At 49.4% G+C, this 115,343-nt stretch carries 105 protein-coding genes, 15 tRNA genes and 1 rRNA gene (2 of these 121 only partly in view); 56 read left to right on the top strand and 65 right to left on the bottom strand.

From position 1 onward, the window contains the following. Positions 1–975 carry the 5' portion of a DUF2029 domain-containing protein gene (locus tag HZC01_02005; GenBank protein MBI5037456.1) on the bottom strand. It extends 348 nt beyond the left edge of the window, so 975 of the gene's 1,323 nt are visible here — the first part of the coding sequence; its start codon is at positions 973–975; its stop codon lies beyond the left edge, outside the window. 134 nt (positions 976–1,109) lie between these two features. Here HZC01_02005 and HZC01_02000 point away from each other — a divergent pair, with 134 nt between their 5' ends. Both HZC01_02000 and HZC01_01995 read left to right on the top strand, forming a co-directional pair. Then, a complete protein-coding gene (locus tag HZC01_02000; GenBank protein MBI5037455.1) occupies positions 1,110–2,579 on the top strand; it encodes a glycosyltransferase family 39 protein in 1,470 nt (489 codons plus the stop codon). Position 2,580: 1 nt separating this feature from the next. Next, entirely contained in the window at positions 2,581–3,273 is a 693-nt protein-coding gene (locus HZC01_01995) for a hypothetical protein (protein ID MBI5037454.1), read from the top strand. Between the two features lie 49 nt (positions 3,274–3,322). Here the strand turns inward: HZC01_01995 and HZC01_01990 are convergent. From HZC01_01990 to HZC01_01970, 5 genes are all read right to left on the bottom strand, one after another. Then, a tRNA-His gene (locus HZC01_01990) sits at positions 3,323–3,397 on the bottom strand. Between the two features lie 163 nt (positions 3,398–3,560). Then, positions 3,561–3,648, bottom strand: a tRNA-Leu gene (locus HZC01_01985). 30 nt (positions 3,649–3,678) lie between these two features. Next, the gene (rplS, locus tag HZC01_01980; protein MBI5037453.1) at positions 3,679–4,026 is read right to left on the bottom strand and encodes a 50S ribosomal protein L19; all 348 of its coding nucleotides are present in this window, start codon (positions 4,024–4,026) and stop codon (positions 3,679–3,681) included. 63 nt (positions 4,027–4,089) lie between these two features. Then, positions 4,090–5,031 carry an RluA family pseudouridine synthase gene (locus tag HZC01_01975; GenBank protein MBI5037452.1) on the bottom strand — a complete coding sequence of 314 codons (942 nt, stop codon included), beginning with the start codon at positions 5,029–5,031 and terminating at the stop codon, positions 4,090–4,092. Next, positions 5,028–6,479, bottom strand: a complete 1,452-nt coding sequence (locus HZC01_01970; GenBank protein MBI5037451.1) for a CCA tRNA nucleotidyltransferase — start codon at positions 6,477–6,479, stop codon at positions 5,028–5,030. Before HZC01_01970 ends, HZC01_01975 begins: the two co-directional genes overlap by 4 nt. Positions 6,480–6,598: 119 nt before the next feature. Here HZC01_01970 and HZC01_01965 point away from each other — a divergent pair, with 119 nt between their 5' ends. After that, positions 6,599–8,083 carry a hypothetical protein gene (locus tag HZC01_01965; GenBank protein ID MBI5037450.1) on the top strand — a complete coding sequence of 495 codons (1,485 nt, stop codon included), beginning with the start codon at positions 6,599–6,601 and terminating at the stop codon, positions 8,081–8,083. Positions 8,084–8,232: 149 nt separating this feature from the next. Here the strand turns inward: HZC01_01965 and HZC01_01960 are convergent. Further along, positions 8,233–8,305 (bottom strand) — tRNA-Lys (locus tag HZC01_01960). Further along, positions 8,296–8,562 carry a GIY-YIG nuclease family protein gene (locus HZC01_01955; GenBank protein ID MBI5037449.1) on the bottom strand — a complete coding sequence of 89 codons (267 nt, stop codon included), beginning with the start codon at positions 8,560–8,562 and terminating at the stop codon, positions 8,296–8,298. The genes HZC01_01960 and HZC01_01955 overlap by 10 nt, the downstream gene beginning before the upstream one ends. Before the next feature lie 188 nt (positions 8,563–8,750). On the opposite strand from HZC01_01955, the gene HZC01_01950 reads away from it, so the two are divergent. Next, the gene (locus HZC01_01950; GenBank protein ID MBI5037448.1) at positions 8,751–9,392 is read left to right on the top strand and encodes a CPBP family intramembrane metalloprotease; all 642 of its coding nucleotides are present in this window, start codon (positions 8,751–8,753) and stop codon (positions 9,390–9,392) included. A 60-nt stretch (positions 9,393–9,452) separates the two neighbouring features. Here the strand turns inward: HZC01_01950 and HZC01_01945 are convergent, their stop codons facing one another. The 5 genes from HZC01_01945 to HZC01_01925 form a co-directional block, all read right to left on the bottom strand. After that, positions 9,453–10,163 (bottom strand): energy-coupling factor ABC transporter permease, encoded by a 711-nt coding sequence (locus tag HZC01_01945; GenBank protein ID MBI5037447.1) that lies wholly within the window; start codon positions 10,161–10,163, stop codon positions 9,453–9,455. Positions 10,164–10,166: 3 nt separating this feature from the next. Further along, a complete protein-coding gene (locus HZC01_01940) occupies positions 10,167–10,847 on the bottom strand; it encodes an SDR family oxidoreductase (GenBank protein MBI5037446.1) in 681 nt (226 codons plus the stop codon). Then, the gene (locus HZC01_01935; protein ID MBI5037445.1) at positions 10,834–13,374 is read right to left on the bottom strand and encodes an HAD-IC family P-type ATPase; all 2,541 of its coding nucleotides are present in this window, start codon (positions 13,372–13,374) and stop codon (positions 10,834–10,836) included. The genes HZC01_01940 and HZC01_01935 overlap by 14 nt, the downstream gene beginning before the upstream one ends. 16 nt (positions 13,375–13,390) lie before the next feature. Then, positions 13,391–13,465, bottom strand: a tRNA-Arg gene (locus tag HZC01_01930). 11 nt (positions 13,466–13,476) lie between these two features. Next, positions 13,477–14,334, bottom strand: coding sequence for a tyrosine-type recombinase/integrase (locus HZC01_01925; GenBank protein ID MBI5037444.1), 858 nt, complete (start codon positions 14,332–14,334; stop codon positions 13,477–13,479). Between the two features lie 245 nt (positions 14,335–14,579). Here HZC01_01925 and rpsO point away from each other — a divergent pair, with 245 nt between their 5' ends. From rpsO to HZC01_01830, 19 genes are all read left to right on the top strand, one after another. Continuing rightward, positions 14,580–14,852 carry a 30S ribosomal protein S15 gene (rpsO, locus tag HZC01_01920; GenBank protein ID MBI5037443.1) on the top strand — a complete coding sequence of 91 codons (273 nt, stop codon included), beginning with the start codon at positions 14,580–14,582 and terminating at the stop codon, positions 14,850–14,852. Further along, positions 14,852–15,370 carry an NYN domain-containing protein gene (locus HZC01_01915; protein ID MBI5037442.1) on the top strand — a complete coding sequence of 173 codons (519 nt, stop codon included), beginning with the start codon at positions 14,852–14,854 and terminating at the stop codon, positions 15,368–15,370. The genes rpsO and HZC01_01915 overlap by 1 nt, the downstream gene beginning before the upstream one ends. A gap of 174 nt (positions 15,371–15,544) precedes the next feature. After that, complete coding sequence (locus HZC01_01910; protein MBI5037441.1) at positions 15,545–17,830, top strand: polyribonucleotide nucleotidyltransferase; 2,286 nt, start codon at positions 15,545–15,547, stop codon at positions 17,828–17,830. Then, on the top strand, positions 17,781–18,380 hold the full coding sequence (locus tag HZC01_01905) for a cytidylate kinase family protein (protein MBI5037440.1): 600 nt from the start codon (positions 17,781–17,783) through the stop codon (positions 18,378–18,380). The genes HZC01_01910 and HZC01_01905 overlap by 50 nt, the downstream gene beginning before the upstream one ends. A 605-nt stretch (positions 18,381–18,985) precedes the next feature. After that, positions 18,986–19,603, top strand: coding sequence for a ribonuclease HII (locus tag HZC01_01900; protein MBI5037439.1), 618 nt, complete (start codon positions 18,986–18,988; stop codon positions 19,601–19,603). 31 nt (positions 19,604–19,634) lie between these two features. Next, on the top strand, positions 19,635–20,195 hold the full coding sequence (locus HZC01_01895) for a class I SAM-dependent methyltransferase (protein ID MBI5037438.1): 561 nt from the start codon (positions 19,635–19,637) through the stop codon (positions 20,193–20,195). Between the two features lie 55 nt (positions 20,196–20,250). Beyond that, complete coding sequence (locus HZC01_01890; GenBank protein MBI5037437.1) at positions 20,251–20,601, top strand: YraN family protein; 351 nt, start codon at positions 20,251–20,253, stop codon at positions 20,599–20,601. A gap of 95 nt (positions 20,602–20,696) precedes the next feature. Beyond that, positions 20,697–22,043, top strand: coding sequence for a transcription termination/antitermination protein NusA (gene nusA / locus HZC01_01885; GenBank protein ID MBI5037436.1), 1,347 nt, complete (start codon positions 20,697–20,699; stop codon positions 22,041–22,043). A 25-nt stretch (positions 22,044–22,068) separates the two neighbouring features. Then, positions 22,069–24,063 carry a sodium-translocating pyrophosphatase gene (locus HZC01_01880; GenBank protein MBI5037435.1) on the top strand — a complete coding sequence of 665 codons (1,995 nt, stop codon included), beginning with the start codon at positions 22,069–22,071 and terminating at the stop codon, positions 24,061–24,063. 24 nt (positions 24,064–24,087) lie between these two features. Beyond that, the gene (locus tag HZC01_01875; GenBank protein MBI5037434.1) at positions 24,088–24,729 is read left to right on the top strand and encodes a 1-acyl-sn-glycerol-3-phosphate acyltransferase; all 642 of its coding nucleotides are present in this window, start codon (positions 24,088–24,090) and stop codon (positions 24,727–24,729) included. A gap of 1 nt (position 24,730) precedes the next feature. Beyond that, positions 24,731–25,396, top strand: a complete 666-nt coding sequence (locus tag HZC01_01870; GenBank protein MBI5037433.1) for a 1-acyl-sn-glycerol-3-phosphate acyltransferase — start codon at positions 24,731–24,733, stop codon at positions 25,394–25,396. A gap of 10 nt (positions 25,397–25,406) precedes the next feature. Further along, complete coding sequence (locus HZC01_01865) at positions 25,407–26,864, top strand: hypothetical protein (GenBank protein MBI5037432.1); 1,458 nt, start codon at positions 25,407–25,409, stop codon at positions 26,862–26,864. A gap of 113 nt (positions 26,865–26,977) precedes the next feature. Further along, positions 26,978–27,520, top strand: a complete 543-nt coding sequence (locus HZC01_01860) for a CDP-archaeol synthase (GenBank protein MBI5037431.1) — start codon at positions 26,978–26,980, stop codon at positions 27,518–27,520. Then, entirely contained in the window at positions 27,517–28,800 is a 1,284-nt protein-coding gene (tig, locus tag HZC01_01855; protein ID MBI5037430.1) for a trigger factor, read from the top strand. Before HZC01_01860 ends, tig begins: the two co-directional genes overlap by 4 nt. Before the next feature lie 3 nt (positions 28,801–28,803). Then, positions 28,804–29,637 carry a deoxyribonuclease IV gene (locus HZC01_01850; GenBank protein ID MBI5037429.1) on the top strand — a complete coding sequence of 278 codons (834 nt, stop codon included), beginning with the start codon at positions 28,804–28,806 and terminating at the stop codon, positions 29,635–29,637. Continuing rightward, positions 29,634–30,272 carry a YdcF family protein gene (locus HZC01_01845; protein MBI5037428.1) on the top strand — a complete coding sequence of 213 codons (639 nt, stop codon included), beginning with the start codon at positions 29,634–29,636 and terminating at the stop codon, positions 30,270–30,272. The genes HZC01_01850 and HZC01_01845 overlap by 4 nt, the downstream gene beginning before the upstream one ends. 12 nt (positions 30,273–30,284) lie before the next feature. Then, positions 30,285–30,791, top strand: coding sequence for a YfcE family phosphodiesterase (locus tag HZC01_01840; protein MBI5037427.1), 507 nt, complete (start codon positions 30,285–30,287; stop codon positions 30,789–30,791). Next, positions 30,788–31,564, top strand: coding sequence for an inositol monophosphatase (locus HZC01_01835; protein MBI5037426.1), 777 nt, complete (start codon positions 30,788–30,790; stop codon positions 31,562–31,564). The genes HZC01_01840 and HZC01_01835 overlap by 4 nt, the downstream gene beginning before the upstream one ends. Then, on the top strand, positions 31,561–31,956 hold the full coding sequence (locus HZC01_01830) for a riboflavin kinase (protein MBI5037425.1): 396 nt from the start codon (positions 31,561–31,563) through the stop codon (positions 31,954–31,956). Before HZC01_01835 ends, HZC01_01830 begins: the two co-directional genes overlap by 4 nt. Here the strand turns inward: HZC01_01830 and HZC01_01825 are convergent. The 10 genes from HZC01_01825 to HZC01_01780 all read right to left on the bottom strand — a co-directional run bounded on the left by HZC01_01825 (position 31,937) and on the right by HZC01_01780 (position 41,458). After that, positions 31,937–34,273 carry a DUF1704 domain-containing protein gene (locus HZC01_01825; GenBank protein MBI5037424.1) on the bottom strand — a complete coding sequence of 779 codons (2,337 nt, stop codon included), beginning with the start codon at positions 34,271–34,273 and terminating at the stop codon, positions 31,937–31,939. The genes HZC01_01830 and HZC01_01825 overlap by 20 nt on opposite strands. 9 nt (positions 34,274–34,282) lie before the next feature. Then, positions 34,283–35,836, bottom strand: a complete 1,554-nt coding sequence (locus HZC01_01820) for a hypothetical protein (GenBank protein MBI5037423.1) — start codon at positions 35,834–35,836, stop codon at positions 34,283–34,285. Positions 35,837–35,840: 4 nt separating this feature from the next. Beyond that, on the bottom strand, positions 35,841–36,797 hold the full coding sequence (locus HZC01_01815; protein ID MBI5037422.1) for an ATP-grasp domain-containing protein: 957 nt from the start codon (positions 36,795–36,797) through the stop codon (positions 35,841–35,843). Between the two features lie 13 nt (positions 36,798–36,810). Continuing rightward, a tRNA-Leu gene (locus HZC01_01810) sits at positions 36,811–36,897 on the bottom strand. 6 nt (positions 36,898–36,903) lie between these two features. Next, positions 36,904–37,362 (bottom strand): RNA methyltransferase, encoded by a 459-nt coding sequence (locus HZC01_01805; protein ID MBI5037421.1) that lies wholly within the window; start codon positions 37,360–37,362, stop codon positions 36,904–36,906. 10 nt (positions 37,363–37,372) lie between these two features. Further along, positions 37,373–37,449 (bottom strand) — tRNA-Gly (locus HZC01_01800). A 137-nt stretch (positions 37,450–37,586) separates the two neighbouring features. After that, positions 37,587–37,661, bottom strand: a tRNA-Cys gene (locus HZC01_01795). A gap of 238 nt (positions 37,662–37,899) precedes the next feature. Continuing rightward, positions 37,900–38,406 carry a 3D domain-containing protein gene (locus HZC01_01790; GenBank protein ID MBI5037420.1) on the bottom strand — a complete coding sequence of 169 codons (507 nt, stop codon included), beginning with the start codon at positions 38,404–38,406 and terminating at the stop codon, positions 37,900–37,902. Positions 38,407–38,607: 201 nt separating this feature from the next. Beyond that, positions 38,608–39,297, bottom strand: a complete 690-nt coding sequence (locus tag HZC01_01785) for an anaerobic ribonucleoside-triphosphate reductase activating protein (protein MBI5037419.1) — start codon at positions 39,295–39,297, stop codon at positions 38,608–38,610. Between the two features lie 13 nt (positions 39,298–39,310). After that, complete coding sequence (locus tag HZC01_01780) at positions 39,311–41,458, bottom strand: ribonucleoside triphosphate reductase (protein MBI5037418.1); 2,148 nt, start codon at positions 41,456–41,458, stop codon at positions 39,311–39,313. A gap of 284 nt (positions 41,459–41,742) precedes the next feature. Between HZC01_01780 and HZC01_01775 the strand changes: the two genes are divergently transcribed. Then, positions 41,743–42,837, top strand: a complete 1,095-nt coding sequence (locus HZC01_01775; GenBank protein MBI5037417.1) for a glycosyltransferase — start codon at positions 41,743–41,745, stop codon at positions 42,835–42,837. A 16-nt stretch (positions 42,838–42,853) separates the two neighbouring features. Here the strand turns inward: HZC01_01775 and HZC01_01770 are convergent. The 24 genes from HZC01_01770 to rpmF all read right to left on the bottom strand — a co-directional run bounded on the left by HZC01_01770 (position 42,854) and on the right by rpmF (position 63,039). After that, positions 42,854–42,927, bottom strand: a tRNA-Gly gene (locus HZC01_01770). A gap of 104 nt (positions 42,928–43,031) precedes the next feature. Continuing rightward, a complete protein-coding gene (locus tag HZC01_01765; protein ID MBI5037416.1) occupies positions 43,032–43,358 on the bottom strand; it encodes an MGMT family protein in 327 nt (108 codons plus the stop codon). Positions 43,359–43,401: 43 nt separating this feature from the next. Further along, on the bottom strand, positions 43,402–45,075 hold the full coding sequence (locus tag HZC01_01760; protein ID MBI5037415.1) for a hypothetical protein: 1,674 nt from the start codon (positions 45,073–45,075) through the stop codon (positions 43,402–43,404). A 111-nt stretch (positions 45,076–45,186) separates the two neighbouring features. After that, a complete protein-coding gene (locus HZC01_01755; GenBank protein MBI5037414.1) occupies positions 45,187–45,543 on the bottom strand; it encodes a 4a-hydroxytetrahydrobiopterin dehydratase in 357 nt (118 codons plus the stop codon). Between the two features lie 13 nt (positions 45,544–45,556). Next, positions 45,557–46,354, bottom strand: a complete 798-nt coding sequence (locus tag HZC01_01750; GenBank protein MBI5037413.1) for an NAD(P)-binding domain-containing protein — start codon at positions 46,352–46,354, stop codon at positions 45,557–45,559. A gap of 95 nt (positions 46,355–46,449) precedes the next feature. Continuing rightward, positions 46,450–46,526 (bottom strand) — tRNA-Pro (locus HZC01_01745). Then, on the bottom strand, positions 46,527–46,895 hold the full coding sequence (locus HZC01_01740; GenBank protein ID MBI5037412.1) for a nucleoside triphosphate pyrophosphohydrolase: 369 nt from the start codon (positions 46,893–46,895) through the stop codon (positions 46,527–46,529). It abuts the tRNA gene before it with no gap. Between the two features lie 87 nt (positions 46,896–46,982). Further along, a tRNA-Phe gene (locus HZC01_01735) sits at positions 46,983–47,054 on the bottom strand. A 209-nt stretch (positions 47,055–47,263) separates the two neighbouring features. After that, a tRNA-Ile gene (locus tag HZC01_01730) sits at positions 47,264–47,340 on the bottom strand. A gap of 385 nt (positions 47,341–47,725) precedes the next feature. Continuing rightward, positions 47,726–49,213 (bottom strand): 16S ribosomal RNA (locus tag HZC01_01725). 473 nt (positions 49,214–49,686) lie between these two features. Then, positions 49,687–50,343: a tRNA (guanosine(37)-N1)-methyltransferase TrmD gene (gene trmD, locus HZC01_01720; GenBank protein ID MBI5037411.1), complete on the bottom strand. Its 657-nt coding sequence runs from the start codon at positions 50,341–50,343 to the stop codon at positions 49,687–49,689. A gap of 73 nt (positions 50,344–50,416) precedes the next feature. Further along, on the bottom strand, positions 50,417–50,770 hold the full coding sequence (locus tag HZC01_01715) for a KH domain-containing protein (GenBank protein ID MBI5037410.1): 354 nt from the start codon (positions 50,768–50,770) through the stop codon (positions 50,417–50,419). Positions 50,771–50,890: 120 nt separating this feature from the next. Next, positions 50,891–53,056 carry a hypothetical protein gene (locus HZC01_01710; protein MBI5037409.1) on the bottom strand — a complete coding sequence of 722 codons (2,166 nt, stop codon included), beginning with the start codon at positions 53,054–53,056 and terminating at the stop codon, positions 50,891–50,893. Positions 53,057–53,171: 115 nt separating this feature from the next. Then, the gene (rpsP, locus tag HZC01_01705; GenBank protein MBI5037408.1) at positions 53,172–53,513 is read right to left on the bottom strand and encodes a 30S ribosomal protein S16; all 342 of its coding nucleotides are present in this window, start codon (positions 53,511–53,513) and stop codon (positions 53,172–53,174) included. Positions 53,514–53,556: 43 nt separating this feature from the next. Next, positions 53,557–56,217, bottom strand: a complete 2,661-nt coding sequence (locus HZC01_01700) for a chromosome segregation protein SMC (protein ID MBI5037407.1) — start codon at positions 56,215–56,217, stop codon at positions 53,557–53,559. A 154-nt stretch (positions 56,218–56,371) separates the two neighbouring features. Continuing rightward, positions 56,372–56,701 carry a hypothetical protein gene (locus tag HZC01_01695; GenBank protein MBI5037406.1) on the bottom strand — a complete coding sequence of 110 codons (330 nt, stop codon included), beginning with the start codon at positions 56,699–56,701 and terminating at the stop codon, positions 56,372–56,374. Between the two features lie 158 nt (positions 56,702–56,859). After that, positions 56,860–58,341, bottom strand: a complete 1,482-nt coding sequence (pyrB, locus tag HZC01_01690) for an aspartate carbamoyltransferase (GenBank protein ID MBI5037405.1) — start codon at positions 58,339–58,341, stop codon at positions 56,860–56,862. A 190-nt stretch (positions 58,342–58,531) separates the two neighbouring features. Continuing rightward, entirely contained in the window at positions 58,532–59,365 is an 834-nt protein-coding gene (locus HZC01_01685; GenBank protein ID MBI5037404.1) for a hypothetical protein, read from the bottom strand. 13 nt (positions 59,366–59,378) lie between these two features. Continuing rightward, positions 59,379–60,212: an orotidine-5'-phosphate decarboxylase gene (gene pyrF, locus HZC01_01680; GenBank protein ID MBI5037403.1), complete on the bottom strand. Its 834-nt coding sequence runs from the start codon at positions 60,210–60,212 to the stop codon at positions 59,379–59,381. Positions 60,213–60,372: 160 nt separating this feature from the next. Continuing rightward, positions 60,373–60,768, bottom strand: a complete 396-nt coding sequence (locus HZC01_01675) for a hypothetical protein (protein MBI5037402.1) — start codon at positions 60,766–60,768, stop codon at positions 60,373–60,375. Between the two features lie 261 nt (positions 60,769–61,029). Further along, positions 61,030–61,428 (bottom strand): hypothetical protein, encoded by a 399-nt coding sequence (locus tag HZC01_01670; protein MBI5037401.1) that lies wholly within the window; start codon positions 61,426–61,428, stop codon positions 61,030–61,032. Between the two features lie 95 nt (positions 61,429–61,523). Further along, positions 61,524–62,213: a ribonuclease III gene (gene rnc, locus HZC01_01665; protein MBI5037400.1), complete on the bottom strand. Its 690-nt coding sequence runs from the start codon at positions 62,211–62,213 to the stop codon at positions 61,524–61,526. A 61-nt stretch (positions 62,214–62,274) separates the two neighbouring features. Next, on the bottom strand, positions 62,275–62,772 hold the full coding sequence (gene nusB, locus HZC01_01660) for a transcription antitermination factor NusB (GenBank protein ID MBI5037399.1): 498 nt from the start codon (positions 62,770–62,772) through the stop codon (positions 62,275–62,277). Positions 62,773–62,805: 33 nt separating this feature from the next. Then, positions 62,806–63,039: a 50S ribosomal protein L32 gene (gene rpmF / locus HZC01_01655; protein ID MBI5037398.1), complete on the bottom strand. Its 234-nt coding sequence runs from the start codon at positions 63,037–63,039 to the stop codon at positions 62,806–62,808. A 149-nt stretch (positions 63,040–63,188) separates the two neighbouring features. Between rpmF and HZC01_01650 the strand changes: the two genes are divergently transcribed. Next, positions 63,189–63,563 (top strand): response regulator, encoded by a 375-nt coding sequence (locus HZC01_01650; GenBank protein ID MBI5037397.1) that lies wholly within the window; start codon positions 63,189–63,191, stop codon positions 63,561–63,563. Between the two features lie 134 nt (positions 63,564–63,697). Here the strand turns inward: HZC01_01650 and HZC01_01645 are convergent, their stop codons facing one another. The 5 genes from HZC01_01645 to HZC01_01625 form a co-directional block, all read right to left on the bottom strand. Beyond that, entirely contained in the window at positions 63,698–64,012 is a 315-nt protein-coding gene (locus HZC01_01645) for a GIY-YIG nuclease family protein (protein ID MBI5037396.1), read from the bottom strand. Positions 64,013–64,065: 53 nt separating this feature from the next. Continuing rightward, a complete protein-coding gene (gyrA, locus tag HZC01_01640; GenBank protein ID MBI5037395.1) occupies positions 64,066–66,561 on the bottom strand; it encodes a DNA gyrase subunit A in 2,496 nt (831 codons plus the stop codon). 6 nt (positions 66,562–66,567) lie between these two features. After that, complete coding sequence (locus tag HZC01_01635; GenBank protein MBI5037394.1) at positions 66,568–67,023, bottom strand: hypothetical protein; 456 nt, start codon at positions 67,021–67,023, stop codon at positions 66,568–66,570. Positions 67,024–67,034: 11 nt separating this feature from the next. After that, entirely contained in the window at positions 67,035–67,670 is a 636-nt protein-coding gene (locus tag HZC01_01630; GenBank protein MBI5037393.1) for an MBL fold metallo-hydrolase, read from the bottom strand. A gap of 70 nt (positions 67,671–67,740) precedes the next feature. After that, positions 67,741–68,841, bottom strand: coding sequence for a hypothetical protein (locus tag HZC01_01625; GenBank protein ID MBI5037392.1), 1,101 nt, complete (start codon positions 68,839–68,841; stop codon positions 67,741–67,743). A gap of 171 nt (positions 68,842–69,012) precedes the next feature. Here HZC01_01625 and HZC01_01620 point away from each other — a divergent pair, with 171 nt between their 5' ends. The 5 genes from HZC01_01620 to HZC01_01600 all read left to right on the top strand — a co-directional run bounded on the left by HZC01_01620 (position 69,013) and on the right by HZC01_01600 (position 74,773). Then, a complete protein-coding gene (locus tag HZC01_01620; protein MBI5037391.1) occupies positions 69,013–70,254 on the top strand; it encodes a S1 RNA-binding domain-containing protein in 1,242 nt (413 codons plus the stop codon). Positions 70,255–70,412: 158 nt separating this feature from the next. After that, entirely contained in the window at positions 70,413–72,239 is a 1,827-nt protein-coding gene (locus HZC01_01615; protein MBI5037390.1) for an ATP-dependent zinc metalloprotease FtsH, read from the top strand. Positions 72,240–72,276: 37 nt separating this feature from the next. Next, positions 72,277–73,287 carry a hypothetical protein gene (locus HZC01_01610; protein MBI5037389.1) on the top strand — a complete coding sequence of 337 codons (1,011 nt, stop codon included), beginning with the start codon at positions 72,277–72,279 and terminating at the stop codon, positions 73,285–73,287. Positions 73,288–73,717: 430 nt separating this feature from the next. Further along, positions 73,718–73,793, top strand: a tRNA-Ile gene (locus HZC01_01605). A gap of 233 nt (positions 73,794–74,026) precedes the next feature. After that, the gene (locus HZC01_01600) at positions 74,027–74,773 is read left to right on the top strand and encodes a protein serine/threonine phosphatase 2C family protein (GenBank protein MBI5037388.1); all 747 of its coding nucleotides are present in this window, start codon (positions 74,027–74,029) and stop codon (positions 74,771–74,773) included. 169 nt (positions 74,774–74,942) lie between these two features. On the opposite strand, the gene HZC01_01595 is transcribed toward HZC01_01600, so the two are convergent. From HZC01_01595 to HZC01_01545, 11 genes are all read right to left on the bottom strand, one after another. After that, on the bottom strand, positions 74,943–75,269 hold the full coding sequence (locus tag HZC01_01595; protein ID MBI5037387.1) for a hypothetical protein: 327 nt from the start codon (positions 75,267–75,269) through the stop codon (positions 74,943–74,945). Between the two features lie 154 nt (positions 75,270–75,423). Next, positions 75,424–75,723, bottom strand: coding sequence for an HU family DNA-binding protein (locus HZC01_01590; protein ID MBI5037386.1), 300 nt, complete (start codon positions 75,721–75,723; stop codon positions 75,424–75,426). Positions 75,724–75,730: 7 nt separating this feature from the next. After that, positions 75,731–76,537 (bottom strand): TIGR00282 family metallophosphoesterase, encoded by an 807-nt coding sequence (locus tag HZC01_01585; protein ID MBI5037385.1) that lies wholly within the window; start codon positions 76,535–76,537, stop codon positions 75,731–75,733. Positions 76,538–76,739: 202 nt separating this feature from the next. After that, a complete protein-coding gene (gene rny, locus HZC01_01580; protein MBI5037384.1) occupies positions 76,740–78,272 on the bottom strand; it encodes a ribonuclease Y in 1,533 nt (510 codons plus the stop codon). A 110-nt stretch (positions 78,273–78,382) separates the two neighbouring features. Continuing rightward, the gene (gene clpP, locus HZC01_01575; GenBank protein ID MBI5037383.1) at positions 78,383–78,964 is read right to left on the bottom strand and encodes an ATP-dependent Clp endopeptidase proteolytic subunit ClpP; all 582 of its coding nucleotides are present in this window, start codon (positions 78,962–78,964) and stop codon (positions 78,383–78,385) included. Positions 78,965–79,114: 150 nt separating this feature from the next. Next, positions 79,115–79,654: a hypothetical protein gene (locus HZC01_01570; GenBank protein MBI5037382.1), complete on the bottom strand. Its 540-nt coding sequence runs from the start codon at positions 79,652–79,654 to the stop codon at positions 79,115–79,117. 228 nt (positions 79,655–79,882) lie between these two features. Continuing rightward, positions 79,883–80,872 (bottom strand): bifunctional oligoribonuclease/PAP phosphatase NrnA, encoded by a 990-nt coding sequence (locus tag HZC01_01565; protein ID MBI5037381.1) that lies wholly within the window; start codon positions 80,870–80,872, stop codon positions 79,883–79,885. A gap of 17 nt (positions 80,873–80,889) precedes the next feature. Next, positions 80,890–81,234, bottom strand: a complete 345-nt coding sequence (rbfA, locus tag HZC01_01560; protein ID MBI5037380.1) for a 30S ribosome-binding factor RbfA — start codon at positions 81,232–81,234, stop codon at positions 80,890–80,892. A 6-nt stretch (positions 81,235–81,240) separates the two neighbouring features. After that, positions 81,241–83,223, bottom strand: coding sequence for a translation initiation factor IF-2 (locus HZC01_01555; protein ID MBI5037379.1), 1,983 nt, complete (start codon positions 83,221–83,223; stop codon positions 81,241–81,243). 127 nt (positions 83,224–83,350) lie between these two features. Beyond that, positions 83,351–84,100, bottom strand: a complete 750-nt coding sequence (locus HZC01_01550; GenBank protein ID MBI5037378.1) for a hypothetical protein — start codon at positions 84,098–84,100, stop codon at positions 83,351–83,353. An 11-nt stretch (positions 84,101–84,111) separates the two neighbouring features. Next, on the bottom strand, positions 84,112–84,537 hold the full coding sequence (locus HZC01_01545) for a polymer-forming cytoskeletal protein (protein MBI5037377.1): 426 nt from the start codon (positions 84,535–84,537) through the stop codon (positions 84,112–84,114). A 134-nt stretch (positions 84,538–84,671) separates the two neighbouring features. Here HZC01_01545 and HZC01_01540 point away from each other — a divergent pair, with 134 nt between their 5' ends. The 3 genes from HZC01_01540 to HZC01_01530 all read left to right on the top strand — a co-directional run bounded on the left by HZC01_01540 (position 84,672) and on the right by HZC01_01530 (position 85,252). Beyond that, positions 84,672–84,935 carry a hypothetical protein gene (locus HZC01_01540; GenBank protein MBI5037376.1) on the top strand — a complete coding sequence of 88 codons (264 nt, stop codon included), beginning with the start codon at positions 84,672–84,674 and terminating at the stop codon, positions 84,933–84,935. A 149-nt stretch (positions 84,936–85,084) separates the two neighbouring features. Next, positions 85,085–85,159, top strand: a tRNA-Arg gene (locus HZC01_01535). 20 nt (positions 85,160–85,179) lie between these two features. Then, positions 85,180–85,252, top strand: a tRNA-Ala gene (locus tag HZC01_01530). A gap of 209 nt (positions 85,253–85,461) precedes the next feature. Here HZC01_01530 and HZC01_01525 read toward each other — a convergent pair. After that, positions 85,462–85,965: a hypothetical protein gene (locus tag HZC01_01525; protein ID MBI5037375.1), complete on the bottom strand. Its 504-nt coding sequence runs from the start codon at positions 85,963–85,965 to the stop codon at positions 85,462–85,464. A 182-nt stretch (positions 85,966–86,147) separates the two neighbouring features. Between HZC01_01525 and HZC01_01520 the strand changes: the two genes are divergently transcribed. From HZC01_01520 to HZC01_01445, 16 genes are all read left to right on the top strand, one after another. Further along, positions 86,148–86,223 (top strand) — tRNA-Ala (locus HZC01_01520). A gap of 231 nt (positions 86,224–86,454) precedes the next feature. Beyond that, positions 86,455–86,709 (top strand): metal-sensitive transcriptional regulator, encoded by a 255-nt coding sequence (locus HZC01_01515; GenBank protein ID MBI5037374.1) that lies wholly within the window; start codon positions 86,455–86,457, stop codon positions 86,707–86,709. Between the two features lie 22 nt (positions 86,710–86,731). Beyond that, positions 86,732–87,055, top strand: coding sequence for a thioredoxin (trxA, locus tag HZC01_01510; protein ID MBI5037373.1), 324 nt, complete (start codon positions 86,732–86,734; stop codon positions 87,053–87,055). Between the two features lie 12 nt (positions 87,056–87,067). Beyond that, a complete protein-coding gene (gene trxB, locus HZC01_01505; protein MBI5037372.1) occupies positions 87,068–87,994 on the top strand; it encodes a thioredoxin-disulfide reductase in 927 nt (308 codons plus the stop codon). Between the two features lie 70 nt (positions 87,995–88,064). Beyond that, positions 88,065–89,282 (top strand): pyridoxal phosphate-dependent aminotransferase, encoded by a 1,218-nt coding sequence (locus tag HZC01_01500; GenBank protein ID MBI5037371.1) that lies wholly within the window; start codon positions 88,065–88,067, stop codon positions 89,280–89,282. 16 nt (positions 89,283–89,298) lie between these two features. Then, positions 89,299–90,543, top strand: a complete 1,245-nt coding sequence (locus HZC01_01495; protein ID MBI5037370.1) for a Glu/Leu/Phe/Val dehydrogenase — start codon at positions 89,299–89,301, stop codon at positions 90,541–90,543. Positions 90,544–90,599: 56 nt separating this feature from the next. Beyond that, a complete protein-coding gene (locus tag HZC01_01490; GenBank protein MBI5037369.1) occupies positions 90,600–91,031 on the top strand; it encodes a TraR/DksA C4-type zinc finger protein in 432 nt (143 codons plus the stop codon). Between the two features lie 9 nt (positions 91,032–91,040). Further along, complete coding sequence (locus HZC01_01485) at positions 91,041–91,514, top strand: signal peptidase II (GenBank protein MBI5037368.1); 474 nt, start codon at positions 91,041–91,043, stop codon at positions 91,512–91,514. 45 nt (positions 91,515–91,559) lie between these two features. After that, positions 91,560–92,249: a CDP-alcohol phosphatidyltransferase family protein gene (locus HZC01_01480; GenBank protein MBI5037367.1), complete on the top strand. Its 690-nt coding sequence runs from the start codon at positions 91,560–91,562 to the stop codon at positions 92,247–92,249. Positions 92,250–92,404: 155 nt separating this feature from the next. Next, entirely contained in the window at positions 92,405–93,139 is a 735-nt protein-coding gene (locus HZC01_01475; GenBank protein MBI5037366.1) for a hypothetical protein, read from the top strand. A gap of 93 nt (positions 93,140–93,232) precedes the next feature. After that, complete coding sequence (locus HZC01_01470; protein MBI5037365.1) at positions 93,233–93,901, top strand: rRNA pseudouridine synthase; 669 nt, start codon at positions 93,233–93,235, stop codon at positions 93,899–93,901. A 91-nt stretch (positions 93,902–93,992) separates the two neighbouring features. After that, entirely contained in the window at positions 93,993–95,513 is a 1,521-nt protein-coding gene (locus tag HZC01_01465) for a YifB family Mg chelatase-like AAA ATPase (protein ID MBI5037364.1), read from the top strand. A gap of 84 nt (positions 95,514–95,597) precedes the next feature. Beyond that, positions 95,598–96,101: a hypothetical protein gene (locus HZC01_01460; GenBank protein MBI5037363.1), complete on the top strand. Its 504-nt coding sequence runs from the start codon at positions 95,598–95,600 to the stop codon at positions 96,099–96,101. A 259-nt stretch (positions 96,102–96,360) separates the two neighbouring features. Then, positions 96,361–97,845 carry a HAMP domain-containing histidine kinase gene (locus HZC01_01455; GenBank protein MBI5037362.1) on the top strand — a complete coding sequence of 495 codons (1,485 nt, stop codon included), beginning with the start codon at positions 96,361–96,363 and terminating at the stop codon, positions 97,843–97,845. A gap of 2 nt (positions 97,846–97,847) precedes the next feature. Further along, complete coding sequence (locus HZC01_01450) at positions 97,848–98,579, top strand: hypothetical protein (GenBank protein ID MBI5037361.1); 732 nt, start codon at positions 97,848–97,850, stop codon at positions 98,577–98,579. A 232-nt stretch (positions 98,580–98,811) separates the two neighbouring features. Then, positions 98,812–99,369: a response regulator gene (locus HZC01_01445; protein MBI5037360.1), complete on the top strand. Its 558-nt coding sequence runs from the start codon at positions 98,812–98,814 to the stop codon at positions 99,367–99,369. Between the two features lie 73 nt (positions 99,370–99,442). Here the strand turns inward: HZC01_01445 and HZC01_01440 are convergent, their stop codons facing one another. Beyond that, positions 99,443–100,771, bottom strand: coding sequence for a peptidoglycan DD-metalloendopeptidase family protein (locus HZC01_01440; protein ID MBI5037359.1), 1,329 nt, complete (start codon positions 100,769–100,771; stop codon positions 99,443–99,445). A gap of 165 nt (positions 100,772–100,936) precedes the next feature. Between HZC01_01440 and HZC01_01435 the strand changes: the two genes are divergently transcribed. The 7 genes in view from HZC01_01435 to HZC01_01405 are tightly spaced (at most 57 nt apart) and all read left to right on the top strand, a layout consistent with a single transcriptional unit that may run on beyond the window. Further along, the gene (locus tag HZC01_01435; protein MBI5037358.1) at positions 100,937–103,963 is read left to right on the top strand and encodes a leucine--tRNA ligase; all 3,027 of its coding nucleotides are present in this window, start codon (positions 100,937–100,939) and stop codon (positions 103,961–103,963) included. A 37-nt stretch (positions 103,964–104,000) separates the two neighbouring features. Next, positions 104,001–104,477, top strand: a complete 477-nt coding sequence (locus HZC01_01430; GenBank protein ID MBI5037357.1) for a hypothetical protein — start codon at positions 104,001–104,003, stop codon at positions 104,475–104,477. Then, complete coding sequence (locus HZC01_01425) at positions 104,477–105,112, top strand: threonylcarbamoyl-AMP synthase (protein MBI5037356.1); 636 nt, start codon at positions 104,477–104,479, stop codon at positions 105,110–105,112. Before HZC01_01430 ends, HZC01_01425 begins: the two co-directional genes overlap by 1 nt. A 3-nt stretch (positions 105,113–105,115) precedes the next feature. Continuing rightward, the gene (locus tag HZC01_01420; GenBank protein ID MBI5037355.1) at positions 105,116–106,318 is read left to right on the top strand and encodes a hypothetical protein; all 1,203 of its coding nucleotides are present in this window, start codon (positions 105,116–105,118) and stop codon (positions 106,316–106,318) included. Between the two features lie 57 nt (positions 106,319–106,375). Then, entirely contained in the window at positions 106,376–107,188 is an 813-nt protein-coding gene (rsmA, locus tag HZC01_01415) for a ribosomal RNA small subunit methyltransferase A (GenBank protein ID MBI5037354.1), read from the top strand. A 56-nt stretch (positions 107,189–107,244) separates the two neighbouring features. Beyond that, on the top strand, positions 107,245–108,114 hold the full coding sequence (locus HZC01_01410; protein MBI5037353.1) for a hypothetical protein: 870 nt from the start codon (positions 107,245–107,247) through the stop codon (positions 108,112–108,114). Positions 108,115–108,143: 29 nt separating this feature from the next. Next, a protein-coding gene (locus HZC01_01405) for a hypothetical protein (GenBank protein ID MBI5037352.1) crosses the window boundary here: on the top strand, positions 108,144–115,343 show its 5' portion. 2,064 nt of this gene lie beyond the right edge of the window; the window shows 7,200 of its 9,264 coding nt (coding positions 1–7,200); it begins with the start codon at positions 108,144–108,146; its stop codon lies beyond the right edge, outside the window.

Here is a 115,343-nt window from a genome sequence, read left to right as displayed (position 1 = left end):
GGCTCGCCGAACAAAGAGCAGATAGAGCGTGGTCAGCAGCACGGCGATGGCTGAGCCATAGTAGAGCGCCGTGGCAGCTTTTGGCGCATCGATCAATCCCTGACTTACATCCTGCTTGGTCATGGTATGGGCGAATAATCCAGAGAGTGAGTAGTTATTTGGCCAATATTTTGTTCCGGCATATGAGATTTTACCCCCCACTGTTTGCTGGCTGGCTTCTCCGCGGAGCAGTTTTGGCATGACCGAAGTAGTAAAAGTATTTAGCCGTTCCCCGGGCAGCATGGCAAATGAAATGCCTATCAGCACAAGTATGGTGGCGATTCCATAGCAGAGCGATCCCCATTGCTTTTTGTATATGAAGTAAAGGAAGAAAAAAGCGGGATATAGTTTCAAAGTAGTGGCGATGCCGAGCGCGATCCCCGCTCGGGCGGCATGGTTATGCTGTGACCAACGAAAAGCCACCAAAATCAGAAAAAGGATGATAAGTTCCAATTGTCCATGTACTAGCACTTGTTTCATCGGCCACGACATGAGCAGAAATCCGGAAAGTCCCCAAAATAGATCTCGCTGCTCAGGGCGTATCCGGCGCCACAGCTCTTTCCCAATGAAAAAGAGCGCGACGAGGGAAATCAATGCCCAAATAATTTTTGCCGGCTGATAGCCCAGCGTGGTTAACGGGGTGAGTAATTCCAGCAGAACCGGAGGATACAGGTAGGCGCCCATATCTTTCGCGTATGGAATTTCCCGCCCTAATTGGGCAATGGTTGATTGATCATAAAAATCAACTCCTTGGCTTAGCGCGGTTGCGGAAAAGTAATAGGTGGGGAAATCAGAAAAGACGTCCCGGTCAACAAAGGTAGTGTAGAGCGTGTGGTAGCCAAACCACGCCAGCCCGCAGATGAAGATGATCATCCCAATGCCACGCCAGGCATCTGCCGGTGACCCCTCAGAACTAATGGTTTTCTGCACATCCATAGTATATCCATTATACCTCATTATTGAACTGGCGCTACCACTTTTCGTGTTGTTCGGTAAATATTGTCGGGTGTTGATCCCGTGGTAGCCAGTGGATTATTTGGGGTAAAGCTCCTATAATGAGGGCACAACCTATGCCATTCGGGATAAAAAATTTTTTTATTCGCCACAAACTGATTTTGTTGCTCTTACTCGCCGTTATGGTGAACGAGCTTGTTTTCGTTATGGTCGTGCCGCTGTGGCAAAATTATGACGAGATAGAACATTATGCGTACACTGCTTTTCTCGTCGAGGAGCGGCGGCTCCCGATTGCAGTCGGGGTTCATCCGCAGACCGATGCAACGCTCACCCAATCGGATGAAATGCGGGCCGCTGATGCGCTTTTAGAAAATAGCGAAATCATAGAGGCCGCTTCGATGCGGGGGTTGGTGCAGCATCAAGATTTTGATGCCGGGGAGCGATCTGGTCAAGCTCTGGCGGCGCTGGCTGGCCTGGATCGGCGCACCTCCCTGGATAACTATCAGAATCCCACATATCGATATCCCCCATTGTATTATGCATTGGAGGCAATCCCTTATTTACTTTTTTATCATGCCGACATTATAACTCGGTCGTACGCGATGCGAGCGTTTAATATTATTTTTTTATTGCTGACCGTATTTTTTGCTTATCAACTGGCGCGACGTGTGTTGACTAGTCATCTGGGTGCGCTGACCGTTGCGGCATTGATCGGCTTCATGCCCCGACTGGCGTATACGGCCTCAGGATTGAACAATGATCATTTATTAATTACCTTTGGCACGCTATTGGTGTATCTCCTGGTTAAATATCTCTCGGAAAAGATGCAGTGGCAGCAGGCGTTATGGTTGGGGTTAATTTTTGCAGGAGGCGTATTGACCAAGCCTCAATTCATCGTATTTGCCGTGCCATTGGGGATTTTTTATCTTATTCAGTGCATGAGAGAGCGAAATTTTCGGCGCTGTGCGGCATATGCTTTAATTATTGTTGGGGTTACGCTGGCAATTGCGGGGTGGTGGTTTTTTTCCGATTCAGTGGGGCAGATCGGATCAAGTCAGATTACGGGGCTGAGCAATTTTGATTCGGCTACGGTCAGTGGTGCAGGAGCGGGACTTATGATTACCGCCATTGTACTGAGATATTTTTATATGTTTCTTACTTATTTTTCCGCCTTTGGTTGTTGTCATGAATTTGCTTTGGGCTCGCTGTACCAGGTACTTTTTGCCATCAGTGCTGGACTTGGGTTTTTTGGGTTAGTACATCTTGTGGTTACTAGGCGTCAGCAACCTCAATCATACATGATGCAAATGCTACTATTATGCATTTTCATCGTGGCTCTGGAGGGATTATTATTGTTGATTTTTCTCAAATCACTTTTGACTACCGGCATAATGCCTGGTTTCCCGATTGATGGGCGCTACCTCTTCCCGGTTATCGCCCCATTAACTATTCTATTGGTGGTTGGATTGCAGAAATTGCTGCCGCAAAAGTTTCATCGAGCACTGTACTTATCTCTCACGAATGGGATTATTCTCATTAATGTGTGCGCGCTTTTCTTTTATATCCTTCCTCGATATTACTTATAATATGTTTGCCGTATTACCTAAACAACATCGGTTACCAATCTTACTCACCGTCGTGTTGGCGAGCGCTGTGGGAGCGGTTGTGTTAATTTTTGTTATTTCGACACGATATTATGATACAGAAGGCAATCCAGTTTTTACCTATGCCCACGCCCAGTCTATTACATTTGATCCCGGCGTTCCGGCTGTTCTTGAACAGGCTTTTATTGCGTCTCAACCAGATTTAGCCAGAATTCAATTTACCGTCATTAATGAGCGCCTTAGTCATGATATCCGCGCCTCTGTTCGTTCCTATGGTGAGCGTGAGCGTTTGCTCGAGCAGGTCGTCACCATCAGTCCTGAGCCAGGACCTCAAACTATTACCCTGACTCTACCGCCGGTGGCTCATTCAAAAGATGCACAGTTTATTTTGTCTATCGATCAAGCGAATGCCGATGGTTTGACGTGGCTTGCGTTGCCGCACGACTGGTATCCCGACGGCCGATTATTGATCAATGGGGAGGCCTATGCGAGTAATTTAGTTTTTTCGTTTGATTATTATGAGCCAAATCCTTTGGTGCTGCTCATGAAACGATTGCCAATCTATAAGCCTGGCATATGGCACCATACAGCGTCGTTTGTGCTCGCGTATGGAGTATTTATTAGTATTGTACTCTGGTTTTCTTTTCAGTTCGCCCGAAAATCATCAGATCGATAGCGTGTCATACAAAAAAAGTTCCACCATATTGCTATGATGAAACCTTTTTTGGGGTGGCTAGAGGGATTCGAACCCTCGTGTCTGGTGCCACAGACCAGCGCACTAACCACTGTGCTATAGCCACCACGTCGACTGTGCGGCGCGGGTTACGTTTCTTTGCTTCCGCAAAGCAACTCCACCCTTGGCGCACACTCTCCTTTTCCTCGCCTGCCAATGGGCAGGCTCGGGATATTCTGATTGAAAAAGGATATGGCCGAGCATGACTTGAGGATCATTCGGCAATGGATTGGTGCGGACGAGAGGACTTGAACCTCCAACCCCTCACGGGGACTAGCACCTCAAGCTAGCGCGTCTACCAAATTGCGCCACGTCCGCTCGTAAATTTAGGAAGGGACAGCCTGAGTCCTATTTTTTGCCCTTAATTTCCTTCAATTTCTTTTTGTAGGAGCGGAGGTAGTAGAGTTTGGCTCGTCGGACACGGGCAGTCTTCAGCACTTCAATTTTGGTGATGGTGGGGAGATTGATAGGGAATATTTTCTCTACGCCCACACCTTCGGCAATCTTACGCACGGTGATTGTGCCATTGATACCATTGCCACCACTACGGCCTAAGATGGTACCTTCAAATTTTTGGATACGCTCTTTCTCTCCTTCAATAATCTTTTGGTATACGGCCACGGTTTGCCCGGGCTTGAGGTCCGGCAGGTCTGTTTTGAGATGCTGCTTGTTCAATTCTGCGATAGTTTTTTTCATACAAAAAAACGGCGATTAGTTCTTTTTAAGTAATCACCAGCATACCGATATTGCTCTGACCTGTCAACCCCGGCGCAGTTTGTCACACAGGGCCTTAATGGTGGGGTCTAAAGGGAGGTCAAACGTCAGTCGATGGCCCGCTTGGTCAGTAAATACTAGGTGGTACGCCTGCAAGCAGATACGATTCGTCGTGATAGTCGTTTTGGCCTTTGGATGCCGGTATAGCTGATCGCCGACGATCGGCAGATTGAAGGCATTGAGATGCACGCGGATTTGATGAGTGCGTCCGGTGAGGATGTCTAATTTGAGTAAGCTGTGCCCGGGCAATCGTTCGACTACTTCAAATCGGGTGATTGCCCGACGTCCCCGCGCTTCATGCTCCGGGACAGCCGCCATTTTATGCCCTGCCCGCGTGCTGCGATCAATATTAAATCGAATTTCTCCCTCGTCCTTCTGCGGTTGGCCGATACACAGTGCGTAGTACCATTTTTCAATGCTGTGGGATTTGAATTGTTCTTTGAGGTCATCGAATACGTCTTGGGTCTTGGCGATCACCATCAGCCCAGACACGTCACGATCCAGGCGATGGACAATCCCCGGCCGCATCGGATCTTCGCCCACCTTAGCACTCTGAGGATTGTGCTGCACAAACCAATCCACCAGCGTGGGTTCGTCAGTGACGGCGGCTGGGTGCACCAGGACACCGGCGGGTTTATTGATGACGACATACTTATGCGTATCTGCCAGTATGGGAATTGCGGGCAGGGTTTTTGCCCGTGCCGTATTTGGCAATACCATTGGAGCCTCGGGCATGGTGTCAATCATTGCAATAACATCACCTGCCTTAAGGAATTGGTGGACCGCGGGTGATTTACCATTGATTGAAACTAAGCCGACCTTTATCCGCTTCTGGATTTGCGATCGCGTCAAATCAGGCAGCTGCTCGTGAAGGAACACGTCCAGTCGTTTTGCTGCATCCGAGGTCGTTGCGGTATAGGTGGTCATGAGAGTTTGGTGAGATATGCCCGTGCTTGGGATTTAGTTTTGATCGTGCCGCGCAATTGCGCTTCGCGGAGCTTTGATTTGATTTTTCCAATGCGCGGGCCCGGCCGAAGATGCAGAGCGCGCATGATGTCATTGCCGGAGAGCAAGTCTGGCGCCAGTCGATTACCGCGGCGGGGTTTGATGCTCATGATTTGACGCTCCAGTGCACGGTAGTCAGTCAGATTCGGCTTGCCGGTGCGGGCGGCGAGGGTGGAGAGGATGTCCACATAGCTCAACTTACGCAATTGTTCTCCCGGATTTTGCTCGTGGTAGAAATATTTTTCAATCGTTGTCTTTTTCATGGGTGAATATTTGGTGCTGGCCACGATCATATGCCGGCTGATCAGCCATTCGATATGAGCGGTGTTAACTCCGGCGCTTGAAAGCCGTAAGCGATCCATGATGGCGCGTGCCATGCGAGCTCCCACGATATCATGGTTATTGAACCGCAACCGATCACTGCGTTTCAGAGTGGCTGGCTTGCCGATGTCATGCCAAAGTACGGCGAAGACAAGCTCGGCCGTCAGTGGTGTTCCGGGAAATTTTTTGGAAAAAGCAGGCGCCATCAGATTAGATAAACACAGTCGCGTGTGTTTCCAGACATCGCCTTCAGAGTGGAATTGTTTTGGTTGGGGGCAGCGCTTCATCGGGAGCAATTCGGGCATCAGTTCTTTAATGGCACCCGATTGGTCATACAGGTCAAACGCTATCGCCGGAATACTCACGAACGTTTTTTTCATTTCGCTGGCAATGGTTTCCCGGGGCACCACATATTCGCCGTTAAGCTTTTTATTGATATGCCGCATTGATGTTTTTAGTGCGCGCCAGGTTTTCGGTTCAATGGTGAATCCTAATTGGGCGCTGAAGCGCAACCCTCGCAACAGCCGAGAATAATCTTCGCCAAAACGTTTCGACGGGGCGCCAACGGTTCGGATAATTTTTTTCTGAATATCCGGTTGACCGTTGTAGGGGTCAATCAATGTTTTGGTGATCACATCATAGGCAAGCGCGTTGATGGTGAAGTCGCGTCGCGCCAAGTCATCTTCAATCGGTAGGATTGGGTTGGACTGGATTTCAACGTCGCGATAGCCGCCAGTCCCCCAGGCATGTTCAGTGCGTGGTAAGGCGATATCAATCGGTTCCGTCAGTGTGTTACCTTTGGGTAAAAATTTAAATACGCCAAATGATCGTCCTACCAGATCGACATGGCCATGGCGCTGGAGCCAGGCGTGTAGTTTTTTGGCAGGCACATTGCGGATCACGAGATCGTAGTCTTTTGACGACCGACCGATGAGGGCATCCCGGACAATGCCGCCCACTACAAAGATTTCCGCATGGGGGAAATCACGCCGAAAAGCAGCGAGAAAGGTCAATTGAGTATTGCGCGTCAGCGCGGCGAGTGAATGCATAGCTACTTAGTACCCTACTCTATCCCTGCAGCCTTGACAATATGAAAAAAAGATTGCTAAGGTGGGATATCGTTCATTGAGAATAAACGTTAACAATAGAAAACAGGAAGGAGTTTCGTGTGGGAACAGCAGCTGGTGTCCAAATTCCTAATCTGGATGGGTGGCTTACTCAGATTTTTCGTGATCAGTCTGATCGGCGAATCAACAAAGTGGTGAATTTCCTTTTTCGACCGGAGCATGATGCTGCGGGCCGGCGGCAGGCACTTCGTGTCGTAATCGAGGCAGTCGCTTCGGGGCATATATATTCGGTGAGTACCGATTCGCCTCGGTTTAAAGCATTGGCTGACGCTATTATCATCTCGTGCATTGAGCGGGGTGAAATGATGATCGTCGATGAATTGGTCACGCGGGAGATTGATATCATGCCAGCCCCGTTTGAGCTGGTTCGTGTCCATTTACTGATTCGATTGTTACTCCATATCAGCTCTAGTCCAGCTAATACGCAGATGTTTTGTCGCATGGCGTTTCCCGCCTGCAATGAACAGTTGCGGAAGACATTGCGGTGCGGATTACGCGGTTTCAAAAGCATCCCTGAGTCGGCCCAACCAAGATTGTTATGGCTGATTCAGGATTCCTGTCACTGCGTGGAGCACCTCTATAAAGCTTGGATCACCAATCTTATCCAATTGGCGGCTGATGGGGACGTCGCAGCAGTCGAGTGGCTTTGGTTTGTCTTCCAGGTCGTTGGTGTGGGCAGCCCACAGTTCAACATGATGTCGGTGAGCAACATCAAGCAATTGCTCAAGGCAGAAGGAAAAACCGTGGCTGATCATGAGCGGACGCCATTCAATTCGGCGCACCCCATCTGGGTAGTAGAGGATCGCCAATTGACGGCCATGACCGCATATATGGCATCCTACAATCAGCGATGGCAGATCGCTCGTGAGAAAGCGGGTGAATGGTGCCGTTGGTTTCAGCATGGATTACCGGAGATTGCGCCGGTCATGCGTCGCCACCGCGAGCAGATCCGCACTGAACCGGCTCGGCTGATTCGGAAAAACGGACGCGATCGCGTTGATGTGCATCAGCTATCACTGGTGCAGGATCTGGGGATTCAGTCTATCACCTTTTTGCCCAATGGCAGTCCCTGGCCTGACATGGATATCGTGTTTCATGTGAGGCGCCTTGGCTGTATGGAGTATGAATTGAGGGGGTCACTATTGGATCTGAACATTCACCTCCCCGCGTCGATTCTGGAGTCCATTCCAGAAGACACGCATGAACTTCGCCGATTAGCGCTGGAGTTCGTCATTATCGAATGTTTGCATCGGATCGTGGTGCGCCAGCAATTTGATCATACTGCTAACGGTAATGGTCACAATGGCAATGGTACACGGCGGGTTACCGGCGCGTGCGCGCATTTTCCACGTCTTCCTGATGGGAAGAGCGCTCGTCCTGAGACGATTGACCGGTGTCTCAAAGATACTGGTTTTGTTCCACCAGCTGGCCGTACCTACAATGAAGGCTGGGAGCCGGAGGGGGGCGAACTTATCGTCGAAACACGACCGCGTCTGGTCTTGCATGACGAACAGTTACAACATTGATCTTTATAGGAGAATACATTTGAATCTAACCGCTGGTGGCTTTCTACCGGCGGTTTTCTTTTTGGGTAGCAAAAACCCCCGCGGAGTCGGCCGAAGTTTTGCGGCGGACATTTTGAGCAGGGGTTTTTGATATGGCCTGATTCAGGCTTTGCGCCGTGAGGGATTCGAACCCCCGACCGTATCCTTAAGAGGGATCTGCTCTACCAACTGAGCTAACGGCGCATAGATTGTCGATAATTTTCAACGAGTCGTTGTTTTTGCTTACCGGCACCGGGCGTATGTTTGAGTAACCATTCCTGTTTAGCAGCCTCTTGGCGAGTTGGAAATGATTGTTGGTACACGAGCTGTAATGGTCTTCTACTTTTTGTAGATCGTACTCGACCGGCATTGTGCTGTGCAATTCTTTTTTCAACATCTTCAGCAATGCCGATGTACAGGTTGTGGTCAACTTTGCTGCGTAATATGTAGAGAAAGTGCATATGAAATATGATCTGCTCCCCCTGGCCCTTACGGGCCGGGGCCCCGGTCCGGCTCTGCCGGACAAGGGGTACCAACTGAGCTAACGGCGCGCGTCAACATGAGTGAGATTGAATTAGTATAGTGTAGTGTATCGGTAAAATCAAGAATGCCTCTAGAAGACTAGGCAATTTTGGGGTATGATAGAGATATGCATATCCGTGCCATACGATTTTTATTACTGATTATTGGTGCTGCCGTACTCTTTTTTGTATTTTATCCGCTCTATCACGATTCTCGATTTGGGGTTAGCATGATTAGCAATTTATTAATTGCCTACGGCAGCTTGTGGTGTTTTTATTCGCTGCAAGACGATCGTTCGATTCGCCAGCTACTCGGCATTCGTACTCTCGACCTTACCATACTTGGGATTATTACCATGTTGACCACTGCGGGCGTCCTCGGTGTTTTATTTGGTTTGGCCGGTACCGTCAGTCGATATTTTGACATTTCACCTTGGACCGGTGCCGCACATCAACCGTTGTTCCTATTTACCATGCTCTTCTATGTGCTTCTCAGCATTCCGCTTCAGGAATATATTTTTCGAGGGTATGTTTGGGCGCAGATTCGACATTGGATACCGCGGCCGTGGGTGGCGGTTGTTATTTCGTCATTTCTATATTCGATTTCACATTTACAATACGGCTGGATGATGATGCTCGTCACCTTCAGCTTTGGTTTATTTCTTGGATACATAATGGAGCGTTACCGGCGAATTGCCTTGCCGATTATCGTGCACTTATTGGGTGGAGTCGCTTTCTTCGCTACCAACTTGATTATTCAATTTCTGTAATGTAATCAATCAGACCTGGCGACACGCCAAGCCCTCGTATCAAACCGGTCAGCTGGCCGCCTATTTTTTTATATCAGCGATCGCGATTGATTGTTTTTGAGATTGCCACCAGCGGATGAGTACTATCGTGACGCCCGCCTCCGCGATACCGATAACGCAGTGTGTGAGTATAAATGACTGAACGTTTCCGCCAAACCGGGAAGTGTCAAATTGCATAATGGTAGCCGTCACCAGCGCAGTGATTATGACCGATAGCGCCGTGCTTAGGCCGAGTATGGCATGAGTTTTTTTCTTTATCATAGAGCTCATTCCCCAGGCAGTCCAAATAGCTATGACGCCCATAGTGAGAAAATTAATACCAAGCGCAATCGTGCCGCCATCGCCGAGTATGATCGCCTGAATCGATAATACGATTGCCATGGTAACCATCGCTGCCCAGGGACCGAGTATGAAAGCGGCAAGCGCTCCGCCGAGGAGGTGACCCGGCGTCCCATTGATGAGCGGTACGTCAATAAGCTGTATCAAAAAAATAAAACTGCCGACAGTCGCCATCTGCCACAGCTGTCGCTTTCCCGATTTCGAGACCGCAGTTTGGCGTGTCGTTATTTCAGCTGAGGTCGCCGGTATTGTGGCCAGCTGCTTATGCGCCACCGCAACTCGTTGCATTACTTCTCGATATATTTTGTGAAATGCTACGGCGGCAAATGCACCCGCTGATCCTAGTGCCGGACCGGTGATGTTATTATTAATGAATCCATCAGGAATATGCATGCGTTATGTTCGTTTGATAATAAGCTCTTCTCGCGGGGAGGATCGTTTGAGGTTGGCGATGATGCGTTCGGCTACATACGCCGGATTCATGTATTTGTCGTAGTCAGCCGGCCGTTGTTCATCGAAGAAATTCGTGCGCATGCCACCCGGGTAGACGCCGATCACCGAAATTTTTTTTGGCGCTGCTTCGAGCCGGAGTGATTTGGTAAATCCGGTTGCCGCGTATTTACTTGCACAATAAGCAGCAGAATTGGCTCTGCCGGTCAGTGCACTCGTGGAAAGTATATTAATAATAGTTCCCTGTCGGCGGCGTTTCATATGGTTGAGCGCTGTGCGAGAGCCATAGAGCATGCCAAAGAGATTAACCTCCATCATGCGATGCATGCGGGGGATGTTGATTTTTTCGATCGGTCCATGCGGGATACGAACGCCAGCGTTATTAATCCAAATATCAATAGTGCCAAAATGTTTAATTGCTGATTTCGCCAGTCGGTCCATGTCAGCCGGTTTGGTGACATCAGCGCGGATCCATATTTCGTTTGGGGTATATCGTGAACTGCCACGGGGAAGCACGCGTGCAGAGCGAACGACACGGGCGCCTTCACGGAGCGCGGCTTCCGCTAATGCACTTCCCAGACCTTTGCTGGCTCCGGTAATAACGATAATTTTTTTATTGAGTTGCATGGGAGTGTGAGGACGTTGTGTGAGGGGTTGCCAATTTGTAGAACATATTTTTTACTATTTCACTGCAGGCGAAATATGCAATAACCAGGCCAAAAATAATCGCTAGATGACCGATGCTCGGAGGAGCAAATTTAAATACTGATTGACCAAACGGTAAGTAGGGAATCAAAACTGTCAGTACAACTGCCGCGCCGGTTAAGAATAGTATATACCGTGATGGTTTGGCAGCTTTGTAGAATGGCAGACTGGTGCGGATCGAAAAGAGAAAAACGAGTTCAGTCAAAATGCTCCCCATAAACCAATTGGTTTGGAGTACAGCCGGAGCTTCGCGAAAAAAGAACCCAAAGAACATGAAGTCAAAGACGGTGCTAACCACGCCAAGGACCGTGGCAATATAAACGATTTCGCGAACATTGTAGCGCTGAGGCCGCGTCACTTCAGATTTTTTTACGTTATCAGTGGCAATGGAAATCATGGGAAAGTCTGACAGAAGATTTACTAATAATATTTGCAGAGGAAGCATTGGCAAGTAGCTGATAAATAGCGATCCCAAGGCAATGGCGTAGAAGTTCCCAAAGTTTGACGCCAGGGTGGCTTTGAGATATTTGATGGTATTCGCAAAAACCGTGCGCCCGTATTCGATCCCATCGATGATGACTTCAAGGTTTTTTTGGAGGAGAATAATGTCGGCCGCTTCTCGGGCAATGCTGGCCGCGCTCTGGACCACCAACGAAACACCAGCACGTTTAAGGGCCGGTGCGTCATTAATCCCCTCGCCCAAGAAACCAACATTATGATGCGATTGGAGTGTATCGATAATGGCAAATTTTTGTTCAGGGTTGACGCGGGCAAACACCGAAAAATTTTCTACAGCTTGTCGTCGCTCCATTAGTGATAGTTTTTCAAAATCGGAACCGCTCATGACATGATCGGGGTGTGCGGTGAGTTTAATTTGCTGAGCAACGGCCCCGGCTACTTCTGCCGCATCGCCGGTAATGATTTTCATAGACACGCCGAGTGCGCGCGCTTTGGTCACAGCACGAAAGGTTGATTCTTTGATGGGGTCGACGAATGACATAATGCCAATCAGCTCATAGGGGGTATCGGGCAATATTTCCTGCGCAGCAGGGCCTGTGGCGATTGCTAATACTCGTTCACCGGCGTGGCCGCGTTCGCGGAGCCACTTGGCAGCTGCTGCTTGTGTGCCGGCATCAAGCGTGGTGCAGCGTTTGAGGATTTCGTCTGGTGCGCCGCGAATGATACTGAATGTCTTCACTCCGTTTTGTACCACGACCCCATTGAGTCGTCGTACCGGGTCAAAAGGAAATTCAGTGATACGAGTGTAGCGGTCAATCTGCCGGCGAACGTCGTCGGGCGCAGCTTCCCATAGTGCCGCGTCAAAGGGTTCGTGCTTTTCTTCATCCTGCTGCGCCGCTAGGTTGCCAAAGAGGAGCGTTTGTTCACTCTCCTGCGGCCAGTAGTGGGTGAGAGATAATTTATTTTCTGTGAGCGTTCCTGTTTTATCGGAGCACAATACATCGATACCACCGATATCTTCGATTGAGGTTAATCGTTTTACCACCACTTTGCGCTTGGCTAATTCTACGGCGCCACGACTTAATGAAACGGTCGAAACAACCGGCAGTGCTTCGGGAATCACGCTGACTGCGAGAGCCAGCGAGAATACCAGTTGCTCGATGAGGCTTACTTCAGACCCTTTGATTAAACGATTTGCCACAAAGACAAAAACCAGTGTAATCAGGATCATTTGCAAAATGAATTTGCTAAAACGGCCAATGCCTTTGGCGAAGTTACTTTCTTTGACGGCCTCGGTGGTGAGCTGGGTAATATTTCCGATGGCGGTTTGGAGACCGGTTGCGATGACGATTCCTTCGGCTTCTCCTTGAACAACGGACGTACCAGAGAAGCAGAGATTACGTGCGGCATAGAGATCAGCTGGCTGCGCTTCAAGAGCATCGGCATCTTTATCCACGGCCACTGATTCACCAGTCAGCGCGGTTTCATTAACCAGTAACCCCGATACCTTGAGTAAACGTACGTCGGCCGGGACTGAATCGCCAGTTTGGATTATAACAATATCTCCGGGGACTAATTCGCGTGCGTCAATCCGATGCAGTTCACCATGTCGCCTGACCGACGTTTCTGTTTTAACATATTGTTGTAATAATTTGAGCGCCCGTTCAGAGCGGTATTCCTGAACAAATCCGAGCGTAGCATTAATTAGCACAAAAATTATTATAATAATACCATCGAGCGTTTCTCCGGCCACAATAACAATCGCCGCCGCGATTAAAAGCAGATAAATAAAGGCTGATTTGAATTGGCGAGCAAACACACTCCCGATGCCTATTTGATGAGGGTGCATTTCATTGGCGCCAAATTTTTTTTGGCGTTCGGCAACTTCAGTATCGTTCAAACCCTGGTCAGATTTGACGCCAAGCTCTTGATTGAGTGCTTCGACGGTTTTCGTGCAAAAGGTGAGGAGTAACTCGCGCTGGGTATTCATAGCTGTGTCGTGTGAGTGGTACCCCCGGCAGGAGTCGAACCTGCATCCAGAGCTTAGAAGGCTCTTGTTCTGTCCGTTGAACTACAGGGGCATGCGTATTAATTATTTTGTATATCGCTTAGTGGTAGTACTTGACGCGTGGCCCAAACGTTTTTTGATCTCTTGAATAGTTTCACCATTGGCCGCCAAGATTTTAGCGTATTGCTGACGTAGTGATTCTGGCGTGACGTCCCTGCCTAAACCTGAGGAGAGCGCATAGCGCTTGATAATACGTTGGATACTCCGTGCCGTCAGCGCGTTTGGGGTAGTTTTTTGCGCTTTGTCATGACGAACAAAGAGTGCGGTTGCGTCGTCGCGCCGCATCTGAAGATATTGGCGCAACCAATGGTGAGTTTGTTTCGTAAGGTTGAGGGTACGGACAGTGTCGCGGAGACCGCGGATCGCAAGAATATTTTTTCCTGATTGCACATCGGTGCGTTTGAGTGAAGCAATTTCGGAAACCTTTAACCCCGTGGTGAGTAATAATTCAATCAAGGCTTTATCTCGACGCTGGATGATTTCTGCATTTGTGGCGGTGAGTGGCGCTTCGCGAAACTGACTTAGGTCATAGTGGGTAATAGAGGGGCGGGCATGCCGAGCCGCGGGCAGCAGAGGAATAGCCGTTTCAGTGAGTTGGGTCATCCCCTGCTCGTGACAGTACCGGATAAATGAACGCAGTGCAATGAGGTGATAGTTGATTGTCGATGTACGCATTAATTCGGCTCGGCTGGTTCTCGTTTGTTGGAGCTGGTTGCGAAATGTTTGTACATGTTCGGCCGTGATGCCATTAATCGTTTGACACTGGGTCATGGTAAAAAATTTACGGAGGTAGGCTTGGTAATTTTTTGCAGCCTGGATTGAGCCGTCTTGCCGAACAACGTCTAGATATTGATTCATCATGGTGAAGCACTCGTTGGTCATAGTGTGGCGTCATTTTACGACACATTAGGCATGGAGTCAAAATTCGCAATCATCCCCTGCGTTTTGGTGGCTTAAGCTTTGACTGACTCCATCAGAAACGGAAGGACTCATTTTCAATGTCGTTTCTAGCGGGGTTGACAGGGTGGGTCTATTTCGTATACTATGGGTACTTAATTTATGAAGACGAATACTGGGTTTTGGGTCGATGGTTAGCCCCTTTTACTCGGATTCGCCTGAAAGGAACAATTATGCTAACCAAAAAGGAAAAGGATAAGATAATCGAGAAGTATAAAGTGCATGAGAAGGACACTGGCTCCGCCGAGGTCCAAATTGCAATACTCTCGGAAGAGATTAAGCGCTTGACTGGCCACCTTAAGGATCACAAGAAAGACTTCTCTTCACGTCGTGGTCTCCTGCGCAAAGTAGGACAGCGTCGTCGTCTCCTGCGATATCTCGAGAAGGAGAATGCGAAAAGTTTCGAAGACTTGTCAGTTAAGCTGAAACTTAAGAAGAAGTAATGAAACTTAAAGCTCAACGCGTCGGTGTTTTCGTCGACGTTCAAAACCTCTATTACTCCGCAAAGAATTTGTACGGGGCAAAGGTTAATTTTGGCGCCGTGCTTGATACGGCGGTGGCTGACCGAGAGCTGATCCGGGCGATTGCCTACGTCATCAAGGCGGACAACGTTGATGAACAGAAATTTTTTGAAGCGCTGGACAACCAAGGCTTTGAAGTAAAAATGAAAGAGCTGCAGATATTCCACGGTGGCAACAAAAAAGGCGATTGGGATATTGGTGTGGCTATCGACGCGGTTCGATTGGCGCCGAAACTGGACGTTGTGGTGCTGGTAACCGGTGATGGCGACTTCGTACCGTTGATAAATTATCTGAAAAACCTTGGCGTCTTTGTCGAGGTGATCGCATTTGGCGAATCCGCCTCATCAAATCTTCGCGCCGTCACTGACGAATTTCATGATTTAAGTGAAGACAAAAAGAAATATTTAATTGCACCTCGTCGCCGATTTATCGGTCGATAAAATTTATTTGATAATTAATATATCTACTACATTGAGATGGAGCACATGCAGGTGCGACGTTTCGTAGGCTTATTCACCGCAGTACATCAGGATTCGATGTACTCCGGAGCACAAGTTTATGAGCTCGTATCCATAGTGCAGACTCTGATGCGGTAGTTACGAAAGGAAAGAACTATGGTTCCTACTCCCCAACGGTTTACCACGACGGTAGCCGGTAAAGAAATGACATTTGAGTTCGGCAAACTTGCCGGACAGACCAATGGCTCCTGTACCGTTCAATATGGCGGTACGGTTGTCCTCGCTACGGCAGTATTAAGTGATACCATCCGCGATGGCATCGATTATTTTCCGCTGATGGTGGATTATGAAGAGCGCCTGTATGCGGCCGGGAAAATTAAAGGCTCCCGCTTCATCAAGCGCGAAGGCCGTCCGACTGATGAAGCAGTGCTCACCGCGCGTATGGTGGATCGTTCGATTCGCCCACTCTTCGACGAATCAATTCGGAATGATATTCAGGTCGTGGTGACCGTACTATCAGTTGACCAAGAGAATGACGCGGATGTTGTTTCGCTCATTGCCGCGTCAGCTGCTTTGTCCGTTTCTGATATCCCCTGGCATGGTCCGGTGGCTGGCTCACGGGTTGGCCGGGTGAATGGTGAATGGATTTTGAATCCATCATATGAACAACGCGAGAAAAGCGATTTGGATTTAGTGGTCGTTGGCACTGACAAAAAAGTAGTGATGATCGAAGCGGGTGGCGCACAGATTCCGGAAGATGTCATGTTGCAGGCCATGGAATTTGGTTTTAAACAAAGCAGTGGCATCGTGACATTTATCCGGGAAATCCAAGCAAAAGTTGGTCGGACTAAAATGTCAGTGATTGGCACTCCCGCTGCGCCTGAAGAACAGCAGACCTGGCAGGCCGTGGAAACAAAAGTAAACGCGTTCCTCCAGGAAAAATTACCAGCCGTATTCCAGATACGTGGCAAACAAGAACACGCCGCTGCATTGGAAGCGGTCAAAACCGAGCTCGATGCCATGCTCAAGGCCGATAATGCAGTGTCGAAAGAACACCGTGCCAAGGGCATTGGGCTTATTGATGAAGCGTATTATCGGGAAGTGCGGCGTTTGGTGCTTGAGACAGGCAAGCGCGTTGATGGCCGGTCAATCGATGAACTTCGTGAAGTGTGGTGTGAAGTGGGCCTACTGCCTCGCACCCATGGCTCCGGACTATTTAATCGTGGTGAAACGCAGGTACTCTCCATTGTCACCCTGGGTTCTCCCGGAGATGAGCAAGTGCTCGACACCATGGAAGAGAGCGGCAAGAAGCGCTATATGCATCATTATAATTTCCCTGGCTTTTCGGTGGGCGAAGCAAAACCAGTTCGCTCCCCTGGCCGCCGAGAGATCGGTCATGGGGCTCTCGCTGAGAAGGCGCTTGAGCCTGTGCTCCCGTCAAAAGAATCATTCCCCTACACCATTCGTGTTGTATCTGAGGTGCTCTCGTCAAATGGTTCTTCATCCCAGGCGTCCGCTTGTGGATCATCGCTTGCTTTGATGGATGCAGGCGTGCCGATTCTCGCGCCGGTTGCAGGCGTTGCTATTGGCTTAATTACTGATCCGGATAATTCATCCAATTACCGGTTGCTGACTGATATTCAAGGCGTGGAGGATCATGATGGTGATATGGATTTCAAAGTTGCGGGTACCAGCACGGGTATTACCGCTATTCAGCTTGATGTGAAATTGCACGGCATTGATTTCGCGGTGATCGGTGATACGCTCGCCGCCGCCTTAAAAGCTCGCTTGGCAATTTTGGAACGAATGACGCAAATTATACCCGCGCCTCGTACCGAAATGTCTCAATACGCACCGCGCATTACCGCAGTGCAGATTGATCCTGAAAAAATCCGTGAAGTCATCGGTAAAGGCGGTGAAACAATCAATAAGATTATTGAGGAATGCGGTGGTGAGGATGTATTGCAGATTGATATTGAGGACACCGGTTTGATCATGGTGACCTCGACAAATGCCGATATGTCTAAAAAGGCAATTGATTGGATCAAGAATCTTACCCACGACTTAACTGTCGGCGAGGTATACGATGGCGTCGTCACCCGCATCGTTACGGATCGTAATACCGGAAGTGAGATCGGCGCTATCGTCGAAGTGCTTCCTGGCAAAGACGGCATGGTTCACATTTCACAATTTAGAAATCAGCGAATCAATCGCGTCTCCGATGTCGTAAAAGTTGGCGACCCACTCAAGGTGAAGGTGATGGGGGTAGACAAAGAAAAAGGTCGCGTGGAATTGTCTCATAAAGTTTTTGATCAATCCGCTCCATCGACTGACCCCGAGGGCGTGCAGGATCGTCCACGACGTCCCTTTAATCGTCCGTCTCATGGTTCCCATGGCGGTAATCATCGCTTCAATCGTCAACGCCCGATCAATGATTATTAGTTTGAACGGCAAACCAGGCTCAGGCAAAAGCACCGTCGCGACCAGGCTCGCGGCGGCGCTTGGCTATGAGCGCATCTACATCGGCGGCATGCGGCGCGAGATGGCGCGACGGAAAGGGATGACCCTTCAGGAATTTAACGCTTGGAGCGAGTCCCATCCTGAGGGCGACACGGAGTTTGATGAGTATCTGACGGAATTAGGTAAAACGAAGGATGACTTTATTATTGAAAGTCGCACCGCATTCCATTTTATTCCCCACGCGATTAAGATATTCCTTGACGTATCAGTGGAGGTCGGCAGCCAGCGCATCTGGGACGCAATACGGCAGGGAGCGCAGGATCGGAATGAGGGTGTAAATCTCACGGATTACGTTGCGGTAGAGAATGCGGTTCGCGCACGGCTTGCCAGCGATCAATTGCGCTACCAAAAGTATTATCATTTGGATATTTTTTCTCCCGCGCATTACGATTTGTTTTTAGACACGACTGATCTGACGCCTGAAGCCGAATATCGGCAAGTCTGGGAGTTTGTCCAAAGCCGCTTGAAGTAAACGAAAAAATATTAGTAGTAATGGTTTAATTTAAACCATTTTTTATTTTTATTTAATATTAGCCAAAAGAAACTATTGACATTGGTCTTTTATTATGATATACTGGTCGCATACGAAATTTGAAAACTTATCCACAGTAAGGTAGCGGAAGCGATATGCCCGAATGAGTTCGGTTGTATGCTTTCTCTACTTTTGGAGCGATGCAGTTGGACATCGCGAACAAAAAACGAAACAAAACAAAAAGGTAACTCTTTGCGCAAAACAAAAAAATAGCAGAGAGAACACCACAAGAAGGTAGAGAAATTCGCTTTTTGAAAAATCCAACGCAAAAGGCAACATAATGGGAGTTTCATATGTGGCATTAACTGCTCATATGTGCGTCGGTGCATCCGACCTACATACGAGCGGTTAACGCTCACGACACTCCCATCAGGGAGGTGTCGCATATAAAACAATATATTATTGGTGCGCTACACCTCCTTTTCAATTCCATAAGAACACACCTTCGGGTTTTTTTCTTATCACTCTTTCCCCTTATCGGCGCGCCTCACCCGGCGCACTTTTTTGTTATTAGGAAATTGTTGATTAAGGTATATACTGTGGTTATGCAATATCCAAATCAAAAGATTGAAAATGAATATCGTCGGAAGGGGTACCGGTTGATTGCCGGCGCGGATGAAGCGGGGCGCGGCGCCTGGGCTGGACCGATTGTGGCTGCGGCGGTTATTCTGCCGGCAAACAATTCGTTACCCGGATTGCGTGATTCAAAACTATTGTCTCCTCGACATCGAGAACAATTATGTGATGAGATTTGTGGGCAGGCGCTCGCCTATCAAATTTGCTCAATCAGTTCGGCAGAGATAGATCGAGTCGGCGTGGGCGAAGCGAATATACGCGTCATCGCCCATGCCCTGGAGTTGTTGCCGAAATTACCGCATGTTGCTTTAGTTGATGGCACGCTCAAGATCGCGCTGAACATTCCCGTCCATTCCATTATAGATGGTGATGCTCAGATTATGTCCATTGCCGCTGCATCAATTCTGGCAAAAGTTTTTCGCGATCGAATGATGGTGCACTATGATCGGCGTTATCCACTCTACCGTTTTGCTCAGCACAAAGGGTATGGCACGGCATGGCACCAGCGAGCACTCCGTCAGCATGGCGCGTCTCCGATTCATCGGCGATCGTACGCGCCGATCCGGGCAATAGTACAGCGGGGATAAAGCACTTGTGCTATACTATGAGTACACTCTTATGACTGGCTTTACACATTCAAGCTCTACCTTTCTCCATCCGGAAAATATTTTAGCCAAGGCAGGATTAGTTGCCGGGAAGCACGTGGCCGATATTGGGTGCGGCGGCGGATATTTTTCCATTGCGGCGGCGCGCATCGTTGGCGATGCGGGACATGTGTATTCTGTCGACATATTGAAGGACGCCCTCTCCGCGCTGAGAAGCAAAGCAAAAATGTTTGGTTTGGCGAATCTCACCACCGTTTGGTCAGATGCCGAGCGCGTGGGTGGAGCACAAAAAATTCATGATCATTCGATAGACATGACGCTCCTCGTGCAGCTGCTGTCACAATCAAAAGCTCAAGACAATATCATTAATGAAATTGAACGTATCGGCAAGCCGGGAAGTACCGTAGTTGTCGTTGATTGGCGAAAGAGCAATATGCAGTTTGGCCCGCCCGCTACTCATCGAATCGAGCCGGAGGCGGTTATGACATTATTGGAGAAGCATCATTTTCAATTTCGCCGTGAAATCGAGGCGGGGCCGTATCATTTTGGCTTAGTTTTCGAGCGGCACGCCTAGTCTCAGATCTATACGTCAGTAAACCTTCCCCACGCTAATTGAGTGTGTGGAAGATATGTCGTATCAGAAAAAAATTGGCAATCAAGGAGAGGCGCGTGTGGCGCAGTATCTCGCCAGGAATCAACATGTGATATTGGCGCGGCAATGGCATTGCCGTTATGGTGAGATTGATATCATAAGTTATGATTGCCGCGCTCACGAATTGGTATTTATTGAAGTAAAAACTCGATCGGTAGATTGGTTGGGGCGATTCCCAGTCCTCCATCCGTTACAACAGGAGCGGTTAGCTGCGAGCATCAGCCTATACGTCTCCAATGTACAGTGGACGAATCGATATCGCTTTGATCTGGCGATCGTGCGTCCCGATGGCCCCCTGACCTATTATCGACATATGCCGCTCGAGTGAGGCTTGACGGCTGGTTCTCGCTGGTCTATACTCATGGCATAACTAGTTATCATGATGATAACTGGTTTTTTTAGTACTAAATTATCGTGGCGCGTATGAAATCACAAGCACAAGAGATATTAGAAGCAGCAAAAATTATTTGCGAAGAGAAGCATATTTCGCTTGATTCGGTTATCGAAACGATTGAGGCGGCTTTAGCCGTGGCCTATCGAAAAGATTTTGGTGAAAAGAACCAGAATATCAAAGTTACATTCAATATGGAAGACGGCTCAGCGCGCGTCTTTGATGTGAAGACTGTCGTGACGGACGAGAAAAAGGAGCTTACAGAAAAATTATTAGCGGAACGCCAAGCGGCCGCCGAGGCAGCCGCAGCGGAATCGTCCGATGCGGTGACGCCCGTCGCTCCCGTTACCCCGGTAACAGAGGAGGCTACCGAAGAATTTGAGCGGTTTAATCCAAAAACCGAGATTACCTTGACTGAGGCACAGGCGATCACATCAGGTGCAGCACTCGGTGACGAGATTAAAACTGAACTATTCCCCCCGGCTGCCTATGGCCGTATGGCTGCACAAACAGCTAAACAAGTTATTATTCAGCGCCTGCGTGAAGCTGAGCGAGATATGATTTTCCGTGAGTACAAAGATAAGGAAGGGGAAGTGATTAATGGCACCGTGCAGCGCGTCGAGGGTCGGGTCGTTTTAATTGACCTGGGTCAGGCTACTGCTATCGTGCCTCCGGCGGAGCAGGTGCCCCACGAGCGTTATACGCCGGGGCAGCGTCTAAAATTCTACGTTGTTTCCGTGAGTACTACACCGAAAGGACCGGAAATTCTGTTGTCCCGCGCTCATCCCGAATTGGTGCGCAAACTGTTCAGTTTGGAAGTCCCTGAGATTGGCAATGGTTCAGTGGAGATAAAATCAATTGCCCGTGAAGCGGGATCCCGGACTAAGATTGCCGTTTGGACCGATCAGAAAAATATTGATCCGGTCGGCTCCTGCGTTGGCCAGCGCGGTTCCCGCGTGCAGACTATTATTTCCGAAATTGGTGGTGAAAAAATTGATATTATTGAATGGGATGATGACGCGGTGAAATTTATTTCGAATGCCCTTTCCCCCGCTAAGGTATTAAGTGTTCAAACGAATCTCGAGGAAAAAACCGCTAAAGCGGAAGTAAAAGAAGATCAGTTATCTTTAGCCATCGGTAAATCTGGCCAGAATGTCCGATTGTCAGCGAAGCTGACTGGCTGGAAGATTGATATTGTTTCTGAGTCAGGTGAGCGTCCCAAGAGACCAGAAGCAGCCGAGGGAACAGCTGACGCGAGCGCAGAATCGGTCGCTGATGCCCCCGCCGCGGCTCCAGAGGCAGTGACGGAGGCTGAAGCCGCCGCATCGGAAGCAGTCCCCGCGGAACCCGAAACCCCGGCTGATGAACCAAAAGAATAATAATTAATCATACTTACTATTTAGTATGTCAAACGCACTCTATATCTCTCTGGCCGCCGCTATTGCCGCTATTCTTTATGGCCTCTGGTTAGTTCGTTGGATCTTACGCAAGCCCGCAGGTAATGAAACCATGCAAGAAATTGCGCTGGCTATTCAGCAGGGCGCACGTGCGTATCTCAACCGTCAATATCGCACGGTTGCTGTTATTGCGGTGTTTATTTTTGGTTTACTCTGGTGGCTCCTGGACATCCAAACTGGTATTGGTTTCGTAATTGGTGCAATTCTTTCGGCTGTTGCTGGCTATATTGGCATGAATATTTCTGTCCGCGCCAATGTGCGCACTGCTGAAGCAGCTCGATCGGGGCTTGGCGCGGCATTAGCCATCGCCGCACGCGGTGGTGCCGTCACTGGTTTACTCGTGGTTGGTTTAGGGTTATTGGGTGTCGCTGGTTATTATGCCATTACCAAAGACGTGTCTGCTTTAGTTGGTCTTGGTTTTGGTGGTAGTTTAATCTCAATTTTTGCCCGGCTCGGCGGCGGTATCTATACCAAAGCAGCAGATGTGGGCGCGGATTTAGTGGGTAAAGTAGAGGCGGGTATTCCCGAGGATGATCCACGCAATCCAGCTGTGATTGCTGATAACGTGGGAGATAACGTTGGCGATTGTGCGGGTATGGCAGCTGATTTATTTGAAACTTATGCGGTCACGGCCGTAGCCGCAATGTTACTCGGTTCATTGACGTTTGATAATTTCGAAAATGCGCTACTCTTCCCACTGGTGATTGGTGCGCTGGCAATTATCTGTTCTATCCTTGGTGTCATATTTATCCGATTGGGCAAAGGGAAAAGCATTATGGGGGCTCTGTATAAGGGGTTGATCGTATCTGGCGTCTTAGCCGCGATTGGTTTCTTCCCTATTACTAATTGGTTGATGGCTGATAATGGACAGTACACTACGCTCAGCATTTATTTTGCCGCATTGATTGGTTTGGTCGTAACTGCACTGATCGTTCTATTGACTGAATATTATACCTCGACCAAATACGGCCCGGTGAAATCAGTGGCGGAGAGCTCTGAGACAGGTCACGGCACCAATATTATTACCGGACTCGCGGTCAGCATGAAATCAACCGCATTGCCGGTGGTGGTGATTGCCGCGGGTATTCTCGGTGCGTATGCCTTAGCTGATGTATATGGTATTGCTATCGCGGTGATGAGCATGTTGTCACTCGCCGGCATCATCGTCACGATTGACTCATTTGGTCCGATTACAGACAACGCTGGCGGCATTGCTGAAATGTCAAAATTGCCCGAGGACGTTCGAGAAGTCACTGATGCATTGGATGCGGTCGGCAATACGACGAAGGCAATCACGAAAGGCTACGCCATCGGTTCGGCCGGTCTCGCGGCGATTGTCCTCTTTGCTTCATATATTGAGGAACTGGCGGCTCAAGGAAAATTTTTTGATTTTTCTCTGGATGATCCGTATGTGATTGTGGGATTATTTATTGGCGGCTTACTGCCTTATTTCTTCGGCGCCCAAGCCATGCAAGCAGTGGGTACTGTGGCGGGGTATGTCGTGAATGAAGTGCGACGGCAGTTTAAAGAGAAACCCGGCATTATGCAGGGAACCGAGAAACCAGATTATGCCCGCACGGTTGATATTGTGACTAAAGGAGCGATTAAACAAATGATTATCCCGGCGCTGACGCCCGTACTCGCTCCCATCCTCGTGGGCTGGATCCTTGGCCCCGTTGCTCTGGGTGGATTATTAGTCGGGAGTATCGTGACTGGCATCTTTGTGGCCATTTCCATGACCACCGGCGGTGCGGCTTGGGACAATGCCAAGAAATACATCGAGCAAGGTAATCATGGTGGCAAAGGATCTTCGGCTCATGCAGCGGCAGTAACTGGCGACACGGTTGGCGATCCATACAAGGACACGGCCGGCCCAGCCATTAATCCCATGATTAAGATTCTCAATATCGTTGCTATTTTGATTATTGGGATCATTATTTAATTATTTCTCCTCGAAGACCAGCCTATGTATCGGCTTTTCTTTCGACTGTTGCGCCCGCTTGGCCGCCGCGTGATCACGCCGGTGACCGGCACGGAGAATATTCCTCAAAAACCCCCGTATATTTTGGCTTTGAATCACGTGGGGTTTTTTGATGGGCCCGCCATTGCCATGACCATGTTGCCGTACTTAGCCGAACCAATCCAATTTTTAACGCTCGATATTATGTGGCGTCTCTGGGGTGGGCCGCTGGCTACCCGGTATTGGGGGATGGTACGGCTGCAACCGGGCAATGTTCGCGGATCATTAGAACGTATGATTGAGCTGGCGCGCGCCGGAAAGACCGTGGGTATTTTTCCGGAAGGTGGCCGAAATACCCATCCACCGCAGTTAATGTTGGGCAAGACTGGGGCAATCCGCATGGCGCTGGCAACCGGAGTGCCGCTTATTCCAGTTGGCATTCAAAACACGATGGGCTTTTCTATGCTCAGCTCATTTGCTAGCTTCTTGAGACCCGATCGTCACATTGCTATTCATTTTGGTAAGCCATTGGATTTGAGTGCGTATCGTCATCAACCAATCACTCGTGAATTATTGCATCGCGCCACTGATGACTTAATGCGCACCATTGGCGCATTAATTGGCGCCCCTATTACCCCACACCAATAGTATGTTTTATCCAATTTCTCGTCGAACTCTTTTTCCCTTCGTTCGGTTTTTTATCAAGAAGACGGTTGGTTTGGAAAACGTACCTTTGCAGGGGCCCTATCTTATCGCCTGTAAACATCTTGGGCCATTGGACGGCGTGTTTATTGGCGCAGTGCTGTTACCCTATCTCAAACAGAAGATCGCATTTATTTCAAATACGGCCCCCTGGGGCTGGTATTGGGAAAAAATTGTAGCAGAAAAATGGGCGAATTGTATTCCATTTGAACGAGACAACCCGCACCGTTCGCTTGAGATTGCGGACACGTATTTAAAAAAGGGAAACATTGTTGGTATTTTTCCGGAGGGGATCATTCAGGAGTATAATGAAGAAAAGATGCGGGCAAAGACTGGTACGGCTCGCTTGGCCATCTGGAATCGGGTGCCGATTGTGCCTATAGGCATGGTGCACGACGTGACGGTGCGTCCTGATCTTCCGAAATTGTATCGCCGGCGCCAGGTTATAAAAAATATACTCTTAAACCCACACGCGTTAGAAATCCACATCGGCAAGCCATTTGAACTGACGCAGTACTACGGGCGGGACTTGAGTAAGGATGTGTTGGTTGAAGCTACACATTTTATTATGGATCGTATTGATGGGTTAACACATATTAATAGGAAAAATTAACGAACACACTATGTCATATCTTTGGAACCGCATCACCCAGATGTCACTTGAGGAACAACGCTTATTACAAAATAAACGAGTCGCCTATTTCTTTCAGCATGAATTACCCTACTCGCCGTTTTATCGAGAATTATTCAAAAAGAATAATATTGATTTCAAATCAATTCGTACCGTCGATGATTTACAGCGCGTCCCATTTACCACGAAGGCAGATATCGCTCCAACCGCTGATGATAAGGGCAAGCCGCGTACCTTCATGCTGCAGCCTGATGAGCATTTGATTAAGAAATACGCCCCAATATCGCTCTTGGCTAAAGTCATCTGGGGGAAACTCACCGGTCAGGACGTAAAGCGGAAATTAGAAAAATTATACAAACCCATTCATCTTCATTTTACGACCGGTCGCAGTGCCCTGCCCACGGCATTCGGTTACACTGAATCAGACATTGAGATTCTGAAGGAGGCGGGTGAGCGCATGTTTGGCGTTGCACATGTGTCACGCGATAAGGTGGCAATCAATGCGTTTCCCTATGCGCCTCACCTTGCTTTCTGGCAAGCGTATAACGCGCTGGTGCAATTGGGGATTACTTCACTGCAAACAGGCGGTGGCAAGGTCATGGGCACACAGAAAATTATGGATGCGCTCGAAGGCATGAAAGCGGGGTTATTCGTTTGCATCCCTGGGTATGGCTATCACCTGTTACGCGAAGCGGTGAAACAGAAGCGTGACTTCTCAGGCCTGGAAACATTTATTACCGGTGGTGAACGCGCTAGCGAAGGTATGCGCGCGAAAGTAAAAGCATTATTGGCTCAGCTCGGCGCTCCGAATGTTCGATTCTTGAGTACATACGCTTTTACTGAAGCCAAGACTGCCTGGATTCAGTGTCATGAAAAGTCAGGGTATCACCTGTATCCTGATTTAGGTTATTTTGAAGTAATTGATACGGACGGAAAACGAGTTCCTGAGGGACAGCCGGGTGAGCTCGTTTACACCAGTTTTGGTTGGCGCGGATCAGTCGTTGTTCGCTATCGCACTGGTGACATGACCACCGGGATTGACTACAGTCCGTGCCAGTATTGTGGCCGAACTGTGCCACGCATTGGCATTGATTTGCAGCGGACAACCGAGATCAAAGAATTTCACCTCACGAAAGTAAAAGGTGAATTAGTAAATTTGAATGATTTTTATCCTCTCTTGTCAGGTTTGCCGGAAATTGAGGAGTGGCAAGTTGAAATTTCTAAAAAAGATAATGACCCGCACGGACTGGATGAGATTACCATATATCTCGCGCCAAAAGCCGGAGCTGATTTTACCCAATTGGAGCATACGGTGAACAAGTTGGTACATAATCAAATCTTTGTCTCGGCGGTTATCCGTCAGAAGCCCTTAGATGAGCTGCTCCGCATGCTGGGCATGGAGACAGAATTGAAGGAGAAGCGCATTGTCGATGTCCGACCAAAAGATTGATTCGGGAATGTTGGGAATATGCACGGTGGCATCGTAGTATTCTATCCCAACTTTAATTATTAGGTTGAACCTGATACAATGGCAGTACTTAATGTACTGTTTTTTGTAATGGCATGTGGTTCTTTATTGGGCAGGTAATCTGGTTTTTCCTTCCGGCGGGGATAGCAAATATGGGCGCGTCCATGTCCCGGTTTTTACCCGTACCTGCGCTGCCTATTGATGCTGGCCATACGTGGCGGGGAAAGCGTATCCTGGGTGATCACAAAACGTGGCGGGGGGTTATCACGGGAATGATTGCGGGCACGGCGTTTTTTTATCTCCAGCAGTGGTTGTACCAGTCGTATGATTGGGCGCACGACATCAGCTTATTGGATTATTCATCGGCCAGCATCGTGTTCCCACTCCTGCTGGGCGCTGGCGCACTGATTGGAGATATGGTAAAAAGTATTGCCAAGCGTCAATTTGGCATCGCGCCAGGCGTTTCCTGGATGCCGTTTGATCAGATTGACTATGTATTGGGGGCCGCTGGATTCGTCAGCCTTTCGGTTGTTCCGACGTGGCAGATGATTGGTACAGCTTTGGTGGTCGGGTTTAGCCTCCATATTCTCGTAAATTTAATAGCTTATTCGCTTCGCATTCAAAAGAATAAATTATGACAAGTACTCTTCAGAAACAATCGAACAGCACTGCGGTCTTGACCATCAGTATTCCTCATGATGATCTGGCGCCCTATCTCGAGCAGGCCACTCAGGAGATTAATCGGGAAGTGCGGATTGCCGGTTTCCGACCGGGCAAAGCCCCACGTGATATCCTGGAACGCGAGGTGGGCGCGATGCGCATCTACCAGCATGCCGCAGAAAAAGTTGTTGCTGCCACGTATCCGCAGGCCGTCGTAGAACATAATCTCCAGACCATTGGCACGCCTGAAGTGAGCGTGGAGAAGCTCGCCCCGGGAAATGAATTGGTGTATACCGCCACGGTGGCCTTGGTGCCGCAGATTAAGCTTGGTTCCTACCACAAAGTCCGTGAGGCACACAAAGAAGTGACGGTGACTGATGAAGAAATCGACACAACCATAACGCGGTTGCGGCGGATGTTTGGCGCTGAGCAACCGGTTGACCGGCCTCTGCAGTCGGGCGACGTGGCCGAGATTGACCTCGAAGTATTTCGTGATAATGTGCCGATTGAGGGTGGCAGTGGAAAAAAGCAGCGCGTGGTGATTGGCGAGGGGAATTTTATTCCTGGGTTTGAAGACGAGCTGGTTGGTGCGAAAAAGGGTGAGACAAAAGAATTTACCTTAACGTTTCCCAAGCAGTACCACGCCAAACACTTAGCGGGGCAACCGGCCACCTTCCGGGTGACGGTGCAGAGTGTCGCGGAAGTCACCTTGCCGCCACTCGATGATGCTTGGGCCAAAACCGTTGGTCGATTTGAAACTTTGGCAGCACTGCGGGAACAAATTAAAAAAAATATTACTGAGGAGAAAACGGAGAAAGAGCAGCAGCGCTGGGAATTAGCCATTATTGATCAATTGATTAATCAGACGACGTTTGATCCGATTCCCGAGATTCTTATTTCAAATGAATTAGACCGCATGCTGCATGAATTGGAGCACGATGTATCGCATCAGGGCATGAAGTTTGATGATTATCTGCAAAGTATCAAAAAAGATCGGGCGGGATTGCGCACTGAATTAACTCCGCGCGCTGAGCGGCGCGTCAAAACAGCTCTCATCCTACGCGCCTTAGCGGTGGCTGAGAAAATTACGGTTGAGGAATCCGAACTCACTGCTGCGGTGGAAAAGGAACAACAGGGCGTGGCCGATCAGCCAGACACCCTCAAGCAATTACAGTCGCCGGAATATCGCGATTATCTGAGGACTATTTTACGCAATCGAAAAGTTTTTGATTATTTCCGCGAGCGCAATCGCGCCTAGCCTATGTATATTGGCATTCATGTATCGATTGCCGGAGGTATCTTCAATGCTCCCGCAAACGCCCATGCCGAGGGCGCTGAGTGTTTCCAAATGTTTACTCGCTCGCCGCGCGGTGGAGCGGCCGGGAAGATTACCCCTGACGTGATTGCCAGTTATAAGACAGCCATGGCGGAACATGGCTTGTCGCATGCTTATGTTCACGCGCCTTACTACATCAATTTCGCCTCGGGTAAAGCCGCGATTCGACAGGCGTCCGCGCGTATTATTCGGGAAGAATTGGAACGGTCATCGGCTTTGGGCGTCCGCGCCCTGATGACGCATTTGGGGTCAGCCCGCGACGTTGGAGCCATTGAGGCGGTTAAATTGACGATTGCGGGTTTGCGCCAGGCGCTTGATGGGTACCGTGGAAGCTGCCAATTTTTAATCGAAAATGCCGCCGGGGCGGGCCATGTGATTGGCGGATCATTTGAAGAGATCGCCACGATACTCAAAGGTGTGACGCATCCATCAGTTGGCGTTTGTCTCGACACCTGTCACCTATTTGCTTCTGGATATGATTTGCGTACCCTGGCAACGGTGCATAAAACATTTGCTGATTTTGATCGTCTGGTGGGCTTGCGCCGTTTGACGGTATTGCATGCCAATGATAGCAAGGGCGGTTTTGGTTCACGCCTTGATCGTCACGAACATATTGGTAAGGGCGCCATTGGCATGGCGGGCTGGCGGGCGATTATTGGCCATCCCCGATTGCGGGACGTTGATTGCATCATTGAGACGCCGGATGGCGCGGCACGGATTGTCGATGTAAACACATTAATTAAATTACGAGACGTATGAGATCACCGTGGCAAGTTATGCGACTATTCCTCATGTGGGTGACGCTGGCCGGGTTGCTGGTGGTGCTCTGTGCGATGTATACCCCGCTTAATCAGTGGTTAGCGCAGCCGCTCGTCCGTGACGAGGTGCCGCGAAAGTCGGATGTTATCATTGTTTTGGGTGGCGGAGTGATCGTGGAAACAGAATCATTGCCGTATGGGCCTCAGGAGCGCGTGTATCGAGGCATGGAGTTGTGGCGCGAGCGATTTGGATCGGTACTTATTTTGACCGGAGGATTGGTTGATACAACTGATTTGAGAGAAAGTAGAATTATGCGCGCTTTTGCAGAACAGCATGGTCAGCCTCACGATACGATCGTAGAGGAAATCGACGCGCGGGACACTCACGAGAATGCGGTTAATTCAAAGCGCATTATGGAAAAGCGGGGCTGGAACACCGCCCTGGTAGTTACCTCCTACTTCCATACACGACGAGCGTGCGCGGTATTTGAGAAAGAAGGGGTGACGATTACCTGTATAGCTGCCTATCCCAGTGCTGACTTTCAGAGCAATCCGTATCGCAACTTGATTGAATTCCGCTCCATCCTTCGCGATTACCTGGCGACGGTGTATTATGCATTACAGGATTATATATAATAGTGAGTATCTATGAAATTAGCCATTATTTCCGATACCCATGACAATTGGGCCAACATAGACAAAGTTTTAGCTTATCTCAAAAATGAAAAAGCCGAGGCTATGATTCATTGTGGTGACGTGTGCGCCCCGATCACGATGGTACGCATCGCCGAAGCTTTCCCAGGACCAATTTATCTCAGCTTAGGCAATGTCGACGGTGACCCATTTCGCATGCTGACGAAAATCCAGGATGGCAGTGCCAAGAATGTGACTATCTATCAGGAGATTGGCGAATTTACCTTGGATAATAAAAAGATCGCTATTAATCACTATCCGGACATTGCCAAGAAGCTGGCGCAGTCGGGAGAATATGATCTGGTATTCTACGGGCATAATCATAAGCCGTGGGAGGAAACCATTGGTTCGACGCGTATGATTAATCCTGGCAATGTAGCTAACATGGTGTATCCGCCCACTTTTGCCTTGTATGACACGGCTACCAACGAACTTACCTTAATCCGAGTGAATGATTTATGAAGCAATACACAAACGTAGCTATCCAGGCAGCTCGGTTAGCCGGTCATCAATTGATGAAACGATTTCGTCATGTCACCACTCAGGGTGCTCAGCGTAAAGGACGACATGATATTGTTACCCATGCGGACATGGAGGCGAATGACATCATTCTTCACACCATTCGTCGACATTTCCCGCAGCATGATTTTTTAAGTGAAGAAACGGGGTTAGAGGATAATACCGATACATACCGCTGGACTATTGATCCCTTGGATGGCACGGTCAATTTTGCTCTGCAATCCCCACTTTTTTGTACGACTCTAGCGCTCCTCCATCAAGGGGAAGTTTTATGCGGGGTGATTTATGCACCCTTCGTTAAAGAATTGTATGTTGCCGAAGCCGGCGCAGGCGCTTGGTTGAATGGGAAGCGATTGCGCGTTTCTACTACCCATCGACTCAGTGACGCTTTGGTGCTGATTGGTCGGACGCATCATCCTATATCACATCGTAACTATATTATGCTGCAACGCCGGCTCGATCAGTGCGTGTTTAATTCTCGGTATTTAGGGAGTGGTTCTCTTAATTTAGCGTATACCGCCGTGGGTCGAAGTGATGCGACCGTCATGACTCCCCCGGGGGTCAGTGCTTGGGACGCTCCCGCGGGCGTACTCATGGTGCGCGAGGCAGGTGGTCGGGTGACCAATATGGACGGAAAGCCATGGCATCTGCAGAGCACGGGGGTCGTTGCTTCCAATGGCAAAATCCATAACGCACTAATAAGGGCGATTTCATGAAGCCGGTTGTAGTTCAGGGCATGGTCATTCGCGGTGAACAAATTGGAGAGCGCCAAGGCTACCCCACGGCAAATTTTTCTGGTTCCGTCTTACGGGGAACCGGGTTAACTGCGGGGGTGTATGTTGCCCGCACGGTCTTACGCGGACGCTCGTATCGGGCGCTGGCTGTTTTTGGCGTGCCCGGCAAGCGTATTCAAAAACGAGGTAAAACAGAATTGTATATTCTCAATCATCCGAATCGAGTGCTCTATGGCCAGCGAATTTCCTTCATCGTGTATAAAAAAATTCGTCCGCTGTACTGGTATCAACGGGAGGCGGCATTGCTAGCGCGTATTCGACGAGATATCCGGATCGCTCGAGCCTATCGCTACCCTACTCAGGGAAATATTTGATTGGCCAACTGCGGAAGTCAGTGATATATTCCGTGTCGCTGATTTTTATTTTCCCGACGTATAATTTTTTGAGCGCTTCGGCGCCGTGCGTAGCGACATATGATTCAATCTGCTGATTCCCGACAAAATACATACTATCTTTGGTGAAGGCGCCTGGTTGGCTCGTGTCCGTCATGCCACGTTTGACCCGGACACAGGTACGCCAGGCACGATCAGCATCGAGACCGTAGATGTCGGTGAGTTGGTGGTAGAGGTCAGCGAATGATAATTGCATGCCGAGGTAAATGGCGATCACGTTGAGCGCTGGGGAGAAAAATTTATCGCCCAGGTTAAGGTGCAGCCTATTTTGATTGTAAATAGCTAAACCTTCTTCAATGCTCAAATATCCTGCGGTACCGTGCTCAAACAGGCGGAATTTTTGCAGGCGGCCGTTTTCCATCCTAAAAATATGCGTTTCGATTTCATGGGCCACCAACGCCCGATAACGATTTTCTGAGATGCGGGCTTTTTTGTCCACTAAAATTGTATTCTGTCTGGTCACTTGCATGCCGGCAGTGGCCTGCTCAATCACTTTAATTTTCCAACGAGACAGCTTCTTTTCTTCCATATAGCGTTCCATACGGCGGATCACCTCTTCGATTCGTAATATTTTGCTGGTGTCGTCTACGTGTGGCGTCTGTTTGATGAGTCGCAGCGCATCGCGGTAGTGCCGTTCAGTTACCGCACCGTAGACCGACTGTGAACGTTCGGTGAGGTTGGCTTGGCCCACTCCTTCGATTAATTTTAATTTACGTTCAATTTCTTCAATTTTTTCTAGAAAGAGCGGCATCAGTGGATGGTCGACGCGGCGTGGAAGTTTACGTAGTTCAACCCGCGTGCTCTGGATGAGAGCGGTAGGCGTGGAATAGATAAATTGGGGAGAAGTATGCGGCGATACTTGAAATGCTTCACGCGCTTCAGAAAGATTCTGCGGTTTGAGGCGAGCTAAAACATGTAGAGATTCGCTTAAGCTGGCTAAACGTTGATCAATATTTTTAATAATTTTTTCGGCTGTTGGTGCGGTGCTGGTAGGAGTTGTTTTGTCCGTCCGTTTGGCACTTGAGTCAATTAAAAAGTCAGATAAGTATTTTCCGGCAATAATAATCTGGTAATCTCCTGGGGGAAGCGTGCCGCGCTCGACCGGCAGCCGCAGCTTTTTATCCCGTATGGTTATGCCGAGCAGCTTGGTTGATTCAGGAAGGGGCAGCGAGTCAGAAATGATGGTATGTTCGCTATGGGGGTCGATTTTTGCTTTGAGCTGCGTCACGCCAGGAACGTTTAATATATTGACGGCTTCAAATAAACCGATGATTGGCTTTGGGGTTGTTTTTGGTGCGCTGGTTTGTTTTTTGTCAGCCAGAATTTTGGTAAATAATGTTTGCCCCAATCTCACACCCTCGCTGGGCGATGTTACTTTCAGGTCGCTGACTTTCTCCAGACGTTTCCGTAGTAATGCTTGATTCGAGATTTGAATAGCCAGTCCCGCCCGGGCATTGAGTTCCAAAATTTTTACCCCATGGGTGGTCAGGGCGACATCAGCAGCTAAATAGCCGATTTGGGTATGGTATTGGGTTTGGGAGGCGGTGAGCAAAATGTCGTGCCACTGTGGCACGAGAATAGATCGAATCGGTTCGCCATTGGGCAGTTTTCGCACGAGGTTACGTCCACGGACGCCAAACGTGCCTCGGCCGGTACCGAGGTCGATGCCGACACCGATAGCTCCTAAATGCAGATTTGCTTTGCCATTTGAAGCGGCTGTAGGAAGTCGGAGCATAGCGATGACGGGTACATATTTGAAAACAATAATACGGATGTCTGGTAAGCCCGTCGCAGCAATACCCCGGAAGTATTCATGCGGTTCCAGTAGTTCTTCAAATAGAACCGTGTCCCCCAGTCCAGAAATTGCATAGCGGCCATCGAGGATGGACAAGCAGTGCTCGGTTAATTCCGCCCAGCTGTAGCCGGTGCCGCTGGCATCGATATATTTTCCGGATTTGGTATCCTGGATCGCGATAATTCCCTCGCCGCCGTACCCTTTGTTTGGCTTTATTACAAATCGTTTTGGCAGTACTGCAGGATTGAAGGCGCGCAAGCCGGCAGTATTAGTTATCTGTGCATATAATTTTGCCACGCCAATTCCCCGCGCTTGCAAGAAGCGCTTGGTAAACAGTTTGTCATCCGCTAAGCGCCGGTTCTTTTTTGAATTAAACCGAGAGACGTAGAGCAGATTGCGAGCATTGATGCCGAGGATACCTCCGGCAGTGGACATGAATGACATAGGCGCCGGTTATTCTTCTTCGATTGTTTTTTCTTTGAGGAGAGAACGGAATCGAACATACTCAGTCCATCGAAGGCCCGTGAATTTTCCTAGGATAATGGTGCCCAGGAGCGGTACCAAAATTAATTCAGGCCAGGACATGATGAGATTGGTGAAGGTGTCCCAGACGACGACGTAGTAGGCGACGGTAGACACGACAATCGTTGTAACCACGCCTGAAAGAGCGCTCCCGAGACCTTCTTCTGATTGAGCTGACAAAAATTTTTCTGAAATGGTAGACATGACGAGCATGGGGAAAATGGCGAGGGTAGCTGCCAGTGATAATTCATACAATGATACGATCCAGATGACGGCGAGGAAGGATAGGCCAATGGCTGATAGGATTAGACTTGTTTTGGGTATGTACAGAAGCCGAAATCGGCTGAGCGCGAGTCGGAGCAGATAGCTGATCGCCACGACCACCAACACTGTGCCTAAACCGACCCAGAGTCCGAGAATCAGTAGTGCCAGGGCGATGACCAGTGGCGTATACAGGCCGAAGGCAGTTATGCCTATCACTTGTCGAGCAAAAGTGATGATGAACGCAATAAATGGTACGGCTAAAATCAAATAGATGGTATTCGTCGGAATACCCTTGGCAATAAATGTCGAAATTGCGTGCGACAGGAAAAAGAAATTTGATTTTTCGCTGCGTGAATCGACGATACGGTATTCAATCGCTCGACTCTCGAGATTGGGGACGAGTTCGGCGTCCTCATCAGTCTCAAAAATTGGATTGAGAGATTCTTTACGGGTGAGCAAGATGAAGCGAGGGGCGATAACGCGGAATGATTGCTGGGTTAATTCTGCCGCAATCGCCATATTTTGGTCGGTGATTGAAACGACCAACTTTGATTCGAGGTTGATTTTTTTCTCCGGAACCAAATTTTGCCAATAGCGGGTAAATGATTGCAGGCCGACACTGCCATTCGTATAAAAAATGAGTACGTCCGCGGTAGTGATAAAATCAGCCTCTTGGGCAATCAAGGGGATAAGCTTTTCTTCAGTTAAAAAACCAGTTTCTGCTTCAGTGGATGATAACACCTTGAGCAGCACGCCATTATTAGCCGCTTGTTTAACGATCGCATCGAGGTTCTGCACGATTTCCCGGTCGGCAATCATGAGCATGCGAGTGTCGTATACGAAGACTTCTTTTTCTATGGTAACTGATTGGTCTGCCTGGGTGATGGTGAGTGCAACGCGGTGGATGCCCGTGCCGGAAAATTGATATAAAATTTCTGGACCGAACTGAGCAATGGTGCTGTCAGAAAAATCCCAGCGATAGGTGGCCACTCCCGCATCCGGATTGAGTATCGAATCAGTGGCGTCAAATAGTGTTTTTTTCCCAAATTCAATAAAATCTTCAGTGATTATGCGCGGCGTCAGGGTGCCAGCGATGACTGATTCAGCGGTGAGCGGCGTTTGTTCTATCGGGGTGATCTCCTCGCTTTGAGCGAAAACCGGATTGCATAAACTCATGAGGAGGATAGACAGACCGAGATAGGCTCCTATTTTAGATTGCATACGGCTAGTGCGTTAGGGCGCTCCAGAGAGTTTTCAGTAAACTCTGGTGCCAGTGGTGATAATATCGCTTCCAGGCTTTGTAGGGGAAGCCGGCGCGAGGGTTGAGTTCAAAAATATAAGGTCTTCCTTGTTCAAATCCGAAGTCAACAGCGTACATGCGTGGAGAAATATGGCGAAATAATCGATCAATCTGCTTCACTATTTTTTTTGCAGCCGGCGGGATGGCTGAGTATGGAATCTCGAGCATGCGGCCACCCTGAGCAATATTTGCCAGGTGCGAGTCAGGACGCGGGATGCGCACGTATGACTGCACTATTGTACCATTCATCAGCAGGACCCGCATATCATGTCGTTCGCGGCAGACTCCGGGGACGCCACTGCTCGTATCTATGTATTCCTGTATTAGGCCGTCGTAGCGGCGCAGTTTTTTAGCAACGACAGTTTTTGATCCGATTACAATTCCCTTTCCTTCACTGCCATGGATTGGTTTATACACGACGCGCTCCCCTTTTATTTTTTTGAGCGCAGCAGCGAATGATTTCTTATCAGTCGTACGGAAGGTGGGCTTCATGAATTTTTTGAGCAGTTGGTAGGTGCGCCATTTATTATCTGTAATCTGTATAAGCTGCCATTGATTAAGAATTGACCAATCTCGCCCACCATTACTTTTGAGTGGTGCTTTATTAAATACCACCCGAGCGTAAATTTTTTTATTGAATCGTTTGAACGTTCCTCTGGTGACGCGATAACCGTCGGTAAAGACGCCATTGCCTATATGTTTGTCAGCACCGCGGACAAGGAAGACGGCAAATTTTTTTTCCGCCAAACGCATAAAGTCCGTGATTGATTCACGGTATTGGGGATGATTGAAAGGATATGACCCGAGCGTTCCTTTGCCGGAACAATAGACAAGGTTTGGTTTTCCGTTCGTCGAACGGAGTTCACGAGATACGGTGGACATAGGTCTGAGATAATGGTGCCGCCGGTCGGACTTGAACCGACACGGGGTTGCCCCCAAGGGATTTTAAGTCCCTCGTGTATACCAATTTCACCACGGCGGCATGTTGTTATTTACGAATACTGTCAAAGAGGATAATACCCGTGGCTATGCCAACATTCAGGGATTCTTTCCGGCCATGCATGGGTATTTCGATGATGTGATCGCACTGTTTGAGCAATCGGTAGGGTAATCCTGATACCTCATTACCAATCAGGAGCGCGCAGCGTTTTGGGTATTTCAGTTTCGTGTAGTGGATACTCTCGGCTGACTGTTCGAGAGCAATGAGTTGGTACCCTTGTTTGTGGAGATCATCAAGCGCTCGTTTCGTTTGTCGATAGTAGGTAAAAGGCACCGTTTTTTCCGCGCCCAGCGCTACCTTATCAATCTTCGGGTGCGGTGGTTGTGGCGTGATGCCGCACAGGATCATGCGCTTCACGCCAGCGGCGTCAGCAGTGCGAAAAAGCGCGCCTACATTGAACCGGCTGCGGATATTATAGAGAACCACGACGATATCACGATGATGCATGATGATGGGATGGAGCGGCAGACCGGATTCGAACCGGCGACCTTCTCCTTGGCAAGGAGACGTTCTAGCCAACTGAACTACTGCCGCACGTCGAAATGGTAACTTCGGTTACGTGCCCGATTTCACATCGGTCACTCCACCTTCGTTTCATTTCTCCTTATCCTCACAAATGCTTCGCATTTGTTCGGAGTAGTTATGAGAGGAATAGCACTGACGTATCGAAGTGGAGGCCACGAGGGGAATCGAACCCCTGAATAACGGTTTTGCAGACCGTCGCCTTACCACTTGGCTACGTGGCCATGGATGAGTGCCTCATTTTTGGTTGTAAAGGTTTTTTCTGCATGACTTGGTCCCGATTCGCTTGAGCGAATCGAGGATCCTCGGTCCGGTGACGGACCGGGACTACGTGGCCTCGTGAGAATCATCTAAAAAGTGCATCAAAAACTGATGAATGTATGGTGAATAGTATCAAAAAGCCTTTGAAAAATCAAGGAATCTAGCCATTACAAAACCCCAGTTGGACTGGGGTTTTGTTCATTATAGGATTTCAACCGTGATGTACCGGACGCCCCATTGGATAGCGGCTTCGCGGGTTGGCATCCAGATATCTGCAGTATGCCAATACCGGGCAGACATGCGATCCTCGACTACAAATATTTTATCTCCAAAATATTCAGGAAATCGGACTTTTGAGCCAATTGGCAGGAAGTTAGCGGCAATAATACCGTCTCGAACCTGGGTACCTGAGGCAGTGGTAAATGGATCACCGTCAGTTTGGTCAACCGTTGAAGAATAAGCCGTCACCGTGATTTGCATGGTTCGTTTAGCTTCTGGGCGGGGTATGTCAGGGTTTTCCGGGAGCCGATGCAGATTTGGAGATTGCACCTCGATCGCGGCAGGCACTGGGGCAAAAGTAATCTGTTCGACGAGGGCACTTTCAGCAATGACTGACTGGGGAAATGAGAATTGCCAAAGGACGACGAATGAAACGGCAGAGATTATGAGTTTTGTTTTTCTGTGACTCACGAATTGTCTAGAAAACATAGAAAAACATTAATTTATAAATTCGCTAAAATTAGCCATTAATTGATTATATTACTATGGTTTTTGGCTAATTTTAGTTATTTTTTTTACCAAAAAACACCCTATCATGTAGGGTGCAGATTTTGGAGTCAATCAGATTAGCACGGACTATTAATTTGGTCAAGCCCCTCGAGGGGTCCGCGCATTGATCCAGGGGGTGCCCTACCGGATACCCACGGTCTCGACGGTCTGAGAGAATATTTTCATAATTTCCCGTAATTCATCGTCGGTATACGGGTGCTTGTTTAAAAATGAGCTGTCGTTAGCCTTAGTTGGGATAAATTTTTGTAAGTAATATTTTTCTGCTCCGCGGATAAGCTGAGCCATTGATCGAAAGTCTGCGGTACCAAGCTGTTCGCGGACAATGGTGGTGCGGAATTCATAGGGCAACCCTGACGCCATAATCAAGCGGATACTTTCTTGGATATCAGCCGGATTAACCGGCATATTGGTAATTTCTGCATATCGATTAAGGGGACCCTTAATATCCATGGCTATATAGTCAATCAATCGATCCTGAATGAGTGAGTCGAGCATGGCGGGGTTGGTGCCCTGGGAGTCCAGCTTGATTTTGTATCCCAGCGCTTTGATGGCGCCAATGAATTGCGGTAAGTCGGGATGAACAGTTGGCTCGCCACCGGTTATAACCACGGCCTCCAGTTTGCCCTGACGTGCCCGAAGAAATTCTAAAATATCTTCCACGGGGATGGGCGGGAGAAAATACTCTGGTTTTACTAGTTCAGGATTGTGACAATATCCGCAACGAAAATTACACCCGGTGGTGAACACAATCGCGCTCACCAAACCGGGGTAATCAATCATCGAAAATTTTTGGAGTCCGCCGATGCGCATGGCAGTCGGACGATTAACTGTTGGCCGTCACCGGTACTTTAGCCGTTGGGGTTTTTACTTGCGGCGCTACCGCTGGCTGGATCATAGTTCGGTTCTTAAACTCCTCTTTCTTGCCTTTGTTCCACTGTTGAACTGGTCGGAGATAGCCAACCACACGGGAGTACACTTCACATTGAGCGGTGCAGGAAGGGCAGGTAGGATGTTCACCACTTAAGTATCCATGGGTGGGACAGACGCTGAAGGTAGGGGTAAAGGTAAAATAGGGTAGTCGATAGGTTTCGCAGATTTTCTTCACCATTGATTTCACGGCATTTCCATCAGTGATTTGTTCGCCCAGGAAGAGGTGGATGACGGTACCGCCGGTGTATTTGGTTTGCAGTGAGTCCTGCAGGTCGAGCACCTCAAACATGTCGTGTGTGTAATTGACTGGTAAATGAGTCGAATTGGTATAGAATGGTTCGGCGTTATTCTGATAGTCTGCCTCATTCGCCGCGATGATGGTTGGATATTTTTCTTTATCCTTTTTCGCCAATCGGTAGGAGGTGCCTTCGGCTGGGGTAGCCTCAAGGTTGTAGTTGTTTCCCGTTTCTTTCTGGTAGGAAACCAATCGGTCGCGCATGAAGGAGAGAATTCGTTCGGCAAAAGCGTGCCCTTCTTCGGTGCCGATATCTTTGCCCAACAGATTGACCGCCGCTTCGTTCATGCCGACGAGGCCGATGGTAGAGAAGTGGTTTTTCCAGTATTCATTAAATCGTTCACGCATGTGGCGCAGGTAGTATTTGGTATACGGGTAGAGGCCTTTTTCCGTGAAGCGTTCGAGGATTTTTCGCTTGATTTCTAGGCTGTTCTTGGCAATATCCATCAACCGCTCAAGGTTGGTGATGAATTCTTCTTCATTCCGCGAGGTGAAGCCCAGGCGCGGCAGATTTATCGTGACGACACCAATTGAACCGGTGAGGGGGTGCGCACCAAAGAGTCCGCCGCCGCGTTTTTCCAGTTGGCGATTATCGAGGCGCAAGCGGCAGCACATGGAGCGAGCGTCCTCTGGGCTCATGTCTGAATTGATGAAGTTGGAGAAATAGGGAATGCCGTACTTGCCGGAAATTTTCCAGAGCAGATCGGCAATCGGGCTCTCCCAGTCAAAGTCTTTAGTGATATTGTAGGTCGGGATGGGGAAGGTGAAGACGCGGCCTTTGGCGTCACCCTCGAGCATAACTTCGAGCAGCGCTTTATTGAAGATGTCCATTTCTTTTTGGAAATCTTTGTATTGCTCTTTCTGCGGTACCCCGCCAATGATCACTGGTTGCTCCGCAAAGGTCGAGGGTACGGTGAAGTCCAGAGTGATATTGGTGAAAGGTGTTTGGAAGCCGACGCGGGTTGGGACATTGATATTGAAAAGGAATTCCTGAATGACTTGCTTTACTTCCTTATAGGTCAGCTTGTCATAGCGGATGAACGGGGCGAGTAAGGTATCGAAATTTGAAAACGCTTGAGCGCCAGCTGCTTCACCCTGCAGGGTGTAGAAGAAATTTACGACTTGCCCCATGGCAGAACGAAGATGCTTTGGTGCTTTGCTTTCAATTTTTCCGGCGACACCACGGAAACCCTGGCTCATCAGGTCGTAGAGATCCCAGCCGACACAATAAACCGATAAAATATTCAAATCATGCATGTGAAAATCGCCACTGGTATGCGCATCACGCACTTCTTTGGGGTAAATTTTGTTCAGCCAATAAATTTTGCTAATTTCCGACGAGATGTAATTATTGAGTCCCTGTAAGGAGAAGGACATGTTACTATTCTCATTCACCTGCCAGTCGAGTTCATCTAGGTATTGGTCAACCAGATTGACGTGGGCGGTGTCGGCAATTTCGCGCATTTTAGAATGTTGCTCTCGGTAGATGATATAGGCTTTGGCTGTTTTTTTGTACATTGAGGAGAGTAGTGTTTCTTCAACAATGTCCTGAATCTGTTCAACCGATGGGATGCCATCACCGTTGATGACTTGATCAGCCACGCTTAAGACGCGTAAGGTGAGATGTTTCGCTACCTCGCGGTCGAATTCGCCAGTTACTTGGCCTGCTTTGGTTATGGCGTTCACAATTCGCTCGGGATCAAAGGCGACGACGCGTCCATCCCGCTTACGTATCTTGGTAAACATAGTGATGATTTTTGTTAGTATTTATTGATGTAAAATTTGCAGCGGCACGAATCAAGCCTATGCACACAAGATGTAGTGTCGCTAGAGGTAATGATACCACTATATGTAGTTTTGATCAAGTCTTGACCTTTTCCGGTGCTAAGGTAAGAGCAAATCGTTTTCCGTACTACCCATTGTAGCACATAGCTCTGTTCCTGGATCGCCGATAATGATTTGCATTATGTGGACAGGTTCGTCAAAATGCATGATTGTACGATTTTACGACGCTGGAGTAGGATGAGGGTATGACTTCACTTCAGAAAAAACGCATTTTGTTGATTGCGCCAGCGCTTGGTCCAATTGGATCTGGTGAAAATGGAGGTGTGGAGCGCCGGATTCGAGACATGATACGTGCATTAGGCAAGCGAAGGTATCACATTACGGTTATGGCACTCCCGGGGAGTACTGGAATTGACGCCACGATTATAACCGTGGCCGGAACGCCACCATTTGACGCCACCAAGATATCGCGTCAGACAGAGCCGATGTATCCATCGGGAAATGCCGTGGTGGCAATGTGGGAAGCCGCGCGCTTGGTCCAGAATCGGTTTGATTGCATCATTGGCCTACAATATGACATCCCCGCATATCAAGCCTCGGTTCATTTTACCACTCCCGTCGGCCATATTGTTACGGTGGGGTCGCAAAACCACAGTATTGATCGGGCATTGCGAGCTGCTTATCGGCGCTCCCCTGATCAGATTGCGTTTTTAAGTAAGTCACAGGCGGCCAGCTATCCCCAAGTTACCCATCCGACTATTTTTCCTATTGGTACTACCGTGGATACTGCAATATTTCGGCCTTCACTGAATCCTCAGCGACGGCTGATATGGGCAGCTCGGATTTATAGAGAAAAGGGGCTTCATATAGCAACGGCGGTCGCCCATCGTCTTGCCCTGCCATTGGATATTTGTGGCAGGAAACAAGATCCTGAATACTTTATGCAGTGTGTTGAGCCGTATCCTCAATTACAGTGGTCTTATCACGGATTTTTACCTGATCGGGCATTTGCTCAGGTGATCGGCAGTGCTAGCGTTATGCTCGCACCTTATCTATCCCCGGAAGGTATTCCCGGTACGGTCATGGCGTCTCTGGCATGCGGTACGCCCGTGGTGGGAACTCCGGCGGGTGGAATATCTGATGTAATTACCCCCTCAGTCGGTCGTTTAGTAAGTATGGATGCCGAGGTGCCAACTTTTGTCCGAGCAGTCAGAGAAGCCATGCAACTAGATCGACAACATATCCCCGCCGCGATAAAACGGTACTCACTGGAAGCATTCGCCGATTCACTGGAACATTGGATAGAAATATTAATTGGGGAATCAAAAAACAAGGCTTGATTGCCTTGTTTTTTGTTGGAGCGGGTAAGGGGAGTCGAACCCCTCTCATCAGCTTGGAAAGCTGAGGTAATACCGCTATACCATACCCGCACGTGTTATGAGGAAACACCTACGGTTATTCCTCATTACTCTTTTTCCCTTTAGTTGTATGCCTCGCTCGGAATAAATCCGAAGCTCGGCATGCAGGGATGTTGTTAAGGATCCCAGAGATATTGGTTCAGGTCAATGTAATAGTTGCCTTGGCGCTTGGTTACCGCGACACCATCTTTTTTCAGTAGCGCTGCTTGCTCGTGGCAGTCGTGCGTCTCACAGGTGGTACTGATCCGGCCTTCGCGATTGATCACTCGTTGCCAGGGTAGTGCATCCAATCCTGTCGTATCGATCGCATGCAGTGCCCAACCAACCATACGGGCGGCGCGGGGCGAGCCGATCAGGCCCGCGATCTGGCCGTAGGTGGCCACCTTCCCTTTCGGAATTTGTGGAACGATCTGATAGACGCGTTGGTAAAAATTGCCAGTCATACGTTTTCCGTATGCTGTACTGTACGGCGAAAAACCACTGGCGTCAAGACGTGGTTTCTACTTGTGGCAAAGGAGATGTTTTTGCTGGCACTGCATTGCGTATTGGCACTTCAATCGTTGCGGTAGCTGGTGCCGTTCGCATCGTCTGAGCGCCCAGAGTTAATTTGGCACGGAGGCCGGTCTGCTCCAGGATTTGCTCAGGCGTAATCGCCTGGAGTGCGGCATCACGCTGCTCGGCAGTGTAGAAGACGGAATAGATTTCGGGAAGCATAGCATACAGCATTTCATTGAGTGTCACCTTTTCCGCCAGTGCTCGGAAATGTTCTAAGCTGGCGGTGCCTTCACCAAGCAGCATGTCGATACCTGTGGCCGGAACCAGCGAGCCGCTGATGGTTTGGAGATAGGCGAGCACTAATCCGTCGCCGCCATAGGTGGCGGTGGGGATAGTGGCAGCCTGAGCCGCCTCATTTGCCAATCCGGCATTCTCAAGTACTTTGATCCAGGCGGCTTTGGTGCGGGTGAGGTCAGAGACCTGGGAGAATCCACCGAGACATTTCATGCCATAGTACAATGCAACTACTTGGTAACACAGTAACATGCTGGGCATCAGTTGTTTGGTGCGCAATCCTTCAGTAATTGCTTCTGGGGTGAGCGGTACATGCAGATCCATGTCCGCGGCGTGTAAGGTATCACCTTCCAGTGCCATACGTTTTCGATGAGCGCGGTCATTCAAGGCCCAGAAGAAATGCGTACCCGTCGCTTGGGCATTATTAAATCCACCCGGGATACCGTCACAGTGTTCGAGAGCGGCATCACGATCAGATTTTTCAAATAAGAGTCGGTAGAGTGGGGATTCGGGATTATTGAAATGGAAGCGGGTGAGTAATTCCGTCACGAGCGTTTCGATTTCTAAATAGACAAGATCAGGTGTGGCTGAGGTTGATTGATGTTCATTGCGGAACAATTGTGGCCAGAGTTTATAATTGAGTTGGGTAATCTGCGCATTGAGATCCGGTTCTGACAATACTTCGGAGTCGGCAAAGAAATCATCAACAACTTTTTTTACAGCTGTATGCCGTTCGGGCATGATATCGTTTGATTGGAGTTTTTTATCCAATAGCTGATGCGCTCGAGCAATATCAGCGGCAGTATAGGCGCGTGTTTTCCAGACCACGCCCATCTTTTCTTTATCAGGTAAAATTGGAATACGTAAGAGGTTGCCTGAGCCATTCATGCCACCATGGACCAACAGTCCACGGGGATAGGCTGAGGCGTTATTGACTGATACCGAGGCAAATGAAAAGACTACCAGATGATTTAATGTAGCGTCTCGCTCGCGGTCATAGGAAAGCGCACCAATCAGATTTGCATTCACGAAAAAAGGATGGTCAATCGGACCATGATGGTCAGTGGTTGATACCAGTGGGTAGTCACGTAATTGTTGTGCCACTGCTTCGCCGACTGAGTCACCGAGGCGTTGTCCAACCAACTCACGGGTAACTGAAATCAGCTCGGAGCGACGTGCGTCCAGCTGGGGCATCCCCGAAAACTCCAAGAAATTACGCGTGTAGGATCGTAAGTTTTTATTGCCGTGCTCCTGGACTATTTCAGCCAAGATCGGGCTTTTCTGCATGACTGCTGCTTTCAGCGAGTCGAGCGTTTCTGACTGGCTACTATGCGAAGGGTCTCCTTCAGCAGGTTCGCTTGTTACTTTCATAAAAGTATTTGAAAAACCAGTATACCGGAAGACCCCCTATTAGTCAAGGGGGGCCTTTTTTGGGGCTTTGGATGAATTGTGGATAGCCGAATTTGGGCTATTTGGGTGGTTTTACCCAGTAATAAGCTGATCAATCTTGGCGGCCAGGATGAAGTCATTCTCATGCAGCCCACGAATAGCATGAGTCCAGATGATAAAAACGACGCGATTGTAATGCACTGAGAAATCAGGATGATGGCCTTCGGATTCAGCAAGTTCCTCCACCTGGCGCAGGAAAGCCATGGCTGCCCGGAAATTGTTGAAGGTGAATTCTTTGGTCAGCGCCTGGACGTCCCGCGATTTCTGTTTGGTCATGGTGACAGACCAGCCAGGCACCTGTGGCATGAGTTTCTTTATTTCTGCGTCGTTGAGGGGCGGGATACCGCCTTCACACGGGATGCACCGTTTCGTGGTGAGTTGGTCGGTCATATGAGTTTGTTAATTATTGTTCGGATTTTTTTTGAATTCGTTGGGATTGCCGCACTGCATTTCGGATAACCTTTTTGATGAGGAACGTCGTCGCTTTGCTATTAATTACTTGAATCCCTTTAGCAGTGACCCCTCCGGGGGTAGAAGCGTGTGCGACCATTTTTCTCCATTGAACGGTCGGCTTCTTTACCAGAGATATAATCGTGTCATTAATTACTTTTGTCAGGATTTTTTTATGTGTGGGGGAATCTCCAATGACGGCAAAAATTTTAAGTAGTAACGCTGCCACGAAGGCGCTGCCGCATGACGCAAGCACGGTGTAGATATGCATATCTTTATCAGGAATGGTTTGAAGCATTGATGACCAAGCGTTGAGTTGTGAGATGATTTGTTTTGTTCTTTGTCCATTCTGTTTATCGCGCACCAGTAACGCCACCCCTTTTCGCTCAGCAATCAATGGAGACGGCATATATCGGAGTACCACCGCCCTTGGTATTTGACTCATGATGTATGATTGAGAGATGGCTGCGGCAATGCTAATAATTATGGGTGCAGCAACATGGGGGGCAATTTCTAGGAGGACACCCTTGAAATCCTGAGGCTTAATACATAAAAAAATAATCTGGGCATTAGTTACCGCCGTGCTGTTTGAACTCGAGTATGTGACGCCATACTTTTGAGCAATTGCTTCACCCCGTATTTTATTTTTTCGGGTAATCACAATAGCATCCGGAGTATAGCTCTGGATAAGACGAGCAAGAATTTGCTCACCCATTTCTCCGCATCCAATGATGGCTATTGTATGTTTCATGATGGCGGATTTATTTTGGACGACGAGATCTCGGCTTTGCCGGAAACCAGCGGCCTCCTCCGACGGTACCGTCGGAGGCGCTTACTATTATGTTATGGTCGGGGTGACTGGACTTGAACCAGCGGCCTCTTGCTCCCAAAGCAAGCGCTCTAGCCAACTGAGCTACACCCCGTTATTTTTTAACATTTCGTTTTTCGTTGGTGCGGTACCCATTATCTTCTGCCCAGGATAAGTATAATCGTTTGCGGAAGCCGCCTTTCTTTTTCATATTTACCTTGCGCGCCCGTGTAATATCGGTTGAACGGATTTTTTTAAGTTTCTGGATTTCGGCAATGACTTCCATTACGTCAGCGAGTTCGCTGACCAACTCCGCGGTATCCTTAGCTTTTGGTAATGCACTCGCCTCTTCTTCAACTTTTTTAATCAGTTCACGTTCAAATATTTTCTTCGGCAACGTACGCACATGGTAATCCGCTCCCGCGGCAGCGATCCGCTGTGGGATGTTATCGCGAATGACTTTGTTGTAATATATTTTCTTCATTCGCCGGGTGATGAAACTGATGAAGGCGTGGTGCCTGGAGAGCTTTTGTTGTCCGTGGATAGCAGAAGGCGCTCTTTCTCCTCTCAGTGCCGCGGGTCAGAATCGAACTGACGACGCCAGCCTCTTCAGGGCTGCGCTCTACCACTGAGCTACCGCGGCGCTGAGAGGAGAAGGCTATTTTACAGGTGACGCTCCGCCTGAGGCGGACGCTCTACCACTGAGCTATCCAGGCACGTCGAAATGGTAACTCCGGTTCCGTTTCCCGCTTTCAGCAGGCAACTCCACCTTCGTACACATTTCTCCTTTTCCTCGCCTGCCCATGGGCAGGCTCGGTATTTTTTAATGAGGACACGTGTGATTGGAAATGATGGTGGGCGACTCAGGAATCGAACCTGAGACCTCGTCATTATCAGTGACGCGCTCTAACCATCTGAGCTAGTCGCCCGCGATCAGCAGAAAGTATGTAAATGGCCACTTGGTTTTTTTATTTATCCTAGCGCGACGCGCTCCCCGCCCGACTGGACGACGCCAGTCGTTCGAGCGGGTAACCATCCCCGACGTTCCCGAATTTCGGGAAGTCGGGGCTCCGACCTTGCGTCGGAGCTGAGCTAGTCGCCCCTGTAAATAAAAAAACACAGCTATTGATTGCTTCACATTCTAGCAGGTTTCCTGAGAAAAGCACAATACGAGCTGTGTCTTCATTTGCATCCATGTGACAGCTGAAAAGCGATAAGAATTGGCCAGAGTTCCGACTGTGTATCTCGCCCTTGCGGGCGGATAGACGACCAGTGTGCCCATCAGAACCGTGAAGTTCTGTGAGCAGTTACTCCTTAGAAAGGAGGTGATCCATCGACAGCTTCCGCTACCGATGCCTTGTTACGACTTCGCCCCTATCATCAGCCCTACCTTAGGTCCCCTTGCGGGGAATTTCGGGTATTGCCGACTCTCTTGGCGTGACGGGCGGTGTGTACAAAACCCGAGAACGTATTCACCGCAGCGTAGCTGATCTGCGATTACTAGCGATTCCGGCTTCATGAGGGCGAGTTGCAGCCCTCAATCCGAACTGGGGATAGTTTTGATGGGATTAGCTCCACCTTACGGTTTGGCGGCCCATTGTTCTATCCATTGTAGCACGTGTGTAGCCCAGGGCGTCAGAGGACCATGCTGATTTGACGTCATCCCTTCCTTCCTCCTCGTTATCCGAGGCAGTCTGATATGAACAATGTAACATATCATAGGGGTTGCGCTCGTTAAAGGACTTAACCCGATATCTCACGACACGAGCTGACGACAACCATGCAGCACCTGTCCAAGCACCCTCGAAGGAGGCCACGTTTCTGCGGCCGTGCAGCTTGGATTTCAAGCCCTGGTGAGGTTCCTCGGTTATCGTCGAATTAAACCACATGCTCCACCGCTTGTGCGGGTTCCCGTCAATTCCTTTGAGTTTTAGCCTTGCGGCCGTACTCCCCAGGCGGGATACTTAAAGCGTTAGCTTATTAACCGACACTGAGAGGGTCGACACTCCCAATGCCTAGTATCCATCGTTTACAGCGTGGACTACTGGGGTATCTAATCCCATTCGCTCCCCACGCTCTCGCTCTTGTAGTGTCAGGGTCATCCCAGTAGACTGCCTTCGCATTTGGTGTTCTTGCCGATATTAACGCATTTTACTACTACACCGGCAATTCCGTCTACCTCTTCTGCCCTCAAGTATGCCAGTTTTCCCTGCTGCATCCAGGTTGAGCCTGCATATTTAACAGAAAACTTAACATACCACCTTTGAGCTCTTTACGCCCAGTAAATCCGGATAACGCTTGGGGCCTTCGTATTACCGCTGCTGCTGGCACGAAGTTAGCAGCCCCTTATTCCTCAGGTACCATCATTAGTTTTTCCCTGAGAAAAGTAGTTTACACTCCGAAAAGCTTCATCCTACACGCGGCGTCGCTCCCTCAGCCTTGCGGCCATTGGGGAAGATTCTTGACTGCAGCCTCCCGTAGGAGTCTGGGCAGTGTCTCAGTCCCAGTGAGCCGGGTCATGCTCTCACACCCGGTATCCGTCGTCGCCTTGGTAGGCCATTACCCTACCAACTAGCTGATAGACCATAAGCCCCTCCCGAAGTGATAAATCTTTACTTAATCGAAAGTATCGACTAAGCACATCCGGTATTAGCTCGCCTTTCGGCGAGTTATCCCGAGCTTCGGGGTAGGTTACTAATGTGTTACGCTCCCGTCTGCCACTCGTGTATTGCTACACGCGTTCGACTTGCATGCCTTAGACACGCCGCCAGCGTTCATCCTGAGCCAGGATCAAACTCTCATAAAAAAGAGAATTCGTTTCATCCGGCCTTGCCGGATGAAATAGCTCTATATTACTTATGTCACTTTTTCTTAACCTGAAGTGATCAAAACAGGTTGTGATTCCTTACCAGCGCTCTTCGCGCGTGATAATAACCGTGGAATCTGGTAATATTCTTACCACTTTTCAGTTGTCAACGGACTCCAAATCGATGGTGATGGCGCGCCGTGCTTTGTTGAGGACATCCTGGCTTGAACGCAGGTGCACTCCACGGCATAGTTCGCATCAGAGTTTAAATAAAAAATCCCGAGTAGCTCAGGATGCACAATATCACGAAGAAATCTTGAAGTTTTCGTAATGATTATGCTCGCTAGGCCATTTCCTTTCGTTTTTTATGTCAACTTAGCGAAATATTTGCCACCCAATCGTGGTGTGGATTATTGTAGAGGATTTGTAGCGGAGTGTCAACCCCGTTAGAAATCAGATTCTAACTAGGTCAAGACGAACGTTTTGACGTTTGATGGCGTTTTCGCCACTCCTCGATGACTCGGTGGTTACCCGAGCGGAGCTCTCGCGGGACGCGTGCACCACGGAAGACTTCGGGGCGTGTGTAGTGGGGGTATTCTCGGTAGTTGGGTGAGCTAAATGATTCGTCGTGCGATGAGGTGTCATCCCCCAGGACGCCGGGCAATAGCCGTGATACAGCGTCGACAATATTCAAGCTCGGCAGCTCCCCACCGGTGAGTATATAATTACCAATGGACACTTCTTCGTCCACGTATTTCATGATTCGTTCATCGACGCCTTCATAATGCCCCGCGATGAGAATGAGCTGGTCGTATTTTTTTGCATAGTTCTTCGCCGCGGCTTGATCAAACGTCTTTCCTTTTGCCGACAGCAGAATAATGCGTGACTTTCTTTTGCGTCTGATAGATTTTAGACAGCGGAAGATCGGCTCCACCTTCATCACCATGCCCGGGCCGCCACCGTAGGGGCGATCGTCGGTCGTGTGGTGCTTGTCAGTGGCGAATTTCCGAATATCATGGACGTGCACCTCGATCAGTTTTTTTGATTGGGCGCGTTTGAGGATGCTTGCCCCGAGATACGAGTCAAAAATGTCAGGGAAGATGGTGAGTAAGTCGAATCGGTACATATGAAGGTAGTATAAACCAAAAACCGTCACGGGTATACCGGAACGGTTTGTTGGTGACTTGATAAGTCAAATCTTATATTTTGAGGTCATCGACAGCTGAAGTATCAGCTTCTTCTTGTGGACCCGATGTTCGCGATCCTTCGTCTCGTGAACCGCCCCGGTTGCCTTTGCGGTAACCTTCGGGTTCATGAATCTTTAAGTTGACGCGTGCGTGGTTCTTGGCGCCGACAACGCGGAGCAAGGTGCGTACCGCTTTTGCCGTTTGGCCCTGGCGACCAATTACTTGGCCGAGGTCCTGGGGGTTCACTTTGAGAGTGATTAACACGCCCATCTCGTCGACGGTTCGGTCAGATGAAACATCTTCCGGACGGTCAACGAGGGCTTTGACCACGTACTCGACAAACTCTTGGTCTTTTTCTGCAGCCATGTTCGTCGATTCGTTAGTTACTGATTAATCGTGTAAAGTGCATGACCAGGTGCGTCGACCAACACAGCGCTGGCGTACCAGTAGGATATCAATGCCGCCGGGAGGGTGTCAAGCAATGAGTTAATAACAGGAAACTCGTTGCGCATAATTTAAGCAACGCATCCTCCCCCATTTATCTTTGAAACAGGTATCGCGAACGGTGACGACCGTTGATTGCTGTACTTGATTGACGCCATCGCTGACGGTCACGGTGACGGGGTACGTTCCGCTGCTATCAATATTAGTCCACCAGACCCAGGCATTGCGTCCTGGCCAACATCCATCATACGATTGGAATCGTTTATCGCTTACGGTGATGGTGAGCGGATCATGTTCGTAATCGTACGCATTCACCCAGATGATCGCCATGTCTTGCTCATTGACGGTGAGTGGCGCGATCGGTCTAAACACGGGTGGGCAATTGTTATTGGCGCAGAAGGTGGGATTGACCAGCGGGTTGGCATCAACTGCCCCGGTGGAAAAATTTCGCGGGAGATCACAGATGCCATTGAGATCAGTATCGTTGCATCCTTCACCGGGCTCGTCATAGTCACTATAGTAATTGCCACGCCCTTCGCGTTGGAGTTGGGTTTGAGGCGAGCTCCATAATTGATCGTAATTTCCTTCCCCATTGAGTCCATTATCTATAAATGTGTTCTCGTAGGCAAATATTTCTGAAGATGAACTCTGGAGCTCGAGGGCACCATCAATCAGATTCGGATCAGAGCCATTGTGTGAAAAGTAATTATGATAAATATTCCACCGTTCAATCACATCTTCATTAGGGTTGAATAGTCCGAAGGAAACCATATTTAACATACGATTATCTTGGATAACCATATCAGTGATAGGCACCTGTGGCGCTTCCGTACTACCCACCAAGTACATGGCTCGTACACCATGGTAGCCACCGGTGTATGTGTTGTTGGTGATCGTGAAGTGATGTGTTCCGTTTCCGAGCCAGACTCCCTCGGTATTGGTATTGGGGTCGTATTGGACAGTGGAATTACCGTCGATCGTGTTGTGGTGCGGGAAATAATAAGTGGGTGATCCACCAGCATCAGTTTGGCCAAAATAGGCCTCGATACCAACATAGGCACCATTCACGGTATTGCGAGTGATTAGATTATCATGCGCGTCGTGCACCAGAGAAATAGCTGAGATCATTTTATAGTTACTGACGGTGGTGTTGTCGGTGATAATGTTATGATGGGCTGCCTCCTGGTACCGTGGAGCGTCCGATGCGGTGAATCCATGTAGCATGATGCCACTTCCCGCAAGGGTTGGCGACGTTGGCTCATAATTGTAGTAACTAGCTTGATTATGGTGGATGTTATTCGAATCACTGGCACGGTCAATCTCTATGCCACCATTCTGCCAGTAGCTGAAGCCAAATTCATTGTCATGGATATTATTACTGTCAGAATTCAGCGTCACATGAATGCCGGTCATACTTACGCTGGTGTTATGGTGCACATCATTGTGGTCGGATTCCCAGAGGCTCATGAAAATGCCGTTGGCCCAGTGCCGTTTAACATCAAACGGTTCTGACCTGTTGTAGGAGATTTCTGAATTATTGGTATTTCTAATCATGAGGTGGCTCCAGTAGTTGAGATAGTAGAGCTCAACATCGGTGGCGTATTGTAAAAATGTATTTTGGGTGATCGTCAGACCAGTGCTGATCGGGCCATCGGGATCGCTACTGCCCGAGATAATGCCCAAAAACATATTTTTTAGCGTGCAATTGGTCACGGTGACATTATTGAGGCCTGATGCGATTTTAATACCGTCAGTCAGATGATTAGGTGTAACGTCCTCGAGGATGGCACCATTACAATCGAGCGTCACATTATCCGCAGCAATGGTAATAAAGGTGCTACCGGGCACATTATTACTATAGGTGCCTGGTTCGAGGGTGGTATTGTCGGTAATAACCATGCCGACCGTGGGGATGACATTGGTGGTGCTCACCTTTGTTGCGACAAAACTATCCTCAATCAGACGGAGGGTTGGCCAGCGCAGTGTTCGCTCTTGAAGGTAGCGTGCCGGAGTAGCGGTGGAGGTGGGTTCATGTCGCTGATGCGCGTATGCTGATGTCGCTACAATCCCCGGGTCTTGAACCGGTTCTTGAATTTGGATTGACGTATCAATTTCCTCTGCGATCAGTTCAGGCGCGATGAGGCCGCTGCTTTGGAGCGGCGCTATCAAGAGGGCAAACAGGGCAATGCTGAAATTAATTTTTTTCATATATAATCTTAAAATAAAATATACCCGCATGAGTAACATGCGTATTAGTGAACTCCCTCCATGCGTGTAAACAACTCTATTTGAGCAAGGGGAAGGATATGCAGTGGCCTAGCTTTTAGGCAGCTGCAGGCGGAGTCGCTGGTGCGGCTGGCGCTGCGGCAGGTTTCGACTCCCCTTCAGGAGCGGCCTTCTTTTTGATGTTTGCCACTTTGACTTTTGCCGTGGTTACCAATTTTTGATCAACCAGTAAGTTATGAACAGTCCCTGAGGCTTGGGCGCCATGGGAGAGCCAGTGTTTTACCCGATCAACCTTCAGATTGGTTTCACGCGTGTGTGGATTATAGGTTCCGAGCAGTTCAAGATAGTCGCCCGTGGTATCCTTGGTTTTCTCTGAAACGATAACCCGATACAGGGGGTGCTTCTTTTTTCCGACTCGAGATAAGCGAATCATTAACATAGTAGGTGTATGGTAGTGAAAAGGGGGTATCCTGTCAAGACTCTTAGCGATTAACGATTTTCTCAGCTTGCTCCATGTTCATGGAGAGGAGCTTCGAGACCCCGTCATCGCCCATGGTGACGCCATAGAGGATACGCGCTTTATTCATGGTTGCTCGATTATGGGTGATGATAATGAACTGAGTTTTTGAGGATAATCGTTCAACGATGGAGGCAAAACGCAGGGAGTTCGATTCGTCCAATGCCGCATCTACTTCGTCCAGAATGACGAAGGGTGACGGATTGTTGTGAATAATTGCGCAGAGTAAGGCGATTGAGGTCATAGCGCGCTCGCCACCAGAAAGCATACTAATACCGCGGAGGCGTTTGCCGGGCGGGGTGGCATGGATATCAATTCCGGTTACCACTTTTTCGCCGGTGCCTTTTTGAGCTGGCTGCGGCTCCGCTGCTTCTTCGGCATCTTCGTCATCCTCCGCTGCTTCTTCGGCATCTTCGTCATCAATTTCGCTGCCCGGCGCGGGTAGTTCTTCTTTAACGAGGCTTAGGCTGGCGTTGCCACCTTTGAACAGAATCTTGAAGTATTCGGTAAATTGTTTACTAATTTGTTCAAACGCCTTGGTAAATTGGGCTTTAATGGTTTCGTCTAATTCGGCAATAATTTTTTCTAGGTCAGCGATGGCTGCGTTCAAGTCGTTGCTCTGGTGGGTCAGGAAATCATACCGTTCTTTTGATTGCTGATATTCTTCTGCCACCTGGGTGTCGATGCCGCCGATAAGTTCCAGTTGTTTTTTCAGTTTTTGGATATCATTAAATAATTCTGGTTGTGGTGATGCCTTGGAGCTGGTGGCATAGATAGCGTCGCGCTCTTCATCGGATAATTCATCTACCATTTCGCGCTCGAGATCTTCCTGGCGCGTCTCAAGTTTTGCGAGCTCGACTCGGATTTCGCCCAAGGTCGTGGTAATGGCATTGAGTGATTGCTGTTGTTCGTGGAGTTTCTGTTGTAAAGCAAATACCTTTTCTTTCTGAGCCTGCTCCTGTTCATTAAATCCGCTGAATTCAGCATTGATTTTGTTTAATTGTGCATCCAGGTCAGCCACTTTTTTCTGGAGATCTTTGAGCTCTGTTTGCATGCTGGATGTAGCGCTATCCGATGACTGGCCGCTCCGCTCTATTTCTTTTGTGACGGTTTCCAGCTCTGATTTCGTTTGTCCATATTGTCCCTGGAGCATCGCTTCTTTTTCTTGAGCTACGTGTAATTTTACCTGGGCGGTGGTCAGCGTATGGGTGGCGGATTCTTTTTCACGGAGAATGGTGGTGATCGATTCTTGGAGTTGCATCACGGCAAGCGGGTCCCCGGTGCCAGACTTTTGCACTTTATGGCGGAGTTGGGCGATTTGGCTGGAGAGCGCCTGCGCCTCGGCAGTCAGGCTACGGAGGTCATCGGGCGTCGTGGTTGCTTGGAGATGCTCGAGTAGAGTTTTTTGGCGGTCGTAAATCAGCTCAAGCTCAGTGGCGATTTCAGGAACGGTGATCGCTTTGCTGGTTGTCAGTTCGTCTTTTGCCGCGGTTAAACGTTCACTGGTGGTGCGATAATCGCTCTCGAGGGTTTGGCATTTTTTTTCAGCCGCGGCAACAATCATTTGTTGCTCAGTTACTTCAGTATGTGCGGCAGTAACCGCTGCTTCGAGCGAAGACTGAGTACCGGTGAGCTGTTCCTGACGACGTTCGAGCCAAACCGTATTGACGTCGCCCGATTGGTGTCGGGCACTGTCGATTCTCCCCTTGAGTGAGGCTTGGTCGCGCAAGAGTCGATTTTTTTCGGCAATGATTTCTGCGTAGCGGCGTTGTAATTCGCTGAAACGATCTTGGCGCGATGACCCGCCGGCTAATTCCTGCATTTCTTGTTCAGTGGCACGCATATCCTGTTCCAGCTTGGCACGGGCGGCATCGGTCTTTTGGAATTTTTCATCCTGGGTTGCATGCTGGCGCTGGAGATCATTCCAGGTGCCTGTGTAGTAGGTGTGTTGGATGCCTTTTAATTCTTTCAAAACCTCTTCGCGTTTCTCGAGGCGATGAACCTGACGGGTAAGGGAACGGACGCGGGGTTCGATTTCCTGGATCAGTAATTCAGCCTGTTGGAGGTTTTCTCGAGTTAGGTTGAGCTTATTTTCTGCTTGTTCTTTCTTGATCTGAAATTGGCGGACACCGGCGGCTTCATCAAAGTATTCTTTTCGCTGGGTCGGACTGGCGGCCAAGAATGCGTCTACCGTCCCCTGGCCGATGATGCTGTAGGTGCGCTGGCCAAAGTTAGATTTGGCTAAGAGTAGGAGAATGTCATGCAAGCGCACTCTATTTTTATTGATGTAGTATTCCCCTTCACCGTCGCGGGACATTTTGCGGGTGATGACGACTTCGGAGTAATCAATCGGGGCTTTGCGATCTTCATTATTCAAAATCATGTCCACTTGGCAGTATCCCAAACGGGTTTTCTTATCCGATCCAGCAAAAATGACGTCGCCGGACTTTTTGCCGCGGATTGATTTGAGGCTTTGTTCGCCCAAAACCCAGCGCACTGCGTCGGCGGTGTTTGATTTGCCTGACCCATTCGGCCCAACGATAGCAGTGATGCCCGGTTTGAATTCGAGGGTAGTTTTATTGGCGAACGATTTGAATCCCTGGATGACCAGTCGTTGCAGATACATAGGGTTGATGTACGGGGTTGGAGCGCGAGTGGGTACAAATTAAAGAGGATCATTCGCGCCCTCAATGGGCGCTATTCTACCATATTTATAATGAAATTTCAAAAAGAAACCAGGAGACATGAGTGCCTCCTGGCAAGATTGGGCCTAGGATTACCTATACTTGTTTGACTGAGCGGAGATGGGGGTAGCGTTCGGCTTCGATTTTGTCAATTAATTTTTGACAATACCTCACTAAGAGGAGGAAGGTTCCCATCAAAGCGAGGTATAGGGCAATGCTTCCCAGGACGAGCAGAATTTTCACAAAGCTATTCGTGAAGAAACTGCTAATCAACATAGCCCAACTGACAAACCCGCCAAGGGATATACCGAAAAAGTGCCACCCTTTTCCTATCCGTTTGCGGTAGGAAGCGATGATCCAAGAGAAGCAGGAAACAGGGTACCCTAGTAGGGCGCCCATGGCGACAACCACTTCACGTGCAGTCATATGATTCTCCCGATGGTTTGAATGTGCTCTTTGATAAATTACTTTAGTGTAGGGTGCATTTTAATGGTATGTCAATAGGATAAAAAACCGCCATACCTTGGACTGGTACGGCGGGTGAGAGAGTTGAATGAAAAAGGTCATCAGATGATTGTGTCGGCCTAAGCAGCCAGGCACATGAGCAACTGATAGTGAGTGAAATCTCGCTCACAATAGATGCAGCGGGCAGACGAATGTGTCATGGAGCGATTGATGATACGGAACCGTGAGATCGCTTCCGGTTCGCGGTTGGTGATGCAGCTGTCATTTGGGCAGCGGAAGATTCCCTCGACATGGGAGGGGACTTTATATGTCCGTTTGACCTTGATGTTGTTTCCCGGGAATTCGTTGACCGTTATTTCCGGGAAAATGTACTGCACCGTGGCCGCGCTGATGGGGTCGAGCATGATGTCCGGCAGGAGCAGGACATCTTTTTGACCCTCGTATTTGCGGGTGTGTACATGCTGCACCAACTGGCGCGGCAGTTCATCCGTAATGCAGCTGATTGATTCGAGAATGCGGATTACATTGATCGCTTCCCCAGACGGGATGTGGTCGATGACGGTGCCGTGGTTGATCGGCTGGAAGAACTTCACCGGCTTCATATCAGCCGCAATCGGAAATTCGCGACTTTCGCTGAGCAGATCCCGATCAGGCGACCACTGCCCCAGGCCCTGGAACGGATCAAGCAAGGCTCGGACAAAAACAGCCATTCGGGCGGGGATACCGTATTCAGCCTGTTCAAAGGCGACCATGCGGGGGTCGTGCTTAATGTCCGCGGCAATCTCTTCCACTGAGGGGAGTGGATGCATGACAATGACGTCGGGTTGGCACGAGTCCAAGAATTTCTTATTGAACACATATTTACCCTGAACCGATTGTCTGAGGATTGGATCTGTGATCCGCTCCAACTGGAATCGGGTCACATAGATGACGTCGCAGTCGCGCAGTGCTTCCATAGATTCGCTTTCGCACACGATATTGATGCCCGCCTTGTACTGCGGCAGCATCTCTGCACCTTTCGGTGCCACCAGGGTAACCCTGATATTGTCGAAATGCTTCAGCGCTTGGATCAGCGAGACGGCTGTCCGGCCATTCGCCAGGTCCCCGACCAGGCCAATATGCAGGTCGTCTAAGCGCCCCTTCTTCTCCAGGATCGTGAGAAGATCCAGGAGTGTTTGGGTGGGGTGCTGGTTTCTGCCATCACCGCCATTGATGACGGTCACCTGGTGGCCGTACTGTTCGATAACTTCCGCCACCCAGCGCGCACTGCCCTCCTGGGTAGCGCGCAGGACCAGGATGTCGGCACCTTGGCCGGCAATCATCCGGGCGGTATCAGCCAGTGACTCGTGTTTCATCAGGGATGTCCCTTCAGCACCCGAGAATTCGTCGATTCGCATACCGAGATTAAGCGCAGCCTGCTTATGGGACTTGTGCGTCCTCGTCGATGGTTCGAAAAATGCCAGCACTGCTTTCTTGTCAGGGAATTTGGTGCTGTAGGTTCTAGCCAAGGCATGTTTTACCATGCTTTGTCCGGCCTTCACCATGACTTCAATTTCCTGACGGCTGGTGAAGTCATTGGTGCTTAAGATATGTGTGTACACAACAAAACCTCCTACCCTCCATGAGGGTGGCTAGATTGTTAAGAAAACTATGTTAATTTTGTTTTTTGTCCAAATTAACCAGAGGGTAACACGTGCATGGCAAAGCGTCAAATGGAAAAAAAGAGAGCTCTCGAAGGGGGTTCGAGAGCTCGCAGAGGGTAAGTATCTATAGTGTGACAATGAGCAGAGGTTAGGCCATCTGTTTTGAAGTGCCACACTGCTGGCAGATGGTGTTGGAGCCGGGATTCCCCGACTGACAGCTCGGACAACTCCAGCCAAGGGGCGGCTCTGGTTTTGTAGTCAAGCGCACCCAATTGGAATGGGGTTTCTTCGGTGGGATTGCCTCAGAACCGTTGCGGCAGTGAGGACAATCTTCCGGCGTCCAGCGCGGCATATTCTGGTCAACGACCGAAACATACTGCTGATCGCCGAATTTCGTCTCGCCTGAACGATTGAAGAAGATACCGACAAACGGTATCAGCTTGGCACCACCGTCAGTGGCTTCCATCAGCGCCGTCTGCTGAGCGCGTAGCGTGGTCGCCTCGGTGACGAGTTCCTCTATCTGGAGGACCGTGTCGCCGGGTTTGATGCCGAAGCGGACGAGTTTTTTTACCCCGTCCTTTTCCTCGGTGTAGGCAGACCGAGCGCCAAGGAATCCAGCCACACTGTCGCTGAACGTGATGCCGGCCATGGGCGAGCCCAGCACCCAATCGATGGAGCCGAACTCGATGCCGGCATCCATGAGGATTCGCGCCTGCTGAGCGGCCATCACTTCCTTGATGAGCGGATATTGGAAGAGTTCAGGACAGTTGATGTAACCAACCGAATGTTTTCCGCTGGTGAGGAGCGCGTGCGGCCGGGTCGGATCGCCGCCGTAGTCGAAGTACCAGTGTGCTTCAGCGATGCCGATAAGCCGGAGAATTTCTTCCTGCGGTAGCGGGAAGCCCTTGAGGATCGCCTCAATCTGCGGGCGGTTGTTGAACACGCAGAAATCACGCGTTGTTTTCAGATTCTTGGTTGACAAATGAATCACCTCCTTATACTGCATTGCGCAGCGCGTTCACTTCGTCGTTGGAATTCTGCGCTTCACGCTCAGCGGCCTGATCGAAATCAGGGCCAGCTGAAGCATAGAGCACGTTTCTCGAGAAATTGATGATGGCCTGTCCACCCTTGTTATGCTGCATGGTTGCAGCGGCATCACCACCCTGGGTTTTCAAACCCGGGATGAGGATGGGGATGTCGAGGCCGATAGCGTCACGGACACGCCCGAGCTGTTCGGGCTTGGTGGCACCGACGACGAGGCCAAAGTGGCCAGAAGCGCCGAAGTCAGCGACGGTTTTTTCCGCCACGTGCATGTAGAGCGGTTTGCCGTCGCATTCCAGGAGCTGATAGTCAGCGGCGCCGGGGTTTGACGTGAGACACAAAGCGATGACGGCGAGACCGGCCTTGAAGAAGGGGTGCGCGGTTTCATTGCCCATGTACGGATTCCACGTAACGGCGTGGAAACCTAACTGAGCCAGACCTTCGGCGTAGTGCTCAGCAGTATTGCCGATATCATTACGCTTACCGTCCCCGATCACCAGGTGATCAGGATGGCGTTCACGAATGTACGCCACGGTACGAGCAAGTGCGCCCCAGCCCTTTTTGCCGCTACTTTCGTAGAAGGCAAGGTTTGGCTTGAAGACACTGCAGTACGGCGCCACGGCGTCAATGATGCGCCGATTGAACATCTCGATACCGACGTCGGCACGAATGCCGTACAGTTCAGCGATGTGCAGCGGGACTTTTTTACGGTCAAAGTCCAAACCGACGCAGATGATGCTATTCTGCCGTGTTTGTATCGCTGTGAGGCGATCAACGAATCGGGACATGCGTTCCTCCTTGAAAAGAAAGGGTTGAATTGTGATAGGGCTATTTCTAGCGTTTATTTAGGTTTCACCACACCTTAACATTAGGTAAAGGTTGGGTCAAATAAAAGAACGCGTCAGTTGGGGGCTGACGCGTTACATTTAGGTAGGTACAAATAGCAGACTATTTTACCTGGCAGAAGGAGACCTTTCGAGTCGGGCGCGGCGGGCGGTTCCATGTCCTCGGGGTGCGTTGGGCAGCGCCCCGTGACTGATGTTCTAGCGCATAGACGAGCCAGTCGGTCGGATTGACGGTCAGCGTTTCGCTGCCGACGCGGAACGGTTTGACACCATATTCTTTGCCGGGCTGGGCAACATTGGTCCGCTTGCGTTCATGTTCGAGCGTGTGGACCCGGATGGTCAATGGTTCTCCCGGTTTTTCCGGATTGAAGATGACCAATTCATTCTTGGTGCCAAAACCGTTTGATTCGACGGCAATGCCGAGAATAATGTCATGTTCGTTATGCGCCGGAAATACTGCGAAGACGTGGCCAACGGGCACGAGATTGCCACTAGCCATGGTACACCTCCATGTGTTTGGTTGTTTTGAAGGACTATTTTTGGGTTTCTGTTTAGTTTCCTCACACCTTACCATCTGATATTGGTCGGGTCAAATCAAATGAGAGACGGTTTAATCGTGGGCAAATAAAAAGTGCCGCCCCTTTTTCAGCAGGTTAGGGCGGCACCGGAATCCATCAGAGATGCGTAGCGTTGTGCGGGAAAACGCGCGATGTCTGATGGAAGGATCTGTGGCATGCCCCGGAGTCCGAGTTGTTCGGAGCTAGGTGGCTAAGCGGAGCGCTTCATTGTCCGGATCTTCATATGTTGATCCGCCGGCAGTTTCAGCAGGCACAGCGCTCGCCTCTGATGTGAACGGGGCATCAACCGCTTGGATGCAGAAGACGGTCATGCCAGAGTGGAAGTTTGTTGTATCACCAACTTTGATGGCGCAGCGTTCGCCGGCGCGAACCAGCTGACGGACATGGTGATCAACTTCCATCGAATCGACGACGACCTCTTGGTCGAGGTGTGTCTGGCGATGAGTCTCACAGAGGAGCTGGTCGCCTTTACACACCTGTTTTTTGACCTGAATGCCAACGCATCCGAGATTGGGGAAGAGTCTGATAACTTTTCCCACCTCTTTCATTACCGGCATGCCGCCGGACTGAGGTCCGGTCATGGTACATCCTCCTTGAACGTTGGGGTGAAGAAAGCAAAAAGATCGGTTTCGTCACTACCGTACTGCAAACTATTTAATTGGTCAAGCAATGGCAATTACCAACCTTTTGCCTGGAGGGCTTTTTCCGCAGCTGCAACCTGCGCTTCTTGCTTTGACGTTCCTTCACCCTGAGCCACGAGTTCAGTGCCGGTATAGACACCGACGATAAATTTCTTGGCATGGTCAGGGCCGGATTCCTCAATCACCCGGTATGACGGCGTCACGCCCAGGCGCTCTTGGCTGACTTCCTGGAAGCGGCTCTTCGGGTCAATGTGGAGTTTATTATCCAGTATTGCGGTGAGCCGCGATAGCACATGATCAGTGATGAATTTCTTGGCCGCATCCCAGCCCTGGTCTAGGTAGATGGCACCGATGATTGCTTCAAAGGCATTCGCCAGGATATAGCCGCGTGCTTTGCCATTTGAATCTTTAGCTTCGCCGCGGGAGAGATAGAGGTGTTCGTAGATACTGAATGTCTCGGCAATGTCAGACAGCATTTTGGCGTTGACCAAGGCCGCGCGCCAGTTCGTCAGCTCGCCTTCGGGATTGGGGTAATTGAGATAGAGAAATTCGGTCACGACTAATTCCAGCACGGCGTCACCCAGGAATTCGAGGCGTTCATTATTTCCCAGGCTGAAATTGCGATTTTCATTCAAATACGAACGGTGCACCAGCGCTTGCTGGAGTAGATTGGGGTCACGGAAGGTGACGCCGAGTCGTGATGCTAATGCTGATTGATCGTTCATACACAATTACGTATGTCGATCATCCCAAACCATCGGGTGCGCGTCGTAGGCGCCCGCTCGTCTAGGATGATGGGGTGGCGGCTGGCGGTGTTGCTTCGTGGGGTTTGGCTGGTGTTTCCTCGCCAATGGCGACTTCACCACGCTCAACCATGTCTTTGAATATACTCCCGAGGACGCCATTCACAAACTTGCCGGATGATTCGCCACCAAAGGTTTTAGCTAGCTCTATGGCTTCGTTGATCGCCACCTTCGGCGGAATTTCGCCTTTTGAAAATTTTAATTCGTAAATGCCGATGCGTAATACGTTGCGATCCACGACGGTGATTTGCTCGAGCGGCCATTCCGGCGCGTACGTGGTAATGAGATTATTGATGTCAGTTAAGTAATTAACCACGCCCTTAATAATATGTTTGGCAAAGCCATTGTCATTGAAATCAGGCGCAAACGCCTTCATATTGGTGTCTGCCAGGTGCGGCAATTCAGCTGCATTGAGTTTATTAAAATCCCACTCATACAGAGACTGCATGGCGATCGTACGAGACAAATGGCGATTGGACATAGGCTTCGTGCGTACGGGGGTTACCCGGACTCTTTATTTATTTTTTGCCCGGTCTTCTTTTTTCTTGGCGCGTTTTTCTTTGCGTGAGGCCTTCGCGTCAAGCTGGAGCACGTCCCGGCCACGGTAAAATCCATCAAACGGATTGACGTGGTGGGGCAGATGCGGTTTACCACTCTTGGTGCTGTGAGAAAGCGTTTGCACTTTCATGGCATGATGGGAGCGGCGTTCTCGTTTTTGCTGTTTGGTGCGTCGTTTTGCTTGAACCATATGTGTATTCAATAATTAGTATACTGTTTTTTTCGTGTCTTGACAAGGGGGCAGGCTGAGCCTATACTCGCTTATCGTATTGCTCGTTGTCAGTTTTCTTCCTTATTTCCTGTAGTGCAACACTCGAATCTCCAGAAAGGAGTATTTGTATGCAGTCACCGCGAAAAGCGCTGGTGGTTGATGATGAGGAGATTCTTCGTGACTTGGTCACGGAGATCGCGGAACTGGAAGGGTTTCAGGTTACGACATGCGTGAATGGCCGTCAAGCGCTGGAATTGGTCCAGCAGTCTCCCGACGACATATCACTCGTGATCACCGACCTGGAAATGCCCTCCATGACGGGGCCGGAGCTCATTCACGCATTGCGTGAACAGGGCTCGCAGGTGCCGATCATCCTGATGTCTGGGAACCCCCAGAAGCTCGGCCAAGCCACGGTCGAACTAAGCGGATGTACAATCCGTACCATCGGGAAACCGTTCCAGCTCGCGGAATTCCGCGAACTCATTATTGCCACGACCGCATAGGAAGCGAGTCATAGACTGCACATAGGAATCGTGCACAAGGGAAAGTAGCCGCTCAGTATCACTAAGAATTGAGCGGCTTTTATTATTGGTTTGAGATGCCGAAACAAGTTCGGCATGAGGGATTATTTTTGTCCTCATCCTGAACTTGTTTCAGGATCTCTCTCATACCACTCAGCTGCCAGGTCAACCATTTTCGGGTTACACTTCCGGATTAAGTTAAACTTCCAGCCGCGATGCCAGTTCTTGAGCTGTTTTTCTCTTTGTATCGCATCCATCAGCATTGCAAATTCTTCATAATATACTAGATTGGTAACGTTGTATCGGCTGGTAAATCCAGGTTTGGCTTTATTCTTATGTTCCCACACTCGGTATTCTAAATTTCGAGTGACGCCAATATATAGAATATGGTTTCTCTTATTTGTCATGATATAAACGTAATAGGTATACATAAAAACCTTCCTTTAGAGGGAAGGTCTTTAGATTTTAAAAAGTTGTAGGTGATTTACACAAACGTCACGGTGGCGACGCCGTCTTTGTCGTCAGACAGGCGCATCAAGCGGACACCCTGGGTGGCGCGGCCGAGGACGGACACGGTTTTCAAGGGCATGCGGATGACTTGGCCTTTGTCAGAAATGATGATCAGATCTTCTTGCTCAAGTTTCGCATTGACGATGAAGGCGGACACAATCTTGCCGGTCTTCGGCGTGATCTTGGCAGTTTTGATGCCCGAACCGCCACGACCCTGGACGCGATAGTTGGAGAGGTTGGTGCGTTTGCCGTATCCCTTTTCCATGACGACCAAGAGTTGTTCATTTTGCATGGCTTTGCCGTCAGTAATCATGTCCATGCCGGCGATATGGTCAGTTCCTTTCAGTTTGACGGCACGTACGCCCGCGGCATTGCGACCCATGGCACGCAGTTGTTTCTCGCGGAAGCGGATTGATTGACCCTGTTCAGTAACGATGAGAATATCATCGCCACCCGTGGATGGTTTGACCCATTCGAGCGTGTCGTTTGATTTCAGTTTCACGGCGATCAAGCCTGAGCGGCGGACGACTTTGAAATCTTCCATGTCTACTTTCTTGATGACGCCATTGCGGGTCACCATCACCAGGAATTTGAAATCACCCAAGTCAGCTAATGACAGCGTTGCGGTAACTTTTTCTTCTTGCCCGAGCTGGAGGAAATTAACGATGGCCTGACCTTTTGACGTACGGGAAGCAGGCGGGACATCGTAGCCTTTGAGCTGGAAGACCCGGCCTTTGGTGGTGAAGAAAAGCAGGTCGGCATGCGTGGTGGTTGTTATCAGTTGTTCGACGGAGTCTTGTTCTTTGGTGGTCAATCCAATCACGCCCCGGCCGCCGCGTTTCTGCACGCGGAATGTTTCTGGCGGTACGCGTTTGAGATAGCCATCGCGGGTCACCATGATGACCGTTGATTCATTCGGGATCAGGTCTTCCTGAGTGAATTCATTGATGGCGCCGGCATTGATATGCGTTTTGCGCTCGTCGCCAAATTTGTCCTTAATTTCTTTGAGTTCGGTGGTGATAATGCCGAGGATGCGCTTGCGTGAGGCAAGAATCAGTTCCAATTCTTTGATCAAAGCGCGTTTTTCTTTGAGTTCGCCTTGGATATTGAGCCGTTCCAGATTAGCCAGCTGGGAGAGCTTCATTTCCAGGATGGCGATGGCTTGCGCTTCGGTAAATTTAAATTTCTGCATCAAGTTTGTCCGGGCTTGGTCTTTGTCCTTCGATGCTTTAATAACTTTAATCACCGCATCAATCTTATCCACGGCTTTGACCAACCCCTCGAGGATATGGGCGCGGGCTTTGGCTTTATCTAAATCGTATTGAGTGCGGCGTTTGATGACGATTTCGCGGTGCTTGATGTATTCTTCGAGCACCATTTTCAGATTCAGCACGCGTGGCTGGATGCCGTCCACCAAGGCCAACATGTTCACGTGGAACGAGGTCTGTAAATTGGTCAGATTGAATAAGCGATTGAGGACTTTTTTCGGATAGGCGTCTTTTTTTAGTTCAATCACAATGCGTACGCCATCTTTGTCAGATTCATCGCGCAGGTCTTTGATACCATCTAGTTTTTTATCGGTGACCAGCTGAGCAATATGCTCGATCAAGGTGGATTTATTCACCTGGTAGGGTATCTCAGTCACGATAATACGGAATTGGCCATTCGCCTCTTCCACAATATCGGTTTTGGCGCGCATGACGATTGAGCCTTTACCGGTGCCATAGGCATGCGCGATATCTCGTTTGTTGAAAATAATACCGCCGGTGGGGAAGTCCGGGCCTTTGATGAATTCCATCAGATCTTCAATTGACGCGTCGGGGTGCTCAATCAGGTGGATGGTGCCATCAATAATTTCCGTTAGGTTGTGCGGTGGGATGGAGGTGGCCATACCCACGGCAATGCCCACGGTGCCATTGAGTAGAAGGTTGGGCAGCTTGGCCGGGAGCACTTGTGGCTCTTGCTGTGAACCGTCGTAGTTTGGAATAAAATTGACCGTCTCTTTTTCAATATCAAAAAGGAGTTCTTCGGAAATGCGAGAGAGTTTTGCTTCGGTGTAGCGCATGGCTGCGGCGCCGTCGCCGTCCATGGAGCCGAAGTTGCCTTGGCCATTGACCAGCGTATAGCGCATAGCAAACCACTGTGCCATACGAACCATCGAGTCGTAGACGGCGGAGTCGCCATGAGGATGGTATTTACCGAGCACCTCACCAACCACGGTAGCGGATTTGCGGAATTTAGCACCAGCCCGGAGGCCGATGGTCCACATAGCATAGAGGATACGGCGGTGGACGGGCTTCATCCCATCGCGGACGTCTGGCAAGGCACGCGAAACAATCACCGACATGGCATAGTCGATGTAGGACGATTGCATCTCGGTAACGATGGGTTGCTTTTGTACCTGCGCCAGCTGTCGCGCGGGCTCAACAATCGGCTTTTCTGCTTTAGGATTTTTTTTCAGTTTGGCCATAGGGAATTATTGTTTGGTAGGATCGGTGAATTGAGGAAAGACTTGCTCTTCGAGTTGTTTAATGCGCTCCTCATCTACGGTGGTGGCGTTCGTATTTGTCGTATTGAGGTCGCTTTTGAGATGGAACCAATCAGTCTGGACTGTTTCGATGAAGCTCCCGAGCCGATTACTGATGCGCGACCAGAAGGACGAATCGGTGTCGGCGCTCTTGAGGCTACCACCGCTGAACAGGATGACCCAGCTGATGAAGATGACTGCGGTGATGCCGATGGCAATTGCCCAAACCAGCCGTTCGCGCCCTCCCCCGGCGGTATGGGGCTCAGGAATGGGCAGGGCGGTTGCTTGGGGTTGAGTGGGCGCGCTTGGTACGGGCGCTGGCGTCGTTTTTCGGGTTGCCCGAGGGGTTCGCGCAGTAGGCGCGCGTTTGCGGCGAGGGGCTTGGATTCCATCGACAGGCGTCATGCGAATATTGATTACGCTTTGAGAATAACTACTTGGGAATCATCAGTCGGCAGCTCTTTTTTCACCACGCGCAGTTTTTCTTCAGCACCATTGGGCTTCACTCCCATTTCTTTGCAGAATGGTTCGACACCGGCAAGACTGACTTTCAGTCCTGGCAATTTATAGTGCATCGGGATGATAATGCGCGGTTCAATATCATTAACCACTTTGGCCGCTCCAGCCGCATCGAGGGTATAGGTGCCACCGACCGGCACCATCAGTACGTCAATGTTATCGAGCTGCTCGACCTGAACTTCCGATAATTGGGTTCCTAAATCACCCACATGGGCAATCTTTATATCTTCTGCCTCGATGATATAGATGGTATTTGCTCCTCGTTCAGCGCCTTCGCTCGTATCGTGCCATGAGGGAATGCCGCGGATGCTGATGCCTTTGACTTCGTATTCTCCCGGATTAGAAATAATGAACGGTTCGCCGCCGATACCTTCTGCATTATTATGGTCGTAGTGGTCGTGGCTAATCGTGACGATATCTGCTTGCAACCGGGGTAATTTTAACCCAAGCTTCTGGTCATAGGGATCCATGATCAGGGTGGCATTTTTTGTTTGAATTTTGAAACACGATTGGCCGAGCCAGGTAATATACATAACCAAATAGAGTCCGTTAGTGACCTAGAGCGTACCACAAAAAGTCGTTCCGGTAAAGACCATTTATTGCCTAAATGGGCAGTTCAATCGCGGGTGTACTCGATGGCGTGGTGGTGTCCTGGTCGCGGTGGTTGGCCAATGCGGCGTCGATTTGCCAAGCGATTTTCCGCTGGAATTCGAATCGGTCTGCCATGGGTTCGGTCAGATGTGCCAGGGTCACTTCTGTCGCATTGGTTATTGATCGCAACGTCAGTCTCAATTCAGTTTTTTGACCGAATTGTCGTATTGCGCCGTCGATATATACCGTCGCACCAGCCCCATGGGCCAACGCGCGACGGGCGTCGGTCTCAACCACCGATGGTATGGTATCGAGCGAGCGAGAGCCGAGGAGATTCCATAATTTTTCATCACTGATGATACGGAAGAGCCGCGTGGTGGTGAGATGTTGCTTGATAAAGGTGTTGAATTTACTGACGGTCAGCTCAAATCCGGGGACATTGGGCGTTTGGTTTTCCAGCGGATATACGAGGCAGGGAAGCCGCGGGTCGGTTGTCGAAGCACTATCTTCATCAAGTGTCGGCGCGGTGCTGGATGCGGCATCATGCGGCGGCGCACCGACTGACCCAATGCCGCTGACACGAGGCGGGGCAGCATTACTCGATTTGCTTGATTGGGGATTTTGCTTTTCCTTGGCGGCATCGGCCGCTGCTTGTTCGCGCTGGTTTTCGTACGCCCGGTCTTGTTTATGGAGGGTCTTTAGCATTTTTTCACGGCGGTGAGCTTTCGCTTGCTCTGCGGGCGTCGGGCCGGTTTGATGTGGCGTGGCATCGTATTCAGTTTGGCTGGCGTGCTGGTAAATTTTATTCAGCTGGATATTGGTTGTGCGCGGGGCGTTGGGCTTGATGCCCATCTTTTGCGCTAGGCGGCTGACTTTAAATGAGCCGCTGGTTTTGGCGGTATCCACCACTTTATTAAAAAATTTGCTTGCCTGAAATTTGGACAAGGTGCCCCGGTCGTTTTTGTACACATAGCGCTGGAGATCTTTGTCTGTCTTCAGGAATTGCTTCAGCTTGGTGTCGCTCACTGCGTGACCGTATTTATCGGAAATCAAATTTTTCGCCACATTTCGTGCGGTGCCGATTTGGATTTTGGGGAGATTTTGCTTGGGCATAGATATAGTATACCCCCCACAACCCCCCCTTGCCAAAAAATAGGCTTTGGTGTACGGTATCCGGTACACATTACTAATCTAATTATTAACTCCCTTTGAGGAGCGCTGGATAGGCATCTATCTCAGTTTATTCTGCCATCTCCGGTTTGCCCCTCAAACATACATCATATTATGACAACCGATACGACAGTTGTGCGCTCAGCCATGCAGGATTTACTTGATAGCGGCGACCAGCCGAAATTACCTGCGGTTGGCGACGTGGTTACTGCTACCGTGATTAATGCCTCAAGCAATGAGGTTAATTTGGATATTGACGGTATCACGACCGGCGTGGTGCGCGGCAAAGAAATGATTGATGAATCCGGCACCTACAGCAATCTGAAAGTCGGCGATGCCGTCGAGGCGACCGTTTTGGATTTAGAAAATGAACGCGGTGAAATGGAATTATCGTTCCGCCAAGCCGGCCATCAGAAGGCCTGGACCGAATTGGAACGGCTGCAGAAAGAAGGCACCGTCATTGACGCGCCGATTACCGAAGCGAATAAAGGCGGATTGATGGTGAAGATCGGCAACATCGATGGGTTCTTACCTGTTTCTCAGCTGACCGTCGAGCACTATCCCCGCGTGGAAGGTGGAGATAAAAATAAGATTCTTGAACTTTTATCAGCCTTCATCGGCACGGCACTGAAAGTAAAAGTATTAGACGTGAATGAAGTGGAAAACAAGCTGATTGTTTCAGAAAAAGCCGCCTGGGAAGAAAAACAGCAGAAGATTATCTCTGCCTATCATGTCGGCGACGTCATTGAAGGGCGCGTGACGGGTGTGGTTGATTTCGGCGCATTCATTGAGTTCGGCGAAAATTTGGAAGGTTTGGTACATATTTCCGAATTAGCCTGGCAACGCATCGACAATCCGAAAGATTATATCAAAGTCGGTGACAACGTGCAGGCGAAAATAATTAGCCTCGACAAATCTCGCATTTCATTGTCGATCAAAGCATTGCATGATGATCCCTGGAAGAATGTCGTGGAGAAATATAAAGTTGGTCAAGTTGTTTCGGGCATTGTCCTCAAAACGAATCCATTTGGCGCCTTTGTTGAATTAGATAAAGACATTCATGGCCTAGCCCATATCTCCGAGCTCTCGGACAAACGGATCAGCGATCCCGCCGAAGTGATTGCCGTTGGGCAAACGTATGATTTTAAGATTCTCTCCATTGAACCCCGCGACCATCGCTTAGGCCTATCCCTGAAGGCGGCTCATGAGAAAAAGGAGTCTGCCGAGAAACCTGAGGCAGCGGCAACCGCTGAAACGTCAGCAGCTGCACCAGTGACTGCGGAAACTCCAGTGGCAGCACCCGAAGCAACCGCAGAGCCAGCCGCGCCGTCATCGACTGAAGCACCGGCTGAGTAGGATTGACTTCACTTCAATTCATTTAAACGCACGTTTTTGATTCTCCGCTTGCGGAGGATTGCAGAACGTGCGTTTTTTGGTTATACTGTACTCCGACGCATTCGTCGTTTTCGCATTTAATTATTGGCTTGGAAACACTTCCCATGGGCAGAAATCTAATGAAAAATGTACTGATCTTTATCACCGTATTTATCGGCGTGATGCTGGTATTTAGCATTTTTAATAACCAGTCAAACAAGCCCGAACCGCTGGCCTTCAGTGGTGTAGTGCAGAAAGTCCGAGAGGGTACCATCGAAACGATCACGGTCGATGCGAACACCTTGACGATTAAAACGCGCGACGGCCAAACCTTTGAGTCAACCAAGGAATCCGATAGCGTACCCGCCTTATTGGCTGATTACGGTGTGCTCCCGGAGCAAATCCAGGCGGTGAATATTGAAGTAAAGAGTGAAGCGGGCTTCGGCTTTTGGATCGGGGCGATTCTGCCATTTGCCTTTCCCTTTTTGCTGATTATCCTTTTCTTCTGGATCATGATGCGTCAGGTGCAAGGAGCGAATTCCCGCGCCATGTCATTTGGTCAGAGCACGGCTCGGGATTCAAAAGATCAAGCGCCGAAGAAGAAAGTATTATTTAAAGACGTGGCCGGCGTCAAAGAAGCCAAAGAAGAGCTGAAAGAGGTGATTGACTTCCTGAAGAACCCGGCGAAATTCCTCGCTTTGGGCGCCACGATTCCTAAGGGCGTCCTGCTGATTGGTTCTCCCGGTACCGGTAAGACGTTATTGGCCAAAGCAGTGGCTGGTGAAGCTAATGTGCCGTTCTTCCATATGTCTGGCTCGGAATTCGTAGAAATGTTCGTGGGTGTGGGCGCCTCCCGCGTGCGCGACCTCTTCAAACGCGCCAAGCGCGCCGCGCCCTGCATTGTCTTCGTGGATGAAATTGATGCGGTCGGCCGCCAGCGCGGCACGGGTATGGGCGGTTCGCATGATGAGCGGGAGCAAACCCTGAATCAGATTTTGGTGGAGATGGACGGATTTGATACCGATACCAATGTCATTGTGATGGCCGCCACCAATCGTCCCGATGTGCTTGATCCAGCGTTATTGCGCCCGGGCCGGTTTGATCGCCGCGTGGTATTAGACGATCCGGATATTAATGACCGAGAAGACATTCTCAAGGTACACGCCCGCAAAAAACCGCTTGACCAAACCGTCAGACTGCGGGAAGTGGCGGAACGGACCCCCGGTTTCTCCGGTGCTGATTTAGCCAATGTGTTAAATGAAGCGGCATTATTGGCCGCCCGCCGAGAGAAAAAACAGATCAGCCAGACGGAGTGCCTGGAGAGCATTGAAAAAGTTATGCTCGGGCCGGAACGCAAGAGCCGCGTCATTACTCCCGAGGAAAAGAAAATCATTGCTTATCATGAGGCTGGCCATGCCTTGGTCGCTCATGTTTTACCCCATGCTGATCCCGTACATAAGGTTTCTATCATCTCGCGCGGCAAAGCTGGCGGCTACACCCTGAAAGTCCCCTCCCAGGATAAACGGCTGCACTCACGTTCTGAATTCGTTGATGAATTGGCGGTGATGCTCGGCGGTCGCGTTTCCGAAGCCGAGGTGTTTGGCGAGATTACCACCGGCGCCAGCAATGATTTGCAGAATGTCACCCTGCTGGCGAACCAAATCGTGACGCGCTACGGCATGAGCAAGAAATTAGGCGCCCGCACTTACGGAGAACGCGAAGAAATGGTATTCTTAGGGCGTGAGATCCACGAGCGCCGCGATTACAGCGAAAAAACCGCTCAGCTCATTGACCAAGAAGTCCTGACCCTGGTCCAAGACGCCTATGCCACGGCCGAGCGCCTGATCAAGAAATACCGCGTGTATTTGAATCGGATCGCTGAAACATTGCTGAAACAGGAGACGCTGGAGCGTCAGGAATTCGAAAAGCTTATGACTGACCTTAAGCCAATTCGGGTCTCAGCCTGAGCTGGCCTGTGCTAACAAACATTAGGAGGAAAAAAGTATGAGCCCATTGCGCAATTCGTTTTCCTACCGCGCTATTCTCAAGCGCGCGTATGAACTGACTAAGAAGAATAAGATTCTGTGGTTTTTTGGCTTCTTTGCCGCCTTCCTCGGCGTGGGTGGAGAGCTGGAATCATTGTTCCAGAATTACTCCAGTGTCACGGGCACCTCGAAGACGATCTTGAGCATCCAGACATTCTATCAGGATGGAATTTTTGGTACCATTTTTGGAAACATTCGCGAATTCTTCGGCGCTTATCCCGCGCAGGGGTTTCTTTTCCTTCTGCTGCTCTTCGTGGTGACGATTTTGATCCTCTGGCTATCAATTGTTTCGCAAATCGCCCTCTTCGATAGTGCCAAAAAATTAAACGCGAATAAAAAGGTGGTTTACCAAGAGGCCTATCAAGTTGGTAATCGCCATTTCGGTTCAGTACTGGGGGTGACACTGCTTCTCCGCGGGCTCTGGTATGCCCTGCTGGCGGTTTTGGGCAGCGTCTTGGTTTCCTGGTTCCTCGAGCGGGAGAGTTTGGCCGGCGGGATTGCATTTATATTCTTTATCTTCCTGATCCTGATTCCGATTTCGGTGATTGTGTCCTTCATGCTGCGGTACGCGGTTGCCTATATCGTGCTGAAGGAGAAATCAGCCATAGAGGCGGTCCGTCTCGGCTGGCAATTATTCAAAGCTAATTGGATTATTAGTGTGGAGATGGCCTTACTGATTGTGGTCCTCGGCTTGGTGGCAGGATTAGTGATCGCCATTGGTATCGGGCTTGCCTCGGTGCCGTTTATCTTGATCGGCATCGCCGCTACCTTCTTCGGCTCTGCTTCAGGCTTCGCCGTTGCGGTGGTGGCCATGACGATTGTTTGGTTCCTCGTGGCCGCTCTGGTTGGTTCAATGTATGTGGCCTTCCAGTATTCTGCCTGGACACTCCTCTTCACTGAATTAGATAAATCCCGCGCCGAGAGCAAAGTCGTCCGGCTATTGAATCGATTAGGCATACGCACGGCCTAGGCTCATCGCTTGCCGTTTCACCACAATAGGTGTATACCGGTAAGGCGGTTTTTTGCGTTATTTTGATATAGTGAAGTTCATAATTACGGGCGCGTAGTCCCGATCCGGCAAAGCCGGATCGAGGATCCACGTCCACGACGCTACTGCGTCGGGACGGGACTCAGCTCCGACGCAAGGTCGGAGCCCCGACTTCCCGAGCTGCAGGAACGTCGGGGTTGGTAGCAAGTAGTATAATGTAATAATTACGGGCGCGTAGCTCAGTCCCGACGCGAAGCGGTCGGGATTCCGACTGAAACGTCGGAATTGGTAAGCCCGTTAAATGTCCCTGCAAGCATTAAGGGCGCGTAGCTCAGTCCCGACGCGAAGCGGTCGGGATTCCGACTGAAACGTCGGAATTGGTAAGCCCGTTAAATGTCCCTGCAAGCATTAAGGGCGCGTAGCTCAGTTGGTAGAGCGGGTGTCTTATACACACCATGTCCTAGGTTCGAGTCCTAGCGCGCCCACCACGGGTCATCACGAGGTTCGGATTACGTGTGGAGACTTTGCGTCTCCCCACTCCACCCTCAGCTCGTGTGCCCCTTTCCCCATCGAGCCGAGCTCGATGGGGTACCCCATTTTATGAAAACTGAATGAAACCTACCTTAAGTCTATGAGGGTTGACTTCTGGTATGCAGATATGGTAGGTTAGCACATTAATTGCACATTAACTGTTTTTAATATATTTCCGGAGGAGGAAATAATGAGTATCCAAAAAAAGCTGTGGGGCGTTGCTTCACAGAAAGGTCCGCGTCCGACTATGGAGGACGCTTATTTCTTTTTCGAAACACCACAGGGGTGGATCGCTGGGCTTTTCGATGGGCACGTCGGCGGTGAGGGATCGGCTGAGGCAGCGCGCCTTTTTGCTCTCAAACTGTCTTCCGGACAGCAGCATCCACCGACTAGGGAGTATTTGACGGATTTGTTTCGTCAGGTCAATCAGGAGCTGGCCGGCAAAATCGGTGGCACAACCGCACTCGTGGTTATTCGTCACCATGACCAGCTTACCTGCGCTGTGGCGGGTGATAGCCAGTGCGTCATGCTTGCGCTCGGTGGTGAGCTCGTCATAAATGAGCCGCATCGACTTACTCACGAAATTGAGCGTGATCGGGTGGCGCAGGCGGGCGGTACCATTGTTCTACTCAGTGGTACGTATCGCGTTCTCAGGAATGACGGCACACGCGGCCTCATGGTGACCCGCGCCCTGAACAATCCTCAGTATGCTCCCGGCGTTATTCCGGATCCGGAGGTAATCCATTTCACCAATGAGCTCTCAGCTCGTTTCATCTGCCTCGTCTGTGATGGCGTCTGGGAATTCGTCTCACCGGAAAAGATGAATACCTTGGCTAAGCGCAAGCGTTCGCCGCGGGTGTTGGCCGAATGGTTAGTCAGTGTCGCCCTGACTCAGGGCAGTATGGATAATTGCACCGCGTTGGTGGTTCGACTCTAATCCAGTCGATTCATCACAAATCAAAAGCCTGTCGGTAGTTTCTATCGGCGGGCTTTTTTAATTTCTTTAGTAAAATAAAACCGTCAGCAAGGTGCCGACGGTTTACCGAGGTATTCGGTTGTTACTTTTTCAATTTTTTCCTGACGAGATGTTCGAGTGCCTCCGGCGTTCAGAGCTCCATCGAATAATCTTTCTTGATTGTTACGGTCATAGGAATGCCGTTTGTATTTTGCCCGAGAATGAGGAGATCGCACTCATCGAACCCCGCGAACCATACTGATTTCATGGCGAGGTGCGCAATACGAGCATGCCCTTTCCCACTGCCTACGTAGTAATCCGCTTCAATTCCTAAGTGATTTAGGAATCTGAAATCAAGTATCGCATCCGAGTTTCTAATCGGCTGACGAATTGTGAAAATCGTTTCTTCGGCTGGTTTTGTTTTACCGAAGAACTCACAGAGCACGCTACAGATTTCGGCATGTGTTTGAATGTTCATTATTCCCTCCGAAGCAAATGGTTTTGGTTTCACCTGACCTTAGTACATATAAACAACATTGTCAATATACCGTGTGAAAACGATCTACGGGCGTTTTTGCAAAACCAAAAACCCCGCTCTGATGAACGGGGCTTGGGGAATGCATGGAAATGTATTACTGCTGTGGCGCGTCGGGTTTTTTCTTCAGGGCGTCCTTGAGGGTCTTACCAGCGCGGAATTTCGGGATGGTTACCTGCGGGATCTGGATGCGCTCGGATGGCTTCTGCGGATTGACGCCGCCGCGGGCAGTGCGAAGCTTGGCGATGAAGGTGCCAAACCCGGTCAGGGTCACCTCTTCACCGTGCTGGAGTGATTCAATCGTAATATGCTCGAACGCGTCAAGCATATCTTCTGCTTGTTTTTTTGAGACACCCACTTTTTGGGCTATGCGATTGATGAGTTCTGCTTTATTCATACGAGCATTATACAGTTAGAAATTGTTGAATGCGATCAATAGTTATTGTGTGGCCGGTGGTGGGGTCGATGGTCAGGATAACAGCGTTTACGACCGCCTCACCATGGTCAGTGATCTCGTGCGCCCGTGAGTCCACCCCGCGGAATTTATCCAGAATCACGTCGGTGTCGATGCCGATGACAGAATTGCGCAATCCACACATGCCGACGTCGGAGAGATAGGCTGTCCCCTGGGGCAGGATGCGCTCATCAGCCGTGGGCACATGGGTATGCGTGCCGAGCACCGCGCTCACCCGGCCATCGGAGTGCCAGCCAAAGGCGACTTTCTCCGAGGTGGCCTCGGCGTGGAAATCCACGATGATACCAGCGTAGGGGCCGCGATGGTCAGTCAGGATATGGTCGAGGGCAGTGAATGGATTTTCAAGTTCTTCGGGAATAAATACCTGTCCATGTAAGTTTATCACAAGCAGGGTATGCTCGCCAACGCGCACCTCCCGGGCACCAGTGCCGGGCACGGAAGTGCCGTAGTTATCGGGCCGGATCAAGGGGTAGTCAGCGTCTTTGAAGATGTCATAGACCTCAGGTTTGCCCCAGATATGATTGCCCGAGGTGAAGAATTCCACGCCAGCTGACTTGATTTCATCCAGCGTTTTCTTGGTCACGCCGATGCCATGGGCCAGATTCTCGACATTGGCGATGACGAGATCTGGCTGGTATTTTTTCTTCAATTCGGGGAGCGCCGCAATGACCGCCTTACGGCCTGGTTTGCCGACGATATCGCCGAAGAAGAGGATTGATAGGGCTTGAGAGGGCATAAAGGTTTATAAGGGAATAGGGCTTTAGGGAATGAGAAGGAGTGTTGAGTAAAGGTGGTTTGTCATCCTGACCCTGAGCGAACGAGTGAGTCGAAGGGGAAGGATATATTCTTCACTTCGTTCAGAATGACAATTGTTAGGAGCACTTAAGCTCGTTTTGCCGTATTGTCTTCTGAATCCCGTTACTGCCTTCTGTCCCTTTTTATCTGGCGTACTCGATAATGCGTTTCTCGCGGATCAGCGTGACTTTGATTTCACCCGGATACTTCAATTCATCTTCGATCTTCTTGGCAATGGCGCGAGCTAATTCTACTGCGGCGAAGTCATCGATTTTGTCCGGTACCACGAAGACACGTACTTCACGGCCAGCTTGGATGGCGTAGGTTTTCTCCACACCTTCGAAGCTCTTGGCAATGCCCTCGAGTTCATCAAGCCGTTTGATGTATTGCTCGTAGGTGTCTTTGCGCGCGCCCGGCCGTGCACCAGAGATGGCGTCAGCCACTTGGACGATAATTGCTTCCAGTGATTTCGGAGTATCTTCATGGTGCCCTTCGATACAATCGATAATTTCTTGTGACAGTCCGAATTTGCGACCGATGTCTCCGCCGATACCCATGTGGGTACCCTGGACGTCGTGATCGACTGCTTTACCGATGTCGTGGAGGAAAGCGCCTTTCTTGGCGATGGCCACATTGGCACCGAGTTCCTCAGCCAGCAAGGTGGCGAGATTGGAAACCTCGATAGAGTGGCGCAAGATATTTTGGCCGTAGCTGGTGCGGTATTTGAGGCGGCCAATGATTTGAATGAGTTTGGGCGGGAGGCCAGCAATGCCGACTTCGTAGGCGGCTTCTTCGCCGGCTTTCTTGATGTCGAGCGACAGGTCTTTGCGCGCTTTATCAATTGCTTCTTCGATGCGTCCTGGGTGGATCCGACCGTCCTGGATCAGGATTTCCAGGGCGCGTTTGGCCAGGTGGCGGCGGATCGGCGAGAAGCCGGAAATGATAATTGATTCAGGCGTTTCATCCACGATGATTTCCACGCCGGTTTGCTGCTCGAGCGCTTTGATATTACGACCTTCTTTACCGATGATGCGTCCTTTCATTTCGTCATTGGGCAAATGCACCACGGTGGTGGTGGTTTCTGCCGCGTGCGAGCTGGCGGTGCGCTGGATGACGCTGCTCAAGAGATTCTTAGCTTCCCGCTCAAGGTTTTCCTGGGATTCTTGCTGGAGTTTGATAATGCGGCGAGCCAGTTCATCCTTGATTTCGTTTTGGGTGTTTTCCATGAGGACGCGTTTGGCATCTTCTTTGGTCAATTCGGCAATGCGCTCCAATTTGGCGATTTGCTCTTCGCGGATTTTACCGATTTCCACTTTGGCGTGTTCCAGCTGTTCATTTTTTTCCTGGATTTTGGTCTGGCGATCTTCGAGTTCGATCAATTTCTTGTCGAAGAGGGTTTCTCGATTTTCCAAGCGTTCCTGCAGGTGGCGCAGCTCTTTCTTCGAGCGTTCCGCCTCTTTCGATGCTTCCTCAGTGATCTCCAGCGCCTTGTCTTTGGCTTGGATGAGGAGCTCGCGCTGTTTATTTTTAGTGTCAATGATTTGCTGATTGAGTCGCGCCTCGGCAGTGTTGATTTGTTTCACTGCCCAGACTTTGCGACCCCACCAGCCGACGATCATGCCGCCGGGGATGCTTACTGCGGTGAGGATGATCCAGATGAGTAGTCCGTCTGCCATAGGGGTAGTAAGTAGTATTTAGTAAGTTAGTAAGTAGTAGATTGTTAATGCAAATCAGGGTGACACTGGTATTGTGTTACCCTCGAGCTCATGTCTGATTGCTGCCGCGACTATTTATTCTGGATTATCTTGTCGATAATTCCGTATTTTTTCGCTTGGTCAGCACTCATGAAGAAATCACGGTCAGTATCTTTCTGGATCGCGGTAACCGGCTTGCCCGTATGCTGGGCGAGGATGTGGTCGAGGCGATCGCGGATGCGGAGGATGTGTTCAGCGCGGATTTTGACATCCGAGGCTTGACCTTCGGCGCCGCCCATTACTTGATGGAGCATGATTTCCGCATTCGGGAGCGCGCACCGTTTGCCGGCTGCACCTGCAGCCAGCAAGACGGCGCCCATCGAGGCGGCCATGCCGACACAAATAGTGGCGACGTCAGGTTTGACATACTGCATGGTATCGTAGATAGCCATGCCCGCAGTCACTGAACCACCCGGGGTGTTGATGTAGAGCTTGATGTCCTTCGTCTTGTCTTCGGATTCCAAAAACAAGAGTTGGGCAATCACGGTGTTTGCCACTACATCACTCACCGGGTTACCGAGAAAGATAATCCGTTCTTTCAGGAGCCGAGAGTAAATGTCATACGCTCGTTCACCGAACGATGACTTTTCAATAACAGTGGGAATGAGTTGCATTGAGGTCGTTATTTATTAAAAGGTAGTCTCTAGTATAGTGATGTCCACCCCCTTTTGTCAATCCTCAGCCAAAAACGGGCTTTTTTAAAAGAATAAGAAAACCGCCGTCTGGGTGGTATGACGGCGGTGGTGTGTAGGGATAAGAGTGGGTTATTCTGTTTGTGGTTTAACTCCCAAGTAATATGAGTTCAGGTCGAGCGGGTCAGGCTCTTCAGAATAGACATTTGGGTCGTGCCAAATTTTCTTTGGTGGCACCATAGTCCAGATTCTCCGATCCTCATAGCCGATCATAGGGTATTTACCCTCCCCATGATTCCATTCACGCAGCGCGACAATGCGTTTGTGTTCACATGCGCTCGGGTGCTGGGTAACGAACGCAACAAGTTCGATGACAGTTGCTGGCTGGTAACCGGCATCGTGAATCGCCCAGCGAGCATCGCTCACTGTGATTGAGTCATCGAAATGGAATAAGCGCATATCAAATGTGTCGCGTAAGCCCCACAAAATACTATTGGTGCTCGTGTCTGTCGTATAGACGTCGATCTTTGTGAAATGCGCCGCGAGAATGTGCTGGCTGGGGGTTCTGGAATGGTCCACGAAGGTCGGAAAAACCTGTGGGCCAAAATTTGTACTGAACAGCACGAGCAGTGCCACCGTAATGACAGAGAGTCCAATGCGAGTCCTGGACATGACATCCTCCTGGTATGAACGTTGTGTATCTTTTGTTTTTTTGTTCCAATATCTTTGGTCAGTGTGACAAAAAAATGCGTCTCTGTCTACTATTTTAAAATTCAAATAAATAAAGCTTTGGTTCCACCCATGCCGCCACTTACGGGGTTAATCCTCAGCCAAAAACGGGCTTTTCTCGCCCGTCAAACGTGGAGGTCATTATTTGGGTGCCAGATCCTTCGCTGCCACTCAGGATGGTTGCTCCTTTGTCGCAACCACTTCCCACCCGTTTTCAGTTTCCTTGAGCGTGCCCTTAATCGTGAAGCCAGCGGCTTTCGGATGTCCGCCGCCACCAAAATATTTGGCGATTTTGGAAACGTCCACACCATCCTGGGTGGTACGCAGGCTCCCCTTCACCAGTCCATCACCTTTTTCGTAGAGCACCATGATGGCTTTGGCCTTTTCCACACTGTTCAGGAAATTGGCAATGCCTTCGGAGCTTTCTTCGACCCCGAGTTCTTCAAAATCTTTTTTAGTGAGAATAGTGGTGACAATACCTGTGGCTTCATTTTTCTTCAATCGAGACAGGGCGCGGCCCCAGAGCTGTAATTGTTCCAGCGATTTAGTTTGAAAAGTATGTCGGATGATGTCTTTGACGCGAGCGCCGGCGGCTAAGAGTTTGGACGATACGTCCATGGACGATGGCGTGGTGCCGAGATTTGAGAAACTGCCGGTGTCAGTCAGGATGCCGGTCAAGAGCGCGGTGGCCGTCTCTTTGGATAAGGGTAGTCGGAAGTAATCGAGAAAATGGAAAATGATTTCCGCGGTAGATGATGCTTGCGGGTTCACCACATTGATATGCCCGAAATTCGTGTTGGTGTGGTGGTGGTCGATATTAATGACCACGGGCGTACCGGTCATGCGCGGAATGTGTTCGTGGACACCGGCGTACCTGAGATCGCCCGAATCAAGCACGATCACCACATCGTGGGTTGATTCGAGCAGTTCACGTTCATCGAAGACCATCCGTTCTGTTTCCGGGAGGAACGTCAGATACGCGGGAACCGGCGTCATGCAGAACAGCCGATGGTTAATGCCGGCGTGGGTCAGGTAGTGCCCCATGCCAATCATTGAGCCGATGGCGTCGCCATCGGGATTTTGGTGCCCAATCACAATAACCGAAGCGGCTCCATCGAGCGCTTCTTTGATCTTATTAAATTGGGGGTGTAATTGGGTCATATGGTTGACCGCTCACCCTACCCCTCTTCGTGTATTTTGTCAATAAGTGCGTCTATCTGGTCGACGTGCGAAGCTGTGGTATCGAGCGTAAATCGGAGTGAGGGCATTTTCCAAAATCGTAGTTTTTTTGCTAATTCTTTGCGCAGCAGCTTATGGGCACGGGTCATCAGCAGCAGCGCGTCTTCGCCGCGGTCGATAGGCAGGGCGCTGATGGAAATGTCCGCGTAGCTCAAATCAGCACTGGTGTTGACACCGGTGATAGTAATCATGAGGTTCGGCGGGAGTTCGAGCTCGCGTATGATTAATGCGCCGAGTTCTTCTCGGATGAGTGCATTAATCCGCTGGACTCGTTCGAATGACACGGTTAGTTACGATTTTAATTCAATCGAATATATCTCCAGAATGTCGTTGGGCTTGAGGTCGCCCGTGCCTTTCAGTGCGATGCCGCATTCGGTGCCGGAGGGCATTTCTTTGACTGGTTCTTTGCCTTTTTGCAGTCCGGTGATGGTGACATCCGCGATCAGGGCATCGTCGCGGAATATTTGAGCCCGTGCTTCTACTACTGCTTTGCCTTTGGTAATTTGTGCGCCGACAATCATCTGTTTGCGGTCGGTGCGGAAGATGGCGAGCACTTTGGCACGGCCGAGTTCGACGCGCACTTTTTCAATAGTCACCAGCGAGTCGACATAGTTTTGTACGTCATCAATCAGATTGTAGATGATAGAATCAGTCCGCGTGTATACATTATTTTCTTGAGCCATGGTTTGCGCATGCGGACTCATCTTGACGTTAAAACCATAAATGCGCGCGCCAGTGCTGGCCGCCTCCAGGATATCGTTGTCAGAAATATTACCCAACCCCTTTTTTACAATTTCTACGTTCACGTCTCGTGCAACAACTTTTTCTAAGGATTGCGTAATTGCTTCTTGGGAGCCGAGGGTATCAGTTTTGAGAATGATATGGACGGTGGCGCTGGTATCTAATTCGTCAGTCGGGGTCGTCGGTTGTACCTGTTTCCAGGTTTGTTGGTCGTGGTAGCGTCGCGCCTGATGGTGCAGTTGTTTTTCGATTTTGCGCAGCGAACGAGTGTCAGTTGTCACCTGGAGAATATCCCCTACTTCGGGCGATTGTTTAAGTCCAAGCAGTTTGACCGGCGTGGCGGGTGGGGCTTCAGTAATATCTACGCCACGGTGGTTTTTCATGGCGCGGATTTTTCCTACGACATTGCCGACTTGGATCGGATCGCCGCGTCGCAGCGTGCCGGTTTGGATGATGACGGTTGCTACCGGTCCTTCGCCTTTATCGACGTGCGCTTCGATGACGGTGCCAGCGGCGGCACGATTTGGATTTGCCACAATTGTTTCCTTCTCCATTTCTGCGACCAAGAGCACGCTCTCAAGCAGCTGGTCAATTCCCGCGCCGGTTTTGGCGGATACGGGCACGACAATGGTTTTGCCGCCCCATTCTTCGGGGAGTAGATTTTTTTGAGCGAGCTGTTGCTGGACTTTTTGCACGTCTGCGTCGGGCTTGTCTACTTTATTCAGCGCCACGACAAAAGGCAATTTAGCGCTTTGGATAATACTGAGCGCTTCTTCGGTTTGCGGCTTGATGCCATCATCTGCGGCCACCACCAGTATTGCTATATCGGCTACGCGTGCGCCCCGTGAACGCATGGTGGTAAAAGCTTCGTGGCCAGGCGTATCAATGAAAGTAATTGATTTGCCATTGCGGATTGTTTGATAGGCGCCGATGTGCTGGGTGATGCCACCTGACTCCCCTCCCACCACATTGGTTTTTCGGATAGTGTCGAGGAGCATGGTTTTGCCGTGATCGACATGGCCCATCACCACCACGATCGGCGGACGAGTCTGGGTATCAGTGCTGTCTTTGAGAATTGCTTCACGCTGGTCATCGGTATGGGCTTCGGCTTGTTCTGCCGTTGCCTGCGCCGTGGTGTATCCGAAATCTTGAGCAATAATGCTTGCAGTATCAAAATCTATGCGCTCATTCAAATTTGCCAGGATGCCGTTTTTCATCAGTTCTTGAATTACCGCGGCAACTGGTTTATTGATCAGCCCGGCAAAATCCCTGACAGTAATGATCGGCGGGATGGTGATGTGGATTGGCGCGGCGGTGGATGTTTCAACGGGCGTTTCGACGACACCAAGTTTTTCTTTTCGATACTTAGTGATCAGAGAAGCGTCCATCTCAATCATATTTATGATTTTGCGTGCAGAAACATCGTCTACTTTGATTGCTTTTCTGCCAATATCAAAACCGAGGCGGGGCAGGAGATCCCGCATCTCATTTGGTGATACTTTGATTCGGCGAGCAAGTTCGGTAACATTCATAGAATTACGTGTAGGGTAGCGTTATTAGGCGGTTTTGTCCAGTCGGAGCCTTTGCTGAAAAACAAAACGAGGGTGCTCAGGGCGCATCTCGTCTGCAAAGTGTATCCGGTGCTGTAGGTATTTAGGATTAAAACATACGTTGTTTGCCGACGATGACTTTGAGAGATTGAGGGACGACTTCGACGGTCACAGGAGTTTTTACCAAGAGCTGTCCATCCGCCATCACGGGCACGCTGGCCGTTTCGGCAGTAATGGTGAGTTTGGTGATGGGAAACACGCTGGCGCGCGTGTACGTTTTGCGCATGCCGAATAATCCAGAGCGCGTGGGAATATCATGAATGACTGCTTCTAATTTTCCATCAGTTGGATTCGAATGGGCGACCGCACCGTCGATATTATATATTTGTATGGTACTGGTCGTGGTGGTAGGGCTGATCGTGTAGCTGCCCACTTTCATTGAAACGCTGGTGTGATCAGGAATGTGTAGCGAGCCAATAAAATAGGTATTATTTGCCTTGCCTAAATCAATCTTGGTAGTGATGCGAGCAGAAATTGTGTCGCAGGCAGCTACGCCCATCGGGATGCCGAGATGGCGGGCAATTGATTGTGGTTCCCCGACGGGAATAATGCCAAACGTCAGTTTGTGGCGCGGTAATACGCTAATAATTTTACTAACGGTGTCATCGTTGCCAATCGCGACAATGGTTTTGGCACCGCGTTTTACTGCAGCCGCAACCATATCAGGAATACTTTTCAGCATCGTAACCCGTTCAAGATATCCGTTAATACCAAGCTGCATGATGCGATTTTCAATCTGATGCATCACGCTGATATTCTTTTTTTCCGTCAAGAAACTGTCGACAATGTAGCAGTACATGGAACCGTAAACTATTTGCCGTGATTAATTTTTTTATCCATTCGTTCTGGCCGCTGCTCAGACGTTTCTCGTTCGGTATCAACACCCATCATTATTTTTCCCTGAATGATAGCACCTTCTTCGACCGCGAGCCGAGTAGTCTGAAGATTGCCGTATACTTTCGCTGTGCTGGAGAGTCGGGTGTGTTCACTGATGGTGACATTCCCGCGAATTTCCCCGGAGAGAATTAAATTTTTTGCCGATACTTCAGCTTTGACTTTTGCTGATTGGCCAATGGTTAAATCATGGTTTGTCTTGAGGGTACCCTGTACGATTCCTTCGACCGTGACGTTGCCCTCACCATGAAAAATACCTTCTACTTTGACGGATGGGCCGATAATTGTTTCTGCCTGTCCGGGGTGTGAGGCGTTGCTTTGAGAGTTGGGGAATAAGGCCATACTCGTTAAAACGTTAAATATTAGATTGCGTCCCTTCATTCTAGTATCAGTAATGCAGTACCGTCAATGAACAATTGAATAATTAGAAGTGATAGTATACACTCAATACTACTTAAAAAGACATCATAGCCACTATGAGCAAAGAAAAAAAGCGATATTTTCAGGGAATGGAGCATTTACAGCCCGCCACTACGACTGATGGAACTGCGACGCACGTTCCCACGTCTGATGAGGTTTCAGACAAGCTAATGCGAAAACAGATCAGACATGATCTTATTTGGGTCATTGGCATACTCCTTGTCCTTTTTATTGGTCTGGCAGTAATTATGGAAATTGACCGGAATTCAAACCTGGTAAATAATTGGGCACACACAATTACCGAGCTATTTGTTAACTAGTCTTTTACGACTCAATTTTTTAAATAAAGTTGGCCAAATAACTATTTTAAACTCATTTTTTTGGCTAATTTAAGAGAAAAAATACATAACACAAAAATATACACTGCATATGTTCCATGTGGAACATATTAAAAGCATTTTAAATTTTTGCCCCCATAGTTCAATGGATAGAACAATCCCGTCCTAAGGGATGGATCTAGGTTCGATTCCTGGTGGGGGTACCACGATATTTATTTAGAACTGTGGGCCAATAGCTCAGTTGGTAGAGCGCTGCATTCGCATTGCAGAGGTCAGGGGTTCGACTCCCCTTTGGTCCAATTACGCATACATGTTCTGAAATATATAGTAGCAGAAAGCATTGGGGCTATGTGTTATTATGTTTTTATGATTTTTTGGAAAAACAACGGCAGTGGTTATTTTAGCTTATAAATTGTTCCACGTGGAACAATTTGAAAACCATTTATTTAGATAATAGAAAAAGACTCCTGAAATCAGGAGTCTTTTGAGTTTAGAAAAAATTGCTATTTTAAGCACTAACTTTTTCAACTTCCTCGAGCCAGTCGTAGAATTCGGTACTGAGGTTGACGATGCTAATCATGATCCATTTCGACACCTTGGCCTCGGTGGGAGGTTTCAAAGTGTCACTTTGGTGAATAAAAGCATGTCTGCTTTCCCAATGTAATGATCCGTAGCGGTAGATCCACCTTGTACCTCTTTTGGTTAAGCCCCGCTGATATCGGTTCATTGCAATGCGTGCAAAGATTCCACCGGGGTTTTCAGAGGATTCATCACTTGCAACAAAGGAAAAGTGGCATTTTGACCTTTTCAAATTTAAGACAGTCGGCCATTCCGACCGTTGATGGCAGAAAGTGACTACCTCTAAGGTTAGGCGAAAGTGCTCTTTACCTTTTCCTCGTCTTTTCGGCAAGGTAACCTTAAGTACCGTTGGGACAGATGGATGGAAAATTTCCGCTGGAAGGTACTGTTTCGAACGAGGCGTAACACCAATTCTGATGGTTAACGCTTTCATGGTTTAAACCTTTCATTTGAGAGTTTGTTCTATTTGGTTTCTTTGTTTCTTTAAATAAATTTATGAACTTTCTCATTAGTTGCAAAGTTTAACATAAATCTTTTTAATGTTCCACGTGGAACATTTTATTAAAAGATTGCCAAGAATTATAATTATGATAATCTACTAGTTACATTCACCTTGGGCCTCTAGCTCATCTGGTAGAGCGCTTCCATGGCATGGAAGAGGTGAGGGGTTCGACTCCCCTGAGGTCCACCACGCGTTCACAATTACTTCGTCCTTCGTGTGACGAATCAAGTTCGTCCCACTCCGCACGTCAGCAATGTGCCCGCTTTTCCCCATCCGGCAGGGCCGGACGGGGTGCCCCGAAGAAAAAAGTCTGACATATATTAGTAAGAAGTAAAACGTTTCTTTTTGTATTGTTGCCAGGATATGGCGGGTGTTGACAAATTGAAGAGACGTGGTAATATACCCCCAGGGGGTATATCTATGAAGAAAGACGATCAACAGTTTATTAATCATATTCACCGTATCAAAGGCCAGCTCGATGGCGTCGAGCGGATGGTTCAGGATTGCCGCAATTGCGACGAAGTGATTATCCAGCTGATGGCCGCACGTTCCTCGATTGAACAAGCCACTTTGAAATTGTTACAACAAGAGACGGACAGCTGCTTGCGTTCCAGTTCAAAGAAAGACATGCAGCGCCTGAATAAAGTGGCGTCGACCTTATTAAAATTTAGTTAATAATTTATTATTTCATTATTCTATGTCAGCAGTACATGTGACCGATGAAACCTTTGATCAAGAAGTCCTCAAATCTGACAAACCAGTTTTGGTTGATTTTTGGGCAGAGTGGTGCGGACCGTGTCAGGTACAGGCACCGATTATTGAGCAGGTTGCTGGAGAATTTGAAGGCAAAGCAAAAGTTGCAAAACTCGAAGTAGACGAGAGCCCGGTCAAGGCGCAGGAATACGGCATCATGAGTATTCCTACCCTGGCCGTATTTAAGGGCGGTAAAATAGTTTGGCAAGCCTCAGGCATTCAGACTAAAGAAACCATGGCTAGCCAGCTGAATGCGGCGCTGGCGTAACTTTATATCTGTATGCATCATCAAGTTATTATCATTGGTTCAGGACCAGCGGGGTTAACCGCCGGTATTTATTTAGGTCGGGCCTCTCTTAAACCATTATTAATTGCCGGGGAACAGCCTGGCGGCCAGTTAACCACGACTTCTGACGTTGGGAATTATCCAGGCTTTACCGAAGACATTGCCGGTCCGGTCCTGATGGATCGGATGATGCAGCAGGCCAAACGGTTTGGCACGGAGATCGTGATGGACAATGTCACCAGCGTTGATTTCACCAAAAAACCCTTTACGATTAATACAGCGAATACATCATATACCGCTGATACGGTTATCGTTGCCACCGGCGCCAGTGCCAAGTGGATTGGTTTAGAGAGTGAACAGCGGTTGCGGGGCAAAGGAGTCTCCGCCTGTGCTACCTGTGATGCTTTTTTCTTCAAAAATAAGGATGTGGCTATCGTCGGCGGCGGTGATACGGCGATGGAGGAGGCCACCTTTTTGACTAAATTTGCGAAATCAGTCACCGTCATTGTCCGAGGGCCGAAGGAAAAGATGGCAGCGAGCCGCATTATGATTGAGCGAGCTCAATCAAACCCAAAGATTACCATGCGGTTCTCTACCGTCGTGGAGGAAGTATTGGGCGACACGGTTGTGACGGGGGTTCGCGTTAAGAACATTGAGTCAGGCGATGTCGAAACAGTGCCCGTACAGGGGTTGTTTGTGGCGATTGGGCATAAACCAAATACTGAATTTTTAGGCGGAGCGCTTGAATTAACTAAGGGGTATATCAAGGTGACCGATAATACCAAAACGTCGGTTGAGGGTGTATTTGCTGGAGGGGATGCTCAAGATTGGAAATACCGGCAGGCAGTGACCGCGGCAGGTTTGGGCTGTATGGCGGCGCTCGATGCAGAAAAATACTTAGCCGCTCTCCACGCTTCATAATTTTATTCATCCATCGGGGCATAGCTACACTACCTGCGTGTTTCACGTGGAACATATTGCCTCATCTACTATGACACTGCGTATCTCACAACGCGGCAGAACCGTTCCCGCCTCTCCCATGCGGACGTTTCATGCTAAAGCAATGCGCGCTCAGCGGCAGGGGGTAGCCGTACATTTTGTTAATATTGGCCAGCCGGATCTCCCGACACCGGCGTCATTTACTCATGCACTTCGCCGGTATCGTGGCGCGGTAGTCGGCTACGCTCCATCACTGGGATATCCTGAGGTGCGGCAGGCCTGGCAACAGTATTATCTCCAAGCTAAGATTCACGTTTCGATTGATAATATCATTGCCACCGTGGGCGGCAGCGAAGCGTTGCAATTTGCTTTGATGAGCGTGGCTGATCCCGGAGATGAGGTGCTGATATTTGAACCAACCTATCCAAGCTATATTTCGTTCGCCCGAATGCTCGGCGTGAAAACCGTTCCGATTCCGTTATCAATTACCAATGGTTATCACCTGCCGTCAACCAAGGAAATTGAACGACATATTTCGAAACGAACACGCGCCATCATTATTTGCAATCCGTCGAATCCCACGGGGACAATTTTATCCGATGCCGAGATGCACCGCCTCGCGCGCCTCGCGCGGCAACATTCATTATTTATCATAGCTGATGAAGTGTATCGAGAATTTAATTTTCGCGCGTCCGTGACGCATAGTTTTCTAAACATGCGGTCAATTCAAAAGCAATTGATCGTTGTCGATAGCGTTTCCAAACGATTCAATCTGTGCGGTGCGCGGGTGGGCGCCTTGGTCAGTCGTAATCGGCAGGTACTCGAATCATGTGAGCGATTTGCCCAGAGTCGCTTGTCCGCTGCGACCATAGAGCAGCTGTCTGTCATTCCGCTCCTGCGGCAGAATAAAAAATATTTGCATTCAGTACGATTGATTTATCGCACTCGTCGCGATGCGGTAGTGCGTGCGCTCAAAAAGTTGCCAGGTGTGACGACGTATGTGCCAGAAGGAGGACTGTATGTGATGGCGGGATTGCCCGTTCGCGATGTGGCGCACTTTGCTGAATGGCTGGTATCGAAATATACATATCAGGGTGAGACCGTATTGATCGCCCCGGGATCTGGTTTTTATCAAACGCCGAGAGCCGGGAAGCATGAGGTGCGCATCGCCTTTGTATTATCGCCGGCGCTACTCAGACGCGCTGTCAACATTATTGGTCTTGCTTTGTCCGCTTATCATTTACAATTTCCCCGCTATGCCATCCATTAATCCGTTTGATAATGCCATGCATAATCTCCGACAGTCCGGCAGTGCGCTCGGCCTGACCGATGAGCAGATTGAGAAAATTGGTATGCCTGATGCTATCCTTGAGCGAGAACTTTCCATCACGATGGATTCAGGAGAAGTAAAAGTTTTTCGTGGGTATCGAGTACAATTTAATAATGCGCGAGGGCCGTACAAAGGCGGCATCAGATTTCATCCTGAAGCAAATCTCGATGAGGTGAAAACGCTGGCGTTTCTCATGGCCATCAAGTGTGCGGTGGTGGATATTCCGATGGGTGGCGGCAAGGGAGGTATTCAGGTAAATCCAAAAGAATTGTCAGCTGCAGAATTAGAACGGTTGTCGCGAGCCTGGGTTCGCGCATTTTTCAAAGATATCGGTCCGGAGAAAGATATCCCAGCTCCGGACGTGTACACCAATCCGACGATTATGGCCTGGATGGCCGATGAGTATTCGAAGCTGGCTGGTAAGCCAACGCCGGCTACATTTACCGGCAAGCCGATCAGTGCGGGTGGATCACAAGGGCGGGATACGGCGACTGGACAAGGTGCGTATTATGTACTTGAAGCTCTGGCGGCGCATCGTGGCATTGTTCCTCGGGAAACAACGGTAGCGGTTCAGGGTTTTGGCAACGCCGGATATCATATTGCGCAGATTTTGCATGATGCGGGATACCGGGTGGTGGCCGTGTCTGATTCGCGTGGCGCGATCTATGATAAACGGCACCAGGGCATGGATCCAAAAAACATAATGCTGACCAAAGAAGAAAAGGGAGAAATTGGCGGTTGCTACTGCGCCGGTACGGTTTGTGATTGTGAGAATTATCAAAAAATTACCAATGACGCTTTACTCGAATTAGACGTCGACATTCTGGTCCCGGCGGCGCTGGAAAATCAAATTACCGCAGATAATGTTGAACGTGTTCAAGCGGATATTATTTTGGAGGTGGCAAATGGCGCGCTGACCCCGGAAGCGGATGCGGCGCTCTTTGCTCGGAACCGCGTGGTGGTGCCGGATTCCCTGGCGAATGCCGGGGGAGTCACGGTCAGCTATTTTGAGTGGTTCCAAAATACGTATGCGGAATCCTGGGAGGAAGAAAAAGTGCAGCGTAAGCTGCGCGAGGTGATGGTGACCACCTTTGATGCTATCTGGAAACGAGCCCTAGATCAGGGGCTCACGCTGCGCCAAGCCGCTTACCACATCGCCCTTGAGCGGATCGCGGCTGCGATGCAGAAACGGCATTCGTAGGGCGCTGGCGTGGGTTGTGGATAGACCATAGTGCACAATTGTGGAGGTGTGCTATAATGCTCCCGAGCCGCAGAAGGCTCTTCATTATTTATTACCATTCTAATCGTATGGCAAGCGGTACCCAGTCAATTGATCAGGCGTTTATCGACGAGCAAAAAGAACGTTTAGAGCAAGAAAAAGAGCGTTTGGAAAAGCAGCTTCACGGCATGACCGGCGGCGATTCTTTTGATAAAGATACGGCCGAGTCGCACTGGAGCGATATGGGCGATAAAGAAGAAGACAATGCGATTGAAGTGGCTCAATTTCAGGATTCGATCTCCCTGGAGCGGAATCTCGAAGAGCAATTGGAACAGGTTAATTCCGCATTGGCTCGGATGGAAGACGATCGGTATGGCGTCTGCGAGGTGTGTGGTAACGCGATTGAAGAAGATCGCCTACGCGCCTATCCTGGAGCGACCAAATGCATGACGTGCGCCTCGAAGCGTTAATGCATTCATATGCGTACCCGCACAGTTGTCATAATCGGTGCGGTGCTGGTGGTACTCGGTTGCGCTGATCGTATACTCAAAATTATTGCCCTGCACGTCATTCCGGCAGAAGGGTGGTTTGTGTTTGGTGATATACTGGGCATTCGATTAGAATACAATACGGGCATTGCCTATGGATTAACAATCGGACGCCCCTGGGTAGTGATTGCATTAATATGTGGGGCAGTGCTCGGGCTGAGTGCTTATGGCGCTCGATTATGCATGCGGCGCCAACGGCTGGAGGCGGTGGGGGTGGCCAGTATTATCATGGGAGCCCTTTCAAACATGGTTGATCGGATTCAGTATGGATCCGTCATTGATTATTTTTATATTACGGGCATGCCACGCTTCAATGTAGCCGACCTTATGATTACTGGAGGGGTGGTGTTGTGGTTGAGTTTCTTATGGCACCGGCGTCTTGACGCGCCGGAGCAAGTAGCCTAGGCTCTGATTAGAATAGTACTTTAGGCATTATTATAGGAGGATAGTATGGAAACAGGGCCAGTTACTGAATTCAAAGCCACGCATCTGCATGAATTGATGGCTCGAGTGTTTGGGCCGTTAGCCCGGTGGTGCGCACGAGTGGGTATCGATCCGAACGTATTTACCTATACGAGCGTTGGGTTCGCCGCTTTTTCCGCGGTCATGATTTGGTTGGATCATTGGTTTCTTGCGGGAATTTTTTTGCTCTGCAACGGAGCCTGCGACGTATTGGACGGAATACTCGCGCGATCAATGCCAGAGCGATCTGAGCGGTTGCGCCAAAAGGGAGCCTTCCTCGATCCAGCAGTCGATCGCATCAATGATGGTTTCTTATTCATCGGTTTGATTCTCTACGGGGTTGAAGAGATCATTAGTGTTTGGCCGACGCATTTAGGGGGATATCGTTTTTTCCTCATCGCGCTTATTGCAGCTGCGATCGCTCATCCTATCTCGTCGTATTATCGGGCGCGCATCGAATCGCTCAATCTGCGATTTCAGCAGAAGAAACCGCTGACGCGAGCGGGTCTTCACGTGGCGCTTGGTTTCGTCATCATCGGTATGTGGCTGATCAACGGACCGTGGCGTCATGAATTTTTTTTCTGGTCGGTGACCCTCTGTGTGTCGCTGCCGACGATTATCAATCTGGTGCGGCGGTTCCGCCACTCGTTGAAAATCTTCGATGAACATTATCAGTAGTCGCTTTCGCCATTTCCCATTATGCGCCCCTCACCATCACCATGATTGTGCGGGGCGTATTTATTATTGCCTAAAGAAGGTGGGCATGCTAGGATAGAGCAATTTAAAAGAGTTCATTGTATTAACATCCGATGGAGGTTTACGTGCGAACACTAATGTTGGCATTGCTGATGGCGATCATGGTGAGACTGGGACAGGCGGCGCCGGTGCCATTGTATCTACGATTTCAGGAAGAAGCGCGCACGGCGCTTGATTCATTGAGTCAGGTCGGTGATACGACTGGCATGGCACAGCTCATCGTGCTGCACAATCTTGCTTTTCATCATTATCCCGACAGTCGGGATCAGGCTGAGCGACTCCTCAAAAAGTCGTTCAAGCATGACACTACTACTTTGGTGCAGGCGTATCGTGGTTCACTGGCGATGATCAAGGTGAGCGATCGGGGGAAAGCTGGCAATGCGCTGCGCGGAATTGGCAAACTTTTTGGAGTCTCTGGCTCGGCGTACGATGAAGCACGCGACGGCTTCAAAAAAATCACCGAGGCGTTGATTCGCGATTCACTGGGTGGTCACCATCAGGTGCAGTTGCGATTGATTCGTGCTACAGCAGCAGCAGAGGCATTGGGATTTTTACCAGAATTGATGGATGAGGCGACGGCTGATCTGACGTGGCTCCAAGAGCATGTGCCGCAGAGCGATTCGGCTGTGTATTTCTTTGTTCAATTAACGTGGGCAAAGTATTATTACGCCGCTTCACAGAGCGCATTGTATCCGCCAATTCAGACGGTGCTTTTGAGAGAATCTAAACGATATCTCGCCATAGCCTATCCGAGTGCGGTTTCACCGGTACTCTTACGCGAGTATATCTTCTGGCTCACTCGAGTCGGGTAGCATCTGCTTTCTCTCACGTCGCTATCTTTGTTCTAAGGGCTGTCATCTGGCGGCCCTTTATTATTTATACTGAGAAGCGATATACTACTTGATATGCGTATCAATAAATTTATCGCTGCCAGTGGGATTGCTTCGCGCCGCAAGGCCGACGCTTTGATTGTGGCAGGTCAGGTGATGGTGAACGGTATTGTTCAGCAAACGCTCGGTACTGAGATTGACCCTGATCATGATCGTGTGACGGTTTCCGGACGCGAGATTAGTGCTGCGTCAACGCCTACTTATCTTTTGTTTCACAAACCAGTTGGGTATGTGTGTACGCATGCCCGGCATCATGGTGAACAATCCATATTTGAGTTATTGCCCGAGACGTATCGGCATTTAGCTATCGCTGGTCGCCTGGATAAAGATTCATCGGGACTGCTGATATTATCCGATGATGGCAATTTTATAAATGAATTGGTCCACCCGCGGTACACCAAAGAAAAAGAATACGAGGCGACACTCTCCCGGCCGTTAAACGCTCAGCAAAGTAGCGAATTGCACCAGGGCGTACGGCTCGAAGAGGGTGTGGCCCGTGTCGATCGGTTGACCAGAGTACATGGATCAACCTATCAAATTATTTTGCATCAGGGGTGGAAACGTCAGATACGTCGGATGGTGGAGGCGGTTGGCGCTCAGGTGGTCAGTCTGGTCCGTAGGCGGATTGACGATTATCAGCTGGGGAATCTGGCTGAGGGTTCGTTTCGCGAATTTAAGAAATAGCAAATCTTGACAGTCCCGAATGGTTTGCTAGGATACACCCATCGAGAAGAATTAACATCAAAAGCCTTCCCCCTAAACACGGAAGGTTTTTATGTCTGTATCAATCATTGTTCCCTCGGCAACTATTTTTGGTCTCGAAGCGCAGCCCGTCGAGGTCGAAGCAGATGTGGCGCGTGGTTTGCCTAAAATGTTCATCGTCGGATTACCGGATACCGCGGTTCAGGAAGCGAAGGAGCGGGTGCGCTCCGGTATCCGCAATAGTGGCTTTGATTTTCCCGCCGGTGTGGTGACGGTGAATTTAGCGCCGGCTGACATCCGTAAAGAAGGGTCTGGTTTTGATTTGCCCATAGCAATCGCAATCTTACGCGCTCGAGGTGAAATTCATGCTCGGGTGAATCTCACTGATAAATTATTCGTTGGTGAATTAGCGCTTGATGGTAGCGTGCGGCCGGTGCCAGGCGTATTGTCCATGGCGATCATGGCAGCTCGTCGCGGTATTCGCGAGCTTTTTGTGCCGGTAGCCGTAGCCGGGGAAGCAGCGGCAGTAGCTGGTCCTCGGGTGTATCCGGTTCGGCATTTGACTGATGTTGCCGAACATTTAAATAAGCGAATAATAATTTCTCCGTATCAACAAGTCAATCAAGAGCAGCCCATCGTCACTTCAAATTTTGACATTGGTCAGGTGCGTGGGCAGATACAAGCGAAGCGGGCGCTGGAGATAGCGGCGGCCGGCGGCCATAATATTCTCATGATAGGCCCACCGGGTTCGGGTAAGACTATGTTAGCCCGGAGTTTGCCGTCTATTTTACCTCCCCTGACGCCAACTGAGTCGCTGGAGGTGACGCAGATTTATTCCGTATTGGGAAAATTAAATCAACCGACATTGGTTACGGAGCGGCCGTTTCGCTCCCCGCATCACACGACATCGGCCGTGGCATTAGTGGGTGGCGGGAGCTCGCCCCGGCCGGGTGAGATTTCTCTGGCACATCGAGGCGTGCTTTTTCTGGATGAATTTCCTGAATTTTCTCGACACGTGGTGGAGAGCTTACGTCAGCCTCTAGAGGACGGCGTGGTAACGGTGTCGCGCGCTGCGGCAGCGATGTCGTTTCCCGCACGTTTTATGCTCGTGGCGGCGCAGAATCCTTGCCCCTGCGGCTATCTCAATGATCCCGACCGGCCATGCAGCTGCGCACCCTTTCAGATAATTAAGTACAATAAAAAAATATCCGGCCCAGTCGTCGATCGCATTGATATTCATATTCGAGTTCCGCGATTGAATTTCACCGAAATTGGGCAGCCGTCAGCACATGATGAGTCAGCGGCAATTCGAGCGCGGGTACTCGCCGCGCGACAACGGCAGGTTGAACGACTTCGAGGAACCGGGCAAACGATGAATGCAGAAATAACCGTGCGTGAGATTCGGACCCACTGTCAGGTCGGTGAAGCGACCTCCGCGTTGCTCAAAAAGGCAGTTGACCAATTTCATCTTTCGGGTCGGGCATATTTTCGCATACTCAAAGTAGCCCGAACGATTGCTGATTTGGAAAACGATACAAACATATCGATCGATCATGTGGCTGAGGCGCTGCAGTATCGGTCGAAAACTGATTGACATGATCGCGCGCTGAGGAGTAGAGTGGGGGTATTAAAAACTTTTTAAAACAGTTCACTCTACATAATACCCAAGGAGGGTACAATGAAGACGAAAAGAGTCGTCTGTCCAGACTGTGACGATCAGATTCGTGATGCCATGGATATGGGCTTCATGAGAATGGTATGCGTCTTACTGCTGTTAATTTTCTTGGACTATTGGAGAGCTTTCCTGTCGTTGGCGTTTGTCGGCTTGACGTTATGGTGTGAGGTCCATCTCTTCCGCTGGAATGCCGCTCAGTTTGTGGTAGTGAGTGGCACGTTTGTCCTTATTGGGCTTAGCTATATCATCTCCGTTCTTTCGCTTGATAATAAAAGCTGGAGAGCGCGATCTACGATGGAGTTGTGGCGAAGGCGTGGTGGTTTTCGATACCACTGTTTGCTGGCCGGTGGGGCAGCTTTGATACTGGTAGCTGGTGCGGCGATGGTAGAGTATCAACCAAACACATCTGTGCATTGGCTCGGTGTAATCATTACGCTGGTATTAGTTCCCAGTATCATACTTGCCGTAGGCTATTTGAGTAATGATTCATATCATATCCAGGAGTAGTTCTCGTCTGACGATCCCGACCCGTAGCAATAAGCTGCGGGTCGATTTTTTTTGAAATAACTGGAGGGAGGACAACCGTGCAGATTAATGATGATGCCCTTCGACGTTGCTCAGGGCAATGGTGCATCGCTTTCTGATATCAACAAAACAACCGACGAGGTCCCTCGTTTCACTCGGGACAACCGTGTACCAGAATCGGTACACGGTTGACTTTTCGTTAAAAAAATGCTAAAATATATTTGTTGTAACTAAGTACTACATGAAAGCCATGGCTATGGTGGAGGAAGTCCAGGCCAGCAAAACAAAAGAAAAACCAGCCGCGCCAAAATCAGAAGCAGATATCAAGCTCGAGCATGACATCTCGCGTTTAGGTGAGGAAGAGAAATTAAAACGTCTCCGTTGGTCTGTCGCCGTGCGGTATATTGTCATCTCCGCAGTGTGCATTATTACGCTGGTAGGATACCAGATTGGTTTTGGGTTTGACTTGATCGGGGTGCTGATTGCCGCGACTATTGGATTCATTTTCAATCTGACGTCAAATCTCGTTTTTCAAAATATTTATTATCCGCGGTTTTGGCCGTATATCGGCATCGTGTTGGACATGATCATTATTACTTTGATTGTGCATGCCACGGGCGGTATCGAGAGTATATTTTTGCCGTTGTACCTTATTCAATTAGTTGGTACTAATGTTCACTTTAGCGCCCTTGCCGCACCAATTAATTTGGTGCTCGGCGGTGGCATGTTTGTGGCCTTGATTACGGCTGAATACACCGGCGGGATTCCTCACGCTTCAACTGGAATTTTTACCGAGCCGCTTTTCCTCAATCAACGGTATCTTTTTGGAATGGCAATCACCATGATCAGTCTGATGGGTATCAGTACGTATCGCAGCGGTTACGTGGTGCGTAGCTTGTCTACGGTTGAAGCGGAATTATTGCGAGCTAATCAAGAATTAGTTCGGTTGAATAAGATTTATTCACGCGTCAATCGCCGGTTGAAGGAGATTGATCAAATGAAGACGGAATTTATTTCTGTGGCCTCGCACCAGATGCGGACACCACTCTCCGGGGTGAAGTGGGTGATGCGGATGATTTTGGATGGGGATTTGGGTGAACTTAATCAGCAGCAAAAGGAAATGCTGCTCAAAGGGTATGAAACGAACGAGCGGATGATCTCACTTATTAATGACCTTTTGAATGTGTCCCGCATTGAGGAAGGTCGTTTCCAGTATCGATTTGTTCATGCTTCGCTGGAAGAATTAGTCGCTCATATATGCGACGAATTGCAGCCGGCTACTCGTAAGAAAAATGTGAAGCTGTCATTTGTGAAACCGACGCGGGCATTGCCAAAAGCAAACATTGATCCCGATAAAATTAGATTGGCGGTACAAAATCTCGTGGATAACGCCATCAAGTATACTCCGCCAGACGGCACCGTAACGGTTCATCTTACCGAGGATCAGAATCAATTAATTTTCAGCGTCCGCGACTCTGGCGTGGGCATTCCCGTAGATCAGCAGGGTCGCATTTTCTCGAAATTCTTCCGGGCGGATAACGTCATTCGGATGCAAACGGATGGTTCGGGTTTGGGCCTCTTCATCGCAAAAAATATTGTGGAGAATCACCGAGGCACGATCTGGTTTGAGAGTCTGGAAAGCCGCGGCACCACCTTCTATTTCTCTCTACCCATTCATGATCAGGTGGCAGAGACTCAATATGATCAATTTATTAAAAGTATTTAATCATGACATTTCCTTTAGTTCCATTCATTGATTTATTGAATGGTATCATCTGCGCATTCGCCAGCGTTCGTCTGTATCAGGCTTACCAGCGTGATGCTTCTAATCGTGTACTCTATTTCTTTGCGCAGGGGTATTTGGCGGTGGTGGTGGCATATTTGTTTTTTTCCATCCCGCGCATTTTTCTGTGGGATAGTTCGATGGCGATTGCTATCGGATTTATCGGAGCACAGGCCTGTCTCTATCTCTCGGTTGCTTATTTTTCGAAAGTTTCAATGTTCTTCATCAGTGTGCAGCGTATGCAGCTGGTATTTTATCTCATCTTGATCGTTTCATCGGTGGCCATGGTGTTGACCGTATTGTATCGGGGCAATCCATCGTTTGATCCGGTCACGAGTATTACCACCTGGGATATTCATCCGATCGTGAGCATCGCGAGTTTGATCATCCTTGGCGGCGTGCTGTTCTGCAGTATCATATTTTTCTTTATGCAAGGCATTCGAACTCAACATCGATTAGTAAAAACGCGCTCATTTATTATTTCTGGTGGACTCACCCTTCTCTTAGTTACCGCCTATACGTATTATGAGGCGTTAACCCCGCTCGGCGTGCTGGTTTCGGATTTATTTTCCCTCATGTCGTATTTAGTTATCTTTTTTGGTATAATCTATGGACGTGAGCGCCCGAAGCCCTGGGCGACCCCGACACAACCATCTACCTCCTATGACCAACTCTAAGCAAACTATACTCATAATTGAGGATGAAGACATCCTCGTCGATGTTCTGAGCAAGAAACTCGAGCAGGTTGGATATCAGGTATATTCGGCTCGGGACGGCGCCGACGGTTTGGTACAGGCGGAAAAAGTACATCCGGATTTAATATTACTGGATATTGTCATGCCCAAAATGGATGGGTATGAAGTGCTGACCGCACTGAAAGAGAAGCACGGATCGGCTATGCCAGCCGTCATGGTTATTTCAAATTCAGGGCAGCCGGTGGAACTAGAAAAGGTTAAAACGCTGGGCGCTCGAGATTACATCATTAAGGCTCAATTTACGCCGGATGAGGTGCTGGAAAAAGTGCGCGGCATTCTCGGTGGTATCCAGCCAGCCAGCGCTTCGCCAACCGCCAGTCCGAAGGAAAACCAGACTCGAATATTAATAGTCGAGGATGATCAGTTCCTGCGGGATTTGCTGGTGACGAAATTGACCAAAGAAAAGTTTGATGTGACCGCGGCCATGGACGGCCCCAGCGGCCTGGAGAAAATTTTGACGACACGTCCGGAAATCGTACTGCTCGATATTATCATGCCGGGCATGGACGGATTTGAGATTCTGAAGCGTATTCGGGATAACACTGATATGCAGATGGCGCGCACGCCAGTCATTTTGCTGTCCAATCTCGGCCAAGAAGCTGACGTGGAGAAAGGGCGTAACTTGGGAGCTAATGATTATTTGATCAAGTCGAATTTTACCATTGATGAGATCATTGAAAAAATTCAGAAGACGTTGAAGCAGGTTGGCTAATTTCTTGCGTATACGAAAGCGCCTCAGTCGAGATTCGGCTGAGGTTTTTTGATTGGCGAGCGCTCCGTTCGATTTATAGATAGCTCAAGGGATTGACCTGGACGCCATTCACAATAACTTCGAAATGGACGTGCGGCCCGGTGCACCAGCCGGTACAGCCGATCATACCGATAGTCTGTCCTCGGGAAACGCTGTCACCTACTGAGACAAACATTTTTGAGTGGTGCGCGTATAATGTTTTGATGCCATTGCCGTGATTGATGATGATGCGATTGCCATAGCCAGAACCCCAACCGACTGCCTCGACACGGCCGTCATCGGCGGCATAGGTCGGCGCCGTATAGGGGCCGGTAATATCGAGGCCCGTATGTCCCCATTTGAAATATTGGCTGACGCGGTGGCCGGTGGTTGGCCAGAGTAATTTTCCTGATGAACCGCCCTGTGTTGATGAGGGAGGAATAGGGCCACCAGCAAAGCTGGATCCACGGGGTGAGGTGATCGTAGGAACCTTTGGCGGCTCTACTTCACCGCCAGGAATTATGAGAATTTGATCAATATCAATATCAGTGGCGTCAACGAGCGCGTTGTACTCAATTATTTCATTAACATCAGCTTTATACTTTTTGGCAATTGCCTCGAGGGTTTCGCTCTTTTTTACCTGATGTGATACGCCGGAAATCGGTAAAATAGTTAGTTTGTTTCCGGGTTTAATCACATCACGTGCCCCAAGCCGGTTTTCCCAGAGAATGGTATCCGTAGAAATGCCAAATTTTTCCGCAATGACGCTAATCGTATCGCCACCCTCGACGGTGTAATACACCACAGATTCGCGCGGTCGATCGCCGACCGTGGTACTGGAGAGATTTGGGTTTACTAGAGCGCCGCTGCTCGCCAGGAGTGCGCTGGTGCCGGTATCGGCTGCGGTCGGCGTGCCGGAATTCAGCGGGGTAACCGTGCCGGTGATTCGAAAATAGTCGGGGGTGGAGTACGTGTCTTGAATAGCCGTTTCAGTAATCTCGACATCTTGAATATTTGTGGTCATCGCGCCAAGCAATAAATCCCGACCAAATTCCTCTGCTCGTGTTTCTTTGATTACGAAGTTATTAACAATAACAGCGACCGCCAGGAAAGCGATGATGGCGTGGATGGATGATTTATTCAGCAGTGGGTAAATGATTTTATTCTTTGCGGGAGCAAAAACTATATCCAATCGATTTTTGACGGTTCGATACAAGCTATAAGCGTGAATAAATACGTGGCGCAATAAAAAACGCCCAATTACTCGAATCGGCCGCACAAGGATCCAGTTCAGCATTGAGCCCAAGACCGCGCCAACCATCATCACCCCTTCCAGGGCGCGCAATAATGCGGTTATGATGATTGATTTAAACCGGAGGCTCAAACAATGATAAATTACTGTTTAACCCGCCAAATAGGTATATTTGGCGCCACTCCTTATCTCCATAAGTTTCAATTGCGAACAATACCATAGGTATATAGCCATGTCAATCGGTACTGATTATATCGCTTGAATTGGCAGTAGTGAAATGTTAGAGTGAATTGTACTATGCGGAAACACTACAATCATTCGGAAGTTGAGCAACGCTGGCAGGAATCCTGGAAGCGGGATCAGGTTTGGCGTGTTTCGGATACGGCATCGGGTGATTCGTCGTACGTATTGGATATGTTCCCCTATCCATCGGCGCAGGGTTTGCACGTCGGCCACCCAGAGGGGTACACCGCATCCGATATCTATACCCGCTATCTTCGCGCTCGGGGAAAATCGGTGCTCCACCCGATGGGGTTTGACTCATTTGGCCTGCCCGCAGAGAATTACGCTATCAAAACTGGCACCCACCCCGCCAAAACCACCGCAGAAAACATTGCCAACATGCGCCGGCAGATACAAAGTCTCGGGTTTTCCTATGATTGGTCACGCGAGGTTATTACGTCTGATCCAAAATATTACCGCTGGACTCAGTGGATTTTTGTTCAGCTGTTCAAGCACGGCCTCGCCTACGAAGCTGACGCGCCGATCAATTGGTGTCCGAAAGATAAAACCGGCTTAGCTAATGAAGAAGTAGTAGACGGAAAATGCGAGCGTTGCGGCACGCCGGTGACCAAGAAACAAATTAAACAGTGGTTAGTAAAAATTACTGACGAGCGCTATATCGAGCGATTGCTTCATGGATTGGATACTGTTGATTGGCCAGAGTCAATCAAATTATTACAGCGCAATTGGATTGGTCGGAGCGAAGGTGCGACGATACATTTTCCGATTGAAGCGCAGTGGCCAAAACGAGTCATCATATTACATGGGTACCAGGGCAGTCCGGACACGGGTTTCAAAGTATGGCTCCGCGCCGAACTTGAGAAGCATGGTACGCGCGTTGACGCGCCACAGCTATCAATCGAGGAGATGCCGAGCCTGGAGGAAAATCTTAAAATTGTGAAATCCTTGAAACCGGATTCAGACACGGTTATTCTTGGGCATAGCCTTGGCTGCGTGCTGGCATTGGAAGCCGTCCAGCAATTAGGTTTGAAATTAGCTGGGTTGGTATTGCTTGCACCGCCCCATGTTCCAGCTCAACCGAATGTCACCTATCCCGCGGGAGTTTCGCAGTATAGTGACTATGATTATGATGTGAAAAAAATTAATCGCCAGGTGCCACGGATTACCGTGATTGGCGATACGCATGATGACTTGGTGGCACCAGCTGAACCAAAGGCGCTAGCGGAATTATTGGGCGCCCACTTAATTATGGAACAAGCGCCACGTCCGCATTATGCTAATCGCGAACTCGGATCGTTTGCCGTGCCGACGGTGTTGGCAGCAATTGCATCTGGAGCTAATCAACAGGTAACGGTATTTACTACCCGACCGGATACAATATTTGGCGCGACGTATGTGGTGCTGTCACCCGAGCACTCATTAGTTGGTTTAATCACGACTGACAAACAACGCAGTGCTGTTGAGCAATACCAAAAAGAAGCGGCGGCCAAATCTGATCTGGAGCGCACTGATTTGGCAAAAAATAAAACTGGCGTTTTTACCGGCGCGTACGCAGTCAACCCCGTTAATGATAAGAAGATGCCCATTTGGATAGCTGATTATGTGTTGAGCACTTATGGTACGGGCGCCATCATGGCCGTGCCAGCGCACGATGAGCGGGATCACGCCTTTGCCCAGAAATTTAAACTGCCGATTGTGCCTGTCATTCAGCCAGATCGGGTGATGCCGAAGATGCAGCCGCCCATGGGAAGCGCCGGCGCTTGGGGTACCCTAGATTCCGACATTGAGTACACTTGCTGGACGGGTGATGGTGAGATGATCAATTCCGGCGAGTATAACGGCATGGATTCGGTTGAGTTCAAGAAAAAAATTATTGCCTGGCTGGAGAAAAAGGATTTAGGCAAAACATCCATCAATTACAAAATGCGCGATTGGTTATTTTCCCGCCAGCGGTACTGGGGCGAACCAATCCCGATTGTGCATTGCGCCAAATGCGAGGCGGCGGCAGTCCCGGAAAAAGATTTGCCCGTTACCTTGCCCGACGTGGAGAAATACGAACCAACCGGCACCGGCGAATCGCCACTGGCCGCAATTGAATCATGGGTCAATACGACCTGCCCTGAGTGCGGCGGACCAGCCAAACGCGAGACAAATACCATGCCGCAGTGGGCTGGGTCTAACTGGTATTTCTTACGCTATTGCGATCCACATAATGACAAACAGCTGGCTGATCCAGAAAAATTGAAAGCCTGGTTGCCGGTCGATATGTATGTGGGTGGTGCGGAGCATGCGGTGCTGCATCTTTTGTACGCGCGTTTCATTTATAAGTTTTTGTTTGACATTGGCGCAGTGCCGAACGAATGCGGTGAAGAACCATTTGTGAAACTGAAGAATCAGGGGATTATCCTGGGCGAGGATGGACAGAAGATGTCGAAGTCGCGCGGCAATGTGATTAATCCTGACGATGTCGTCAAAGAATACGGCGCGGATGTGCTGCGCATGTATGAAATGTTCATGGGGCCGTTTGAAGATGCGAAGCCGTGGAGTACCAAGGGGATCATTGGTGTTCGGAGATTTGTTGAGCGGGTCTGGGAAATATTTGATCGGGTTGAGCGGGGCAAAACTGAGGTTGGGAGTACATTACTGCATCAGACTATCCAATCAGTCAGCGAAAAGATTGAGCTGTTCCGTTTTAATACCTGCATTAGTGATTTGATGAAATTAACCAATGAATGGGGCACTGCTTCTGTGGCACAAACTTCATTTGAAAGATTTTTACAATTACTCGCACCATTTGCCCCGCACTTGGCGCAAGAACTCTGGCACCAGCTGGGACACACGACGTATATAGAAAACGAGGGGTGGCCGAAATTTGATCCAGCCAAAATCGTTAAAACAGAAGCCACCTATGCTATCCAGGTAAATGGCAAACTTCGCGACACGCTGGTAATGCCGACTGATGCTCCTCAGGAAGTGGTCGTTGAAAAAGCAAAAACCAGTGTGGCCGTGCAGCGGCATCTGACTGGTGAACCAAAAAAAGTAATTTTTGTTCCCAAAAAACTGGTGAATTTTGTGGTTTAAGGTTTCTGACTAAATAAGGTATACTGAAAAAACACCAATGCTTCCCGAAATTGAACTTTTGTATAATTATGAGTATGCTCGCCGGCTCCAAGCGGTCTCGGATGACCCTTTTGCTGATGCCTGGCAACGCATTATTCGAATCGGTGCTGATTTTGAAAAGATATTCGAGCAGACGCAGGCTCGCATCCTCGAGCTCATCCCCCAGTACAGTGGGTATGATTGGGCGGAGCATGCAGACGCGGTTATTCCCATGTATCTGGTGAATACGCCCCCGTCGTTTGCCCATCCGCTGACCTTGGCAGTGAATGAAGAACCGGGAGAAATGCTGGAGGACTGCATTTACCAGCTGGCGCACCGCAATATGTATTTCGGATTTCCCAGCGAAGAGCTCAGGCAGTCATATACCCAGGCGGTGGTTGATCATGTATTGGCCGGACTGAATCTTCTCGAGAATCGCGCACCTGCCATTGATCTAACATCAAAGACCGTGAAAGATTATTTATCACATTCATAATGGATATCGTACGTCTCAATCTCTCCAATCCTGAAAAAAATATTATTGAGCAAGCGGCAGCCGTGTTGAAGCAAGGCGGCGTGGTCGCCTATCCTACCGACACTGCTTATGGTTTGGCAGCCGATGCGCTGAATGAAAACGCGATCGGTAAATTATTTATTATCAAGCAACGGGTGCAAAAACCATTGCCGGTGATTGTCGATTCGGTCACCATGCTGAAAAAAATTGCTCGCGTTTCTGCTGCTGAGAAAAAAATTATGGATGCGTATTGGCCGGGCGCGGTGACAATTATTTTTGACAAAGTGGAGAGCGTGCCGCCGTTCCTTACTCTGGGGTTACCCACGGTTGGTGTCCGCATACCTGATTTGCAAGCAGCTCAAATGTTGGTCAAAGCAGCGGGTTCGCCGATCACATCAACGAGCGCCAATTTGAGCGGGAAAGGGAATTGCTATTCTGCTGAATGCGTCTTGCGCATGTTTCAGGCAAATGATGCGCAGCCTGATCTCATTCTTGACGCGGGCGATTTGCCCGAGGTTCCCGTTTCTACCGTGGTGCGGCTGGAGAATGGGAAGATAACTATTATTCGTCAGGGTCCGGTGAAAGTGCGCGGCGCGCAGCCTGCCAAAGCGGCATAGCGTATGCTTTTCAATCGCTTTCGCTCACATTCCCCCCACTATTTTTCAAAAGATCCATCGCGGGGTTTACATGGGTTGTATTGGGCTGTCTCGCTGATGGATTTTGGCATCGCCGCGATCTCGCTGTTTGAGCCGATTTTTTTATTCAGTATTGGGTATACATTAGCAGAGATACTATTTTTTTATGTTATTTTATATGGGGTGTACCTGGTGCTTTTGCCGGTTATTGGATCATGGGTTGGGCGTCTGGGGTATGAGCATTCAATATTTTACAGTCATTTTTTTCTCATTGCCGCCTATTTAACTTTATTTGGGATATCCGAGGTAAGTGCGCTCTATTATGTGGCCCCGGTGATTTTTGCTATACAAAAAGCCTTGTATTGGCCAGCCTATCATGCTGATTTAACTATTTTTTCTCGAGCCGGACAGCGCGGGCGAGAGGTCGGGTATATTGAGATGGTTAGTATGGTCATGATGATTATTGGCCCCATGGCAGGTGGATTGATTTTGGGATGGTTTAATTTTAGTGTTCTTTTTATTGTCGTTACTGGTTTAATTCTGCTTTCGGCGCTGCCACTGCTCCATATCAAAGAAATTCACGCGCGAGTTCAACTTTCGTATCGTGAAACAGTGTTGCAGTTATTTTCCCGGGAACACCGACGCAGCTTCTTTGCCTTCTTTGGTTTTGGTGAGGAGTTAATTGCGTTGGTGGCTTGGCCGGTTTTTTTGTATGTTGTGATCGGCAATTATTTAACTGTCGGGTGGGTTGTTTCATCGGCAACGCTGGCAACGGCTCTGTTGGTGCTCTGGTTTGGTCATTTGACAGATAAATATCCGCGATTAAATATTTTACGTGCAGGCACTCTGCTCTATGTCGTCACCTGGCTAGTTCGCGGATTAATACGGAGCGTGCCGGCCGCCCTGGCGCTCCATGGCAGCGCTCGATTGGCAAAAGAAATGGTGTACATTCCGATGGAGTCAATACGCCTAGAAAAAGCGCGTCGTGTCGGGCCGCTTTCCTACGCCATTTTTTTTGAAATGTCCTTAGCATTGGGGAAAATTGTTGCCGGGCTGATTGGTTTCTATAGTGCCACGTATTTATCTGATCCATGGAATATCATCTTTATGACTGCCGCGTTCTTTAGCTTGTTATATTTCTTTAAAAAAGATGAACCGCGCCCCTTTCCTTTTATTCGGGCGCTTTAGAAATCGATGAAACATTTGGGAAAAAATGAAATTCAAACATTAGCTCGGCAGTATGGTATGAAGCCTGATCGCAGCCAGGGTCAGAATTTTGTAATTGATGAAACAGTTATAACGGATATGGTTCGTGCCGCTGGCATTGTACCGGGTGCTCGGGTATTAGAAATTGGTCCGGGGTTTGGCAGTTTAACCATAGCCTTGCTCGAGGCCGGGGCTACCGTGGTTGCCGTAGAGCAAGATCGGCGCCTGATACCCGCGCTTCACAAATTGACCAGCGTGTACCCGCCGCTTCACCTGGTAACCGGTGATATTTTTCAGGTACGGCGTGCGCTCCCGTTGCTTATTCAGGATGGCACCTATCAGCTAGTTTCAAATCTTCCTTACAATATTACTTCCCGGGTACTCCGTGAATTTCTTGAGACCCAGCCTCGGCCGACCTCGGTGACCGTATTAGTCCAGCAGGAGGTGGCGGAGCGAGTCATTGCTCCGGCTGGCGCCATGAGCGTTTTGAGCGTTGCTGTGCAATTGTATGCTGATTCGGAGATAGTCCGTCTGGTGCCGCCATCCAGTTTTTGGCCGGCACCGGCGGTTACTTCAGCAATTTTACATCTCACCAAGATTGGATCAGATGTTCACGGATTTTTGAAAACACTAAAGCCATATTCAGCGGCTGATTTTTTTCGATTGGTTAAGATCGGCTACTCGGGTCGGCGAAAGCAGCTCCATAACACCCTGGCGGCAGGTCTGAAATTATCAAATCAGGAAGTTCAAAAAACCTTATTGTCGGCTAAGATTAGCCCAGAATCGCGACCTCAAACATTAACCATCAGGGACTGGATTAGGGTGGTGCACGCCTTTATGAAAAAACAGTAGTCGTTGTTTGACATTACGGCCAGATTGTGATATAATGGGCACACATAAATGGAGATTTGCTGATGGAGAAAAATGAAAAGCAAAATGTTCTCCGTAAACTATTTTCCGATGAGTATGTGGGGCAATCAGCGCAAGAACAGCGCATCCAGAAGCGGGCTTTTATCAGTCTCGTTATTTTAAGTTTTCTAGCGCTTGGCTTCGGTAGTTGGTATATCGCTGATGCATTGCGCGATCCATTCCGGCCTAAGGTTAATGCGAATAGCTCAGTGGCGACGGGAGACCAAAGCACCAATACCCAGTTAACGGGTATCGAGGGTCTCCGCACTAAGGATACCGACGGTGATGGGCTGTCCGACTACAATGAGTTCTATGGGTACAAAACTAGCGCCTACATCGCCGATAGTGATAGCGATGGATTGACTGATAAGCAGGAAATTGATCAGGGAACCGATCCAAATTGCCCATCTGGTGAAAATTGCGCTCGGACTGTGGCGGGCAATGTAAACACGGTGGTTAACGGTATTTTTGGTGATATAAAGCCGGACGACAATACAAATTCTGCCGCCGGTGTGGTTGATCCAGAGAATCTCACCTCGGATGAACTGCGGAAGATTCTGCGCGACGCTGGCGCATCTGAAGAATTATTAGGTCAAATCCCCGACGACGAATTGCTTGAGACCTATCAGCAATTGCTCAATGAACGTGGCGATACAAATACAAACAATGCTGCAACTGGAAACAATACTGGCGGCACTATCACTCTTGAGACATTGCAGAATTTATCCGTTGAAGAGATTAGACAATTTTTGATCGAGAGCGGAGTGCCCGAGGAAACGCTTGCAGAAGTTGACGATGCCACGCTGTTGAGTATTTTTCAGGAAAGTTTAGAGCAAAACACCCAGGGTACTAATACGAATTCACAGTAAGCACTTAGCTCACGTTTCGTTCCCCATACATGTCGTCTACAAAACAAAATCACCATTTGAGCAAAGGACAGCGATTGATACTCGCCGGAGCCATGGTGTTTTTTGTTTTGCAATTAGCTATTCCGATTCTGGTCGTTCCGATGCAGGCACGGGCGTTGTTTGGCATTGGGGATGTGAGCATCACCGTCGGTGATATTCCACGGACCATTTATGAAATTTTGAGCAAGACATTGAAGACCGCGGCTGACGTCGGGTTCAAAAATATATTGCGTACGTATTTAAATAATTTGGCATACAATGTCGCGGTGCAAATCGCCACAGGCGAAAAAGGTCAAAAGCCGCTTTTCGTCACTAAGCCAGAGGAGTTATTAAAACAGGCAGGCGATGCGGCAGCTGGTGATTTTCTCGATTCAATTGCCTCAGATTGGCTGGGGAAGACGGAGTGCTCGGGGTACACTGGTAGCAAATGTAAAGCGGATTCATCGTGTCCTGAATCATATTTATTGTGTCCCGATAGTCTCGAGGTGACGGGCTGTACCTCCAGTATCGAGGAAAAAAATAAATGTATTGCCGCTGGTTGTCGCTTAATTACCTGTAGTACCGAAGATTGTCCTGAGGTGGACGCTATCGTGGACAGCGATTTATCGAATGATTATCATTTTGAATATGGCGCACCAGAGTGTGCTAGTAATTTTAGTTTATGTGACCTGCCTGGCCCAGGCGGTCCTAATGATCGTTCGATTCAGATTAAGCTCAATGTTTTGGCTCGAAAAGCGTTAACCGATCAGGGTGGTGCGAGCATTAGTGGCCGATGTCCGCTGACTGACATTATCGATAAGTATGACGAATACCGAACTGCGATTGATAATTATGAGGGGTTACTAGGTAAGACGAATCCTAATAAACAGTATTTAGTAGAATTTTCTAAGACATTTAATCCTGAGGCGACTCAGTTGGGCGCCTACCTTGATATTTTGAATAAAGGTAAGGCTGCGAGTGACGCTGAAGTTGAGATTAATAAATTTGCTCAGAGTTTAGCCGGAGAATTCAAACCGGTTAAGAGCAAGATAAGCGGCGCGGTGAAAACGCCTGCTGGTCTTCTTAGTAATGCCGCCACGAGCATATTTGGTAAATCGATTGATCCGTATTTGACCTATACGGGTACCGCCATCGCCGACGCGGTCGGTATCTTTACCAATACGCTTGCCAGCAAACTCATCCAGCGGTATATCTTCGGTGTCGATCCGGCTACATCGAGCGGGAGCGGCGGCCGGAGTGGTATCGCCAGTTTCTTGGGCGGCTCATCGCCTGGGGTGACGGCAGCAAAATTTTTGTTTGCTGATTTACAAAATACCAATTACTCAGTAGCGGGTACCACTGATATATTAGGCAATCTATCGAGCTGTCCTGATCCAAATAATCCGACACCGACGAATTGCGTGATTGATACTCGTTTCCGCACTGCCATTGAGCAGGAGCTCACCCTGCGGCAGGCTCTGGAGCAGGGCTTGATTGATGGAAGCAAGCCGTTTGGTTTTGATTCGAATGGGCTGGAGCCAGAATATTATAATGGGTACCCGTATCGCAGCTTATTAATCTTGCGCAAATATCGGATCATTCCAGTTGGTTGGGAATTGGCTGCTCAGTATGGCAAACAGTTTGCCTCAGGAAACTATAGTTTGAATACGCTCATCGCTGACTATGATGATATCGAATCGCCGTTCTATAAATTAGTCGATCCGAATTGGGTGCTCAAATCTCCCGAAGTATTTTGTCGTCGCCAGGGTGCGGGTGAGCAGATTATCGCCAATACCCCGATCCGCAATGAAGATACCAATGGCGATGGTCGGATTGATACTAAAGACGCGGCCACTGCTGTCGTTCAGCGTCAGGGCGATTATTGCGCTGATGAACAGTTGTGTCTCCAGGAAAATGCCGATGGGTCGTGCGCTCGGTATGGGTATTGTGTGGAGGACAAGCCAGTCTGGAAATTTAGTGGCACCCAGTGTGATGCTCAGTTTGCCAGCTGTCAATCATTAACGAAATCAGACGGTACCGTTGTTTCATATTTGCTCAATACAGTTGAAACCAATGGATGCAATGCCGACAACGCCGGCTGTCAGTGGTATTGTTCCAGTTATAATAATACTACCCGGACTTTTGAGTGTAATGGCAAACCGCCAGGGGCTACTGGTAGCGGCGCCAAACTTAGTTTTAATAATGATATTAGACAGTGTGATTCATCAGCTGCTGGTTGTACTGAGTACATCCCGCGTTTAGGCAGTGGCGCAAACGTTTTGACGAATACTGATTTTGAAACGTACGATCGGACTGCAGCTGGAATTTATGATGCGCTTAAGGATAGTCCCGTGGCTGATCATTTTCAGGGTTGGGTAAGCGGTCAGGACTTGAGCGGAACTCCAAATTGCGGCTTGTCGACGCTAGCGGTTTCCGATGCCTATGAAGGGTTTACCGCCATTCGGCTTGCCACCCACGCAGCTGATTGCCCAGGCTTCCCGGCTTCGGGTACCGGCACCTTTACTGATGGAGGTCGGATGCTCTGGAATGTAAATCAACCAGCGGGGCTACTCATGGGTGAGCGAGTGGAGGGTCGCAGCTATAGTTTATCGTTTTATGCAAAGACTGCTGCGGATGATACGGATTGTACGGGGAGCAACGGCAAGGCAACGTTATATTATTTGCCATTTGGCAGCGGGGTCGGTACCGAGGCAAATTTTGGCACGGTGACGGCAACGGATGGTTGGACACGATATTCAGGTACATTTACCGTACCCGAGGTAGCGTCTGATGAATATAATGCCATCGCCTTATCAATTCATCGCGACCAAACAGATCAATGCGATATCATCGTTGATAATATTCAGTTTGAAGAAGGCAATTTGACCGCCTATAAGTCATACGACCAGAATCCGAAAACATTTTTGAAACAGGCGGATTCGTGTAGCATGTTGGAGCTTGGTTGCCAGGCATACACCTCGGTAAATAATGGCAGAACCGTGACGGGCGTTATCTCATCGCCGGGCCTGTGCGACCCGAACGTTCCTGGCTCGTGTGATCAGTGCCCCGCGGAATTTGTCGGGTGTTCAGCCTTCCGCGAATTAGCCATTGAGCGTCCGCCGTATCGCGCTCTGCGTGATCCGGTTTCATTCGTGCCTGACAGCGGACAATCCTGCCCCGCTTCAGCCGTCGGCTGTGAGGAGTACACGAATCTCGAAACCGTCGCCCAGGGTGGCGAAGGGAAGGAGTACTATAGTTATATTCGAATGTGTGTACCGAGCGATGATCCACAGCAGCGCACCTACTATACCTGGGAGGGTTCGAATGAATTTGGATTCCAATTACGTGAGTACAGTCTGAAGAAGAGTAATCAAAATGATGGCCCCTGTACTAATATGGGAGCGGAAGGAGATCCGATCATTCAGGCGCAGCTCGGTTCTACCTGGCCCACCTGTATCGATGGTGGTTCGGTTGATCGTGATGGTAACGGAACGGATGAAGAATTCTATAATCCGGCGACCTGTAGTCCTGATCAGGTTGGCGTCAATCCTGATTGTACTGAGTACTATGATACGGCGGGTGTCACGTATTATTTGCTGCGCTCGCGCGTTATCTTTGCCTCGGAGGACTGTAAGAATTTCCGCAATTCGAATGACGGCCCGAATATGGTGTATCATATGGTACCCGGCCAAGGTATCAGCTGTCAGGCTGCCTATGCCGGATGCCGCGCCTATAAGGGTAATGCCGGTGATAATTCACGTGATCTCTATGTGAAGGATTTTGAAGATGGATCAATCGGCGCCTGGACGGGCAATGCCAGCATTTCCACTGAGGCGACCAGCGCCGGTGGCCACTCCATGCTGGTGTCAAATAGTGCGGCGATTAATAATGCAGGCGACACACTTGGGTTTGCCGCGGGTAACCAGTACACCATTACCTTCTGGGCGCGATCGGCGATCGCTGGCACAACCAATGTTTCATTTGCCCTCAACACCACGCCGTCACTGAGCTTCACTGGCCAAGCGTCAGCGGGTGAATTGTGGAACCGATTTACCGTCGGTCCCGTCTTTGTTCCTGTTGGTGCGGATCCAGCCAACGCGCAATTAGTCCTCTTCTCCAATAATGCTTTCTATATTGATAATATTGTCATCAGCGAGGTGGTGGAAAATATTTATAAAGTAAAAGGATCGTACAAAGAGTGCTCTGGTTATGAAGGTTGTGATGAATATAGCGACCGCGATGGCAACCAGCATTTCCTGAAATCATTTAGTCGTCTCTGTGGTGAAGATAAAGTTGGCTGCACGGCGATGATTGCGACGCAGCAGAGCACCAGTCCATACAGTTCGACATTTACTCGTGAGCGTTATTTACGCGGCGACGTTAATTATGACGGGCGGCTGTCGGCTGACGATGTCACGCTCATGAACGAACATTTTAGTGGGGCGGATAATTACTTCCTTAATGTTTCACCTGCAGTCGGCGATGTGAATATTGATGGAGCGATTAATATTGCCGATGCCGTCGCGCTCCTGAATCACATCAATAATGGCACCTCACCCGCTGAACCGTATTATTTCGAGGAAGGAACCACGCCTGAAGATGAGACGGTATATATCGTGGATGATCCGGAGAAGGTATGTGGTGCAAATCAAGCTGGCTGTACTCAGCTTGGAAAACCCGGCTTGGATGGTGATGGTAACGTGACTGCATTTACTGATACCTATCTCGTGGTTGATCCTGATCGCTTTGGTCAGGAAATGTGCGTTTTCGCAGAGAATCAGTGTGATGCCTTCACCTCGGCAAATGGCTCTCAATATTATTTCAAAGATCCGGGACAAAAACTGTGTGAATTCAAGCGAGTATCCGGCCAAGATATATCTGGCTGGTACAAGCTCGGCACCGACCAAGGCGCGCCAAATTGCCCCGTGTCTATTGGTATTTGTTCGGGTGGCGGAGCGAATGACGGGAAAATATGCAATGCCTCCAGCGACTGTGATAGCAATTTCTGCAACCGCAATCAAAACATTGTACCGCAGCCAGTTGATGGCTGGGTCGGCGCGTGTTCATCGGGCGCCTCGGGCTGCACCGAGTATCGTGATCCAGAGCAAGTGCAGACCGGCGGGGAAATTGTATCGCGCAATTATTCAGAGAACGGCGGATTTGAAACGTTTACGACTACGGCTAATGCAAGTATCGCCACTGATGGTGTTATTGATACCGCGTTGCCGGATGTGTTCACTCCGTGGGCGAGCTCACAGACGTCAGCAGGACGCTGTACCGGTGATGCCAATCGAACCTGTAATACTAATGTGAACTGTAGTGCTCATGGCGCAGGGGTGTGTGACACGTCTCAGCGGGTGGCCTGCGGTTTGCGCATGCACGCTGATTCCCAATCGAATACCGGCAATGTGGCGGCGCGCGTAAAGACGTATGATGCCTGCGGCAAGAGCGTTAATAGTTCAATCACATACCATTGCGCGATTAATAGTGCCACGACATGTACCAGTGACGCTGATTGTGGCGCTAGTGATTATTGTCTCGGCGACCAGGCGCGCTATATCTGGTATGGGGTGAATACTGATAGCATTACTGATAATCGTGCGTTCAAAGTGTCGTTCCAGGCGCGGCTTGACCCAAATGATGCCACCTGCGATCCGTCAAACAGCGGAAACACCGATATCGGATTTGGGTTGGTGCGAACGATTGATAATCGCGCTTGGCCAAATGGTCGAACTGATTATCGACCGTACAGTAATTTTAATGCGACGAATTCGTGGACCACGTTTGAAAATGTCGTTACCTTTGGTTCAGTTGACCCCGACGACTGGTATAATACGTCCGGCTCTGTCGAAGAACTACAGAATAATTTCTCCATGGTGATTCGTCGGAGCGTACCAGCCGGCAGTTTCTCGCCTTCCCCGAATACCTGCGATATTTTGATTGACAGTTTTTCAATCGTTGAAGTGGCCGATGTCTTTGACTATGTACCGTACTATTATATTGATGAAACTGTTGATCAAGCGAGTTGCAATGGTCTGGTGGATCGAGAGGAAGGCTGTCGCCTCTTCAATGATACGTCGAATTCCGAATTGCCGTATGTTTCGACTCTTTCAGTTGATGGCGAAACGCCCGCGCTCTGCGCTGATCCTAATGAGTGCGATTCAAACGCGGTGATTAAGGTTATTCGAGATCGTGAGTGCAAACGCTGGCTTGAGTGTGAAACGTCAGTCCGGCAGGAAGACGCTGAGGGGAATGTCGAGGAATTATGTTTGTCGCGATACGTCTGTGAGGAATTGGATCCGGAGACTGGGCAGTGCACCAAAGTCGGCGAATTTGAAAGTGTGAATCAGACGTACGATTCACCCGCTTTCGTGAGCAAGATTCAGAATTACACTGGGCTGGTGATGGCAGGGCTGGACTGGGACCGTCGCTGCACTAATAATCCATCCATCACCTGCACCTCTGACGCGCAGTGCGGCAGTGGCACCTGCGACGATCCGCAGATATATGAGGGAAGCTTGCCCGTTGCGGCTATGGAAGAGGTTGGTTCTATCAGTATTAATGGAGAAATTATTGAAGATGGGGATTTCGGTGATCGTGATTACGCGCTCAATCAAAAATTATCATGCCCGCTGAGCGCCTCAAGCGATACCTGCGTAGAAACGCCTGGATTATTTAATGCTACTGAGATTGCCTTGGTTAACCTTGATACGGCGTGGCAGCCACGCAATCTGCAGGGAGGCACGGCGGTCGTTACCTGGGCTGAGGAAGATATTAATAATGGCACTATCCCATCCACCAGCGGGAATTTAGATGAAAACAACGTTGCTCGCGTCAAAACCAGCGGTAATGTTGGCGCCGGCACTGCCAACTGGAATGGTATATATTATGACCTGCATAAGTCAGCTCAGCGATCAGAAGAGTATTACGTTTCCTTCAGATTGCGCTGGGGTGTGCCTGCATCAGCCTATGATACTGTGCGCGTACAATTTGCCTATGTCAATGCAAATGGAAATGAGCTTGATTATAAAACAGTTGGCGACTTTGCGCCGACGGTGAATTGGAAAGAATATGTGTATGGTCCAATTCGCATCGGAGACACCAATAGTGGCGCACCGGTTGATTTTGATAGTATTCGCTTGGAAATCGTCCACAATTTCCAAAGTGGGGATACGGTTCCCTCCGTTGAGTTCTATCTGGACGATGTTTCT

Source organism: Candidatus Kerfeldbacteria bacterium (genome assembly GCA_016214565.1).
Classification (GTDB): domain Bacteria; phylum Patescibacteriota; class Patescibacteriia; order UBA10025; family JAHIVO01; genus JAXDBW01.
The sequence above is the reverse complement of the archived record's forward strand: the minus strand, read 5'-3'. Positions and strand labels throughout refer to the sequence as shown.

What these genes read in the sequence shown, in the direction of transcription:
- HZC01_02000 (MBI5037455.1), top strand. Translation starts at nt 1,110, where the DNA reads ATGCCATTCGGGATAAAAAATTTTTTTATTCGCCACAAACTGATTTTG.
- HZC01_01995 (MBI5037454.1), top strand. Translation starts at nt 2,581, where the DNA reads ATGTTTGCCGTATTACCTAAACAACATCGGTTACCAATCTTACTCACC.
- rplS (MBI5037453.1), bottom strand. Translation starts at nt 4,026, where the DNA reads ATGAAAAAAACTATCGCAGAATTGAACAAGCAGCATCTCAAAACAGAC.
- HZC01_01975 (MBI5037452.1), bottom strand. Translation starts at nt 5,031, where the DNA reads ATGACCACCTATACCGCAACGACCTCGGATGCAGCAAAACGACTGGAC.
- HZC01_01970 (MBI5037451.1), bottom strand. Translation starts at nt 6,479, where the DNA reads ATGCATTCACTCGCCGCGCTGACGCGCAATACTCAATTGACCTTTCTC.
- HZC01_01955 (MBI5037449.1), bottom strand. Translation starts at nt 8,562, where the DNA reads ATGCACTTTCTCTACATATTACGCAGCAAAGTTGACCACAACCTGTAC.
- HZC01_01950 (MBI5037448.1), top strand. Translation starts at nt 8,751, where the DNA reads ATGCATATCCGTGCCATACGATTTTTATTACTGATTATTGGTGCTGCC.
- HZC01_01945 (MBI5037447.1), bottom strand. Translation starts at nt 10,163, where the DNA reads ATGCATATTCCTGATGGATTCATTAATAATAACATCACCGGTCCGGCA.
- HZC01_01940 (MBI5037446.1), bottom strand. Translation starts at nt 10,847, where the DNA reads ATGCAACTCAATAAAAAAATTATCGTTATTACCGGAGCCAGCAAAGGT.
- HZC01_01935 (MBI5037445.1), bottom strand. Translation starts at nt 13,374, where the DNA reads ATGAATACCCAGCGCGAGTTACTCCTCACCTTTTGCACGAAAACCGTC.
- HZC01_01925 (MBI5037444.1), bottom strand. Translation starts at nt 14,334, where the DNA reads ATGACCAACGAGTGCTTCACCATGATGAATCAATATCTAGACGTTGTT.
- HZC01_01915 (MBI5037442.1), top strand. Translation starts at nt 14,852, where the DNA reads ATGAAACTTAAAGCTCAACGCGTCGGTGTTTTCGTCGACGTTCAAAAC.
- HZC01_01910 (MBI5037441.1), top strand. Translation starts at nt 15,545, where the DNA reads ATGGTTCCTACTCCCCAACGGTTTACCACGACGGTAGCCGGTAAAGAA.
- HZC01_01905 (MBI5037440.1), top strand. Translation starts at nt 17,781, where the DNA reads ATGGCGGTAATCATCGCTTCAATCGTCAACGCCCGATCAATGATTATT.
- HZC01_01900 (MBI5037439.1), top strand. Translation starts at nt 18,986, where the DNA reads ATGCAATATCCAAATCAAAAGATTGAAAATGAATATCGTCGGAAGGGG.
- HZC01_01895 (MBI5037438.1), top strand. Translation starts at nt 19,635, where the DNA reads ATGACTGGCTTTACACATTCAAGCTCTACCTTTCTCCATCCGGAAAAT.
- HZC01_01890 (MBI5037437.1), top strand. Translation starts at nt 20,251, where the DNA reads ATGTCGTATCAGAAAAAAATTGGCAATCAAGGAGAGGCGCGTGTGGCG.
- nusA (MBI5037436.1), top strand. Translation starts at nt 20,697, where the DNA reads ATGAAATCACAAGCACAAGAGATATTAGAAGCAGCAAAAATTATTTGC.
- HZC01_01880 (MBI5037435.1), top strand. Translation starts at nt 22,069, where the DNA reads ATGTCAAACGCACTCTATATCTCTCTGGCCGCCGCTATTGCCGCTATT.
- HZC01_01875 (MBI5037434.1), top strand. Translation starts at nt 24,088, where the DNA reads ATGTATCGGCTTTTCTTTCGACTGTTGCGCCCGCTTGGCCGCCGCGTG.
- HZC01_01870 (MBI5037433.1), top strand. Translation starts at nt 24,731, where the DNA reads ATGTTTTATCCAATTTCTCGTCGAACTCTTTTTCCCTTCGTTCGGTTT.
- HZC01_01865 (MBI5037432.1), top strand. Translation starts at nt 25,407, where the DNA reads ATGTCATATCTTTGGAACCGCATCACCCAGATGTCACTTGAGGAACAA.
- HZC01_01860 (MBI5037431.1), top strand. Translation starts at nt 26,978, where the DNA reads ATGTGGTTCTTTATTGGGCAGGTAATCTGGTTTTTCCTTCCGGCGGGG.
- tig (MBI5037430.1), top strand. Translation starts at nt 27,517, where the DNA reads ATGACAAGTACTCTTCAGAAACAATCGAACAGCACTGCGGTCTTGACC.
- HZC01_01850 (MBI5037429.1), top strand. Translation starts at nt 28,804, where the DNA reads ATGTATATTGGCATTCATGTATCGATTGCCGGAGGTATCTTCAATGCT.
- HZC01_01845 (MBI5037428.1), top strand. Translation starts at nt 29,634, where the DNA reads ATGAGATCACCGTGGCAAGTTATGCGACTATTCCTCATGTGGGTGACG.
- HZC01_01840 (MBI5037427.1), top strand. Translation starts at nt 30,285, where the DNA reads ATGAAATTAGCCATTATTTCCGATACCCATGACAATTGGGCCAACATA.
- HZC01_01835 (MBI5037426.1), top strand. Translation starts at nt 30,788, where the DNA reads ATGAAGCAATACACAAACGTAGCTATCCAGGCAGCTCGGTTAGCCGGT.
- HZC01_01830 (MBI5037425.1), top strand. Translation starts at nt 31,561, where the DNA reads ATGAAGCCGGTTGTAGTTCAGGGCATGGTCATTCGCGGTGAACAAATT.
- HZC01_01825 (MBI5037424.1), bottom strand. Translation starts at nt 34,273, where the DNA reads ATGTCATTCATGTCCACTGCCGGAGGTATCCTCGGCATCAATGCTCGC.
- HZC01_01820 (MBI5037423.1), bottom strand. Translation starts at nt 35,836, where the DNA reads ATGCAATCTAAAATAGGAGCCTATCTCGGTCTGTCTATCCTCCTCATG.
- HZC01_01815 (MBI5037422.1), bottom strand. Translation starts at nt 36,797, where the DNA reads ATGTCCACCGTATCTCGTGAACTCCGTTCGACGAACGGAAAACCAAAC.
- HZC01_01805 (MBI5037421.1), bottom strand. Translation starts at nt 37,362, where the DNA reads ATGCATCATCGTGATATCGTCGTGGTTCTCTATAATATCCGCAGCCGG.
- HZC01_01790 (MBI5037420.1), bottom strand. Translation starts at nt 38,406, where the DNA reads ATGTTTTCTAGACAATTCGTGAGTCACAGAAAAACAAAACTCATAATC.
- HZC01_01785 (MBI5037419.1), bottom strand. Translation starts at nt 39,297, where the DNA reads ATGCGCATCGGCGGACTCCAAAAATTTTCGATGATTGATTACCCCGGT.
- HZC01_01780 (MBI5037418.1), bottom strand. Translation starts at nt 41,458, where the DNA reads ATGTTTACCAAGATACGTAAGCGGGATGGACGCGTCGTCGCCTTTGAT.
- HZC01_01775 (MBI5037417.1), top strand. Translation starts at nt 41,743, where the DNA reads ATGACTTCACTTCAGAAAAAACGCATTTTGTTGATTGCGCCAGCGCTT.
- HZC01_01765 (MBI5037416.1), bottom strand. Translation starts at nt 43,358, where the DNA reads ATGACTGGCAATTTTTACCAACGCGTCTATCAGATCGTTCCACAAATT.
- HZC01_01760 (MBI5037415.1), bottom strand. Translation starts at nt 45,075, where the DNA reads ATGAAAGTAACAAGCGAACCTGCTGAAGGAGACCCTTCGCATAGTAGC.
- HZC01_01755 (MBI5037414.1), bottom strand. Translation starts at nt 45,543, where the DNA reads ATGACCGACCAACTCACCACGAAACGGTGCATCCCGTGTGAAGGCGGT.
- HZC01_01750 (MBI5037413.1), bottom strand. Translation starts at nt 46,354, where the DNA reads ATGAAACATACAATAGCCATCATTGGATGCGGAGAAATGGGTGAGCAA.
- HZC01_01740 (MBI5037412.1), bottom strand. Translation starts at nt 46,895, where the DNA reads ATGAAGAAAATATATTACAACAAAGTCATTCGCGATAACATCCCACAG.
- trmD (MBI5037411.1), bottom strand. Translation starts at nt 50,343, where the DNA reads ATGTACCGATTCGACTTACTCACCATCTTCCCTGACATTTTTGACTCG.
- HZC01_01715 (MBI5037410.1), bottom strand. Translation starts at nt 50,770, where the DNA reads ATGGCTGCAGAAAAAGACCAAGAGTTTGTCGAGTACGTGGTCAAAGCC.
- HZC01_01710 (MBI5037409.1), bottom strand. Translation starts at nt 53,056, where the DNA reads ATGAAAAAAATTAATTTCAGCATTGCCCTGTTTGCCCTCTTGATAGCG.
- rpsP (MBI5037408.1), bottom strand. Translation starts at nt 53,513, where the DNA reads ATGTTAATGATTCGCTTATCTCGAGTCGGAAAAAAGAAGCACCCCCTG.
- HZC01_01700 (MBI5037407.1), bottom strand. Translation starts at nt 56,217, where the DNA reads ATGTATCTGCAACGACTGGTCATCCAGGGATTCAAATCGTTCGCCAAT.
- HZC01_01695 (MBI5037406.1), bottom strand. Translation starts at nt 56,701, where the DNA reads ATGACTGCACGTGAAGTGGTTGTCGCCATGGGCGCCCTACTAGGGTAC.
- pyrF (MBI5037403.1), bottom strand. Translation starts at nt 60,212, where the DNA reads ATGTCCCGATTCGTTGATCGCCTCACAGCGATACAAACACGGCAGAAT.
- HZC01_01675 (MBI5037402.1), bottom strand. Translation starts at nt 60,768, where the DNA reads ATGGCTAGTGGCAATCTCGTGCCCGTTGGCCACGTCTTCGCAGTATTT.
- HZC01_01670 (MBI5037401.1), bottom strand. Translation starts at nt 61,428, where the DNA reads ATGACCGGACCTCAGTCCGGCGGCATGCCGGTAATGAAAGAGGTGGGA.
- rnc (MBI5037400.1), bottom strand. Translation starts at nt 62,213, where the DNA reads ATGAACGATCAATCAGCATTAGCATCACGACTCGGCGTCACCTTCCGT.
- nusB (MBI5037399.1), bottom strand. Translation starts at nt 62,772, where the DNA reads ATGTCCAATCGCCATTTGTCTCGTACGATCGCCATGCAGTCTCTGTAT.
- rpmF (MBI5037398.1), bottom strand. Translation starts at nt 63,039, where the DNA reads ATGGTTCAAGCAAAACGACGCACCAAACAGCAAAAACGAGAACGCCGC.
- HZC01_01650 (MBI5037397.1), top strand. Translation starts at nt 63,189, where the DNA reads ATGCAGTCACCGCGAAAAGCGCTGGTGGTTGATGATGAGGAGATTCTT.
- HZC01_01645 (MBI5037396.1), bottom strand. Translation starts at nt 64,012, where the DNA reads ATGTATACCTATTACGTTTATATCATGACAAATAAGAGAAACCATATT.
- gyrA (MBI5037395.1), bottom strand. Translation starts at nt 66,561, where the DNA reads ATGGCCAAACTGAAAAAAAATCCTAAAGCAGAAAAGCCGATTGTTGAG.
- HZC01_01635 (MBI5037394.1), bottom strand. Translation starts at nt 67,023, where the DNA reads ATGACGCCTGTCGATGGAATCCAAGCCCCTCGCCGCAAACGCGCGCCT.
- HZC01_01630 (MBI5037393.1), bottom strand. Translation starts at nt 67,670, where the DNA reads ATGTATATTACCTGGCTCGGCCAATCGTGTTTCAAAATTCAAACAAAA.
- HZC01_01625 (MBI5037392.1), bottom strand. Translation starts at nt 68,841, where the DNA reads ATGCCCAAGCAAAATCTCCCCAAAATCCAAATCGGCACCGCACGAAAT.
- HZC01_01620 (MBI5037391.1), top strand. Translation starts at nt 69,013, where the DNA reads ATGACAACCGATACGACAGTTGTGCGCTCAGCCATGCAGGATTTACTT.
- HZC01_01615 (MBI5037390.1), top strand. Translation starts at nt 70,413, where the DNA reads ATGAAAAATGTACTGATCTTTATCACCGTATTTATCGGCGTGATGCTG.
- HZC01_01610 (MBI5037389.1), top strand. Translation starts at nt 72,277, where the DNA reads ATGAGCCCATTGCGCAATTCGTTTTCCTACCGCGCTATTCTCAAGCGC.
- HZC01_01600 (MBI5037388.1), top strand. Translation starts at nt 74,027, where the DNA reads ATGAGTATCCAAAAAAAGCTGTGGGGCGTTGCTTCACAGAAAGGTCCG.
- HZC01_01595 (MBI5037387.1), bottom strand. Translation starts at nt 75,269, where the DNA reads ATGAACATTCAAACACATGCCGAAATCTGTAGCGTGCTCTGTGAGTTC.
- HZC01_01590 (MBI5037386.1), bottom strand. Translation starts at nt 75,723, where the DNA reads ATGAATAAAGCAGAACTCATCAATCGCATAGCCCAAAAAGTGGGTGTC.
- HZC01_01585 (MBI5037385.1), bottom strand. Translation starts at nt 76,537, where the DNA reads ATGCCCTCTCAAGCCCTATCAATCCTCTTCTTCGGCGATATCGTCGGC.
- rny (MBI5037384.1), bottom strand. Translation starts at nt 78,272, where the DNA reads ATGGCAGACGGACTACTCATCTGGATCATCCTCACCGCAGTAAGCATC.
- clpP (MBI5037383.1), bottom strand. Translation starts at nt 78,964, where the DNA reads ATGCAACTCATTCCCACTGTTATTGAAAAGTCATCGTTCGGTGAACGA.
- HZC01_01570 (MBI5037382.1), bottom strand. Translation starts at nt 79,654, where the DNA reads ATGTCCAGGACTCGCATTGGACTCTCTGTCATTACGGTGGCACTGCTC.
- HZC01_01565 (MBI5037381.1), bottom strand. Translation starts at nt 80,872, where the DNA reads ATGACCCAATTACACCCCCAATTTAATAAGATCAAAGAAGCGCTCGAT.
- HZC01_01555 (MBI5037379.1), bottom strand. Translation starts at nt 83,223, where the DNA reads ATGAATGTTACCGAACTTGCTCGCCGAATCAAAGTATCACCAAATGAG.
- HZC01_01550 (MBI5037378.1), bottom strand. Translation starts at nt 84,100, where the DNA reads ATGTACTGCTACATTGTCGACAGTTTCTTGACGGAAAAAAAGAATATC.
- HZC01_01545 (MBI5037377.1), bottom strand. Translation starts at nt 84,537, where the DNA reads ATGGCCTTATTCCCCAACTCTCAAAGCAACGCCTCACACCCCGGACAG.
- HZC01_01540 (MBI5037376.1), top strand. Translation starts at nt 84,672, where the DNA reads ATGAGCAAAGAAAAAAAGCGATATTTTCAGGGAATGGAGCATTTACAG.
- HZC01_01525 (MBI5037375.1), bottom strand. Translation starts at nt 85,965, where the DNA reads ATGAAAGCGTTAACCATCAGAATTGGTGTTACGCCTCGTTCGAAACAG.
- HZC01_01515 (MBI5037374.1), top strand. Translation starts at nt 86,455, where the DNA reads ATGAAGAAAGACGATCAACAGTTTATTAATCATATTCACCGTATCAAA.
- trxA (MBI5037373.1), top strand. Translation starts at nt 86,732, where the DNA reads ATGTCAGCAGTACATGTGACCGATGAAACCTTTGATCAAGAAGTCCTC.
- trxB (MBI5037372.1), top strand. Translation starts at nt 87,068, where the DNA reads ATGCATCATCAAGTTATTATCATTGGTTCAGGACCAGCGGGGTTAACC.
- HZC01_01500 (MBI5037371.1), top strand. Translation starts at nt 88,065, where the DNA reads ATGACACTGCGTATCTCACAACGCGGCAGAACCGTTCCCGCCTCTCCC.
- HZC01_01495 (MBI5037370.1), top strand. Translation starts at nt 89,299, where the DNA reads ATGCATAATCTCCGACAGTCCGGCAGTGCGCTCGGCCTGACCGATGAG.
- HZC01_01490 (MBI5037369.1), top strand. Translation starts at nt 90,600, where the DNA reads ATGCTCCCGAGCCGCAGAAGGCTCTTCATTATTTATTACCATTCTAAT.
- HZC01_01485 (MBI5037368.1), top strand. Translation starts at nt 91,041, where the DNA reads ATGCGTACCCGCACAGTTGTCATAATCGGTGCGGTGCTGGTGGTACTC.
- HZC01_01480 (MBI5037367.1), top strand. Translation starts at nt 91,560, where the DNA reads ATGGAAACAGGGCCAGTTACTGAATTCAAAGCCACGCATCTGCATGAA.
- HZC01_01475 (MBI5037366.1), top strand. Translation starts at nt 92,405, where the DNA reads ATGTTGGCATTGCTGATGGCGATCATGGTGAGACTGGGACAGGCGGCG.
- HZC01_01470 (MBI5037365.1), top strand. Translation starts at nt 93,233, where the DNA reads ATGCGTATCAATAAATTTATCGCTGCCAGTGGGATTGCTTCGCGCCGC.
- HZC01_01465 (MBI5037364.1), top strand. Translation starts at nt 93,993, where the DNA reads ATGTCTGTATCAATCATTGTTCCCTCGGCAACTATTTTTGGTCTCGAA.
- HZC01_01460 (MBI5037363.1), top strand. Translation starts at nt 95,598, where the DNA reads ATGAAGACGAAAAGAGTCGTCTGTCCAGACTGTGACGATCAGATTCGT.
- HZC01_01455 (MBI5037362.1), top strand. Translation starts at nt 96,361, where the DNA reads ATGAAAGCCATGGCTATGGTGGAGGAAGTCCAGGCCAGCAAAACAAAA.
- HZC01_01450 (MBI5037361.1), top strand. Translation starts at nt 97,848, where the DNA reads ATGACATTTCCTTTAGTTCCATTCATTGATTTATTGAATGGTATCATC.
- HZC01_01445 (MBI5037360.1), top strand. Translation starts at nt 98,812, where the DNA reads ATGGTTATTTCAAATTCAGGGCAGCCGGTGGAACTAGAAAAGGTTAAA.
- HZC01_01435 (MBI5037358.1), top strand. Translation starts at nt 100,937, where the DNA reads ATGCGGAAACACTACAATCATTCGGAAGTTGAGCAACGCTGGCAGGAA.
- HZC01_01430 (MBI5037357.1), top strand. Translation starts at nt 104,001, where the DNA reads ATGCTTCCCGAAATTGAACTTTTGTATAATTATGAGTATGCTCGCCGG.
- HZC01_01425 (MBI5037356.1), top strand. Translation starts at nt 104,477, where the DNA reads ATGGATATCGTACGTCTCAATCTCTCCAATCCTGAAAAAAATATTATT.
- HZC01_01420 (MBI5037355.1), top strand. Translation starts at nt 105,116, where the DNA reads ATGCTTTTCAATCGCTTTCGCTCACATTCCCCCCACTATTTTTCAAAA.
- rsmA (MBI5037354.1), top strand. Translation starts at nt 106,376, where the DNA reads ATGAAGCCTGATCGCAGCCAGGGTCAGAATTTTGTAATTGATGAAACA.